The organism is Proteus alimentorum, from assembly GCF_002607735.1.
Lineage (GTDB): Bacteria > Pseudomonadota > Gammaproteobacteria > Enterobacterales > Enterobacteriaceae > Proteus > Proteus alimentorum.
Genome location: NZ_NBVR01000020.1, coordinates 173,014 through 288,356 on the forward strand (window position 1 = coordinate 173,014; position 115,343 = coordinate 288,356).

92 protein-coding genes, 3 tRNA genes and 1 pseudogene (2 of these 96 only partly in view) are annotated in these 115,343 nt (G+C 39.6%); 27 read left to right on the forward strand and 69 right to left on the reverse strand.

Features of this window, described 5'->3' with window-relative positions:
* The 5 genes from B6258_RS06010 to B6258_RS06030 form a co-directional block, all read right to left on the reverse strand.
* Nucleotides 1–142, reverse strand: partial view of a fimbria/pilus outer membrane usher protein gene (locus B6258_RS06010; protein WP_099074508.1) — the beginning only. Its footprint begins 2,354 nt before the window's first position; the window shows 142 of its 2,496 coding nt (coding positions 1–142); it begins with the start codon at nucleotides 140–142; the stop codon falls past the left edge of the window.
* A gap of 90 nt (nucleotides 143–232) precedes the next feature.
* Nucleotides 233–799, reverse strand: coding sequence for a fimbrial protein (locus B6258_RS06015; protein ID WP_099074509.1), 567 nt, complete (start codon nucleotides 797–799; stop codon nucleotides 233–235).
* 1,262 nt (nucleotides 800–2,061) lie between these two features.
* Nucleotides 2,062–3,339, reverse strand: a complete 1,278-nt coding sequence (locus tag B6258_RS06020; RefSeq protein ID WP_099074510.1) for a sigma-54-dependent transcriptional regulator — start codon at nucleotides 3,337–3,339, stop codon at nucleotides 2,062–2,064.
* Nucleotides 3,317–5,692, reverse strand: coding sequence for an ATP-binding protein (locus B6258_RS06025; RefSeq protein WP_099074511.1), 2,376 nt, complete (start codon nucleotides 5,690–5,692; stop codon nucleotides 3,317–3,319). The genes B6258_RS06020 and B6258_RS06025 overlap by 23 nt, the downstream gene beginning before the upstream one ends.
* Nucleotides 5,693–5,749: 57 nt before the next feature.
* Nucleotides 5,750–7,039 carry an ABC transporter substrate-binding protein gene (locus B6258_RS06030; RefSeq protein ID WP_099074512.1) on the reverse strand — a complete coding sequence of 430 codons (1,290 nt, stop codon included), beginning with the start codon at nucleotides 7,037–7,039 and terminating at the stop codon, nucleotides 5,750–5,752.
* Between the two features lie 312 nt (nucleotides 7,040–7,351).
* Here B6258_RS06030 and B6258_RS06035 point away from each other — a divergent pair, with 312 nt between their 5' ends.
* The 3 genes from B6258_RS06035 (at nucleotide 7,352) to B6258_RS06045 (ending at nucleotide 11,148) form a co-directional block, all read left to right on the forward strand.
* Complete coding sequence (locus B6258_RS06035) at nucleotides 7,352–8,689, forward strand: MFS transporter (RefSeq protein ID WP_099074513.1); 1,338 nt, start codon at nucleotides 7,352–7,354, stop codon at nucleotides 8,687–8,689.
* A 65-nt stretch (nucleotides 8,690–8,754) separates the two neighbouring features.
* Entirely contained in the window at nucleotides 8,755–10,206 is a 1,452-nt protein-coding gene (pyk, locus tag B6258_RS06040) for a pyruvate kinase (protein ID WP_099074514.1), read from the forward strand.
* A gap of 354 nt (nucleotides 10,207–10,560) precedes the next feature.
* Nucleotides 10,561–11,148 carry a hypothetical protein gene (locus B6258_RS06045; protein ID WP_164996140.1) on the forward strand — a complete coding sequence of 196 codons (588 nt, stop codon included), beginning with the start codon at nucleotides 10,561–10,563 and terminating at the stop codon, nucleotides 11,146–11,148.
* Between the two features lie 72 nt (nucleotides 11,149–11,220).
* On the opposite strand, the gene B6258_RS06050 is transcribed toward B6258_RS06045, so the two are convergent.
* Entirely contained in the window at nucleotides 11,221–11,622 is a 402-nt protein-coding gene (locus B6258_RS06050) for a Rap1a family protein (protein WP_099074516.1), read from the reverse strand.
* Nucleotides 11,623–11,791: 169 nt separating this feature from the next.
* Complete coding sequence (locus B6258_RS06055; protein WP_099074517.1) at nucleotides 11,792–13,528, reverse strand: pyridoxal phosphate-dependent decarboxylase family protein; 1,737 nt, start codon at nucleotides 13,526–13,528, stop codon at nucleotides 11,792–11,794.
* Nucleotides 13,529–14,219: 691 nt separating this feature from the next.
* Between B6258_RS06055 and B6258_RS06060 the strand changes: the two genes are divergently transcribed.
* Nucleotides 14,220–14,669, forward strand: a complete 450-nt coding sequence (locus B6258_RS06060) for a hypothetical protein (protein ID WP_099074518.1) — start codon at nucleotides 14,220–14,222, stop codon at nucleotides 14,667–14,669.
* An 81-nt stretch (nucleotides 14,670–14,750) separates the two neighbouring features.
* On the opposite strand, the gene deoD is transcribed toward B6258_RS06060, so the two are convergent.
* From deoD to B6258_RS06135, 13 genes are all read right to left on the reverse strand, one after another.
* Complete coding sequence (deoD, locus tag B6258_RS06065; RefSeq protein ID WP_036934279.1) at nucleotides 14,751–15,467, reverse strand: purine-nucleoside phosphorylase; 717 nt, start codon at nucleotides 15,465–15,467, stop codon at nucleotides 14,751–14,753.
* 77 nt (nucleotides 15,468–15,544) lie between these two features.
* On the reverse strand, nucleotides 15,545–16,771 hold the full coding sequence (gene deoB / locus B6258_RS06070; RefSeq protein ID WP_099074519.1) for a phosphopentomutase: 1,227 nt from the start codon (nucleotides 16,769–16,771) through the stop codon (nucleotides 15,545–15,547).
* A gap of 66 nt (nucleotides 16,772–16,837) precedes the next feature.
* Entirely contained in the window at nucleotides 16,838–18,160 is a 1,323-nt protein-coding gene (gene deoA, locus B6258_RS06075) for a thymidine phosphorylase (protein WP_099074520.1), read from the reverse strand.
* A 70-nt stretch (nucleotides 18,161–18,230) separates the two neighbouring features.
* On the reverse strand, nucleotides 18,231–19,010 hold the full coding sequence (gene deoC, locus B6258_RS06080; protein WP_064721106.1) for a deoxyribose-phosphate aldolase: 780 nt from the start codon (nucleotides 19,008–19,010) through the stop codon (nucleotides 18,231–18,233).
* 521 nt (nucleotides 19,011–19,531) lie between these two features.
* Entirely contained in the window at nucleotides 19,532–20,833 is a 1,302-nt protein-coding gene (locus B6258_RS06085) for a NupC/NupG family nucleoside CNT transporter (RefSeq protein ID WP_099074521.1), read from the reverse strand.
* A 287-nt stretch (nucleotides 20,834–21,120) separates the two neighbouring features.
* On the reverse strand, nucleotides 21,121–21,903 hold the full coding sequence (locus B6258_RS06090; RefSeq protein WP_099074522.1) for a TatD family hydrolase: 783 nt from the start codon (nucleotides 21,901–21,903) through the stop codon (nucleotides 21,121–21,123).
* On the reverse strand, nucleotides 21,896–22,960 hold the full coding sequence (locus tag B6258_RS06095) for a patatin-like phospholipase family protein (RefSeq protein WP_099074523.1): 1,065 nt from the start codon (nucleotides 22,958–22,960) through the stop codon (nucleotides 21,896–21,898). Before B6258_RS06095 ends, B6258_RS06090 begins: the two co-directional genes overlap by 8 nt.
* A gap of 129 nt (nucleotides 22,961–23,089) precedes the next feature.
* Nucleotides 23,090–23,434: a BON domain-containing protein gene (locus tag B6258_RS06100; RefSeq protein ID WP_099074524.1), complete on the reverse strand. Its 345-nt coding sequence runs from the start codon at nucleotides 23,432–23,434 to the stop codon at nucleotides 23,090–23,092.
* A gap of 552 nt (nucleotides 23,435–23,986) precedes the next feature.
* On the reverse strand, nucleotides 23,987–25,576 hold the full coding sequence (prfC, locus tag B6258_RS06105) for a peptide chain release factor 3 (RefSeq protein ID WP_099074525.1): 1,590 nt from the start codon (nucleotides 25,574–25,576) through the stop codon (nucleotides 23,987–23,989).
* A 1,192-nt stretch (nucleotides 25,577–26,768) separates the two neighbouring features.
* Complete coding sequence (locus tag B6258_RS06120; protein ID WP_476704254.1) at nucleotides 26,769–27,989, reverse strand: type II toxin-antitoxin system HipA family toxin; 1,221 nt, start codon at nucleotides 27,987–27,989, stop codon at nucleotides 26,769–26,771.
* Nucleotides 27,976–28,287, reverse strand: a complete 312-nt coding sequence (locus tag B6258_RS18445; protein WP_099074527.1) for a helix-turn-helix domain-containing protein — start codon at nucleotides 28,285–28,287, stop codon at nucleotides 27,976–27,978. The genes B6258_RS06120 and B6258_RS18445 overlap by 14 nt, the downstream gene beginning before the upstream one ends.
* 636 nt (nucleotides 28,288–28,923) lie before the next feature.
* A complete protein-coding gene (gene rimI / locus B6258_RS06130; protein ID WP_023582914.1) occupies nucleotides 28,924–29,370 on the reverse strand; it encodes a ribosomal protein S18-alanine N-acetyltransferase in 447 nt (148 codons plus the stop codon).
* Nucleotides 29,339–29,749 carry a DNA polymerase III subunit psi gene (locus B6258_RS06135; protein ID WP_099074528.1) on the reverse strand — a complete coding sequence of 137 codons (411 nt, stop codon included), beginning with the start codon at nucleotides 29,747–29,749 and terminating at the stop codon, nucleotides 29,339–29,341. Before B6258_RS06135 ends, rimI begins: the two co-directional genes overlap by 32 nt.
* A gap of 129 nt (nucleotides 29,750–29,878) precedes the next feature.
* Between B6258_RS06135 and rsmC the strand changes: the two genes are divergently transcribed.
* The 3 genes from rsmC to B6258_RS06150 all read left to right on the forward strand — a co-directional run bounded on the left by rsmC (nucleotide 29,879) and on the right by B6258_RS06150 (nucleotide 31,262).
* A complete protein-coding gene (gene rsmC, locus B6258_RS06140; protein WP_099074529.1) occupies nucleotides 29,879–30,895 on the forward strand; it encodes a 16S rRNA (guanine(1207)-N(2))-methyltransferase RsmC in 1,017 nt (338 codons plus the stop codon).
* 154 nt (nucleotides 30,896–31,049) lie between these two features.
* A tRNA-Leu gene (locus B6258_RS06145) sits at nucleotides 31,050–31,136 on the forward strand.
* A 39-nt stretch (nucleotides 31,137–31,175) separates the two neighbouring features.
* Nucleotides 31,176–31,262 (forward strand) — tRNA-Leu (locus B6258_RS06150).
* 63 nt (nucleotides 31,263–31,325) lie between these two features.
* Here B6258_RS06150 and B6258_RS06155 read toward each other — a convergent pair.
* From B6258_RS06155 to B6258_RS06175, 5 genes are all read right to left on the reverse strand, one after another.
* Nucleotides 31,326–31,589: a DUF1435 family protein gene (locus B6258_RS06155; RefSeq protein WP_099074530.1), complete on the reverse strand. Its 264-nt coding sequence runs from the start codon at nucleotides 31,587–31,589 to the stop codon at nucleotides 31,326–31,328.
* A 205-nt stretch (nucleotides 31,590–31,794) separates the two neighbouring features.
* Nucleotides 31,795–32,343 carry a GNAT family N-acetyltransferase gene (locus tag B6258_RS06160; protein ID WP_099074531.1) on the reverse strand — a complete coding sequence of 183 codons (549 nt, stop codon included), beginning with the start codon at nucleotides 32,341–32,343 and terminating at the stop codon, nucleotides 31,795–31,797.
* A 2-nt stretch (nucleotides 32,344–32,345) separates the two neighbouring features.
* Nucleotides 32,346–33,977 carry a Na/Pi cotransporter family protein gene (locus tag B6258_RS06165; protein ID WP_099074532.1) on the reverse strand — a complete coding sequence of 544 codons (1,632 nt, stop codon included), beginning with the start codon at nucleotides 33,975–33,977 and terminating at the stop codon, nucleotides 32,346–32,348.
* A gap of 422 nt (nucleotides 33,978–34,399) precedes the next feature.
* A complete protein-coding gene (phoA, locus tag B6258_RS06170) occupies nucleotides 34,400–35,839 on the reverse strand; it encodes an alkaline phosphatase (RefSeq protein WP_099074533.1) in 1,440 nt (479 codons plus the stop codon).
* A gap of 204 nt (nucleotides 35,840–36,043) precedes the next feature.
* Nucleotides 36,044–37,621 (reverse strand): alpha/beta hydrolase-fold protein, encoded by a 1,578-nt coding sequence (locus B6258_RS06175; RefSeq protein WP_240531528.1) that lies wholly within the window; start codon nucleotides 37,619–37,621, stop codon nucleotides 36,044–36,046.
* Between the two features lie 196 nt (nucleotides 37,622–37,817).
* Here B6258_RS06175 and B6258_RS06180 point away from each other — a divergent pair.
* Both B6258_RS06180 and B6258_RS17865 read left to right on the forward strand, forming a co-directional pair.
* Nucleotides 37,818–37,979, forward strand: a pseudogene (locus B6258_RS06180) (type II toxin-antitoxin system PrlF family antitoxin); the annotation flags it as partial.
* Nucleotides 37,980–37,984: 5 nt separating this feature from the next.
* Nucleotides 37,985–38,092: a type II toxin-antitoxin system YhaV family toxin gene (locus B6258_RS17865; RefSeq protein ID WP_129586847.1), complete on the forward strand. Its 108-nt coding sequence runs from the start codon at nucleotides 37,985–37,987 to the stop codon at nucleotides 38,090–38,092.
* Nucleotides 38,093–38,247: 155 nt separating this feature from the next.
* Here the strand turns inward: B6258_RS17865 and B6258_RS06185 are convergent, their stop codons facing one another.
* The 4 genes from B6258_RS06185 to serB all read right to left on the reverse strand — a co-directional run bounded on the left by B6258_RS06185 (nucleotide 38,248) and on the right by serB (nucleotide 43,414).
* A complete protein-coding gene (locus B6258_RS06185) occupies nucleotides 38,248–39,387 on the reverse strand; it encodes an ElyC/SanA/YdcF family protein (RefSeq protein WP_099074536.1) in 1,140 nt (379 codons plus the stop codon).
* Nucleotides 39,388–39,750: 363 nt separating this feature from the next.
* Nucleotides 39,751–40,995 (reverse strand): multifunctional transcriptional regulator/nicotinamide-nucleotide adenylyltransferase/ribosylnicotinamide kinase NadR, encoded by a 1,245-nt coding sequence (gene nadR / locus B6258_RS06190; RefSeq protein WP_099074537.1) that lies wholly within the window; start codon nucleotides 40,993–40,995, stop codon nucleotides 39,751–39,753.
* Between the two features lie 11 nt (nucleotides 40,996–41,006).
* Nucleotides 41,007–42,398, reverse strand: coding sequence for a DNA repair protein RadA (gene radA / locus B6258_RS06195; RefSeq protein WP_099074538.1), 1,392 nt, complete (start codon nucleotides 42,396–42,398; stop codon nucleotides 41,007–41,009).
* 38 nt (nucleotides 42,399–42,436) lie between these two features.
* Nucleotides 42,437–43,414: a phosphoserine phosphatase gene (gene serB, locus B6258_RS06200; protein WP_099074539.1), complete on the reverse strand. Its 978-nt coding sequence runs from the start codon at nucleotides 43,412–43,414 to the stop codon at nucleotides 42,437–42,439.
* A gap of 109 nt (nucleotides 43,415–43,523) precedes the next feature.
* Here serB and B6258_RS06205 point away from each other — a divergent pair, with 109 nt between their 5' ends.
* The 4 genes from B6258_RS06205 to B6258_RS18275 all read left to right on the forward strand — a co-directional run bounded on the left by B6258_RS06205 (nucleotide 43,524) and on the right by B6258_RS18275 (nucleotide 50,458).
* The gene (locus B6258_RS06205; RefSeq protein ID WP_099074540.1) at nucleotides 43,524–44,240 is read left to right on the forward strand and encodes a YtjB family periplasmic protein; all 717 of its coding nucleotides are present in this window, start codon (nucleotides 43,524–43,526) and stop codon (nucleotides 44,238–44,240) included.
* A 235-nt stretch (nucleotides 44,241–44,475) separates the two neighbouring features.
* A complete protein-coding gene (locus tag B6258_RS06210; RefSeq protein ID WP_099074541.1) occupies nucleotides 44,476–46,017 on the forward strand; it encodes a YjjI family glycine radical enzyme in 1,542 nt (513 codons plus the stop codon).
* Nucleotides 45,989–46,855, forward strand: coding sequence for a YjjW family glycine radical enzyme activase (locus B6258_RS06215; RefSeq protein ID WP_099074542.1), 867 nt, complete (start codon nucleotides 45,989–45,991; stop codon nucleotides 46,853–46,855). Before B6258_RS06210 ends, B6258_RS06215 begins: the two co-directional genes overlap by 29 nt.
* Nucleotides 46,856–47,287: 432 nt before the next feature.
* Entirely contained in the window at nucleotides 47,288–50,458 is a 3,171-nt protein-coding gene (locus tag B6258_RS18275; protein ID WP_240531529.1) for an autotransporter domain-containing protein, read from the forward strand.
* 86 nt (nucleotides 50,459–50,544) lie between these two features.
* Here the strand turns inward: B6258_RS18275 and B6258_RS06225 are convergent, their stop codons facing one another.
* The 19 genes from B6258_RS06225 to efp form a co-directional block, all read right to left on the reverse strand.
* Nucleotides 50,545–51,189, reverse strand: a complete 645-nt coding sequence (locus tag B6258_RS06225) for an ATP-binding cassette domain-containing protein (protein WP_099074543.1) — start codon at nucleotides 51,187–51,189, stop codon at nucleotides 50,545–50,547.
* Nucleotides 51,190–51,261: 72 nt separating this feature from the next.
* Entirely contained in the window at nucleotides 51,262–52,059 is a 798-nt protein-coding gene (locus B6258_RS06230) for an ATP-binding cassette domain-containing protein (RefSeq protein WP_099074544.1), read from the reverse strand.
* Nucleotides 52,053–52,865 (reverse strand): ABC transporter permease, encoded by an 813-nt coding sequence (locus B6258_RS06235; RefSeq protein WP_099074545.1) that lies wholly within the window; start codon nucleotides 52,863–52,865, stop codon nucleotides 52,053–52,055. Before B6258_RS06235 ends, B6258_RS06230 begins: the two co-directional genes overlap by 7 nt.
* Nucleotides 52,862–53,845, reverse strand: a complete 984-nt coding sequence (locus B6258_RS06240; protein WP_099074546.1) for an ABC transporter permease — start codon at nucleotides 53,843–53,845, stop codon at nucleotides 52,862–52,864. Before B6258_RS06240 ends, B6258_RS06235 begins: the two co-directional genes overlap by 4 nt.
* A complete protein-coding gene (locus tag B6258_RS06245) occupies nucleotides 53,830–55,413 on the reverse strand; it encodes an ABC transporter substrate-binding protein (RefSeq protein ID WP_099074547.1) in 1,584 nt (527 codons plus the stop codon). Before B6258_RS06245 ends, B6258_RS06240 begins: the two co-directional genes overlap by 16 nt.
* 404 nt (nucleotides 55,414–55,817) lie before the next feature.
* Nucleotides 55,818–56,807 carry a glycosyltransferase gene (locus B6258_RS06250; protein ID WP_099074548.1) on the reverse strand — a complete coding sequence of 330 codons (990 nt, stop codon included), beginning with the start codon at nucleotides 56,805–56,807 and terminating at the stop codon, nucleotides 55,818–55,820.
* Nucleotides 56,808–57,243: 436 nt separating this feature from the next.
* Nucleotides 57,244–57,750 carry a hydrogenase maturation peptidase HycI gene (gene hycI, locus B6258_RS06255; protein WP_099074549.1) on the reverse strand — a complete coding sequence of 169 codons (507 nt, stop codon included), beginning with the start codon at nucleotides 57,748–57,750 and terminating at the stop codon, nucleotides 57,244–57,246.
* Nucleotides 57,747–58,157: a formate hydrogenlyase maturation HycH family protein gene (locus B6258_RS06260; protein ID WP_099074550.1), complete on the reverse strand. Its 411-nt coding sequence runs from the start codon at nucleotides 58,155–58,157 to the stop codon at nucleotides 57,747–57,749. The genes hycI and B6258_RS06260 overlap by 4 nt, the downstream gene beginning before the upstream one ends.
* The gene (locus B6258_RS06265; RefSeq protein ID WP_099074551.1) at nucleotides 58,150–58,932 is read right to left on the reverse strand and encodes an NADH-quinone oxidoreductase subunit B family protein; all 783 of its coding nucleotides are present in this window, start codon (nucleotides 58,930–58,932) and stop codon (nucleotides 58,150–58,152) included. Before B6258_RS06265 ends, B6258_RS06260 begins: the two co-directional genes overlap by 8 nt.
* Nucleotides 58,929–59,483 (reverse strand): hydrogenase 4 subunit H, encoded by a 555-nt coding sequence (gene hyfH, locus B6258_RS06270; protein WP_099074552.1) that lies wholly within the window; start codon nucleotides 59,481–59,483, stop codon nucleotides 58,929–58,931. The genes B6258_RS06265 and hyfH overlap by 4 nt, the downstream gene beginning before the upstream one ends.
* An 11-nt stretch (nucleotides 59,484–59,494) precedes the next feature.
* Nucleotides 59,495–61,228 carry a hydrogenase large subunit gene (locus tag B6258_RS06275; RefSeq protein WP_099074553.1) on the reverse strand — a complete coding sequence of 578 codons (1,734 nt, stop codon included), beginning with the start codon at nucleotides 61,226–61,228 and terminating at the stop codon, nucleotides 59,495–59,497.
* A gap of 1 nt (nucleotide 61,229) precedes the next feature.
* Nucleotides 61,230–62,798 (reverse strand): hydrogenase 4 subunit F, encoded by a 1,569-nt coding sequence (locus B6258_RS06280; protein WP_099074554.1) that lies wholly within the window; start codon nucleotides 62,796–62,798, stop codon nucleotides 61,230–61,232.
* A gap of 4 nt (nucleotides 62,799–62,802) precedes the next feature.
* On the reverse strand, nucleotides 62,803–63,453 hold the full coding sequence (hyfE, locus tag B6258_RS06285) for a hydrogenase 4 membrane subunit (RefSeq protein WP_099074555.1): 651 nt from the start codon (nucleotides 63,451–63,453) through the stop codon (nucleotides 62,803–62,805).
* A gap of 12 nt (nucleotides 63,454–63,465) precedes the next feature.
* Complete coding sequence (locus tag B6258_RS06290; protein WP_099074556.1) at nucleotides 63,466–64,917, reverse strand: hydrogenase 4 subunit D; 1,452 nt, start codon at nucleotides 64,915–64,917, stop codon at nucleotides 63,466–63,468.
* Nucleotides 64,918–64,923: 6 nt separating this feature from the next.
* On the reverse strand, nucleotides 64,924–65,874 hold the full coding sequence (locus tag B6258_RS06295; RefSeq protein WP_099074557.1) for a respiratory chain complex I subunit 1 family protein: 951 nt from the start codon (nucleotides 65,872–65,874) through the stop codon (nucleotides 64,924–64,926).
* Nucleotides 65,875–65,886: 12 nt separating this feature from the next.
* On the reverse strand, nucleotides 65,887–67,902 hold the full coding sequence (hyfB, locus tag B6258_RS06300) for a hydrogenase 4 subunit B (protein ID WP_099074558.1): 2,016 nt from the start codon (nucleotides 67,900–67,902) through the stop codon (nucleotides 65,887–65,889).
* Between the two features lies 1 nt (nucleotide 67,903).
* The gene (locus tag B6258_RS06305; protein WP_099074559.1) at nucleotides 67,904–68,524 is read right to left on the reverse strand and encodes a 4Fe-4S dicluster domain-containing protein; all 621 of its coding nucleotides are present in this window, start codon (nucleotides 68,522–68,524) and stop codon (nucleotides 67,904–67,906) included.
* Between the two features lie 271 nt (nucleotides 68,525–68,795).
* Nucleotides 68,796–69,272: an RpiB/LacA/LacB family sugar-phosphate isomerase gene (locus B6258_RS06310; RefSeq protein ID WP_099074560.1), complete on the reverse strand. Its 477-nt coding sequence runs from the start codon at nucleotides 69,270–69,272 to the stop codon at nucleotides 68,796–68,798.
* Between the two features lie 739 nt (nucleotides 69,273–70,011).
* Complete coding sequence (gene efp / locus B6258_RS06315; protein ID WP_099074561.1) at nucleotides 70,012–70,578, reverse strand: elongation factor P; 567 nt, start codon at nucleotides 70,576–70,578, stop codon at nucleotides 70,012–70,014.
* 44 nt (nucleotides 70,579–70,622) lie between these two features.
* On the opposite strand from efp, the gene epmB reads away from it, so the two are divergent.
* On the forward strand, nucleotides 70,623–71,651 hold the full coding sequence (gene epmB / locus B6258_RS06320) for an EF-P beta-lysylation protein EpmB (protein ID WP_099074562.1): 1,029 nt from the start codon (nucleotides 70,623–70,625) through the stop codon (nucleotides 71,649–71,651).
* Between the two features lie 107 nt (nucleotides 71,652–71,758).
* On the opposite strand, the gene B6258_RS06325 is transcribed toward epmB, so the two are convergent.
* The 5 genes from B6258_RS06325 to B6258_RS06345 form a co-directional block, all read right to left on the reverse strand.
* On the reverse strand, nucleotides 71,759–72,103 hold the full coding sequence (locus B6258_RS06325; protein WP_023582946.1) for a DUF4156 domain-containing protein: 345 nt from the start codon (nucleotides 72,101–72,103) through the stop codon (nucleotides 71,759–71,761).
* 326 nt (nucleotides 72,104–72,429) lie between these two features.
* Nucleotides 72,430–74,061: a Na+/H+ antiporter gene (locus B6258_RS06330; protein WP_099074563.1), complete on the reverse strand. Its 1,632-nt coding sequence runs from the start codon at nucleotides 74,059–74,061 to the stop codon at nucleotides 72,430–72,432.
* Between the two features lie 369 nt (nucleotides 74,062–74,430).
* Nucleotides 74,431–76,077, reverse strand: coding sequence for a chaperonin GroEL (gene groL / locus B6258_RS06335; RefSeq protein WP_099074564.1), 1,647 nt, complete (start codon nucleotides 76,075–76,077; stop codon nucleotides 74,431–74,433).
* A gap of 52 nt (nucleotides 76,078–76,129) precedes the next feature.
* Entirely contained in the window at nucleotides 76,130–76,423 is a 294-nt protein-coding gene (locus B6258_RS06340; protein ID WP_036914050.1) for a co-chaperone GroES, read from the reverse strand.
* 169 nt (nucleotides 76,424–76,592) lie between these two features.
* A complete protein-coding gene (locus B6258_RS06345; protein WP_099074566.1) occupies nucleotides 76,593–77,099 on the reverse strand; it encodes an FxsA family protein in 507 nt (168 codons plus the stop codon).
* 373 nt (nucleotides 77,100–77,472) lie between these two features.
* Between B6258_RS06345 and aspA the strand changes: the two genes are divergently transcribed.
* From aspA to B6258_RS06390, 9 genes are all read left to right on the forward strand, one after another.
* Nucleotides 77,473–78,897 (forward strand): aspartate ammonia-lyase, encoded by a 1,425-nt coding sequence (gene aspA / locus B6258_RS06350; protein WP_099074567.1) that lies wholly within the window; start codon nucleotides 77,473–77,475, stop codon nucleotides 78,895–78,897.
* A 158-nt stretch (nucleotides 78,898–79,055) separates the two neighbouring features.
* Nucleotides 79,056–80,381, forward strand: coding sequence for an anaerobic C4-dicarboxylate transporter (locus B6258_RS06355; protein WP_099074568.1), 1,326 nt, complete (start codon nucleotides 79,056–79,058; stop codon nucleotides 80,379–80,381).
* A gap of 183 nt (nucleotides 80,382–80,564) precedes the next feature.
* Nucleotides 80,565–81,137, forward strand: a complete 573-nt coding sequence (gene dicD, locus B6258_RS06360; RefSeq protein WP_099074569.1) for a division control transcriptional repressor DicD — start codon at nucleotides 80,565–80,567, stop codon at nucleotides 81,135–81,137.
* 295 nt (nucleotides 81,138–81,432) lie between these two features.
* Nucleotides 81,433–81,508, forward strand: a tRNA-Phe gene (locus tag B6258_RS06365).
* 437 nt (nucleotides 81,509–81,945) lie between these two features.
* Nucleotides 81,946–82,185: a CPBP family intramembrane glutamic endopeptidase gene (locus B6258_RS06370; RefSeq protein ID WP_129586848.1), complete on the forward strand. Its 240-nt coding sequence runs from the start codon at nucleotides 81,946–81,948 to the stop codon at nucleotides 82,183–82,185.
* A 303-nt stretch (nucleotides 82,186–82,488) separates the two neighbouring features.
* The gene (locus tag B6258_RS06375) at nucleotides 82,489–83,118 is read left to right on the forward strand and encodes an OB-fold-containig protein (RefSeq protein ID WP_099074571.1); all 630 of its coding nucleotides are present in this window, start codon (nucleotides 82,489–82,491) and stop codon (nucleotides 83,116–83,118) included.
* Nucleotides 83,119–83,207: 89 nt separating this feature from the next.
* Nucleotides 83,208–85,403 carry a flotillin family protein gene (locus B6258_RS06380; protein ID WP_099074572.1) on the forward strand — a complete coding sequence of 732 codons (2,196 nt, stop codon included), beginning with the start codon at nucleotides 83,208–83,210 and terminating at the stop codon, nucleotides 85,401–85,403.
* Between the two features lie 90 nt (nucleotides 85,404–85,493).
* Entirely contained in the window at nucleotides 85,494–90,428 is a 4,935-nt protein-coding gene (locus B6258_RS06385) for a DNA repair ATPase (RefSeq protein ID WP_099074573.1), read from the forward strand.
* A gap of 714 nt (nucleotides 90,429–91,142) precedes the next feature.
* Nucleotides 91,143–92,108 carry a helix-turn-helix domain-containing protein gene (locus B6258_RS06390; RefSeq protein WP_099074574.1) on the forward strand — a complete coding sequence of 322 codons (966 nt, stop codon included), beginning with the start codon at nucleotides 91,143–91,145 and terminating at the stop codon, nucleotides 92,106–92,108.
* 70 nt (nucleotides 92,109–92,178) lie between these two features.
* On the opposite strand, the gene B6258_RS06395 is transcribed toward B6258_RS06390, so the two are convergent.
* The 16 genes from B6258_RS06395 to fixA (B6258_RS06470) all read right to left on the reverse strand — a co-directional run bounded on the left by B6258_RS06395 (nucleotide 92,179) and on the right by fixA (B6258_RS06470) (nucleotide 109,639).
* A complete protein-coding gene (locus B6258_RS06395) occupies nucleotides 92,179–92,463 on the reverse strand; it encodes a ferredoxin family protein (protein ID WP_099074575.1) in 285 nt (94 codons plus the stop codon).
* A complete protein-coding gene (locus tag B6258_RS06400) occupies nucleotides 92,460–93,746 on the reverse strand; it encodes an FAD-dependent oxidoreductase (protein ID WP_099074576.1) in 1,287 nt (428 codons plus the stop codon). Before B6258_RS06400 ends, B6258_RS06395 begins: the two co-directional genes overlap by 4 nt.
* 63 nt (nucleotides 93,747–93,809) lie before the next feature.
* The gene (locus B6258_RS06405; protein WP_099074577.1) at nucleotides 93,810–94,751 is read right to left on the reverse strand and encodes an FAD-binding protein; all 942 of its coding nucleotides are present in this window, start codon (nucleotides 94,749–94,751) and stop codon (nucleotides 93,810–93,812) included.
* Nucleotides 94,752–94,762: 11 nt separating this feature from the next.
* Nucleotides 94,763–95,539, reverse strand: a complete 777-nt coding sequence (gene fixA / locus B6258_RS06410; protein WP_099074578.1) for a putative electron transfer flavoprotein FixA — start codon at nucleotides 95,537–95,539, stop codon at nucleotides 94,763–94,765.
* 53 nt (nucleotides 95,540–95,592) lie between these two features.
* Entirely contained in the window at nucleotides 95,593–96,732 is a 1,140-nt protein-coding gene (locus tag B6258_RS06415) for an acyl-CoA dehydrogenase family protein (RefSeq protein WP_099074579.1), read from the reverse strand.
* 95 nt (nucleotides 96,733–96,827) lie between these two features.
* Entirely contained in the window at nucleotides 96,828–98,147 is a 1,320-nt protein-coding gene (locus tag B6258_RS06420) for a GntP family permease (protein ID WP_072069069.1), read from the reverse strand.
* Nucleotides 98,148–98,227: 80 nt separating this feature from the next.
* Nucleotides 98,228–99,361: a 2-hydroxyacyl-CoA dehydratase subunit D gene (locus B6258_RS06425; protein WP_099074580.1), complete on the reverse strand. Its 1,134-nt coding sequence runs from the start codon at nucleotides 99,359–99,361 to the stop codon at nucleotides 98,228–98,230.
* The gene (locus B6258_RS06430; RefSeq protein ID WP_099074581.1) at nucleotides 99,361–100,602 is read right to left on the reverse strand and encodes a 2-hydroxyacyl-CoA dehydratase subunit D; all 1,242 of its coding nucleotides are present in this window, start codon (nucleotides 100,600–100,602) and stop codon (nucleotides 99,361–99,363) included. The genes B6258_RS06425 and B6258_RS06430 overlap by 1 nt, the downstream gene beginning before the upstream one ends.
* On the reverse strand, nucleotides 100,599–101,426 hold the full coding sequence (locus tag B6258_RS06435; RefSeq protein ID WP_099074582.1) for an acyl-CoA dehydratase activase: 828 nt from the start codon (nucleotides 101,424–101,426) through the stop codon (nucleotides 100,599–100,601). The genes B6258_RS06430 and B6258_RS06435 overlap by 4 nt, the downstream gene beginning before the upstream one ends.
* 36 nt (nucleotides 101,427–101,462) lie before the next feature.
* Entirely contained in the window at nucleotides 101,463–102,698 is a 1,236-nt protein-coding gene (locus tag B6258_RS06440) for a CaiB/BaiF CoA transferase family protein (protein WP_099074583.1), read from the reverse strand.
* A 66-nt stretch (nucleotides 102,699–102,764) separates the two neighbouring features.
* Nucleotides 102,765–104,402 (reverse strand): AMP-binding protein, encoded by a 1,638-nt coding sequence (locus tag B6258_RS06445; RefSeq protein WP_099074584.1) that lies wholly within the window; start codon nucleotides 104,400–104,402, stop codon nucleotides 102,765–102,767.
* Nucleotides 104,403–104,872: 470 nt separating this feature from the next.
* On the reverse strand, nucleotides 104,873–106,195 hold the full coding sequence (locus B6258_RS06450) for an MFS transporter (RefSeq protein ID WP_099074585.1): 1,323 nt from the start codon (nucleotides 106,193–106,195) through the stop codon (nucleotides 104,873–104,875).
* 86 nt (nucleotides 106,196–106,281) lie between these two features.
* The gene (fixX, locus tag B6258_RS06455; RefSeq protein ID WP_023582978.1) at nucleotides 106,282–106,569 is read right to left on the reverse strand and encodes a ferredoxin-like protein FixX; all 288 of its coding nucleotides are present in this window, start codon (nucleotides 106,567–106,569) and stop codon (nucleotides 106,282–106,284) included.
* Nucleotides 106,566–107,858 (reverse strand): FAD-dependent oxidoreductase FixC, encoded by a 1,293-nt coding sequence (gene fixC / locus B6258_RS06460; RefSeq protein ID WP_099074586.1) that lies wholly within the window; start codon nucleotides 107,856–107,858, stop codon nucleotides 106,566–106,568. Before fixC ends, fixX begins: the two co-directional genes overlap by 4 nt.
* Nucleotides 107,859–107,915: 57 nt before the next feature.
* The gene (locus tag B6258_RS06465; RefSeq protein WP_099074587.1) at nucleotides 107,916–108,854 is read right to left on the reverse strand and encodes an FAD-binding protein; all 939 of its coding nucleotides are present in this window, start codon (nucleotides 108,852–108,854) and stop codon (nucleotides 107,916–107,918) included.
* An 11-nt stretch (nucleotides 108,855–108,865) separates the two neighbouring features.
* Nucleotides 108,866–109,639 (reverse strand): putative electron transfer flavoprotein FixA, encoded by a 774-nt coding sequence (gene fixA / locus B6258_RS06470; RefSeq protein WP_099074588.1) that lies wholly within the window; start codon nucleotides 109,637–109,639, stop codon nucleotides 108,866–108,868.
* Between the two features lie 600 nt (nucleotides 109,640–110,239).
* On the opposite strand from fixA (B6258_RS06470), the gene caiT reads away from it, so the two are divergent.
* The 4 genes from caiT to caiC all read left to right on the forward strand — a co-directional run.
* The gene (caiT, locus tag B6258_RS06475; protein WP_099074589.1) at nucleotides 110,240–111,754 is read left to right on the forward strand and encodes an L-carnitine/gamma-butyrobetaine antiporter; all 1,515 of its coding nucleotides are present in this window, start codon (nucleotides 110,240–110,242) and stop codon (nucleotides 111,752–111,754) included.
* A 41-nt stretch (nucleotides 111,755–111,795) separates the two neighbouring features.
* Nucleotides 111,796–112,938, forward strand: a complete 1,143-nt coding sequence (caiA, locus tag B6258_RS06480; protein ID WP_099074590.1) for a crotonobetainyl-CoA dehydrogenase — start codon at nucleotides 111,796–111,798, stop codon at nucleotides 112,936–112,938.
* Nucleotides 112,939–113,007: 69 nt separating this feature from the next.
* Nucleotides 113,008–114,228, forward strand: a complete 1,221-nt coding sequence (gene caiB, locus B6258_RS06485; protein WP_023582984.1) for an L-carnitine CoA-transferase — start codon at nucleotides 113,008–113,010, stop codon at nucleotides 114,226–114,228.
* Between the two features lie 74 nt (nucleotides 114,229–114,302).
* Nucleotides 114,303–115,343 carry the 5' portion of a crotonobetaine/carnitine-CoA ligase gene (gene caiC, locus B6258_RS06490; protein ID WP_099074591.1) on the forward strand. 516 nt of this gene lie beyond the right edge of the window, so 1,041 of the gene's 1,557 nt are visible here — the first part of the coding sequence; its start codon is at nucleotides 114,303–114,305; the stop codon falls past the right edge of the window.

The following is a 115,343-nucleotide window of genomic DNA, read 5'->3' on the forward strand; positions in this document are numbered from 1 at the left end:
TAAAATCGGTATTTTCAATACCCTTATCTGTTAAGAAATCGGTATTAAAATCTACTGCTTCTTCTGCAAAAACAGGCAACGAAAAAGGAACAAAGAATAAAAGCATTACTTTTGTGATCTTATTTATTTTCATGCTTTTCATTTTGCTATGCCATCCTCAGCATTATTAACAGAAGACAATATTGATGAGATGCATGGCGCCTAAGCGCCACACATCTTATAAAAACAACAATTATTCGTAGATAACTTTGAAGTTAGCTACTGTGTCGAAAGAACCCGTTGTTGCTTTCTTATCAGCAGCTTCATTACCTTTCACGTAAGCTGAGAACTGCAATGTTGTAACAGAGCCGTCGCCATTATTTAAAGCGTGACCTGCTACTGGGAAACCTTGGCCAAAAGTAATTGGATTATTACCACGGTCAGTGATAACGATACCCGCGTTTTGTACTTTGCCACCTAAGCCCAGTAATTCGCCGGTATAACCGTCAAAACCACTTACAGTTGCTCCCGTGAATGATACTTTTGCAGTTTTGTAAGTTTCAGTTGAGCAGTTTTTCAGGATAATATCGAAGTTTTCGCTATCTGAACGGAATTTATTGCTAGTCAGTTCATGCAATGCAATTTCACCAAACTTAACAGTTTGATCTAAACTTTTGTCATCGATTGAACATGGAACATCATTGATAAAGCCCGTAAAACGGACTTTACCTTCACTGCTTTCCGCGGGATCTGCTGCAAAGCTAGGAGCAGCAACAACTAAAGATAACGCAACACCTAAAGCTAATTTAGTAAATTTCATAAAATTTCCTTTATACACAATAAAGATAGTGATATTTCTTGGTTTCTGACTAAATAAGCGATAGGTAATAAAACCTCACCGCCTTTCTACAACTTAAAATTCACAGATCCATTGATATTGATTGATAAAACCAAGATAGGGGATATCCTACGAATGCGTCCTTTTGCATTCATATTCAAATTAATTTATGGAATAAATTAATCGTATTAACTTTTTTAAACGTCACTTTTAAATATTTTAGAAATTAAGTTCCTTAATTAATAAAAACATCTTAATTAGACATATAAATAAGTAATAAGCTTTAATCAGAAAGTAAGAGTAAAAATCAAAGTAAAAAAACAATTTAAATTATGTTCTTTTACTTGTTTAGCAATTAAATACTCGCAAAAGGCGCAAATTAAGTCAAAAGTCAAAAAATGATGCTCTTAGTGAAATCAAAGGATAGTTATCAAATGAAACAATTCTTTAAATGAGCAGCTTTAGTCTTTTAAACTAAAATAATATATAGATTAGATATTATTACTTAATAAAAAATAAAGATGCCATTATTAACACTTAAATCGAGTAAATAAAATATAAAAACCAGATAAATAAAGTTAACTGGTTTTTTATAACGAAAACACATCAAAACATGGAAAGTTATATTTTGCTGATACGATAAACCCAATATATATACAAAAACACGTAGGATTCATCTTAATTGAAAAATTAAATTATATTCTCTAATTTAATTAAAAATTAGACAATCTAATTATGATGACATGTTTAAATATCGTTAATTTGTTCTTAATAAGAGCTAAAATAAATTATAAATACAAAGTAAATATGAGACTCTTTTAATGAGTACTCTTTTTAACATAATCAATTATGGAGTAAAATTTATTTTATGACGAATAAAAATGATATTCATCAAAAAATGATGACAATAATATCTCGTAACTGTTATGTGAAAAACACCATTATTAACATCAAATAAAGACATCTCATTTTTATATTTATCTATTAATAAGATTTTAAGAAAAGCAAAGTTAAAACAGCTCACTATTTTTACAAACAAAAGGTGTAAATATTGAATAAGAAAATAATAGCGCTTTGAACCACAGCAAGACCCATTAACATATAAAAAATTATAAACTCTATCTTTTTACGATTACAGGTAAAATAAAAGAAAAAATAAACTTAATATTAAATATAATAACAACAAAAGAAAATTGTGAAAGAGCGCCAGTATGGCGCTTCTTTGTTATTGAATAGCGGGTAAATCACACTTTTGGTTTATAGCTATCTTTATCAAGATCATGCTTTTTCATTCGTAAATACAGCTTTTTACGTGGAATACCCAAATAATCCGCCACATCACTGACCCGTCCTGCAAATAAATATAACGCATCTTCAATTAATCGGCGCTCATATTCATCCACAAGATTATCCAAAGGGCCTTCTGGTGGGATAATAGCTCGATGTTGTTCACTATCAACCATTTTCACAATGCCTACCGCATAGAGTTCGGCCACATTTCGTAACTCACGAATATTACCCGGCCAATCGTAACGCTTTAAAATATCGAGGTAATTACGATCAATCTTGGGTACTGCAATACCGAGCCGCTGTGCGCTTTGTCGTAAGAAAGCTCTAAATAATGGAATAATATCTGGGCGTCTTGCACTTAACGGAGGCAGTGAAAAAGTGATTTGTGAAAAATAGTAATAGAATTCTGGGATTAATCGTCCTTCTGTTACCAGTTGCTGAGTATTATTTTCTAAAATCGCAATCGTTCTAAAATGGCGCTTTCCTTGACGTTCCATATCTAACAGATAAGAACTTAACCAGCGTTGTGCTTCTGATGACAAATCATAAGGGGAACGTAAAATCAATGTTCCGACTTCATCCGCTTCAATTTGGGCAATAACGTGTTTGATATCCGCTAAATTTTGGCAATCGACGGTTTGGATCGCTTTATCACTATGCGGACTTAATTCATGTAATAGTTGAGCAAGCAGATGACGCCCTGTTCCCATCTCACCTTCTATCATTAAATCTTTATCGATATCAGCGAGTTGTTGTACTTGTTCTCTGATCGCGGTGATTTGCGCGCTGTCTCCCACTAATCGCTCTTGTGTGGTGCTTATTATGGCATTTCTAAGAGAAAGAATGGATTGACGCTCTTTATGTGCCTTCGCCACTAACGCTAAGAAAACAGGGGGATTAATCGGTTTTTCAATAAAATCATAAGCCCCTTTTTTTACCGCTTCTACGGCTAACGGTATATCGCCATGCCCGGTGATCATGATAACGGGAATACGAGAGTCAATTTGTTTAATACGCTCCAATACTTCCATGCCATTCATTGCTGGCATATAAATATCAAGCACAACAGCCCCTTGCCATTCTGATGTTAACAGGTTTAATGCTTTTTCTGGTGAGTCGGTGACTCTAGCAACCATTCCCGCAAGATTGAGTAAATGACGATAAGATTCAAGAATATCTTCATCGTCATCAATTAATAAAACGTCGATATCAGGCATGTGTGATTGTGTCATCTGTAAACTCCAAAACAACCATGGCACCACCATTTAATGTAGAGGCCAAGTAAATTTCATAACCAAACCGTTGCATAATTGAACGGCAAATGGATAACCCTAACCCAAGCCCCACATCTTTTGTGGTTGTAAATGGGGTAAATAGTTTTGGTAAAACCTCTGAATTGAATCCTTTTCCACTGTCGGCGATCGCCACTAATTTTCGTTTAGGATCAACAGATAAAAGATCAATGGTGATTTGGCTTTCACCAATCCCCGCAATCGCATCCATTGCATTAACAAACAAATTAACCAAGACTTGCTCAATTTGTGTCGGGTCTGCACAAATGGTCAATTCATCAGGAATATTATTCGTAATCATGCACTGCTCTCGTTTAGAACGAGACTCCACCAGCACCATCGCACTATCCACCAGCTCTTTTAATGGTGCTGAAACAAAGCTAATTTCAGATGAAGATTTACGTGAGAAATTACGCAATGCAGTAATGATTCGATTCATTCGTGCACACAGCTTTTCAATACGCTCGATAGAATCAGGTAATTGATCATATTTTCCCATCTGTATAGTCAGTTTTGCACTGTACAGATAAGTATTAATGGCAGAGAGTGGCTGATTAAGTTCATGGGCAAGGCTTGTCATCGCCTGCCCAACAACCGCCATTTTAGCTGCTTGTACTAACTCTTCTTGTGTCTGAATTAAATGTTTTTGTGCCTGTTCACGGCGCAACATCTCTTCATTTAATTGCTGGTTTTTATCCTGCAAATCTTGTGTTTTTAATGCCACCAGTCGTTGAAGTTCTAATCGACTTATCTCTTGGCGCGTAATATCCGTGATAGTCACAATATATTTGTGTTCATCTTTATGCGGATATTCTCGAATATTAAACTGTAAGAAATGAGGTTCACCCGCTTTCACCATTCGAATGGTACATTCACTTTGCCCTAAACGATAAAGCGGACTGGTTGCGCTAAATTGCGCTTTAAGCATGATGCTTGCCTCACCACTAAACAGTAACCAGAGTGGTTTATTGCTTTGTTCTTTCCCAGTGCCTAATAATGTCGCGGCACTTGGATTAACGGTTTCCATTCTGCCATCGTGGTGGCAGGTAATTAAACTTGCATCGGTGTTATTAATAAGATTTAACGCATTGCTGGCTTCAACTTCTTTCATTTGACGCCAAAATCGACGAAGCCGCCGACTTAACAGACCAATTTCATCTTGCCCGTCAATCAATACAGGCTCTGTTAAATGACCTTTGGCAACATGTGCTAAGTCATCGCTGAGTTTGTTCAATCTTGCGATAAGTCTTCTATCAATCAAGATTTTCATCACAATAATACTCAACAATAGTGATGCAATAATGATGACAACAATAACGATTTTTCCCGTTGCCATTAGCTTACGGGTATTATCATTAAGCTTATTTAATGCTTCACTGGTAGCAAAAACATTGCCTCTTACGGCATTATCAAATTGTGATAATTTTTCATTCAATTCAGGGGTTAATGCTTTGAGCTTTTTCTCGTTATCTACATCATCAATCAGTGTTTGGTAGATATCACCATCATAACGGGTGATCGCAATAATCTCTTGTAATACCTGACGATGGGCAATAGTCGATGGATAGCTTTTTAGCTTCTGATTTAAAGCGATAATTTCGTCAATTTTAACGCTGATATAATGAAAAGCGACATCAATATCACGGCTATAACGTTGGTGAGCAATCTCTTCAACTAAACTAATTAACTCATTTTCTGTCGTAAACAACTCTTGTAACAACGTTGATTCCAATAGGAGTTGTAGGCTATTTTCCTGTACATTCTTCTCATTGAGCATTTGGCTGACATGCCACTCAATTTCATTAAGTAACGGTTTAATATCTTCGCCAACAGCGTCATGCATCCACGCCAATTGCCCTAATAATTGGGCAAGGCGGTTTTCTAGTTCACGCCGTTTATCCAATAACACATCTTGTTGATTAATAAGCGCCGATAACTCATCAACAAGTTGAGTATAAAAATCACGCTGTGGCTTTTGCTCAATAGGAAACTCACGCAAATTATCTAATAACTGATGAATTTCCTGCTGTTGTTGCTCGGAAATCGATTTTCTCTGTGTTTGCTCTCGCTCTTTTAATAGCATTTGTAAATTGGTGCTATAACGTTCCATGTTATAGCTGGTGGTTAACATCGGTAAAGACTCTCCCACTGACGCATTAATTTGTGTCGCCAGTTTTCCCCACATAAAAAAGATAACCACACCAATCAATAAGGTGAGTAAAGAACTAAAAATAAACGCCATATACAGGCGTCTACCCAGTTTGCCAAATTGCTTAGGCACTAATAATTTCATCCGTAATACCTTTCATAAAAACAGCGCTTCCTGCTGTATATTTGAACCACAAGGCGGTTAGGGTGATTTTGTCTCTTTCAATAAAACCAGTGCTTGTTCAAGCTTTTCAGCTTCTAATGTGCGCCATTGATAAAGTACCGCTAAGGCTTGATCAGAATATTCACGCTGATCGGCTTCTTTCATAAATAATGCTTGTAATGTTGGTGAATTTGCCTCTTTTTCACTAATAAGCACCGAACTTGCTATTTTTCGCGCTTTGCTGATCGCAGAAACACGTTCTGGCGTTTTATTTTCCTGTCTTTCTGCTTCGTGGATATCATTCCAAACTTGGCGCATTAAAGGAAAATTATGGGTGATCATTTGATCAAATAACGCATTAACGACTTCACTACGGCGATAAGCCTCATTGCTGTTTAAAATAAATTCCGTGTTATTAGCGAGTTCATCGTTATTACGTAAGATCTCTTTGCTTAATGGGATCTTTGCCATATCACTTTTATAGATGATCTCTTGTCCTTCATCCGATAAAAGAAAGGCAATAAATTTGGCTGCTGTGTCTCTTTTACTGCTTTCGGCAACAATGGCGACATATGCCGGTAAAATAATCGACTTATCAAAATAGCTAAATTCGACAAAATCAAATCGCTTTTGATGGTTAAAAGCATAGTTATCAATAATGGGTCCAGCACCTACAATGCCTCTGGCGATAGCATCACTGACACGCGAACTCCGTGCCGAAATGGAGGAAAGGTTACCACTGGTTTCGAGTAAGATCTGCCATCCTCGCTCCCAGCCATACTCTTGCAGCACATTTTCCACCATCAATTGCATCGTGCCGGAGTTTGCCGGAGTGGTCATGGTTAAGTGCCCTTGGTAAATCGGATCACTTAAATCAACCCAACTTTTAGGTGCCGGAATACCGAGTTTTTGTAGGTATTGCGTATTACTCATAATGCCAATACCCGAATAGCCAACCGTGGTTATTTTATCGTTTAAGATATCACTATGGCGTGTTAACCATTTTGGTGTTTCATAATTTACAGGTAATCGCGCCAGTAGCCCTTCTCTATCTAAATGATGAAAAAAGTTAGCCGATGACGACATTACAATATCAACTGGCTGTGTAGGATATTGTTTCATCATCCGTGTCGCAATCGCAACGCGACGATAAACCACTTGCACCTTAGTATCTGGATAACGAGCACTAAAAGCCTCTGTAAGTGGTCGCATTGGTGTATCTGAAAGTGTCGTCAGTATAACAAGTGGCTGCTCATCACTACGCACAGGTGTGATAAACAGCCAACTAAACAATAAACAGACGAGGCTCAGTGTTATTTTTATTCTCATGACATACCCCTGGTTTTGTTTTGAATAAACATAAAAATGTGTCGAACTTCAAACTTCTGATATTTAGCAATATTTATTATTTTGAGCTAATGAGTCCTTAATGACTCATTTACAGCAATGATACGACGATATCTTCACTCATTTTTAAACCAACGCCTAATAGCGATGTTACAAATTTGACTCACCGATTCAGCAGAATGTGTCATCGATGACTCAAATTCCCTCTTTTGCGCCAAGATGACCTAAATGAATAGCATCAGCTCTGAAAACCAAAATCAGCTTCAGACATGAATAATATTCGGAGTCATCTCTATGCTAAGTTTCTTTAAAACCAGAAAGGATCTGCCGCTAATAGAAGCGTCAAGTGAAAAGATCCGCGCAATATATAAAAAGCACCAATGGCAGGTCTTCTTTGGTCTTGTTCTTGGTTATGCCATGTTCTATGTGGTTCGTATGGCACTCGGTGTGGTGAAAAAACCTATGCTGGATGCAGGTATCGTAACCACCGCTGAACTCGGTTTAATGGGTTCTGCGTTCTTCTTTACCTACGCATTTGGTAAGTTCTCTAACGGCTTCTTGTCAGATTATGCCAATATTGGACGCTTTATGTCCATCTCGTTAATTGCCTCTTCCTTTGTTTGTATCTTCATGGGAATGTCAACAGCGAGCCTGTTCTTTATCCTGTTATGGGGTATTAACGGTTGGTTCCAATCTGTCGGTTCGGCACCTTCTTGTGTCTCTATCTTCCAATGGTTCTCACCAAAACAACGCGGTACGGTTTATTCCATCTGGGGTGGCTCGCGTAATATCGGTGAGGCAATTACGTGGGTCTTGACTGCAACCATAGTGAGCTTCTTCGGCTGGCGTGCAGGTTTTATCGGTGCAGGTATCGCCGGTATTGCTGCGGGTATTATCTTACTGATGATTTTAAAAGACCGTCCTCGTACTTATGGCTTACCTGATCCAGCAACCGCGTATGGCGAAGAGTCAGAAGCCGTTAAATCAAGTGATCCGAAAGAAACACGTCGTGCTCAGTTATTTGTATTAAAACAACCAACAGTGTGGATCATCGCAGCAGCATGTGCGGCTATGTATATCTCTCGCTACGCAATCAGTTCATGGGCCGTTCTTTACCTACAAGGTTCAAAAGGTTACTCACTGATTGATGCCGGTTTCGCAATGTCTACTTACCCAATCGCGGGTTTCTTCGGCGCAATCTTAGCGGGTATGGCTTCAGACAAACTGTTTAACGCTAACCGTCATATTCCAACACTCATTTATGGTATCGCCAACATCGCGGGTTTTGCACTGATGTTCTGGGGTCCACAAAGCCGTGTTATGGATGCTGTTGCATTAAGTATGGTTGGTTTTGCAATGGGTGGTCTGGTTGTATTCTTAGCAGGTTTAACCGCTTGTGACCTAATGCCGAAAAACGCAGTAGGTGCAGTAAAAGGCTTTATCGGACTGTTCGCTTACATTGCAGCATCAGCACAAGAATTGATTTCAGCATCACTCATTAAAGTGACTCAAGTCGGCGATATCACTCACTACGACTTCACCACAGTACAGTACTTCTGGATTGGTTCTGCCATCGTTTCCATGATTTTAGCGACGCTAGTCTGGAATGCGAAAAAAGTGACCATGGATTAATGAATTAATTAAGTTGTCATCAAGGGATACCTTTGGGTATCCCTCTTTAAAAAGAGAATGTCATTATGCGTAAGACAAAAATTGTTGCGACTCTTGGCCCTGCTAGCTGCTCAGAACAGATGATTGAAAAGCTCATTTTAGCCGGCGCTAACGTATTTCGTTTAAACTTTTCACATGGCACTCGCGAACAGCATCAAGCCACTGCCGCAACTATCCGTCAGGTCGCAGAAAAACATCGTGTATTTATCGGGATCTTAGCTGACCTGCAAGGCCCTAAAATTCGTATTGCCAACTTTAAAAATGATTCAATTCAATTAAAACAAGGCGATAGCTTTATTCTAAATGCTGATTTAGACAGCACATTAGGCGATGAGCAACAAGTTGGTTTGGATTACCCACAACTTGTTCAAGAAGTCACACCAGGGAATATTCTGTTACTCGATGACGGTAATATTCAATTACAAGTCAGTGCTGTAGATAATAATAGAATTGAAACCAAAGTGACTGTCGGTGGAAAACTCTCCAACCGCAAAGGCATTAATTTACTCGGTGGTGGTTTATCTGCTCCAGCATTAACAGAAAAAGACAAGCAAGACATACACACAGCAGCCGCTATTCAAGCAGATTATATCGCCGTGTCATTCCCACGTAATGGTGCCGATATTGAATATGCCCGTGGTTTAGTCATTGCCGCAGGAAGTCATGCCAAAATCGTGGCTAAAGTAGAACGTGCAGAAGTGGTTTCTTGTGAAGCCAATATGGATGACATTATTAAAGCGTCAGATGTCATTATGGTAGCACGAGGCGACTTAGCAATTGAAATCGGTGATGCCAGCTTACCGGGCGCTCAGAAGCAATTAATCGCACGTTGTCGTGCATTAGGCTGCCCTGTTATCACTGCAACCCAAATGATGGAATCAATGATTGAAAGCCCAATGCCAACCCGTGCCGAAGTCATGGATATCGCAAATGCAGTGGGTGATGGTACTGATGCCGTGATGCTATCCGCTGAAACTGCGGCAGGGAAATATCCCGTGGAAGCCGTCAGTGCAATGGCTCGTGTAGCTGAAGGAGCTGAGCGCTCTTTTGCTGCTAATGTTGAAAACCCATGGCAATCACCGTCTTACTATTCACAAACAGGTCGTTGGATCGCGCTAGCCGCTGCAACAACAGCTTTCCATGACGACAAGCATTTAAGCGTTGCTGCATTAACAGAAAATGGCACATCAGTGACCTTATTGTCACGCTTTATGCCAAACAATAACGTATATGCATTAACAGATAATCCCGCACTTGCAGGTCAATTGACGGTATTACGTGGTGTAACGCCTGTGGCTTATCAACGTCAAAATAATCATGACTGCGATGAAAGCATCATGCAAAGACTGCAAACAGAGGGATTATTAACAGACATGAATTCACTCTTAATCACTCGTTTATCAACCTTTGAAAAAACCGGTGAAAGCGATTGTTGTCATCTTGTTCCTGTAAAACAAGTTGAAGCAGCAACGGCTTGAGTGTCTTCCATCAAGGGGCTTATGAGAGAGGCAACCTGAAGTAAATAACAAGAAAAAGAGCACACCAAATCATTTTAGCCACAAGGATTGTGGCTATTTTTATTTATCAAAAGAAAAATTATTTTTTATTTTGATAAATATTAATCAATGAGATCCCTTTCCTCGTCATCCCTACCATTTTTTAAAATGATCTTTCCAATAACAAGAACACACCGAATAACGCATCAAGTTATATTCAGATAAATATATTGAAAATAGATAATTCATAGTGGATAAATGACAAACAAACCATCGGATTAATATATTATCTTAATTATTTATACTTAATCATTTTATAGTTTGATGGATTTTTCATTGAACGATAGAATCTTACTCCGAATGATAACCAATAAAAAATATATCCCCCCCTTATCCTATAAATATGAAGCAAACCAAGTGATGGCAAAAATGAAACGATTTCTAGTAATATTTTCATCTCTTTTTATTTTGAATGGCTGTGCATATTATTCAAATCAATTTGGCTTAGGTGATTACGACAAATTTTGTTCCAATTTGGAAGACGATACAAAACGGGTCAATGAAAAGTATTTCATCAGTGATACACAGTTTTTCTACCTCACTAAAAAGGGTGACTATTACTCTGAAGTTGAATTCAACCAGTTAACATCCCCTGCATTCATCAATGTCAGTTACGGTGAATTATCAGCCAAAGAATTGAGAGATACCTCTAAAAAAGTTTTCACTGTTAAATATACAAATGTTAATACAAACAAAAACATTTGTTCTCCCACTTTAGTCAGTTCAGATAGATATGAAAGAAATTATATGAACGCTATTTTAGGAAGAAAGGTTCTTATTTCCTCAGATAAAGAATCAGGCTCAAGTGGAACAGAGATTTATAATGATAATAGTAAAAAAGGATTATCTGTTAAATATATATAAAAACATTAAATAAAAAAGCAGCGTAATAAAAAAGAATAAAAATCATACTTTTTATTATACTGCTTTTTATTTTCATGCCTCGCAAGGATAGGCATCTTGTAGTGCTAAAATATAAATTAACTCTATGGGTGCATCTTTTTGTTTCTGCTTCACTGTAGGGTATTTATTTAAATAAGCGTCAATATGTTCAACCATAAAATCACTATTTTGCTCCACTTTTTTAGGTGGACAATAAAGTGGTTTAAAATCAGTATGTTCATTGTTCATTTTGACAGAAACAGCATAAAAATTAAATCCATTTGCAATGCCATTAAAATAGGCTTGTGTTATACCCTCTAATTGTTTGTTATCTGGATTATCTTGGGCTAACAACTGCTTTACTTGAAGATAAGCACTTAATGTTATCGCTTGCGAATAGAAAGGAAATATCAGCAAACCTCCCAATAGCATATTTAATAGCATTCTTTTTTTCATTCATCTTTCCCTTTATTCAATAGACACTTTTCATCACTATCACAGCAATGGCAACAAGAACAACCCATTTAGATAACTTGTCACTCTCAGATAAAACAAAAACTGTACCTTAATATGAGTTTCCTCTATCAAAGTACAGTTTGTTTTATTTAATCAGACAAGGATTTAATTAGATTTTTGCCGCCTTTTTTGAGCTCATATTTTGGCTCATCTGGGTTAAAATCTTCATAAAATTATCAATATGCGCACGCTCTGTATTTGGGTTCATAAATACCGCTTTCTCACCCGGAAGATAAACGTAACGGTTATTTTTTGCATATTTAGAACAGGCAATAGAATCAACCCAGTTAGTAAATAACCCTTCTCTACCTCGCTGTAAGAAAAGTTTTCTATGCCACTGTGTGTTATGAACCATAAAATCATACGCTTCTTTATCAGTAGAACATGTTAGCTCTAAATCAAAAGCAACGTTAGGATCTTTCACTAAGTTTGGATCATACAGTTTAAAACCAACACTTGGGCCTTGGTTTTGTGGCACGATCACTTTCGCATTACCCATCTCTAACAATTGATGGCGCATATAGTTCGCGTTTTGCAAACAGTGAGCAATAATGGTTTGATAACCCTCAATACCCATATAGTGCATTGCAGAATAAGCACCAAAGATACCCACACCACTACGTGTGCATTCAATCGTGGATTGTAAGTGAGTCTGCCCTTCTAACTCATGTTCAAAGTACGTGAAGTTTTCAGGATCGTTTTCCAGTGCGACGAAATCATTGCCGTTTTTCACCAGCACTAAACTTGAGGTATAAGGTACATAACCCCATTTATGGAAGTCGATTGTAATAGAGTCGGCATATTTCAGATGTTTGAATTTCTCAACATTCTGGCGTAACCCTTCCAAAGTGACATCGTTAATTGCCAGTGGGTTACTGCTAAAGTCATATTCTAAAAAGAAAATGATCGGCCAACCAACAGCCGCATCAACATGTACGTGTGGCTTAACAGGTATCTCGAACTCTTCACATAAACGGTCACGTAACTCACAAACACCTTTCACATCATCAACACCAAAGGTATCTGTGGTTCCTGTGGTTAACATGATCGTTGGTACTTTACACTTAACAGTAAAGCAGGCTCTTAATTCTCGCTCTAAGTGTTCTAAATTAATGGTGTTATCTTCAGACACTTTAATACGAATGGTCTTGTTATCAACATCAACGCCTAACAATGCAAGGTTAGTCATGTTTGAGTAGTGACCACCTTGAGAGTTAATGATGCGATAATCTTGATCTGCAGCCATACCTAAATGTTTAGAATTAGGCATAGATTTGCGTAAACCAAATAGATAACCATATAAGTTACACATGGTGCCACCTTGAGTGAACACACCTGACGCAACTTCCGGATCGTAACCAACCAATTTAGCAACTTTTTTAATCGTCACTTTTTCTAATGCATCAGCGACACCTGAATATTCACAATACACCATGTTAGGGTTGCCCATTAACCCTAAGATTGAACCATAAACACCTGGATCACTCGGCATTGCAATAACGTTTTCAACAGCTAATGGGTTTTCCCAGTTTTTACATAACGTTGAAACTAACATCAGTAATTCATTAGGATCGTTTTCAGGGTAATTAATATTTTGCTGAATTTGTGTATCTGCCATTAAACGTTCAAATAATTGTGGCCCATTAAAATAACGTTGTAATTGGTCATTATCATTAGTCGTTGTTTTTCTAAACTGTGTAATCGATTGAATGGTTTTATCCTGAAATATCGGCCAATACTTCGGATCTCGGCTGAAAAAGTGAGCAATAACGTCGTGGTATTTCTTCTCAAATTCCGCATTTAGAATGTTAGCAGAAGATAGACCTAATAAATCTTGATTTTTCACTATATTCTCCAAATAGAAACCGACAATAACTTAAATAAACCGTATAGCAATACTATACATTTTCTTATTAAATTAGTTAGTGTTCCATGCAATAACGAGGATCACATGGAAAGTCATTCAATAAATAAATTTTTATTAAATATCAAATAAATACATCATCACGGAAAGTTAAATTTACAGTATCTATTTTTCACATATCTACTTATGTGACTGACATCACAGTAAAAATAGGACTACAAACAGAAACAATCACCCTCAATATTAGTAACTATTTGAAATATAATCAAAATACAACAACCCACTTCTAACCAACTGATATTGTTGAACTCTTTATTTAATTAATTGAATTAATCTGTTATTTCCGCAATCAACCCCCGCTAAATTACATTTAATTTAATCAACACAGATAAAATAAGAATAAAACACTGGTATATTTTTCATAATTAGCTAATAAATTCTAATTTTAACCATTATTAGGTATAAAATATTGGTTAAGGTTAATTCAGAAGATAGCCATCAATGAAAATATAAATAACAAAACTATCACAGTGAATAATGCTACAAATGATTTAAATATCAGTTAAAATGAAAATAATAACTCTGCTAAATAATCAGAATATTTACTCTACATATTTTGTGTTATTTGCCGATACTTAAAGTAATAGAGTAGGTAATTAACGGAGAACACAATATGAAAGCACATATCACTGTTGCTGCTGTATTCGTATTATTATCCGCAAGTGTCCATGCTGAAGAATTTACCTGCCAACTTGAAAATGGTAAGTATGTCAGTGTATTCGCTGAACATGGAAAGCCCCCAGTTTATCGCTATGGCACACTCGCTAAAACAGAGATCACACTACCAGTACCTCAGCAACCCAATAATAACGTCTTTTATGGACATCAGATGTTTGTTGCTGGCGCATCGACTTATGTTCGTTTTAAGAATGGAAACTATAGCTACGTCGTTTATGACGGTGAAGGGAGAGGTTGGAATTTTAATGGCATTATTGTTTATAAAGACAATAACATTATCAGTAAAAAAGAGTGCAAACAGCCATTAACACCCAGCTTAGATAATTTAAAAAATTACTCAATTAAAATGGATCCTTATTTAGAAACCTATATTTATGCTCCATAGTTTCTAGCTTTATTAATTAGATGTAAAAAAACCCAACTTAAAATTGGGTTTTTATTATTTTTAAGCAACAAAATGTATTGATTAATCTTCTAATAACAGAACAGATTCTAATGCAATTTCAATCATTTCGTTAAAGGTAGTTTGGCGTTCTTCTGCTGTAGTTTGTGTGCCTTTTTTAATGTGGTCAGATACAGTACAGATAGTCAGTGCTTTTGCGCCGTATTCAGCTGCAACACCGTAGATACCTGCCGCTTCCATTTCAACACCTAGGATGCCGTATTTTTCCATTACATCAAACATTTCTGGATCTGGAGAGTAGAACAAATCAGCAGAGAAGATATTACCAACGCGAACTTTAATATCTTTCGCTTTTGCTGCATCAACAGCATTTTGAACTAATTGGTAATCAGCGATAGCGGCGAAATCTTGGTCTTTGAAACGCAGACGGTTAACTTTAGAGTCAGTACATGCGCCCATACCGATAACAACATCACGCAGTTCAACATCGGGTAATACTGCACCACATGAACCTACACGGATAATAACTTTCACGCCGAAATCTGTAATTAGTTCTTTTGCGTAAATTGAGCAGGAAGGAATACCCATACCGTGGCCCATTACAGAAACTTTACGGCCTTTATACGTACCTGTAAAACCTAACATACCACGAACATTGTTTACTTGACGAACGTCTTGTAAAAAAGTTTCAGCGATGTATTTAGCACGAAGCGGGTCGCCCGGCATTAAAACGACATCAGCAAAATCGCCCATTTCTGCGTTAATATGAGGGGTAGCCATAATTCTTCCTTTTAATTGATCTTTTTACTATTCAAATATAATTCGGTAGGCATATTACTATACCTACCGAAGTAAAATTAAAACATTGCTTTACCATAATCGACTGGAGATAAGCCAAAGTATTTAACAACAGTCTGACCGATATCAGCAAAGGTTTCACGATGACCTAATGAACCTGGTTTCACTTTTGGACCATAGACAAGAACAGGAATGTGCTCACGAGTATGATCAGAGCCTGGCCAAGTTGGGTCGCAACCGTGGTCTGCTGTTAAGATAAGAATGTCATCTTCTTTTACCAGTTCCATTAATTCTGGTAAACGACGGTCGAATAACTCAAGAGCTTCACCATAACCCACAGCATCACGACGGTGGCCGTAAGAGGAGTCAAAATCAACAAAGTTGGTGAATACAATGGTGTTGTCGCCTGCGAGTTTCATTTCTTCAAGTGTCGCATCAAACAGCGCATCAATACCCGTTGCTTTCACTTTCTTAGTGATACCTACGTTTGCGTAGATGTCAGCAATTTTACCAATAGAAACAACGTGACCTTGTTTTTCATCAACCAGTTTTTTCAACATAGTTGGTGCTGGTGGCTCAACCGCTAAATCATGACGGTTACCTGTACGAGCGAAGTTACCCGGTTTATCACCAATAAATGGACGCGCAATAACACGACCAATGTTGTAATCGCCTTTGTTTAGTTCATCACGAGCAATTTCACACAGCTCATATAATTCATCTAAACCATAAGTTTCTTCATGACATGCAATTTGGAATACCGAGTCAGCAGAGGTATAGAAAATCGGCTTACCGGTTTTCATGTGCTCTTCACCCAGTTCATCCAAAATCACGGTACCAGATGCGTGGCAGTTGCCTAAGTATCCTGGTAATTTTGCACGTTTAACGATATTTTCTAACAGCTCTTGTGGGAATGAATTCTTCAGTTCTTTGAAGTATCCCCAATCAAACAGAACAGGAACACCTGCGATTTCCCAGTGGCCTGACGGAGTATCTTTACCAGAAGAGATTTCACTCGCGTAGCCATAAGCACCGATAATATCTGCGTTTTTATCTAAACCAATAGGGAATTTACCTGTTGATTCTTCCGCAGCTTTACCTAAACCTAAACGGCAAAGATTAGGTAAATGAAGAGGACCTTTACGACCGTCTCTATCTGCTTTACCGTCAGCAAACGCTTGTGCGATATGCCCTAAAGTGTCTGAACCTTGGTCACCGAATTTCTCCGCATCACCGGCAGCTCCGATACCGAAGGAATCTAATACCATGATATGTACACGTTTCATAATTCTCTCTCCTGTGTCATTCTCCGTAGACCACGGATATGTCACTTATAAATCGTAATTGAGTTCTTATTCGCTGATTTGGCGGTACACCATTGGTGAAGCTTCGCGTTTGCTGTCACCAATTATCATCGCTTTACGGACTTCAGCCGCAGCTTCTTGCCATGATTTTTCACTGTTAGCATGGATCATCGCTAAAGGTGTGTCTGTATTGATTTCAGCACCAAGCGCTACGATGTCGCTTAAGCCAACACTGTAATCAATAGCATCAGTCGCTTTACGGCGACCGCCGCCTAATGTCACAACTGACATACCTAATGCACGCGTATCCATTTCTGTGATGAATCCTGCTTTCTCAGCGAATACAGGTTTACTTAATACCGCAGTTGGCAGGTATTTATTGTAGTTTTCAACAAAATCAGTTGGGCCTTTCTGTGCTGCAACCATACGACCAAAGACTTCTGCTGCTTTACCGTTATCCAACACATCTTGTAGTTTTTGACGAGCTTGTTGACGATCATCCGCTAAACGGCCAGATACTAACATTTCAACACACAGCGCCATAGTGACTTCAAATAGACGTGAGTTACGATATTCGCCTGTTAAGAATTGAACCGCTTCACGAACTTCAACCGCATTACCTGCGCTAGAAGCTAATACTTCGTTCATATCAGTTAACAGTGCCGTGGTTTGGCAACCAGCGCCATTTGCGACTTGGACAATTGACTCAGCCAGCTCTTCAGATTTTTGATAAGTTGGCATAAAGGCACCCGAGCCCACTTTTACGTCCATCACTAATGCATCTAAGCCTTCAGCTAATTTTTTACCTAAAATAGATGCTGTGATAAGCGGGATTGAATCAACTGTAGCAGTAATATCACGGGTAGCATAAAAGCGTTTGTCAGCAGGTGCTAATGAATTAGTTTGTCCGATAATGGCAACACCAACATTACGAATAATGTCACGGAATTTTTCATCATCAGGGAAAATATCAAAGCCAGGAATTGCCTCTAGCTTATCTAATGTTCCCCCTGTATGGCCTAATCCACGACCTGAGATCATAGGCACATAACCACCACAAGCTGCAACCATTGGCCCTAACATCAGTGAAGTGACATCACCTACACCACCGGTTGAGTGTTTATCAACAATTGGGCCGTTTAAATTTAGACTTTTCCAGTTCAGTACTGTACCGGAATCACGCATAGCTAATGTCAACGCAACACGCTCTGGCATTGTCATGTCGTGGAAATAAATAGTCATTGCTAATGCAGCAATTTGACCTTCAGAAACAGTATTATCTCTGACGCCATTAATGAAAAAACGAATTTCTTCCTCAGTTAAAGGATGACCATCACGCTTTTTACGAATAATCTCTTGGGCAAGAAACACTGCAACCTCCTGGTTTTATAGCATTGGTAACGCCCACCGTCATGAAAAGTGAGCGTATTTCACGAATGGATTAGTAACCACTAGACGATTTTTGTTCGCCATGACCTAAAGTGGCTAATAAATTACCTAACAAGCTTGACGCACCAAAGCGGAAGTGACGAGCATCAACCCAGTTGTCACCCATAATGCGGTTTGCTAATGCAAGGTATTGAGCAGCTTCTTCAGCAGTACGTACACCACCCGCTGGTTTGAAACCAACTTCTTTGCCAACACCCATATCGTGGATCACTTGGATCATTAACTCAGCGCTTTCCAGTGTTGCATTTACAGGTACTTTACCTGTGGAAGTTTTAATAAAGTCAGCACCTGCTTTGATTGAAATTTCAGATGCTTTACGGATAAGTGCTGGATCTTTCAGCTCACCCGTTTCAATAATAACTTTCAGTAAAGAACCAGCTTCTGCACACGCTTCTTTACATGCTTTAACGATATCAAAACCGATTTGCTCGTTACCTGCCATAAATGCACGGTAAGGGAAAACTACGTCAACCTCATCTGCGCCATAAGCTAATGCCGCGTTGGTTTCTGCTAATGCGATATCTAAATCATCATTACCATGAGGGAAGTTAGTTACGGTTGCGATACGGACGTCTGGAGTACCCTGTTCGCGTAACACTTTACGTGCTAATGGAATAAAACGTGGGTAGATACAAATAGCGGCTGTATTGCCTTCTGGGCTTTTAGCCTGATGACATAATGCAGTCACTTTTGCATCAGTGTCGTCATCATTTAATGTAGTTAAATCCATCAAAGACAGCGCAAGGCGCGCTGCAGCGGTTAAATCTGTCATAAAACTCTCCAACGATGTTTCTCAAGCCCTTTTGGGCGTACGCTTAAGGTTAGCGATTAAATTTGTTGGCGAGCGGACTTGGTTCCTTGAAGATGTTGTTGTAACTTACGCTACAACGACAGCTGAGCTCCCTCTCACCGCGCTATGCTCACTTCGGCGACCCGTCATTGAGCCTTCGCCATTCCATGAAGTTTCAGCACATCTTATTTGAACACGCTAAGGAACAATTAGATGTGCTTTGTGTCACACTAATCAAATGCAACTTGCAAACAATGACATAAAAATGTGATGAATATCACAGTTAGGTCATTTTCTGGTTTAATGTTACTCGAATAGCGCCTCTAAGTCGTCTTTATAACGCAAAAAAAGCATGATCAATATGAAATGATATCGCTATTGACCCTATTCATTACAGATTGCGAAATATCTCTCACAATAAAAATAGTTAACATTACAGCAGAAAACAAACATAAAAGAGCAGACAGGCAAAATACCTATCTGCTCTTTATAATCAAAATCAATTAAGCAGCAACAACAGCCATTGCAGTCAATGCAAAGAAGAAACCAGCAATTGTTGCACTCATTAAGTTAGAAAGCGTACCGGCCAACACAGCTTTCATACCTAAACGTGCCACGTCTTTACGGCGATTTGGTGCCATTCCGCCTAAACCACCTAGCAGTACAGCAACAGAAGAGAGGTTAGCAAAACCACACAGTGCAAAGGAGATGATTATCTTTGTCTGCTCTGACAAGATGATTAAGCCTGATGCTGCAACTTGGGCTTCATCTTGTAGGTATTTACTAAATTCAGAGTAAGCATAGAACTCATTAATAACCAGTTTTTGACCAATAAATGAGCCAGCAACGGTCGCTTCACTCCAAGGTACACCGATTAGGAAAGCAATAGGTGCAAACACCCAACCTAGCACTAATTCTAATGAGAAATTCTCATAGCCAAACCAGCCACCAATACCCCCGAGGATACCATTGACTAATGCAATTAACGCAACGAAAGCAAGTAACATTGCACCCACGTTAAGTGCCAGTTGTAAACCTGAAGAGGCGCCTGCGGCTGCAGCATCGATAATATTGGCAGGTTTTTCGTCATCCGCCATTTTATCAAGTGCATCTTTTTGATCATCTGGTGTTTCTGTTTCAGGGATCAATAATTTAGCAAAGAGTAAACCACCTGGAGCAGCCATAAAAGATGCCGTGATCAGATACTCCAATGGTACGCCCATGCTAGCGTATCCAGCAAGTACTGAACCTGCAACAGAAGCTAAACCACCACACATAACAGCAAAGAGTTCTGAGGTTGTCATTCTTGCAATGTAAGGGCGAACAACAAGCGGTGCTTCTGTTTGCCCAACAAAAATATTTGCAGTTGCAGACATAGATTCTGTTCGTGATGTGCCAAGTACTTTTTGTAAGCCACCACCGAGAATTTTAATGACTATTTGCATAATGCCAAGGTAGTACAGCACGGCAATGAGTGAAGAGAAGAACACGATAACAGGCAGTACGCGTAGGGCGAATACGAAACCGCCACCACCAAACAACTCGAACATTTTATCTGATACTAGGCCTGCAAATAGGAAGCTCATCCCATTATTGCCGTAATCAATAACATTCTTAACACCATCAGAAACCGCAAGAAGCACCTCGCGACCACCGTCGGAATAAAGAACAAATGCACCTAAGCCAATCTGAATAAGGAATGCGCCACCAACTGTACGTAGTCTAATTGCACGTCGATTGCTGGAAAACAGAATGGCTATCAATATTAATGTTGCCATTCCGACCAAGCTCATAATGAGTTGCATTGAAGGATCCCTGTTCACATAAAAATTTAATGGATTATCAATAATGCTCTTGCCAGAGCTTATTGACTCTTTTTGCCAGATAATTATACCTAGTCTAAGAAAAGAACCCTCAATATCCATCACAAATAGAGTCTGAAAAAAGTAACACAAAAGTCACAAATGAGAAGTAGATCACACAAAAAGAGGAGAAAACGCATTTATTGAATAGGCTGAATAGAGAGAAAACATCATCCGATTAACAAACATATATTCAATTTTGACGAGTAAAGTTAGATTCAATTCAAGAACTAGATATTATCTTTTAACCGAAATAATTGTAGGCTATTAAAATAGAGTTGCTGAGCAATTATCTCTGGCGACTCTTGACGCAGCTCACAAAGTTGGGAAAAAACGTTCTGAATACGTTCAGGGCGATTAGGTTCACCTTGAAAACCACTCACAGGCATATCAGGCGCATCTGTTTCTAATAACAGATATTCTAGTGGTAACGAGGCAATTGCACGGCGGGTTTTTTGTGCTCGCTCATAAGTAATGGTTCCACCAACACCAATAAAATAGCCTTGCTGAATAAACTTTTCTGCCTGTTGCTGACTTCCTGCAAAACCATGAATAACCCCTTTGCGAGGCACATCATAACGACGTAAAAGTGCACTTAACTTATCGTGAGTTTTACGTGAATGTAGGATCACTGGCAAATCAAATTCAATCGCGAGTTTAAGCTGTGCAATTAAAAACGCTTCTTGCTTCTCAGGCTGAGGATTATCCATATAGTCATCAAGCCCTATCTCTCCGATAGCAACACAGCGAGAAGCTGTTTTTAATTTCTGTTTTAATACCAATAGATGTTGCTCAGTGTGCTCTTCAATATATAAAGGGTGTAGCCCCAATGCACAATATAATTGATGATGATTATTGGCTAGCGCTGCGACAACATCAAAATTCCAACGTGCAACGGCGGGAATAATTATTTTTTCAACATGAGCTTGATGCGCTAGTGACAAGCTGTTGGCAATATCATCATCAAAAACCGGAAAATCAAAATGACAGTGGGTATCAATAAATTTATTCATTCTGAATTTGCCTCACGTCAGGGTGTACGCTTCGAGTTCCTTGTTGAATAATAGCAGCATTCTCTGCTTTATCAGCCTTTGCTTCTTGTTCAAACAAGCTAAAGACTTTTTTATCGTACTGTTTGAATTTCTTCTTAGAAAAGTGTTGACCAATTGTCGCCAGAAAATAGCGCCCACAACGTCTACCCACATGATAATCATGATTTAATGCACTTAAACGACTTCCTAATGCACTAGATTGCAATGTAGTTGGTGGATATATTTCAATAATAACAACATCTTCTGGAGGAGATTGGATAAATTTAATTGTCTCAGTATAGGTTGCGATATGGACTTGGGCCATCTCCATAAAGCGCTGTAATCGGCTATTTTCGAACCATTTCCCCATACGCTCAACCCACTCTGTTGTATATTGATATTCTGAAGGAACGGTACGAACAACAACAATAGTACGACAACCACGTCGATAAGCTTCTCTCACAGGAATAGCGTCGCTGATACCACCATCATGATAAACAACATCATGAAATAAGACACCATTACGATAAAAAGCAGGAATGGCACTGGACGCTTTAATTATCTCAAGCCAAGTCGGTTCATCAGGTTGAAAATAATTTGCCTGAAAATTATCAGAACGACTTGCCACCATATAAAATTCGCGACCCGCATCAAAACGGCGTAGTGCTGTTGGCATATCAAGAGGCATTTCTTTGGCTGTCGTGTCTATATACCAATCAAGATCGAGTAAATTGCCACCACGGACAAAGCGAAGAGGATTGAAGAATTGATTATTAGTTGTATAGCGATTAATAATTTTACGTGCATATCCACGCTGACCACAGGCAAAAGCAGATAAATTTTGCGCCCCCGCAGATACCCCAAGTAAAATATCAAAGGGATCAAATTGCGATCGCATAAATTCATCAAGAACACCCGCAGTAAAGATCCCGCGCTGACCTCCCCCCTCACAAACTAAAGCAACTTTGCCTTGTGGTAGTGAGGATTGAAATTCGAGTGCAGTAATATTATTTAATGTGACAGGTATATACTTCCCCATAATCTCTCCTTTATACAGCTTATCAAAGGATACCTGCACATTTTTTTGACGTCATTATTTTTACGCATTCATACAAATAAACTAAACAATATCTTCTTAGAGAATGACGAATATAAGAGAAAACTCTGTTTATGATTTGATATTTACATCTGAGTCTACGCTTTTAACACCCTCAATTTTTTCAATAATTTGTAAAATTTTTTCTTCTTGCGCTTTACTATCAACAAAACCGGAAAGAAAGACATGCCCAAACTCAGTACGAATAGAAATATTACTACTATCAATATCTTGCATTGGCAATAGCGTGTTTTTAATTTTATTAGAAATAGAAGTATCACTTAAATAGTGACCCGTATTATTCCCTTTGCTATTGATTTCGCTATACCACGATGTTTCAGCTGATGCGCCCATACTGACAAAAGCGAAACCCATTGACATTACTAACGCTAATTTTAGCGTTTTACATTGTTTCATTGCTCTCCCCCTAATCACAATAACTGCGATAGGAAATATGTGTGTGTTTTAATATCTGTATTTTTATGAAACGCTACAAAATTTTAACAATCTAAGTTATTACATTAGTAAGCTATTAGAGTTAAATAAAGCAAAAAATAATAAATAAAGACTAATCCTAATGATTTTATTCTAATAATAACCAATAAAACTATAAAAAATTTTACTTATATTTATAAATAAGTATAAAAACAGACATAATGTTAACAGAAAAAAAAGAGAGTAATTCCAAATTAAGAAGGGTTTTTGGGTAGGATATTAGAGATATGCAAAGTGAATTTAACAAAGAAAATCGAGTCTCTCACAACTGTTTATTAAGGATAAAGACTCCACGAAGCGAAGAAACAAAAAAGCCACATTAAAAAATGTAGCTTTTTCAGTAGATTATATACTCTAAATAATTCAAGATGCAGCTAGGCGACAAGTGAATGAGTCGCTAGGAACATACAAAAGTATGTGACTAGTGCGAATGAATGTAGTCAACAACGCTGCAACTTGAAGTATGACGAGTATTTAGTGTTCACGCGTCTGATGGAACTCAACCTCAGGATAACGCTCACGTGTTAAATTCAAGTTGACCATCGTTGGTGCGATATACGTTAAATTATCACCGCCATCAAGTGCCAAGTTTTGTTCATTTTTACGTTTAAACTCTTCGAGTTTTTTCTCGTTACTACATTCAACCCAGCGTGCTGTTGAAACGTTAACGGATTCATAAACCGCCTCAACGTTATATTCACTCTTAAGTCTTGCAACAACCACATCAAACTGAAGAACACCCACTGCACCTACGATTAAATCGTTATTCGCCAGTGGTCTAAAGACCTGTACAGCGCCCTCTTCTGATAACTGTACCAATCCTTTAAGTAATTGTTTTTGTTTTAACGGATCTCGTAAACGAATACGGCGGAACAATTCTGGGGCAAAGTTTGGAATACCTGTAAACTTCAGGATCTCACCTTGAGTAAAAGTATCACCAATTTGAATTGTGCCGTGGTTATGAAGACCGATAATATCTCCTGGATAGGCATGTTCAACGTGAGAACGGTCGCCCGCCATAAAGGTTAATGCATCAGAAATCACGACATCTTTTTTAATTCGAACCTGATGCAGTTTCATACCTTTATCATACATACCAGATACAACGCGTAAGAATGCAACACGGTCGCGGTGTTTAGGATCCATATTGGCTTGGATCTTAAAGACGAAACCGGTGAACGTTTCTTCAGAAGCGGTAACTTCACGCATATCGGTTTGACGAGGCATTGGTGCTGGTGCCCATTTTACAAGGCCATCAAGCATATGGTTAACACCAAAGTTACCTAATGCAGTACCGAAGAACACTGGGGTTAATTCGCCAGCTAAAAATGCCTCATGATCAAATTCATGAGAAGCACCTAATACTAACTCTAATTCATCACGTAATTGGCTTGCTAAATCATCACCTATCGCTTTATCAAGCTCTGGATTATCTAACCCTTTGATGACACGAGAATCCTGAATAGTGTGACCTTGACCCGTTTGATAAAGATAAGTTTCATCTTTCAGAATGTGATAAACCCCTTTGAAGAGTTTTCCGCAACCAATAGGCCAAGTCACAGGACTACACGCGATTTTTAATTCTGTTTCAACTTCGTCCATGACTTCCATTGGATCACGGATATCACGGTCGAGTTTATTCATAAAAGTCAGAATTGGGGTATCACGTAAACGTGTTACTTCCATTAACTTACGAGTACGATCTTCGACCCCTTTAGAGGAGTCTATAACCATTAAACAGCAGTCAACTGCGGTTAAAGTACGATAAGTATCTTCAGAGAAGTCTTCGTGCCCTGGGGTATCTAATAAGTTAACTAAGCAATCTGCATAAGGGAACTGCATGACTGAGGTTGTAATAGAAATACCACGTTGTTTTTCCATTTCCATCCAGTCAGACTTTGCATGCTGATTTGAACCGCGGCCTTTTACGGTTCCTGCACGTTGAATTGCTTGTCCGAATAACAACACTTTTTCAGTGATGGTTGTTTTACCCGCATCGGGGTGGGAAATAATGGCAAAAGTTCTACGACGAGCAACTTCTTGCTGAAAAATAGGATTAGACATCAATGGTGATCTTCTGGTTGATAGACGAGAGAATGTAAGACACTGATATATTGCTATAAGTAATAATTAAAGTGACTATAAAGACATTCAACCCGTAAGTTAATCTTAGTTGGCGCTTATTTTCGCCTATCTTGTCTGTATAAACAATCAATGGTTGCGTAATTGGTTACCATTTATTCTCAGCGTGCGCCAATGCTCAGTTGTAGCTGTTTGCAATCACTGCTTCCTCAGTTGATGAACAACTGTGGCTAAACCACAAATTCCTTCGCTATTTAATGAGAGGAATTCTTCCCTTAATATCAGGCCCGACTTCTATATTACCGCCTCTCAAGCCAATCTCGCCATCACCTGTGACGAGCCAATGAGCATTTGCGTGAAGCGCCTTCGCGATCTGCATGGTGTAACGAGACTTAGCCGATTTACCAGAGTAAATCTAGCTAATTGACTGCTGTTTTATATCAAGGCGACGAGTCAACTCAAACTGAGTCACACCAGTAAGCTACAAGGCATGGTTTAGTCGTTTGGATAAAGTTTCCATAACCCCATATTCTACAAATAAAAACTGGAGCCTTCCAACAATTTTAACTGTAATACTCGGTTTTGGCTAAAGCAAAACGTTTTGTCCTGGATCCGTTGCTGACAAAGTTCCCAATGTGGCTGACAAAACCTGTTTAAGCCTTGGAATGAAGAAATTGTGTGTATTTCTGACCAACTCAATTATGAATTATTTATGAGATCCTAATTTCATCTAATCTGCATCAGAGTTATTTTTGAAGTGGCATAGTTAATTTGAACATCCACTGACCGAACGAATTGCATCTCTCAGTAGTGCTAACGCATCATCTGAATGTATGCTTCGTCCATGTGCCGTTTTATTCCCTAACATCCAGATTACGTGAAACTTTTCCAAAATATTTTCATCAATTACTTCAATGAAAAGATATTACTTAGTTCGCTACTGCTGTCAGATGCATTCTCCTGAAAATCAATGTAAAACAATCATCGCCAGATTAATCTCTGGTTGATGGTCAGAAAGATGCATGATTTATTCAGAAGATCAGACTTCTCAAAACACAGATATCATTATTTAGTTTACCAAATTCTCAGTTTACGGCGCAAAGCACCGTGAAATAGTGTGAAGTTAAACCATTTTTATGAAAACATCGAAATGCACACTATACCGACTAGGAATTCAGCGTAGCGGTATGCTTCGTAAGTGCGTTTCGATGGCTTCAATCATCGACTTGGTAAGTGGTAAATGCGCTTTTTCTTTAGCCCATACTTCATGGAAACCTGCCACAGTTTGCTTGGCGGTCTCTAACACCAATTTTTCTGGCAGCATGGCTTTAGCGGCTAGGTGTGATAACTCATCCAGCGTGAAATCACTGAATTTCTTGCTACGGCTAACCTTTAAAGATGCATTATCGTCGGGGATATAAGGAATGGTTGAGACAAAATCATAAGCAGGTGCTATCGATACAGTACGCTTGTCTTTGTAGATCACAGACCAATTTTTCAAATGCATATCCGCATTACCAATTAGGGTATTGAACACCAATCTACGAGTAAATTCTGCAATATCTTCGTTTTGCCCTTCAATACCAATGACCTGAGCAATATTCCGCATACTGGCTTTTTTGTATTTATCTTGAGGATAGATGCCAAACACTTGCGCAAAGTCCTCAATATGTATCGCTCGACCATCAACACGATCAAAGCGCTTGATCACAAAAGCGCTAGTGCCAAACTTACCAATCCCTTCTGGAATGTTAGTTATCTGGTTAATCGGTAATAACTGAGTCTCTGGCACATCCATTCCTAACATTCGAGCAAGTTCCATCATCGAATATTCATTTTCTGGCACAGCTTCAAATCGAGATGACGGTAATTTCACAATCCAAGAGCCACCTTTACCTGTCGCCGGGATCGTCAAACCACCGTTAGCCTGTTGCACCGCTGAAAACTTCAACTGTACACCCGCCAATGAGAAGCGCATTGGTACTTCAATTTTCGTTTCATCTTTAATGTGTTGATGCACATTAGGTGGCAGTGCTTCACCATCAGCAGCTTCAACAGTGATCGCGCCAGCTAAGTCCTGTCCTAATACCCACAATAGAAAAAACTCACGTGCAGGGTTCACACCGGCACGATCTGCTAGGTAACTACGCATGGTTTCCTCTGGCAAAAGGTTGGAGAAAAACGGAATTAATTTGGTTTGAGTAGGATTGAAATTGGTCAGCAAGCCACCCAACGTATCTTTAAAACCAAGTCCTAGCACAGGCCGTGATTTGTCATTAATGTACGGTTCCATAAAAGCAAAAAGCGTTCTGTCATTGCCCACGTTGGTGATTGTTGCGATGGGTTCACCGTAGAGCAAAACGTTGAGCGTAGAAATATGATTAGTCATCGTCATCTTCCTCTAACTGATATGCGGGCGACATTGGCTCACCTTCATCGCTGATCCCTTGGTTGCTTCGAATTATCGACTTAATAGCAGGTACAAGCTTTTTTGGTGCGGCAAATAACTCAAAGTCGAGTACACGGGCAAGTGCAATCAAACTGGACATTCTTAAATCAACGCTGCCAGACTCGATTTTCGATATATGGCTTTGAGGTACACCCGAGCGTGCGCTCAGTTCTCTTTGGCTAAACCCTTTACGTATCCGAGCTTCTCGAAGGCTTTCTAGTATTTGCTCTGTTACATAGCTCATTTTAATATACCTTAATAAATCACCGTAGAAAAATTATATATAAAAACATATCACACCACTTCAAAAAACACAAAACTGATTAGCTATTACATATCAAAAAATATAAATTGATATATAATTACATATAGTTAAACGAAGGTATTCGCAATTAACAAAAGAGAGATACTCAAGCTGATAATAGCGAACAGATGCGTCAAATCATCGGAAGATAAGTGTAATAAAGAAGAAGTTTGTACATACTTTCCAAGTGTTACGCATGAGCATCATCGAAAAGCAAAGAATTAGCCTATTTATTTTCGGTTAAAATCGGGATTGAATATAAGGATCTAAATAAACACACCTTTATTTAGATTTAATTTTGTCTATATTTAGAGACTAATCACTTTATTTAAAACAAAAATAAATACTCACTTTACTTATTTTAAATACCATTCACCTTTTTAACACCGTTATAATCACCTAATGTTTTAAAATTAAACGATGACAAAAGTGAAATTAACTTGATAAATTTACATTAAGTAAAAATAAAGATAAATTTTAAATACAATTAATAAAAAATAAAATCTTCATACTTCAAAGAAAATAAAAAAACGCCTAATAGAAGACGTTTTAAATTTAACTTAAATAAAGATTTAATTAGAAAGAAATAGGATAAGCCATGATAATCGCATCTTCATTTCCCGTCTTTGTTGGGTAATAGTTTTTGCGTTTTGAAACGAAATTAAATCCTATAGATTCATAGAGATTGAACGCTTTTTCATTAGATTCCCGTACCTCTAACCACAAGGTAGTGATATTTTTTTTCTCAAGTGTTTCAATCAGTTCCAATAAAAGTGCTTTACCGTAACCTTTCCCCTGATAATCAGGATGGATTGCGATATTAAAAAGTGTTGCCTCATCTAATATTAATTGCGTAATTGCGAAACCTACAATAATATTATCAATGCAAATTTTCAGATTAAAATAATGACTTCCTTGGTTACTATAAAATGTTTCTTCACTCCAAGGGAATGAATGACTTAATTTTTCAATTTGCCATGCTAAGGGTAAATCAGCAGGGTTTAAGAGTGAAATGGTCTTCATATTGATAGATTTGTTTCCAAAGATCGCGTTTTGCATCAGCATCAAAATATAACTGATGTAATGAAGGGCTTCTCAGAGAAGTATATTCAGAGGGAAGTATGAGATCAATGCCTAATAACCAGCAGGGAAGATCAAATGATTCTGTGAGCATGCTCACATCATCTGTTGTAATACAATAGATTTCGTCTTTATCTATCCCCATGGCGCTAAAAATATCAGAGAAAAGCCCGTTATTTAGATCAACGGTATCATCAGTAATGATAAGTAAACGTGTTGTATCCGGAAATTGAACAGAATGCTCGCCTTTTAACACAGCAGGCTTACGAAGTACCCACTGACGAATTCCAAGTTGGGATAACATTCTGTCTTTACGGCTCATTATGCTTACCTATCAAGTGTAGAACAACGGTACATAGTATCAGAGGGCATAAACTACGCCAATAAATAGCGTCAGTTTCTTTATATCTGATATCATGCGTCTCATGTTTTTTAAGGAGTAATAATCATAATGTCCTCACTGTCCCCTGCTAGCGAAGTTATTCTTCGTCACCTAGATCATTTCGCAGACAGACATGTACTTATTGCAGGTGATCTTCAAGATACTTTCGCGGCGCAAATTCAGGCGAAAAGTGTCCGAGCATATACCAACCAATATCACCAGTGGCTACCATTACTAAAATCAATGGGTGATAACGCACTCTTCGGTTTAGTTGCAGATCAATCCTTTGTGAAATATTGTAATACCTTGATCTATTTTTGGCCTAAAAATAAAAACGAAGCCACTTTCCAACTGCGTAGCCTTTGCTCTAACTTACAAGTGGGTACTGAAATCTTTATCGTTGGTGAAAACCGTAGCGGTGTTAAAAGTGCCACTGAATTAATGAATGGTATCGCTAAACTTAAAAAAATAGATTCAGCACGCCGTTGTAGCTTATTTTTTGGTACTCAAACATATCAAACACTGTTTGACCGTAATAACTGGTGGCAAACTTATCGCCATAACGACCTTACTGTAATGGCATTACCGGGTGTCTTTAGCCAAAGTGCATTAGATGAGGGTAGCCGTTTATTACTATCAACTTTTGATGACGCTATGGTTGGGGATTTACTGGATATGGCATGTGGTTGTGGTGTTCTTGCCACTGTACTTGGCAAGAAAAACCCAATGTTGAAACTGACACTATGCGATGTGAATGCTGCAGCAATTTCTTCTAGTATCGCCACCTTAAACGTGAATGAATTAGAAGGTCGAGTGATTGCGAGTAATGTCTATTCAGCCGTTGAAGAAACTTATGATTGGATAGTCTCAAATCCACCTTTCCATGATGGCTTAGGTACAAGCTATGAAGCCGCTGAAGATATTATTCGCCTTGCACCAAATTATCTGAAAAGAGGCGGTAAATTACGCATTGTAGCGAATTCATTTATCCCTTATCCAGATATATTGGATCATGTATTTGGCTCTCATGAAGTGCTTGCATCAACAGGTAAATTCAAAGTTTACCAAGCAACTAAGAAAGACTAATCACAAGCCCTGTTATAAATAACAGGGTTTTATTTTTTGGGCTAATTTTAAGTAACCATTCAAGGTGTTTTATTTTTCATCACCAAAATAATTTATTGATAAAAAATAATTGACGCCAAAAATAAAAGGCATAAAATTCGCTTCCTGTCTGAATGCGAGAGTGGCGGAATTGGTAGACGCGCTAGCTTCAGGTGTTAGTGTCCTTACGGACGTGGGGGTTCAAGTCCCCCCTTTCGCACCAAACAGACAATGTATAGAGTAAAATTAATTGAGTAAGACTGCGAGGATGGCGGAATTGGTAGACGCGCTAGCTTCAGGTGTTAGTGTTCTTACGGACGTGGGGGTTCAAGTCCCCCTCTTCGCACCACTCAATAACCCTTCTTTTTCTTGTAATAACCCCCTTTCGATTACACGCTGGATCTTCTATTCTCTATCCATGATACGCGACTAAAAGTGTCATCAAACTGTAGGTTAATACAACGCCTGCGGGGATCATTACCCACATTTGTAATTTTTTATGGAACAGCATCAAGGTTGATAACAACATTGAAACCACTAAAACCAGCGTAAAGGCGGATGTTCCTGCAATAGAATGAGTGATCACAGTTAGTAAAGAAGAAACCGCCAACATTTCCCATAAACTAATGCGAGATGTCCAAGATGTCGTTGCAGAAATACGTGTTGGTTTAGCCATAATAATCACCATTAAATGATAATGATTTTCATTATTATATAACCACTATACTAAATCAACTTATATAAAGAAAAAAACTCACCTTATATCCTTATTTTTTAAAGGGTTATATCTATTTTTTAGTATGATATATAAAAAATGCCTTATCATTTTCACGATAAGGCATTGGATTTTATTATGTTGTTATCGTATTCAATAAACGAAATTAAGTGTTATTTGACTCGGTAAAATGAAAGACTAAATGAATATCTTCAGGCTCTCTTTCATAAAGTTCAGGATCAGGAATATCAATTAAACAACAGCCTAAATGCTGATAAAAATTTACGCTATTTTCAGAAGGTGTTGATGAGATATATAACCCACCAGCCCCTTTTTTCTTCACATATTCCACACAATAATCAAATAATATTCGAGCTAAACCTTGTCCACGTTGCTGATGGCTAACATGTAAAAAAGAGAGTTGAAGTAAAGTGCCATTTTGTCCTCGTTTTTGTGGATCAACACTTGCTGCTGCGACCAACTGACCGTGTTTAAAAACACCCCAAAAAGGCGCGCCTCGGTCAAAACTTTCAAGCAAAACAGGTGTGTAATGTTCTGCTTCACCTTCTGGCCAACCTTTCATATCAAAGCATTGCTCTGATAAAAGCAATGTTCCTTCTTTTAATACATATAGCTTTTCAATAAGCTCAGTTCTATCAATTTCCCATACTTGTGGAATTTCATTTCGTGTTAATTGACGAATAGTGTATTTCATTATTAAAGATTAACCTGTTCTGATGATGATTCACTTCGTTCTAGTGCGTGATAAGCCACTGCACAGAACAAGGAATTCAACCGTTTCATATCACCAAGCAAACTAGTATGCAGTGAACTGGTTTCAATACTTTGCATGTTATGCAAATGAAGACGTTCTACATGAGCAAACGAGTAACGCTGGTTGAGTAAACGGAAACGATGTTTTGCTCGACGTAATTTACGAGCATGTTCCATGTTGCCGGAAACAAATACCGACATCGCCAGATTCAGATTACTTTGCAGACGCTCAAGGAGTGTCTGTAATTCACGACGTCCTTCCTCCGATAAAAATAAGTGGTGATTTAGACCTTTGTTCACCACTTCAGCCGACATACGCGCAATGATAGCGGATGATTGTTGTAAATTCATCGCTGTATCAATAATTTCAGCCCAACGCCGAGAATCTTCAGTTCCTAGATCATGCTGTTGGATTTGTGCCATATACAATTTGATGCTGCTGTGGAGTAATTCCACCTCTTCTTCTAGCTGACTAATTTCCCTTTTTTGCTGACGATCGCCTTCCATTAACGCAGTAAAACGTTGCAGCATTTGTTCTATAACATCACCTAATCGTAGTGATTCTCTAACCGCATTAGCAATTGCCAATGAAGGTGTATCAATGGCGGATTGATCTAAATAACGCGGTGCCATTTCAGACTCAGTCACTGGTAATTCAGGGATCAGCCGCTGACATAATTTTGCCATTATGCCGACGAAAGGGATCATCAAAATACAGCGAGCAAGATTATAAATAACATGAAAATAGATAACGACTTCAGCCGGTGAAAATCCGTATTGCTGGATTTTATTTGCAATTATGGTTATCCAAGGTAAAACCAATAACGCACCAATTAATTTAAAAAATAGGCTTCCTAATACCACTTGGCGTGAAACAACACTCTGCCCTCGGCTACTCATTAACGCGAGCAAGCCACTACCAATATTAGAGCCAATCACAATGCATAAGCTGATATACAAAGGCATTAACCCAGTTGCACTCAATGTCGCGGTTAATAACACGGCGGCAAGACTTGAGTAGCTGACCATCGCAAATAAAGCACCAACGAGAAGAGCTAAAACGGTATCTCCACTTAATGAAGTAAAGATAGCTTGTACTGCACTGGCATGAGTGATTGGCTCAGCTGAGGTGACGATGAGTTGTAAGGCTAAAATAATTAAGCCAAGACCAATTCCTACTCGCCCTAATTGCCCAACACGCTCTTTTTTACGACTTAGAAAAGTGATCACCCCGACAAGAATAAGAAGCGGAGATAACCAAGAGAGATCAAACGTCAGTACACGCGCCATTAACGCTGTACCCACATCGGCGCCTAGCATTATCACAAGAGCAGGCGTGATCGAAATCAGTCCTTGCGTCACAAAAGAGATAACCAAAAGTGCCGTCGCATTACTGCTTTGAACTAATGCCGTTACTCCCACGCCAGCGAGGAAGGCATTGGATTTTTTATTAATACTTTTACCTAAAATTCGGCGTAAATCAGAGCCAAAGACGCGCATAATGCCAGTGCGAACAATATGTGTTCCCCAAACAAGAAGCGCAACAGATGAGAGTAAATGAAGCAGTGTCAGCATAGAAATAACAACCTTATTTTTATCATTGTTTGTTTGACTCTGTTCTCCTTCGATCTCATAAAAAGAGAAAGACCACGAGCAGATAATTTATCTGAGAAAAGATTTTTTTACGGGTAATGCCTTAATAACATAGAGAGTCATTAGACAAAAAGATATTGCAACTTAAGTACAATAATCAATGGAGAAATTGAGAATATTACATAGATTAATTTGTAAGTTCTGTTAATTATAGCAGAGAATATGTAACTTTCAAAATCAGCCTGTAAGTAACTTATTGATTTATTATCATTTTATTTTAAATAGGCTTAATGCTTAATAAAAAAACGCGACCAGAGGGTATCTCTCTAAGTCGCGCGAAAATACAACAATTTAGTAAGGCAATTCGACTACAGGTTCAGACAGACTATAAATTCAACTGAAATTTACTTCAGACCCATCGCATCACGCATTGTGAAGAATAAGTCTGTTTGGTCAGTTAACCCAACCACATTCGCAGCATGTGGACCATAAGCGGCAACCCGTAATTGTGCCCCAGTATGCTCTTGTGACTCTTCTTCTGAGTTACCATAATTCACCACCATCACCGCACCATCTTTGGTGATAAGCGCCTGTGTTAACCCACTGGATTTCACATCAGCTTCAATAATTTGACTTGAATGCGCATGGTCAGCAGTGACAATAATCAGCGTATCACCGTTTTGTTTAGCAAAATCTAAGCCGATTTGTACGGCTTCATCTAGTGCAACGGTTTCACCAATTTGCCCGCAAGGATTAGCATTATGATCTTGCTTATCAATAGAGGCACTTTCAACTTGTAAGAAGAAGCCATTTTCATTGGTCTTCAGTAAGTCGATCGCTTTTTTGGTCATTTGTGCCAGTGTTGGCGCATTTGGATCGAGTTTAGCGTTAGGTTTACACTCTAAAGGTGGATTATTTAAATTACCATGATACGTGGCTTTAGGGCCTTCCCATGCCACCGCCATATTTCCATCATGGAATAAACCTAATACGGGTTTATCTTGGTTTGCCAGTGTAATCGCATCTAACGATTTTGCGTCTTTGACAATTTGATAACCGCGTTCAATCGCTTGTTGTTCTAACGTTTTACCTTTGTATTCACCCGCAGTCGCAGTTTGTGCAAAACTTTTCGCACCGCCCCCTAATGTAACATCAGCACGAGTCACTAAGAGTTGCTCGGAGATAGAGCCTCGCCCCCCATTTTCAAGTGCATTGGTTGAGCACTTCTCTAAGGTTTCAACAGGGCCATAACATTTACGTCCTGTGACATGCGAGAACAGTGCCGCAGGTGTCGCATCTTGGATTTCAGAGGTTGTCACGTTCCCTGTGGCCTTTCCATTGGCTTTTGCTAATTCCAAAATGGTTTGGTGATCCTGACCAAACACATCAATCCCTAATGCACCATTATAGGTTTTCACACCCGAAGCCCATGCTGTCGCAGAAGCGGCGGAGTCTGTTACATAATTAGGTTTTTGTGTTTTTTTATCTAAAGCATAGTGTGTATATTGACCCGTAATAGGTAAGGCATCGATACCTTTAAAGAAACCACCTGCACCTTCAGCATAGTTACGCGCAACAGTGATTTCAGAATCCCCCATACCATCACCAATAAAGAGGATCACATTTTTCGCTTGGTTATTATGTAAAGCGGCTTTTAATGCCTCAGTTTGATCCTGAGTCATACGGCGAGCACCGCCAAATTCCGTAATATTACCTTTTGCTGCGCGATCTTGTGCCAAAATTGCATCAGCAGCAACGGGAGCTGCAAAAGAAGAGAAACTCGCGCCAGCCAATAGTGTTGTTACAATAACGGATAAAATAGAACGTTGGTAACGATGAGACATAGCTTTTTCCTTGCACTCTAAAGTAAAAAACAGGGTTAATGTTTTAAGTCAGGAAAAGCTTACGGCAGTTAAATGACAGAGAAATGAAGAGTAAAAGCGATTTCAATGACAACTTTATGACAAGTTGATGACAAACAAAAAGCTTATACCGCTAATGCATGTATAAGCTTTGGTTGTATTAAAGCATATAGTTAAGACGTGGTATTAAGGCAAGATCTTAAACTCGTCATTCTCTTGAGTTAATGCTTTGACCCCCAAATACAGGGTTTCACACCAAGAAATATAATCATGTCCACTGGCCATTTCGAGTGATTTAACAGGATAACCTTTTTGCTCTAAAACCTGTTTAAGATGACGATTATTATTTAAAATCCCGCCTTTATCACCACGGCTTTCAAATAACCCAGCCTCTAAGAAAAACTGTAATGGCTTTTTATCTGCTTGCTCAAATTGTCGAATAAGCCATTCAGGCTCTTCATTTTCAGGCGCCCACCAATAAGAGCCAGACATACTCAGCACTTTACCAAAGCGATCAGGGCGATTAAATGCCACCCAAGAGGACGCTAATCCGCCATAACTTGAGCCTGATACCATCGTTTCTTCTCCTGATACGTGAATACCCTTCTCTTTTTCTAGCCAAACAAAGAGTTCATCTGCCAAGAAACGGTAAAAATCAGGATTCGGCGGTAATTCAACACTACGACGATCACTATCAATACTATCAACAAATAAGATCATTATTGGCGCCAATTTACCCTCCTCGATCTGCTTATCAAAAAACCGATCAATACCATATTGGCGGCGATACGTTTGACCATCAAATAATACGAGGATCCGCGGTGTTTCCATTTTTTGGGCAGGCAGATAAAGTGCAATTTCACGATCATTATTTAAGATTTCACTGTGAAAACGAACAATCTCCGTCTTGCCTTTCATTGTTCTGTTAAGAATATCGGGTAATTGGCATTCACGTTGTCGATCTAACGATAATAAAGAAAAGTGATTATAGATATCTTCAAATTGACTTGGCGAATTGTGGGGATTAAACGGATCCGCTTGTGCGGTAGTTAAAATTGCGCGACGTTGTTCAAAGGGTTCTACATTCTCAATAATCGGAACATCAGGCGCTAACTTATATTGCATTAACGTATCATTAGGTACGATATAACTACGATACCAAATATCACTATTGGCCAAATGGGTTAACGGATCATGATTACCATCGGGTGATCCCAATAAATAAACATTCTTTTTTGCACCTTGCCATAAGAAAGTCACTAACTTTTTATCCTTATCATAAGGCTCAATAAGGGGTGTACCTTCGTGGCGTACCTGTTGCCAAAATGCCTGAATATTTTGTTGATTGAGTTGTTTTGCGAGTGTTTGTAAACGGGGGCTAGTTAGTGCAATCTCCGCATCTTTGTCTAAAGGCTGATAAGGCTGTGTTGTCAATGTGAGTTGCCATGGTTTTCCCACCTCACCTTGTGCAATCAATTGATAAATCGCAGTTTCAGGCAATAAAAAGCGAACTTTTTGTTTTCCATCTGTAGGAACTTCTTTTAATAAACTGCGCAGATGCTTGCCATCTTGAGTTTCTAAACGTAGGTTTTGTATTCCTTTCACATTCAGTTCGGCATAACGTTCACGCTCTAAATGCGTGGTAAAACATAGCGTGTCGTTATCAAATTGACCAGTTATTTCTTTGCCTTCGGTTACGGTTAAGCAATTGGAAAAACTAGGGAAAGAAGCCATTAATGCACATATCATCAGAGGAATTCTCACTTTATTGTTCTCGTTATAAACTATCGTAAGAAACAATAGTAATGAGAATTGTTATCAATTCAATAAATATACTAATTTGTCCATAAAAAATCGTTCTATTAAACGATACGCACAATGCATTTGCATTACGATATCATGACTTGCAAATTCCCGATCGTTTGAACAACTTATCTGATCATGGGATAAAGTTAAGGAGAAACAATATGATCCCGTTATATCTGAATTTCTCTCTTTCCTTGAAAAAGATATGAAGAAAAATGCACAGCATATCAAATCAGTACCTACAACATTATGGGCTGAGGTGAAAGAGCTTACTGATGGCGTTGAAATTGACTTAGACGCACCACTTACTGACTAGCATAGGTGAATACACGACATGCTTACGACTCTAAAAGTGATGCATATAAAGTATTTTCATCAAAACTAAAAGCAGGAAAACCACCAAATGATTGGCAAACATTGCTAAAATAAGCTTCTGCCACAGCAGGATCAGAAACGCTCTCAATTCAAGATTTTTTCAATCACTAGCGAGCGTTATCAGAGTTACTTTTATTATCTAAAAAAGAGCTCAACGTTATAAAATCACTTCATATTTGAGCTCTTTCACTATTCAATATTTACCTAAATCAACGCTCTTCTAATGGATAACTGCGGAAACTCCATAATCCTAGCGCTTTTAAACCATCACGATAAATGCCCTGTATATCGGATTTACTGGCTTTTTGTAATTCTGCCAATGGTTTATCAGGTGCAACAACCGTTAAGTAAGTGATATCACTTGGACCACTTTGCCAGCTTGCGAGAGTAAAAATTGCATCGGCACGACGGACATGGCTACCAGAGCTAATAATCACAGCTGTTTTAATACGATGTTTAGTTAAAGCATAACGGCTAAATAGCGCATTTTCGACGGTTGTACGCGCATAGTTCTCTTGGAAAATACGTTCTGGCGCAATACCGTTTTTCACCAACCAATCCGCCATTAATTTACCTTCTGTTTGGTGAGCTTTAGGTACGCCCCCTGTCACAACAATCATGGCATCAGGCAATTGTTTAGCCACTTCTAAGGTTTTATTTAGACGTTCAATTAAGATTTTGTTCATTGTACCATCGGGATTTAACGCATAACCCAATGTCACAATCGCATTGTTATCTTTAGTTTTATTCAGTTTTGCTAAATCAGCAGGCGTCAATTTATCGCTTAACGGCATTTTGCTAACACGATCAATTTGAGCAAAGAAGCGACTAATCTCTTCAGCTTTCGCTGGATTTAATGATTTCAACTTATTGAAATACGCTTCGCTCTCTTTGCCTTTACCCTCAAAACGCGTCCATGAAGTAACGTAAATTAGTGCATCAATATCATCAGGAGCCGCTTCTAGGATCTGTTTATAAATCGTAATTGCGCGAGGAACATCATTGTTATAGATATAAGCGCTAGCCGTGCTAAATAATAAATCGAGGCGATAAGGTTCTAATTTATAAGCTTGCTGCAGTTTTTGCGCCACAATTTCCATATTTGATGGCAGTTTTCCCGTAAAGCCCGCATCAGAGACTCGCGCGGGTGACTTAAAGGCATCTAATGCATCTTGGATCAAACTATCAACCGTTTGGCGCTGAGAGACATACTGTTGATAACTATTATCGGGTTGATGAACTTTTTGATAAGCCAATGCATTTGATGAAACGGTAAAACCTAAAGCAGCAATCGCTAACGAAATGACTGTTTTCTTGATATGAAGTGAAACACGGGAAGGTTGCGCCATTATCTTGTCCTTTTACGAAAAATAGTCTGCTTCTTCACCTGAGCGAATGAAGATAAAGCGTGTGATCCCTCTCACACCTAATGGCAAAAGAAATACACACTGATAAATCTATACCTGATATCTATCATAAAGATCCCTGAATTAATTTTCAGTAACCTTTTTCACCTTATTGAAAAAAATAGCATTATTACGTAGATAGCTTATTTGACAGATTTTTTTATATATTTTTATCTTTTGGGCAGGGATTTAATTCTTATAAGTCATCAGAGATGAAGAATAGTAAGTTGAAGTGATTTATTTTTTGGTAAAAGTGAGGTTATCAAATGTAGAAAACGCCATAAAATGGCGTTTCTAATCATAACGTTATTCAATATGCTTTGACTGCATCATTAATAATTCTCTCACTAATTCAACACAACTTAAAAAGCGCTCGTCATAATCAGGTGAGTTTACTTTGATATATTCAATATTATTTTTATCGAGCATTTCCATCAATAAGGTTTGAAAATAACGTCTCTCTTTATCGCTACCTAAACTGCGTAGACCATCAGCAACCCATGGTGTGTTGTTTTCTAGCAAAATCACTAAATCAAAACGATATTCATCAATCAGCGCTTGAACAAAAGGATGTTCTTTGCCCTCATAACGTAAACAAAATGCTTGTGTGGTCACAAAATCCGTATCAACAAAGGCCACTTTATTCGCATATTTAACAGCAAAATCAATATATTGAGCATGACCTAACGCAATTTTATCGTAGTCGGAGTATTGCAACGCCATTTCATCTCCCCCTAAATGAGAGAAGACATAATCACGCCCATATTCCCATGCGCTGGTGGTATTGAAAATATTGGCGAGCTTATTCACTAACGTGGATTTACCGCTGGATTCACCGCCTAAAATCGCCACTGTGCGCACAAAGAAGGGTTTTACTTCCGTTGGAATATATTCCCAATATTTAAACGGTGCTTGGCGAATTTGACGACCGCTAATGTTCATAAATGAGCGTTCAGGATCAATCAACACGGTTTCAATACCTAAGAACACGTTGTATTGATTCGCGTCCTCTCGCTCACTGGTATAGATAAAATCAGGTGTAATTTGCTTTTCGCGCAAAAACGTTTTGATCCCTTCACTCCACATTTCCCAACCATGAGGTTGTGGCTCGATACCATGCTCGTCAAACTCATGAATACGGATATTCTTTTGATATTTAAAGGTTTGTAATAACCAGCGCAATCTGTCACTGACAGTCGGTTGCTGTGACATCGCACTGTTAATAAATAGGTTTTTATCACGAGGCTCGTCATGACATAAAATGACATGCAATTCATCGACTTGACTACAAGCGCGTTGAATTAAATAAATATGTCCGGTGTGAAGAGGATAAAATTTGCCAAAAATCACACCAATCGTTTTCTTTTTCACGGGGTATTCTAACCCTAAAAATTGGTGTAATGCCGACATCTTTTGCGCACTGGGACTCTTGATTTTATTATTAATCAATTGGCTAAGATAGCCTTTCGTCATATCACTTTCATCAGCAACTTGTTGTAAAGTATATCCATTTTTTCTGATAGCCTGTTTGATATAATCAAAAGAGCCCATACTTTTCTCCTTTAGAAGTCTTCCAAATCATCAAGGACAGATAACGCATCTGACAGCTTCTTCACACCATACACTTTCATATCGGCGGGATTTTTTTTCGGCATATTCGCGCTTGGAACAATTGCCCGTTTAAATCCATGTTTTGCAGCTTCTGCAATACGCTCCTGCCCACTAGGTACAGGTCGAATTTCTCCCGCAAGCCCAACTTCACCAAATATCACTAAATCACGCGGTAAAGGACGATTACGGAAACTTGATACTAATGATAATAACAAGGCTAAGTCTGCACTGGTTTCTGTGACTTTTACGCCCCCCACCACATTCACAAAAACGTCTTGATCAGACATTTGTAAACCACCATGGCGATGTAAAACAGCCAGTAGAATAGCAAGACGATTTTGCTCTAATCCCACCGCAACACGACGAGGATTGGACAACATTGAGTGATCGACTAAGGCTTGGATCTCAACCAGTAAAGGTCTTGTTCCTTCCCACACCACCATAACAGAACTACCTGATGTTATTTCATCTCCACGACTTAAAAAGATCGCTGAGGGATTACTCACTTCTCGTAATCCTTGTTCTGTCATTGCAAAAACGCCTAATTCATTAACCGCACCAAAACGGTTTTTATGGCTGCGTAAAGTACGGAAACGAGAGTCTGTTTCACCATCCAACATAACAGAACAGTCAATGCAGTGTTCCAGTACTTTAGGTCCTGCCAATGTGCCATCTTTTGTCACATGGCCAACCATAATAATGGCGACATCATTGGTTTTAGCAAAACGAGTTAGATAAGCGGCCGTTTCACGCACTTGAGCAACACTGCCCGGTGAAGATTGAATATCCGCCATATGCATCACTTGAATAGAGTCAATCACCATTAATTTAGGTTGTTCTTGTGAGGCAATTAAACAAATCTGTTCAATACTGGTTTCTGACAACATATTCAGTTCTGCTGTCGGTAAACCTAATCGATGAGCACGCATAGCGACTTGTTGTAGTGACTCTTCACCCGTGACATACAGTGTTTTCATTTCTGTGGCTAAACGGCACATAGTTTGTAGTAATAGCGTACTTTTACCTGCGCCGGGGCTTCCCCCGATTAAAATGGCACTTCCGGGTACAACGCCACCGCCTAATACACGGTCAAACTCTTTAAATCCCGTTGAGAATCGGGGTAATGCTTCAAGGCTAATTTCCGATAGCTTTTGAACACGGCTAACGCCTTTTGCATCACCCGCAAATCCACTAAAACGATCATTGCGGGAAGAAGAGGCTGCGGCAAGGCGCACTTCTGTAATTGTATTCCACGCATGACAAGCAGAGCATTGCCCTTGCCAACGAGGATAATCAGCACCACATTCATTACATACAAAGGCTCTTTTTGCTGCTTTTGCCACACTTCTCTCCCAACAATAACGATTTCAGAAAAACGCGCTTAGCGCTCTTCGTGTTTTAAACCACCACTTAAAATGCACAATACACCCATTAGATCAGCGTGACGAATAGCCACTTTCGCCTGAGCATACACTTTAGGCTTCGCATGATAAGCAATACCAAGTCCTGCTTTTCTCAACATTTTAAGATCGTTTGCGCCATCACCAATGGCAATTGTTTGCTCTATTGGGATCTCTAAATCCTTAGCTAAACGCGCAAGGACTTGTGCTTTATATTTCGCATCAACAATAGGGCCTTTAACTTTACCAGTGAGTTTGCCATCTTTAATTTCAAGATGATTAGCCACCGCGGACACTAAACGTAATTTTTGTTTTAAATTATCAGCAAAATAAGTAAAACCACCGGAGGCAATAGCAATATGCCAATCCATTGCCTGAAGTTTTCGAACTAAGCTTGTTAATCCCGGCATAAGTGGTAAATCATCCATCACTTTTTGCAAAATAGACGCGTCTGCACCTTTAAGTTCAGCAACTCGGAGTTTTAAGCTTTCACTAAAATCCATTTCGCCTTGCATTGCGCGTTCTGTTATCGCTGCAACTTTATCACCTACACCCGCCAATTTTGCAATTTCATCGATGCACTCAATTTGAATAGCCGTTGAGTCCATATCCATCACTAAAAGCCCCGGAGAACGCAAGCGAGGGATTTCACCTAGAGGAACGACATCTAGGCCACATTCATCAGATAAACGGCGAATTCGGCGAGTTAGGCTACCTGCAATACGCACCACTTGATAATCATCAATACGCCATGAAGAAACCACCACGATTGCCACGCCTAATTTATGTTGGAACTCGCTTATTCTTTTCTTATCAAGTTCACGTCCATAAAGTAACCATCCGCTATCACCAGCACGATAATCTAGTGGCATCACCTCTTCACCACTGAGTGATAAAGGCAGACCTGGCCATTTACGGATTTCATCCGGTAAATAGCAATAGGTCAGACTATTTGACATACTTATTCTCCTGTTTTCCCCTGTCTGAACAAAATAATCGTTATTCAGCCTATTCTATCTCTGGCTCATCTGGCAACATGCACATACTTGCTTACGCAAAAGGATGAACATGCTTAAAGACAAACTAAAATTCAAACTACAAAAAACGGCGATTATACTGATTTGTATCGCACTATTGGCATTTCTTATGCAAGGCGCGTCTTATTTTAGCCGTGCCAATCAGCACGCCCGTATCACTCAGTTTGAAGAGCTTGCAAAAACACTGGCAGAACAAGTTGCGTTCTCTTTATCCACTTATATAGATGACAGTAGCAAAGATAACGTAAATCCCCTCATTATGGCTAATTTAAATCATCTGACCCACGATAGTCGGGTGCTTGATGCCAGCCTTTATTTAGAAGATGGTACACAAATAGCGCATAGTGGTGAAAATGTCACTGTTAAAGAGCGATTAGCTTTAGAAGGGCAAAAGAGTGGAGGTTCTTTTAATCATCAACTTGTTGTGCCTGTGCCGGGCAAAGATAAACCCAAAGGCTTTTTAAGACTCACGCTGGATACTCATCAACTTGTCACTGAATCAAGCCAAGTCGATAACACCACTAATTTATTGCGAGTCATGTTATTGGTTGCACTTGCGATTGGCTTTTTGCTTTCTCATAACCTTCTTCAGCTAACTCCCGTTCATTGGCAACAGTCTCCTTATTTATTAACGGCCAATTTACCGCCTCGTACTGAAAAAGACGATGAAGAGAATGAAAATGATAATCAAGATAGTCACGTCACTAAAGAGCAAGAAGAAACAGACGACACATCAAACAAAAAGTAACACACCGTTTATTTAAAAAAATCAAAAGGTGAGTCATCAATAAATGGGTGACTCACCTTTTGATTTCTAATAGGCACAAATTAATTTAGATATATCTAATTTATGCGTATTTTTGTGCTATTTCCTTAATCTTTAAAGGGGTTTTGTTTAAAGTCACGGTAAATTTTAATCAAGTCATTAACCTAAAAAGATAGGTTTTAAATCTTTTTATGGCTCTTTGAGTACTGAGGTGGTTATGACTGAACAATCTGTTATCCAACGTTGTCAACAAATCGTAGAAAACCCAACCCTTTCCCCTGAACAAAAGCGTCATTTTCTCGCATTAGAAGCAGAAAATATGTTGCCTTATCCAGCACTTTCTGAGGATGCAACTAAAGCACTTGAACAGCGGGTTATCTGTGATATGTATGAAGGTCACGCCCCTTATAAACCACGTTATGTTTTACCGGATTATGCAAAGTTTTTAGCACAAGGCTCTCACTATTTAGAGCTAGAGCCCGCACAAGATTTTGATGATGCACTGAATATGCTAACTATTCTTTATCATCATGTACCTTCTGTAACCTCTATGCCTGTGTATTTGGGTCGTATTGATAAAATCTTATTACCTTATGTGGGTAAACTGACCGAAGAACAGCTTTACCCTAAATTAAAACGTTTCTGGCGCTATCTTGATAGAACCCTGCCTGATGCGTTTATGCACGCGAATATTGGCCCTGAAGACTCCATCATCACACGCTTAATCCTTAAAATAGATGTAGAACTTCAACAAGTCGCTCCTAACCTCACCTTTATTTACGATGCGAACTCGACACCATCTGATTTATTGCATCAGGCAATTACCAATATTTGCCACAGCAGTAAGCCTCATATTGCTAATGGGCCTTTGCAAGATGCTGTATTTGGCAAAGATGAATATGGCATTGTGAGTTGTTATAACTCGCTGCCTCAAAGCGGTGGCGGTAGCACTTTAGTACGGATTAACCTTAAAGAAGTTGCTAAACACAGCCAAGATAGCCAAGATTTTCTGAATAATGTTTTGCCGTTTTATATGCAGAAACAAATCGAGATCATTGATGTGCGTTGCGAGTTTCTTTATGAAAAATCTCACTTCTTTCAACAGAGTTTCTTAGTGGAAGAAGGTTTGATCTCACCCGATCGTTTTGCGCCAATGTTTGGTATTTATGGCATGGCAGAAGCCGTTGCACTTTTACTTGAAAAAGAAGGCAAGCACGTTGCTTATGGTGATAATGGATCCGCCAACAAACTGAGCTATGTGATTAGTGAAAAACTGGCGCAGTTTGTTGCTGATACTCCAGTAAAATATGGCTGGAAACAACGTGCTATGTTACACGCACAATCAGGTATTAGCTCCGATATTGGCACCACGCCGGCAACACGTATTCCTTATGGTAAAGAGCCTGATCCTGTTACCCATTTAATGACGGTTGCCCCTCATCATCAGTTTTATACCTCTGGGATCAGCGATATTTTAACCGTCGATGAAACCATAAAACAGAACCCTGATGCCTTAATGCAACTCTGTTTAGGGGCATTTTCTTCTGGATTAAGAGAATTTACGGCCAATGTGGGTGGTAATGATTTAGTCCGCGTTACAGGTTATATGGTGCGTTTATCGGATCTGAAAAAATACAAAGAAGAAGGTTCTCGTCTGAATACCACTTGGTTAGGTGATGAAGCGACAACAAATTGCCATATTACTGAACGTAAACCGCGTGTGATAAGCCATGAACAGCAGATGCGTTTCGATAAATAAAATACTCCCCTTTTCTTGTGTCGATGGCCCAGGTAATCGCCTGGCCATCTTTTTACAAGGGTGCAATTTGCGCTGCAAAAATTGTCACAATCCCTACACAATGGGGATCTGTGACAATTGTGGTGACTGTATTCCAACCTGTCCTCAGCAAGCCCTTTCACTAAAAAGTGGTATTATTTACTGGAACAGCACAAGCTGTGAGCAATGTGACACTTGTATTCAGCAATGTCCCCGTCAATCAAGTCCGATGACATTAACTTATACCGTCGATGAGTTAATCACTATCACACGTAAATATGCCGCTTTTATTAATGGCATCACTGTCAGTGGTGGCGAATCAACGTTACAGCTTCCTTTCTTAATTGACTATTTTAAAGCGATTAAGCAAGCACCTGACCTTAAACATCTTACCTGTTTAATTGACAGTAATGGCACACTATCCCTTAATGGCTGGCAAAAAATTGCGCCTTATATGGAGGGTGCGATGATTGATTTAAAAAGCTGGAATGAAGATACCCATATTTATTTAACTGGAAGAGGTAATCAACGTATTAAAGAATCAATTAAATGGTTAGCGAATAATAAATTACTTACAGAATTACGCCTTTTATATATTCCGGAAAAAACCGATTATTTAGAGAATATTGAATTACTTTCTCAGTTTATTAATTCACTTGGCGAATCAGTATTAATAAGAATAAATGCCTTTCATCAGCACGGTGTATATGGTGTGGCAAGTAATTGGCGCTCAGCATGTAAAGAAGAAGTTATCACGCTAAAAAATGAATTAGAACGTAGAAATATCAATTTAATTAAGATACCTAATATTTACTCATAACAATAATAAATTAAAAACTATTACACATTATATCCATTTCATTTTATCCAATTGACTTTAATTAATACAGAAGTTAATCTCCTGTGAAAAACTCCCCTATGGATACCTGCAATGAAAACAAAATATAATTCAATATTATTGATATTATTCTCTACATATATACTTCCTATTAATTCTTATGGGAATTATAATATAGAAGATATTGGACATTCAATTTATAAGCCATTTAGCATTTCGAATAATGCCCATGAATATTATCAACTTCGCGATAAAAGATATGAATATAACAAACATAATCACGGTAAAATATTAGGTAAAAGTAATTATAATCAATACTTATTTACTCCATTTGGTAGTGTCTATGTATATACAGCCATAAGTCAGGATACTCTTACGGCATATCACACAGTAGCGGATAATTTTGAACGCGCAATGAGGATAGATTTACCAAATTATAATAGTAGAGAACAAAGTCATTTTAATGAAAGCTTTCTACCGAGTGAATTATTTATTAGTACAGATGGTGGTAGAACTAAAAACAAAATAAATAAAGAGAGTGATAAACGATTAGATACCGTCTATCTAGAGCGAATCTCTGAAAACGGTGCGGTCGTTGTCGGTTATGCTACAGAATCTAAATCTATATTAGATGAAAAGATTAAAACTGATATTCTGCCGGGATATATTCATACCTGCCAAGGTTATTCTGAATGTTATGCTTTCTCGTACAATACAAACAGTAATACATTCACTATTTTAGAAAAAAATATAACTATTAAGCATTTAACAAAAGATGGCCAGTTTATTTTATATAGCCCAACCATTAGTAACGATAAAAAAGAAACATTTATATATGATATAAATAAAAAAACAAGCATCCCTTTAACTATTGATAATGTAAATAAATATCTATCAGATCATCCAGAAAAAAACATTCTACTCTCATCAATAACGGAATACCCCTTCTTTGCTGGAATAAAAAGAAGAAATGTTGATATTCAAAAAATAAGTGATAATGGTCAGGTTTTTATTGGTCAACTCAATCGAGATCTTTCTAAAAAACAACTCAACGACAGTCATTATCCTAGAATTGCATTTATTACGACAAATGACGGCCCCATAAAAGAGATTAGTCGTTCTAAATTTGGTTCGTCAAAACTCATCGATATTTCAGCAGATGGCAACTATAGCGTCGGTTGGGAAGAAGTTTGGCATGATGATTATCAAGTTAGACTACCGAGTGGAATAAAAACATCTTCGGCACTCTTTAGCCAAGCAATACGCTATGATTTATCACAAGATAGACTTATTAATATTGGCAACCTTTCTAATAGACAAAATGAATCTTCATATAGAAACGCAAGAGCCACAGATATCTCGGCTGACGGTAAGTATATTGTAGGTTGGTCTGAAACCGATAATTACAACTACGATACAATTCCCAATAATGCCAATTCAAAAGGCGTTTCAGCCTTTACTATATTTCACCGTCATGGCTTTGTTCATTGGAATAACACAATGCATGATTTAGGAACGCTAAACGGTGGGAAAGATTCCGAAGCACATATTATTACAGATGATGGAAGAATTATTTATGGTTTAGCCACTGATGAACATAATAATTGGCGCCAAGTTGTCTGGAGAAGTGATCAACTCAGTGATGAGGCTTTCAATGCTGAAAAACAACGTCAAGAAGCTGATAACGCGAAGCGCATTGCTGACGAGGCAGAAAAACAGCGCAAAGAAGAAGAGAATAAAAAACGCCTCGCGCTAGAAGCGAAACAACGCCAAGACGCCGCTGAAGCGAAGCGCATTGCTGATGAAGCAGAAAAACAGCGCAAAGAAGAAGAGAATAAAAAACGCCTCGCGCTAGAAGCGAAACAACGCCAAGATGCCGCTGAAGCGAAGCGCATTGCTGATGAAGCAGAAAAACAGCGCAAAGAAGAAGAAAATAAAAAACGTCTCGCGCTAGAAGATAAACAACGTCAAGATGCCGCTGAAGCGAAGCGCATTGCTGATGAAGCAGAAAAACAGCGCAAAGAAGAAGAGAATAAAAAACGCCTCGCGCTAGAAGCGAAACAACGCCAAGATGCCGCTGAAGCGAAGCGCATTGCTGATGAAGCAGAAAAACAGCGCAAAGAAGAAGAGAATAAAAAACGTCTCGCGCTAGAAGCGAAACAACGCCAAGACGCCGCTGAAGCGAAGCGCATTGCTGACGAAGCAGAAAAACAGCGCAAAGAAGAAGAGAATAAAAAACGCCTCGCGCTAGAAGCGAAACAACGCCAAGACGCCGCTGAAGCGAAGCGCATTGCTGATGAAGCAGAAAAACAGCGCAAAGAAGAAGAGAATAAAAAACGCCTCGCGCTAGAAGCGAAACAACGCCAAGATGCCGCTGAAGCGAAGCGCATTGCTGATGAAGCAGAAAAACAGCGCAAAGAAGAAGAGAATAAAAAACGTCTCGCGCTAGAAGCGAAACAACGCCAAGATGCCGCTGAAGCGAAGCGCATTGCTGACGAAGCAGAAAAACAACATCAAGATAAAGCTGATAAAAAAATTGAAGAGATTATTCCAGTAGAAGATGAACTTGAACAACGTGCAAAAGAAAAGGTCAAAGAGAAAGAAAATACCAAACCATCTATCGTTATCAGCAAACCTATTGATATTGAAAATACGCATAGATCCATACAATTAATGGCCGAAAATGGCTATAAATTAATCGACATGCAACAAGGGCAACTGCGTTATTTAGCTGATGCAACCTGTTCTGTTGGGACTGAAAAAGCCTGTATTAGTGGCTTTGCACACTATCAAAACATCAATAAAGCCAATGCAACACAAACTGGATTAAGTGGCGCTTATCGTTTTGATATTAACCAAACTCCATTGGTTGTCGGGCTTGCCATTGATACCGACGTCTATTCTTCATTACCTAAAGGCTATCAATATCAAGGTTACGCATTACCTTTAATTGGTTTTAGTTTAGATTTAATGCCATCACTCAATGCAGAATTAAATAGCAATGCATTACATCTGTCATTAAAAGGAGCGTACTTAAATCGTAAAGTGTCGATTGAAAGACAAACATTAGAAGATACTGAGGCAGGTAAAGGCAATGCAAAAATTTCTGGCTATCATATTGAGTTACAAGGTTATTATCCTTATTCAATAGCAGATAATTTATTACTAACGCCATTTGCTGGGCTTACTTTTAATCAAATCTCACGCTCAGCTTATAGTGAAACTCAAAATGCCCAATTTGCAGCCCACTATGATGCCCTTAAAGCGCATTCATTGTTAGCCAGAATGGGATTTGGTATGGATTACTTATTAGGCTCATCTTTCATACTCAATACTAAAGCGGGCTTACTGTGGAACTTATCACATCATCAAGGGGATTTCCGTAGCCATATTGATTATTTAGGTCAACAGAATATTGATTATTCAGAAAATAAAAAACAGTTAAAACAACGTCCATTTGCTCATATTGGATTAACGTATCAAGTGGATAAACACACATCTATTGGTACTAAAGCAAATTGGGAAATGACCACTTATCGTCATCACGATATGCAGTTTGGCATTAACTACACTTATCGCTTCTAATTCCTTATTGTTACATTTAGGGTTAACTTTAGTTGTATTAGTTGTATTAGTTGGCTTCCTATAAAATATAGGAAGCTCTTTTTTTATTAACGGATTGAAACATTCAAATTTGAAAAAATAGAACTGCTTTTTTCTTGATCAACCCACCACACTTTTGTCGATACCTTTTCAAGTAACGCTTTATTGTGACTAAAAATAATGAAACTTAAAGGCCGTCTTTGGCTTTCATCAATTAACACTTTCCAAATTTCGGCTTGAATTTGTGCATCCAATTGTGCCGTTACTTCATCAGCAATCAATATTTGAGTACGAGGATCAAGCGCCCTTAATAATGCAATGCGCGCTAATTCACCACCTGATAATTCATTAGGTCTACGTGTTAACCACTCAGGTTTTATTCTCAATTTTTCAAGCCAACTGTTATCTGGTGACCAAGCATCACGAACACTGTCGCCTGTTGAACGAAAAGGGTTAAAACACTTATCAGGATGTTGAGGAACTAACTGAATTGGGCAATAACCTTTCATCGTCAAGGGTTGTTGATTAAAAAGAATTTGTCCACTTGACGGCGCTTGCCATTGTGCCAAAACACGACCTAACGTTGTTTTACCTGTACCACTTGGCGCTGAAATGCCTAATCGCTCTCCGGCTTCTAACGAAAAGGAAAGATCTTGCCATAACACCTTACCTGCTTGTGTCACAGATAATTGTTTTAGCTCTAGAAGTGGCATAAAGATAACCCCAGTAATAACAAACTATCGAGATGATGAGTCATAACAAAGATAAAACTTAGTCATCTAACATCAATATAGATCAAACGATGTTTCTTTTTGGTTTAGAAACTGCTGTTCAGGCAATGCATTCCACAGTGTTTTCAGCCATTCACTGCCTTCATGATGATTAAGCGCAGTTGAAGGAATAACTTCGTTAACTTCGCCTTGTTTTAACACCGCAATGGTATCAGCAAAGCGCGCAGCAAGTGATAAATCATGAGTTACCCAAAGCACTGATTTACCTTGATGACATAGCTCTCTTAAGTGCCCTAATAACAAACACGCATGTTCATCATCAAGCCATGAGGTAATTTCATCAGCCAAAATATATTGTGCATTAGAGAGTGTCGCATTACAGGCCAATACTCGCTTTGCCATACCGCCAGATAATTTTGCAGGATACGTTTTTACTAATGATCCAGAAAGATGATAAAGCCCCAGTTGTTGCACAATATCATCAGAACTGACATCGGCCCCACTTAAACGTGCAGAGCGACTGAGTTGTTCACCAATACAAATCAGTGGATTTAACGCGGTTACACCTTGAGGAATATAGCAAAACGTATTGCCACGGTAGGCGATAAGCTCTCGTTCACTTAATATATGACCATTAAGTTTAATGGCACCCCGCACGCGCATATTGGCAGGCAAAAGTCCTAATGCACTTTGCAATAATAAACTTTTACCTTCACCACTCCCCCCCACTAACGCCAGCATTTTTCCAGGTTTAACATCAAGAGAAATAGATTTAAGCAACGGTTGCCAATTTCGTTTTCCTAGCCAACGAAATTGTGCAATATCAATGGAAAGCTGTTCAAAACTTAACATCCTGCGCCTCTTAACCATAATTGTTGCATGGCTTTAGCAAATTGATCAAAGATCAACACTAAGCACATCAAAATAAATCCCGGAAAGACCACCATCCACCAAGAACCCGTACTTAAATAACGTAACGCATCTGCTAATAATAAACCCAGTGATGGCTCATGTGCCGCTTGCCCAAAACCTAAAAAACTTAAGGCAGCGCTATGCAATACGGCATGAGGAAACATCAATAATGTTCCCACGATCCATTGTGGCAATAACATAGGTAAATAGTGTTTTTTTACGCATTGCAAAGGTGAATTGCCAATACGGCGTGATAGCATGACATAATCAGCTTCACGAATGCGCTGAATTTCACCACGCAAAATCAATGCAAGTTTAGGCCAATGCGTTAATGCCACCGCCCAAATCACCCCTTGTTGCCCACCACCTAACGTAAAACAAATTAGAATAAGCAATAATAAGTGAGGTAATGCCAAAAGCGCATCAACGACACCGCTTACGAAAAAATCGCAATAGCGATTAATGGAAGAAATCCCTGCGAAAAGCAATGCAATCGAGCCACTCACAACTGCACTTGTTACACCAATATTTAAGCTACTTAACATGCCTTGAAAACAGCGTAACCACAAAGAGCGACCAAGATTATCTGTACCAAACCAATATTGTTCTGAAGGTGCTTGGTTTCTTGCCAAAAAATCCATTGCAATATCAGTATGAGAAACAGAAAAGCCATACGCCACTAACCCAATTAATGCGAGGGTCACGAAGAGCAGTTTCAATAAAGGCTTGTTCGGATCGTAAATCATGAGTCTCGCAAAATTCCTTTATTAATACGCCTTAATAGCCCGTTAGAGATGCTATTACCAAAGAAAATCAAAATAGTGCTAAAAACCACAATACCCATTAATAATGGAATATCGCCACGTAATCCCGCATCAACAGTAGCTTGCCCTAAACCGGGATAAGCAAATACTTTTTCTGCTAATAGAGAACCACCCAGTAATTCACCAATGGATGCAAACTGTAAGCAAAGTGCAGGTGTAATGGCATGACGTAGAACATGAAACAGCATCATAGCCCAACCTTTGTCGCCTTGTGCTTTTGCAAAATGGATAAATTCACTGCCCATTACCTCAGCGACTTTAGCGCGAGTATGCAGTGCGATATTACCCGTTCCCAATAACCCGAGAGCAATCATAGGCAAAATAAGATGAGAAAAACGCTGGCTTAGTGTCGCGGCTTCTGCGCTACTTCCCATTGGCCAAGCACAACAAATAGGCGCCCAATGTAAAGTGACAGAAAACAGGGATAACAATAATAACCCAACCCAGAATGTGGGTAATGAGGCAAGTAAATAAGAGAATGTGGAAATCATTCTATCAGGCCAACGATTTAAATATCGACCTGCGATCACCCCCATAACAACACCGATAACACCAGAGAATACCCATGATGAAAAAAGCAAAATAAAAGAAGGGCCTGCACGCTCGCGAATAACATCAATAACCGGCATGTTATACAACATGGAATAGCCAAAATCCCCTTGAATAATTTGGCTAAACCAGAGCCAAAATCGCATCCATAAAGGTTGGTCTATTCCCCAGCGAGCGGCAATTAAAGGGTATTGCTCAGGCGGTACATTAAGTAAATCACTGCCAATATAAGCCTTAATAGGATCAATGGGTGAAAAACTTAATAAAATAAAAACACCTGCTGTTGTCACCAACAGCAGGCAAAGTAATCGCAAGAAAAATCCTGCACTTTGACGTATTACTGACAAGTCCACTTCCAAGTATCTACGCTATTTAATAATGACCATGAACCATGAATTTCAGGTGTACCTGTGCCTAAATCGACACAAGGATTAGTCAAATAAGTATGTTGAACGTTCATCAACCAAGCCCAAGCAGCATCGCCTTTTACACCCACACCATTTTTGCCATCCCATTCTACGGCTTTCCAGTGAGGAACCGCTTCTTGCCATGTATGGGCATCTAATGCGGCTTGTAGGTGCTTCTCAACTTCTGGGTTCTTATAATAACCTGGGTTATAGTAACCGACACCTGCGGCATTGGTACTGTAATGATGATATAGCTCCATCGGATCGAGGCTACCCCAACCAAATAATGTTGGATTGGAATGCATATAACGTTCTACGGTATCCCAACTGCCTGATTTCAGATCCATTTGAATACCCAGAGGTTGCACTAATGCACGAATAGATTCGGCTAAGTCTCGGCGCGTTGCATCACCACTGGTATACCATAACGTGAGTTTCGCCTCTAAACCGTCTTTTTCACGAATACCCTTTTTATTAAGCTTCCAACCTGCATCTTCAAGAATTTGTTTCGCTTTCACGATATCACCATCTTTAAATGCCGCATCGGGTTGATCCCATGGTAATCCTTTCACGCCGGTATACGCAGGAATGGCATAACCATCAAGCACTTGTTCTGACAATAATTTACGGTCTAGCGCATAGTTAATCGCTTTACGAATTGCAATATCGGCAGTGATATCATTACCAATATCATAACCTAGTGCATTTTTTTCACCTGATTTTACCATTGGGAAAACAATACCACGGTTTTCTACACTGGGTCTTTCCCACAATTTGACATTCGGTAAATTTTTCGCAATCGCAGCAGTTGCTGGCGGAATACGCACAATACCCAATTGGCCACTTTGCGCTGCCGCAAATGCCGCATCTTCGTCAAGGAAAACAAAAATCAGTTTTTCAAAATCGTTCTTCTGCCCGGCATAATACGGGTTTGCCTCAACAATTAATTGCTGCCCCGGTTGGAAACTAACCATGCGATAAGGACCTGCACCAATTGGCTTTTGTGCGTAGGTTTTTTCATCATACTTATCCGCAGAAACGATACCTAAAGAGCCCAGTACGTTCACAAATGTACTTTGTGGTGCTTTTAACGTAATCGTGACATGTAAGTCATCATCTGCTTTTGCAGAAAGGAAGTTACCCATATCCACTTTACCGCCACTTGCAGCCGCATTGTTATAAGTAAATACGATATCTTTTGCGGTGAGCGGTAAGCCATCAGAGAATTTTAAATCTGGTTTTAACGTTAATTTCCATGTTTTACCATCTTCACTTGGCTGATAGTCACTTAACATATTGCTATACCAAGAGAGATCGGCATTTTGCTTTAACAATGGGCTATGCAGAAGTAGATAGCTACCATGACTCCAACCCAACATTGGGTCGAAGCCTTCTGTTGGCTCTTCACCAATAGCTAATTTCAATGTTTGAGCAGATGTTGCAAAAGGGACGCTTAACGCGGCTAAGCAAGTTAACGTTACTAATGATTGACGCCAACCAAACCGAATAGACATAAAACATTCTCCGATTTTTTAGATACGACTTATCATCAATCTCTATCTAAATAAGATGAAGAGGCTGAAGCAAGATAAATAACAATGGTAGTTATGATGCTCTGCAACTTGATGCAGATAAAGGCAGAATCAGTGGCATCATAATAAGTTTTTTTATTCAACTACTCGAATAATATTCGACAGTTTATTGATTTTACATAAACTTTTATTAAGCAGTAATACTCATTATGGCAAACTTCTAGCAAGTGCACAGTATTTTTCTAATAAATAAGTTATATATTTATCATTGAATTTATTAGTGAGCACAAAACGAAATAAAATGACTTTTTAACGAAATTAGATTATTTCATTTTATTTAATATGCACTAAAAATAAAAAAGGCACATTATTGTGCCCTCTTTTGATCATGAATTTAATATTCTTTTTAATTTAAAATAGCGACGCCCCAAACGCCAACGTAACCTAAAACCTTTCGCGTTTTTCCAAATTAATGACCATATTCCTCTATCAAAAAGCTCTTTAACTATCTGTTTTTTAACCTCAATAGACTGAATAGAACCAATTGAGTGAATAATTCCCAACCCTTCTTTTGCGATTTGCCAATAGCATGCATTAATGTTTTTAGCGACGTTATTATGTTTTTTATTAATGGCATCAAGCCGTTCTAATATTTTCATGTAATTATGAATTGTTCTAACATGAATATTATCATCAGGCGTTGCATGAGAAACGGAGGCGGAATGAATAAAGTAATCGTAGTAACGCTCATCAATATATTTAACACGTTTAGCAGTTAACAGTGCTTCTGTTGTCCATGGAATATCTTGATGATGTAAACCGGGTTCAAAATAATAACCGTGAGCAAGTAGAAACTCACGTCGATAAATATTTAACCAAGTCACATGTAAAAATTTTCTAGAATCCAATGCCATTTTTAGCCATTGTGGTCCTGTTAAAACCTCAGTTGTATGTAATCGGTTAGAGGGAAATATAGGTCGCGAAGGACGTCCATCCGCATAAACATAATTACCATTGCAAGTCGCAATATCTAAATCATCGCTAAGAGCGATTTCAAGCAGACGAGGATACATTTTAGCATCAATCACATCATCAATATCAGGGAAAGCCACGTACTTTCCACGAGCAACATTAAAGCCTGTATTACGAGCAACAGAAACACCTTGGTTTTCCTGTGTTAAAATAGTGACATCAGGGAATTTATCTTTCCATTCATAAAGTAATTTTAAGGAATTATCTTTAGAACCATCATCAACAAGAATAAGCTCCCAATTCTGTAATTTCTGCGCTTGTAAATAACTGAAAAATTCCGATAAAAACTTCTCACCATTATAAACAGCAACCACAATACTTAATTGAGGTACAAAAGAAGACATAATCAACCTTTTATTCTTTACAAGAGATAACTTTCTCACTAAACATATTAGTTAAGGATAACAAAAACACCCACCTGAATACGGCGCTATTCTTGCTATTTTTTCGTTATAGTTGAGAGAAAAAGATACTTTTCTTCTAATTCGAAGTGAAAATTATTATTAATAAAAAATTAGTATAGTTAACTTTTGGCATACCCGATGAAGAAAAGGTTAAGCAAAGTTGTTTTTTAAAAGAAAGGGCTAAAGGAAAACTTAAGGTTAGAGAATAAAATGCATGCTATTAGCAAATAGCCAATTGAATAATGAGTAATATAAGTTACAAAAAACACTTTTTTATAATTAATGACACTTATATTACGCATTAACGAAAAACATCCGCTATCGCGGATGTTTTTATCTATATTAATAATCTATGGATACTTGTTTTGTTATACTTTTATTCTTCGATTTCTTCTTCATCTTCATCGCAGACTTCAAGCTCAGGAAAGTAGTCAACTCGCCAAGACTTGATCCCTTGATACACTTCCTCTACTGCATTTTTTACTGCTTCGGTCATCGGATAATAAAAACCCACTAAATCAGGCTGGATCCCTAAAAAGGTGATATAAGGAATATCATCTTTTAATTGATCAATCAGGAAATTAAGTGGCATATTATGAGTGCTCATAATAAACATTTCCGCAATATAATCAGGATCTATCACCCTAATCTCACCCGGTTTTAAACCTATATCCGCAGCATCAACAATGACAACACATTGCGGTTGTAACTCTCTTACCTGATAAGAGACATTTTCTGGCGCACTTCCCCCATTGATAACAATCCATCCTTCAATGGGATTTGTTTCCATTAACTCAGCGAGTAATGGACCCGCACCATCATCACCCATCATACTATTGCCAACGGTTAATACCACTTTAGGTGCTGTCATTGTCTTACTCATGGTTTTCTCTTCACTATCAAATAAATAGCAGGTTCTACGTGGATCTCACCCAATAATTTAATCAGCGTTTGACTCCACTCACTAAAAATAGGATCGTCATGTTTGGTGATAGGATCAAATGCCAACGCTAATAAGTGCGTATGTTCAGAGTTAATGGTTATCTCACCAAACGTGAGCAATCCCTGCATTTTGCGCTTTGCTTCACCTTCAGATAATAAATCAATCCATGCTTTATATTTTTCTAAAGGGCATACTAGCTCTGTTTTCAAGCAATCAATCATACCAACGTGGTGACCAATCGCGAGCGAGTAGTACATAACCTGTTGCGCTTCTGCGGGAATATCATCATCGCTATCAACAAACTTTTGTCTTAATGACCAAAAGTAAACTTTAGCGTCATCAGGCATATACGCCTCCTTGATTTAATGAATGCACTAAGCGTTTTACAATCTCTGATAAACGAGGATCATTGGCTTGTCGTAACCATTCATCAACACGACCGCTAACTTCTTGAATAGTGGCACCTTCCAACAAAGTAAGGAAATGGTCGCTGATTTGTCTTCCTTGATAATAGCCAGCAAGACGACGAGCTTCACGCTCAATCATCACACGAGCATCTAAAGGAATAGAAGGCAAAATGAGAGACGCTTTTTCATTCTCTACTTCAATGTGTGATTCGCCTTTTAATTTCTGATCAAGCAGACCTAATGCAACAGCAAAACCATAAATGGTTGCCGCAGGTGTTGGAGGGCAACCAGGGATCCACACATCAATAGGAACGATAGATTCACTGCCGCCCCATACACAATAGAGATCGTGGAAAATCCCACCACCACAACCACAAGCGCCGTATGAAATACAGATTTTTGGATCTGGCGCTGATTCATAGGCTCGTAATGCAGGCACACGCATCTGACGCGTTACTGCACCTGTAAATAATAAAATATCAGCATGACGAGGCGAGGCAACGACTTTGATACCAAACCGTTCAGCATCAAAAACCGGTGTAATTGCGGAGAAAATTTCAATCTCACAACCATTACAACCACCACAGTCAACACGATAAACATAAGCTGAACGCTGAATATCTTTCAACAATGTCTGTTTTAGCTTTTTAACCTGATCATCAAGGGTGATAGGTTGGCTAACATGATGATTAATGGGAATTTCTGGTAGACTCATTTTATTGCACTCCCAATTTCGCCCATACTAATATTTTCACGGCCATCAGATAACAAGTTATGTTTACGCTTACATTCAGGGCAAGTTTCAAATTGTGGACGCATCGCTTCTACGGTTTGCTCATCCCAACCTGATTGCACTAATAGTTCCATCGCATATTCAACGGATTTTCTCGGCGTAAATGGCTGATGACACTCACGGCAATTCAATAATTTAAACGTTCCTTTAATATAAAGGTCAGATTTTTTTGTCACCGCCGTTTCAAACATATCAGATAAAACAATCGCTCTTGTTGGGCAAACTTCTTCACAACGACCACAATAAATACAGCGACCAATAAACAGTTGCCAATGACGCTCCCCCGTTTCCAGATTGGTTTCCATGGTTAACGCATTCGCAGGACACGCTGAGGTACACGCACCACAAACAATACATTGTTGTGCATCATATTCAGGCTTTCCTCTAAAACCATCAGGTAAATCCAATGGTTTAAACGGATATTTTGTCGTTGCTTCGCCTGTTTTGATTATGGTTTTAAACAATTTTAACATCGTTCATTCCCTCACTTGAGCGGCGAATTTTTACGTTCGATGCTGTAACGTTCAATTTCTTTATAAGAAACTGTTTTAGATTTACGTTTTTTCACATCGACGAGCGTTACCCTGTCTGTACAGGAATAACAAGGGTCAAGACTACCGATAATTAATGGCGCATCAGAGACTGTATTTCCTTGTAGCATATAGCGTAATACAGGCCAGTTAGCATAAGTTGCAGCACGGCAACGCCAGCGGAATAATTTTTGGTTATCTCCCAACATACTCCAGTGAACATCTTCACCGCGAGGGGCTTCAGTAAAGCCCAGTGCAAATTTATATGGCTGATAAGTAAAGCCTTCGGTTAATAATGGACCTTCTGGCAAATTATCTAAGGCATATTCAATCATTGCCATTGAATCCAAGACTTCTTTAATACGTACCATCACACGGGAGAATACGTCGCCACCTTCATAACTAAAGAGCGTCAGTGGAAGATTGCCATAATCTGCAAATGGGTGGTCAAAACGCACGTCACGTTTAAAGCCACTTGCTCTTATCATTGGGCCGACTGGGCTAAAATCACGAGCCACTTTTTTATCTAAAATACCAACACCAACAGTACGTTGCTCCATATTTGGCGCTGATAACAGTATATCCACTAATTCAGTGACTTCTTTGCGCATTTCTCTAACAAGTTGGATAGTCTTCAGACGCTGATCTTTTAAAATATCGCGACGAATACCCCCAATTAAGTTCAAGCCATAGGTTTTACGCGCACCTGTGAGCATTTCTGCAATCTGCATTGATTTTTCACGAATACGGAAAAATTGCATAAAGCCCGTATCAAAGCCTGTGAAGTGGCTGGCTAAACCAATGTTTAATAAATGGCTATGAAGACGTTCAACTTCTAATAAAATAGAACGAATAGTATGTGCACGACGTGGCACTTCAATACCTAACGCATTTTCAACAGAAGTCACATAGGCTACGCTGTGAGTAAAGCCGCAAATACCACACACACGGTCTGATAAGAATGTGACTTCGTTATAACCCATTCGGGTTTCAGCCAGTTTTTCCATACCACGGTGAACATAGAACATACGGTAATCGGCATCAACAATGTTTTCACCGTCTACAAATAAGCGGAAGTGCCCCGGTTCGTCTGAAGTAATGTGCATCGGACCAATTGGCACAACGCGTGCATCTTGCTTACCTTCGTTCACGAAAGGATAAGTTTCAATTTCAGTTGTTGGTGCTGGGCGTTGGCGATAATCCATCGCATCCTTACGCAGTGGATACATCTCTTCAGGCCAATCATCTGGAAGCACTAAACGGCGTTCATCAGGTAAGCCAACCGGGATAAGACCATACATATCGCGGATTTCACGCTCACCCCAAACCGCCGCAGGAACGCGTGGTGTGACAGATGGGAACTCTAAAGTAATTGGGCTAACATGGGCTTTTACAACAACCCAGCATTTTTCACCCTCTTCCATTGATAATGCGTAATAAACAGCATAGTCCCCATTTAAACTACGTTCGTCATTACCGAATAAAACGGGTAACCAACCGCCTAAGCCGTAATACAGGTATTCCACCACTTCAGGAAGTGATTCCGTTTTTACTGTTATCGTCAATTGATCAGCGGTTTGTCGTTCTTCATCAAGAACAGCTGATGGGAATTTTTCACGAACTTTGGCAACGTAATCTCCGCCTAATTCTTTTCCCTCTTTTCTACTGACATAATTTTGGTAGCTCACGTTACATCTCCTGAACCGATGTGGATGGATTGTTGATTAAAGCCGTTGGCCATGCATAAGTAGGTGACTCACTTTTATCAATATTCATCACGATATTAGCGGCATTTTCTAACAACTCGCTGACAGGCTTAGGAATGTGAGTTCCCATTAACAGCATAAGTGCAATCAGAATGACCATTGGTAATGTGGTTAAAATTCCCAGTTCACCTTTAGCAACAACATCAGGTTTTTGACCAAAGACAGTTTTAGCCACCATACGAACTAGACCACCTAAGACTACAGTCAATAACAGTAATAATAGGATAGTTAAGCCAATATGCTGAGAAGCTAAACCTGCCACAACAATCATAAATTCACTGATAAAGACGTTGAAAGGAGGCATACCGCCTAATGCTAAAGCACCACCAGCAAAAAGAGCTGCACTTAATGGCATCACTTTAAACATGCCTTTCACGACATTTAAATCACGCGTACCGTATTTCAATAACACGTTACCTGAGCCACAGAACAACAGTGCTTTCGCTAAACTGTGGTTTAAGGTGTGGAATAAAGCAGCCAAAATACCAATTGGTCCGCCAATTCCTAATGCGACGGCAATTAATCCCATGTTTTCCACACTGGAATACGCTAAAAGACGTTTCATATCGCGCTGAATAAGGATAAAAAACGCCGCGATAGCAACAGAGAGGAAGCCAAAGATTAACAGTAAGTTACGTGTAAATTCAGTACCAATTGCCGCATCAATAATGATGTAGTAACGAATGATGATTAACAGTGCACAATTCAGTAAAACCGCAGATAACAGTGCACTGACAGGACTTGGTGCTTCACTGTGTGCATCTGGTAACCATGCGTGCATTGGGAATAACCCCGTTTTGGTACCGAAACCGATTAAAATAAAGACAAAAGCTAAATGCATCAGTGTTGGATCTAACTGGTCTGTATATTTCAACACTTCAGTCCAGAAGATAGCCTGATCTGGATCAGGCATAAAGCTTGCAGCATTGGCATAAACCAAAATAGTCCCGAAAAGACCAAATGCCACACCCACACTACAAATGATGATGTACTTCCACGCAGCTTCCAGAGAAGAACGCTGACCATAAATTCCGACTAAGAATGCAGAGCTTAGGGTTGTTGCTTCAATGGCTGCCCACATTAAGATCAAGTTATTACTCGTAATTGCTAATAACATGGTGAATAAAAAGAGGTGGAAGAAACCATAGTAATTACACAAAGTGCGTACTGAAATTTCGCCCTCATCCACTTCGTGATTCATATAGCCAATAGAATAAAGCCCCGTTAAAAAGCCGATAATACCTAAGATAGCGAGGAATAATGCACCTAGGCTATCCACATGAACCCAATTAGCAGCAGCCAATATTTCGCCATGAGACATGATATCTGCCACAGTCCCTAATGCAGCGATTAACAATACGGTGATACCAATAGCATGAATACCCGTCACAACAGGACGCGCACCCGCTTTTAATAACGGACTTAGAAACGCCAGTATTGAAAATACCAACGGTGCAAACATTAAAATTGTTAACATGGTTGTTTGGTTCATCTCCTCACCCCTTCAGCGCGGTCAGTTGATCCACGTTCAGTGTGTTGAGCGTGCGGTAAATCTTACGAGCCAACACGGCCATCACAATCACAGCAAAGATGGCGTCAGTGGCGATACCGATTTCGACCAGTTCTGGTGCTCTCCACGCCAATAATGCCAGTGTTAAGTGAGAGCCGTTCTCCATCAAGCAATAACCGAAAGCTTGTTTTAGGATATTTCGTTGCGTCACGATGCACAGCAGACCCAACATAAAGTGTCCTAAAGAAACCGCGAGTGCGGGTTTTAAATCAACAACCATCGGAATTTGGATGGGTTCAACAACGAACCAGCTTAAAATCACGATAACAGCCGCTAACAACATTAATATCGCAGGGCTGATAATGCTGGCATTGGCACTCGGATCAGATAACTTACGAAATGCAAATCCTAAAATAAGTGGCACAAGCAGAACTTTAGTAAAGAAAGCAGTAATTGCCCAAAGAGTGAGTTGGTGTGCATCTAACGTATTTGCTAAGGTGACAAAAATCATCACCAAAACAAAAGATTGCAATGCATAGAACCAACATGAAGCAATCGGCTTTTTCGCGCCAATTACCAGTAGCGAGGTGATCATCATTAACCCCGCCAAATTGTTTACGATAAGTGCTCCAGTCATGATTTATCTCCCTTATCCTAGCCAAGTGACTGCGATAACACTGGATGCAAAGGACATAACAATCAGTATTCCAATCACAATTTGCATTGCCATAGGAACAGGCTGCCCTTCTGCAACTTCTGTACTTGGTTTGCCAGGAACAACTCGACCAAACCAGTAGATAAACCAAGTGAAGCTAGCAACAGACTCAATCAGTACTAGCACCATAATTGGTGTCATCACCCAGAAAACACTCGACAGTTCAAAACCTGCGGCAAAAATTGGGAACTTACTAAAGAAGCCATTCATTGGTGGAACGCCGGCGATTGCCAGCGCGGCAACACAGAAACCCACACCCAATAATGGATATTTATTAATTAACCCTTTTAAGCGCGGCAACATACGAGTACCACAGCTATAACTCAGCGCACCTGCGACTAAGAAGAACAAGCTTTTCGCAAAGGCATGGTTAAAGATATAAGCGATACCGCCTTCAAACGCTTCGCGCGGTCCAAAGATAGAAATAGATAATGCAAGGAAGATATAAGAGAGCTGAGTGATAGTTGACCATGCTAACAGGCGTTTCATATCTTTTTGTGGCAAATACATCATAAAGCCATAAATCAACGTGATAACTGCCATGGTAATACCCACCCAACCAATAAGGTGAGGAACATTACCCTCTGCCGACATAATCGCGCGAGCAAAGATGTAAACACCGACTTTGACCATTGACGCGGCGTGTAAGTAAGCACTCACCGGAGTTGGTGCTTCCATCGCATCAGGTAACCAAGCTTGCAGTGGTAATTGCGCTGATTTACCCCAAGCCGCAAAGAGAATTCCACCAAAGACAATCAGTTTGGTTGGCTCATCTAAGGTTGCAATTGCGGTTAATTCAAATGTCCCCGTACTCACAAACAAGGTTGCCGCAGCGAGATAAAGACCGATTGAAGCAACGTGAGTGATCAACAACGCTTTCATTGCTGAACGCAATGATTTTTCAGATTGGTAGTAACCGATTAATCCCCAAGAACATCCCCCTGTGATTTCGAAAAACAGGAGTTGACCTAAAATAGTTGATGAAAGGACTAAACCCGCCATTGCACCAATAAAAATCAGCAAGAAGGCATAATAGCGACGAGTACCATCATGTGGATGCTCGCGGTTGCCATTGGTTAGATAACCAGTAGAGTAAAAACTCACCAGCAATCCTAAGAACACCACAGCAAAAGCAATCAATGTACTGACACGATCAATGGTAAAACCAAAGAGCGCAACATCACCATATTGTACTAGCGTAATTGTGGTATCGACTTTACCTTCAGCGAGGAACTGCCAACCTAAAACAACCGTTCCTAATGTGGCTAATAAAGCGAACAGTGTACATAACCACTTCGCCATCCGATTTGGCATTAAGGACGTAATCAACGCCCCCGCAAATGGGATGAGTAAGGTCGCAAGAGCTATATTTTCCATTGTAATCATCGCTCCTTATAGACCAGTTAAATAGAAAACAAGAGACAGTGCCGCAACACCGAATCCTAACCATGTCACATGGTGAGTCAGTAAGAAGCGACCACGCGCTAAACTGTTTTCAACCAATGACGCTAATACAAACACCACTAACAATTTCACTGCCATCAACACTAATGCAATGATTAAGGCGATAAAGGTGAACTCTGTGGCTTTACCGAAAGGAATAAATATGGCTAAGAACAGTTCAGCCACAACCACTTGTTTTAAGCCAAGACCCAATTTCACCATCGCAAAACCAGAGCCTGAATACTCAGTTAATGGCCCTTCTTGTAACTCTTGTTCCGCTTCTGCAACGTCGAACGGCATTTTGCCCATTTCGATAAATGCGGCAAAAGCACAGGCTAACAATGCTAACAGTGTGGCTGTAGGTGATACCCATCCTTGAGCCAGTGTTGCACTAATGGTACCGACGTTGGTTGAACCCACAATTAAGGCAACCACAATCAGTGAGAGCACTAAGATAGGCTCCACTAACACACCCAACGTTAATTCACGGCTAGCACCAATACCGGCAAATGGGCTTCCTGAATCCAGACCAGATAAAGAGAAAAAGAAACGATAAAGTGCAAACAGATAAATCAGTGCGATAAGATCGGCTGCCCCTGCAAACAGTGACGTTGCAGTAAAGACAGGCAGTGCCATCGCAACCACCAACATGCTTCCGAGTAACACATAAGGCATCACTTGGAAGATCACACCCGATTGCTCAGGCGCCACAGATTGACGTTTAAATAACTTAAAGATATCTCGATAATCTTGCAAAATTCCGGGGCCTTGACGCGAATGCATCTTGGCGCGAATTGTGCGCGAAATACCTGTACATAATGGGGTTATCGCCAGCAAAAAGAGTGCTTGTATTAGTGCGAATATTCCCATCATTAACGTAGGTGCTTCTTGGAAAGTCATAAGTCCCTCTCCTTACGCTGCGATAACTAAAAGCAAGATGACCAGCGCTGCGACAACGTATAGACAATAGAGTCTGAAATCCCCGCCTTGTAGGCATTGGATACGTTTTGCAAAACGTTGGATACCACGAACCAGAGGATAAATAATGCGTTCATCCCAGAATGGTTCGACCTTTTCAGCACCGAGCTGTGTTTTATTAAAACCACGAGACAGCAATGGAGATGGATCAAGTTGTTTACGCATACGATAAAGTGGTGCAAACATGCTACGTAATGCTTGAGTAAAGCCACCAGCTGACACGGCCATGTCTTTTTCCCACACATAACCACACGCCCAAGGATTACCTTTGCGACGAAACGCAGGTTGATTGCCTTTTAGGCCGAGGTAAATCAGGAATGGGATAAGCGGTAAAGCAATTAATAAAACAAATGTTAATGCTGGAGAGAACATTGCTTGTGATGCAGCATCAGGAACAAGCATTGAGCCTTGAGCCACAGTTAATGCGCTGGTTTCGCTAAGAGACATTGCAATGTTGGCAATGATTGGTGCAACAAAAGCGGCACCTACACCTAACACAACACAGAAAAGCGCTAATAAACCCATCGCAATCGTCATAGGTAATGGCACTTCTTTTGCTTTTGTTGCTTGCTCACTGCGAGGGCCGCCACAGAAGCTCACGCCATAGACTTTAACGAAACACATTGCCGCTAATGCCCCTGTAATTGCCAGCATAATAATGGCAATAGGACCACTTAGGCGCATCACAAAGTTACCTTCGTAACTCATCGTGAAAAGCGATTGGTAGGTATACCATTCACTAACAAAACCGTTTAATGGTGGTAACGCTGAAATCGCCATACAACCAATTAAGAATGCCGTTGCAGTGTAAGGCATCAGTTTGGCTAACCCCCCCATTTTATCCATATCACGAGTGTGAATTTGGTTAATAATGGCACCCGCACCAAGGAACAATAATCCTTTGAACACTGCATGGTTTAATAAGTGATATAAAGCCCCTAACAGACCAAGTGCGGCAATAACAGGATGGTCTGTTGCCATACCAACCATGCCGACACCCACACCCATTAAGATGATGCCGATATTTTCAACGGTGTGCCATGCAAGTAGGCGTTTTAAATCATGCTCTGCTAATGCGTACATAACACCCAATACAGAAGACACTGCACCGAATGCGAGGACAACAATTCCCCACCACATTTCAGTCGCACCCAATAAATCAATACCGACTTTAATGATCCCAAAGATACCAATTTTGACCATTACACCTGACATTAATGCTGATGCATGTGAAGGTGCTGCGGGGTGCGCTTTTGGTAACCAACTGTGTAACGGCAACATACCGGCTTTGGCACCAAAACCAAAGAAGCCCAGTAAGAACACCACAGAGGCCATCGCAGGAGAAAGAGAGAGTTGACGGAATGAATCGAAATCAAGGCTACCACTTTCACGCCACATCAAGAAGAAGGCAATCATGATTAACACGGAGCCTGCGTGAGCAATAAAGAAGTAAAGCAAACCTGCGTGAATAGATTCATCATCTTGGTCTGCAATCACTAAGAACCAAGAAGCCAGTGACATCATTTCGAACAGGATAATAAAGTAGAACGCATTATCCATCACCACTAAGCCAACCATAGAAGCAATAAACAGATTCATAAAGAATCCCATGCTCCAAGCGCCACGGCCTTTATATTCTTGCACATAAGCAAGAGAATAAAGCGCACACACGCTGACCAGTAATGAAATGACAAACACCATAAAGGCGCCTAACAGATCCATTCGCACCACAAAAGCGGCAAAATCGAAAGGCCCAGCGGCGGTAAAAGTCGCGATTTCACCACCAAAAATAACAGGTAATGCACTTAAAATACCTAAGACACCACCAATGATTGCGCTGATCCCTGAAATCAGGATTGCCAACCCTTCCTGTTTTTTTAAAAACAGTGCAATAACGCCACCAACAACATACAGGATGACTGACCACAGCAGTAACTGAAGAGGTTCCATATTACTTCCGCTCCTGTGTCAAAGTAGATAAATCGTCAAGACTCGTAATCGGTTCCATCACTGAATCTAAGCGACGCGTTTTCATTTGCTCTTCAAGTTTGTCTTCTTCAACTAAATGCAATGCATCTGTCGGACACACCTTGACACAAGCAGGGCCTTCATCAGAGAAAGCACACAAATCACATTTCACTGCGATAGCACGTACACCGGCATTCCATGCGAGGAATGGATTTGTAGCAGGAAGACTGGCTGGCACATCTGCCAACATCTCTTCCGGCACAAAATAATCAAACACAGCCGGTAAATTAACGGGTTTGCTACCTGATGGTGTAATCGCACCAAAGGGACAAACCAAACCACACAACTTACAGCCAATACACAAACTCTCATTAAGAAAGATCATATTATCTTCATGAGTAATGGCATTGACTGGGCACACGCGAGCACAAGGAGCATCCTCACAGTGCCGACAAAGCATCGGTGCTGTCTGATCCTCCACTTTTACCACTGTAAGACGCGGATGCGCCTGTAATCCCACAGCTTGGTGAACTTCTGAACAAGCTGCCATACAGGTATTACACCCTATGCATCGTTGTGGCTCTGCAATTACAAAGCGATTCATTCGCCACATCCTCCGAGAAAAACGTTTAACAGCATTACTGTCGTCAATTTTTCTTTAGATAAAGCATATTTCATGCCAAGAGAGGATTTTATTTATTTATGATGAAAATCATTGAGATAGAAATACAAGAAGGAACTAAGAATGACGTATCGACAATAATGACGTTGACACTCAAAGAGGGATAAAACTCGGAGAGAAGGCTTTAGGCTGCTGACAAACATACTGTGTTTGCCAGCAAATAATAAGAAGTTTTAAATAAAGGAGGTGAGACTTAGTTGTGGTAAATTTTCTTTTCAACATCTTTCATTGAATTTAAGCCACATTTTAAATCTTCTGGTGTTGCTTCAGAAAAGCCTTCTGTAAAGGTTGCTGATAAATAAGCATCAACCATCATTTTAGCTTTAAACGGTGTTATTAATAAGCCACCCATTGCCAACATATTACAGTTATTAATTACCTTACAAAAACGGGCAGTCGTGATACTTTCACACACACCACAATAAACATTTTTATGTTTATTCGCACTAATACTCACACCCATTCCTGTACCACAGAAAACAAAGCCAATATATTCAGGATGTTCAGAAATAATTGAGCCGACTTTATCACCCACATCACAATAGCCAATAGGACCTGATTCTGTGAGATCTTTTATTGTGTAATTTTTTTCTGACAAATAAGATTTAATCGTATTTTTAAGTTCAAATCCTGAAGGATCAGCCCCCATAATAATCGTTCTATTTTCCATATAGCCTCCTAAATTAATTCAAGAACCACTGGCAAATCTAATCTATTGATAATATTAGATTTAAAATAAATCTAAAGACTGTTATTTACATCTAACCTAAATAAAGTATAGATTAAAAATCTATTATTTGTGCTTAAGCGTGGGGAATTTACAAAAAAAAGAAATAAAGAAATGAAAATTAATTCCATAAAGAAAGTAATTAACCTATAGGATAAGCTAATTGCATTATGTCATAAATTGAATTGAATTGAATTGAATTGATAAAAATAAAAGAGATATATCAAAGTAAATGTCTATATTGAAAGGGTTTCCCTAGTACAAATAAAATATAAAATAAAGATCAATAATATTACAGGATTAATGTTTTTATCTATACTCTTCAATATCTCTTAAAGGAAAGTCAAAATAACTTAAATAAATATTGCTGTGGATTATCTTTACCAAAACAACCTACACACTTATTCTAAGAAAATGGTTATTTTTTACCAATTCCAATATTGAATATCACATTCTATTTTGGCATCTGGGATAATGAAGAGGGAAATAAGTTAGAAACAAAATAATAACACAAAAAATTAAATAATGCAGTAATACAAATCAATCAAATTTTTAGAAAGAAAACACCGCCCATTAATCAATATTAATAAATTAAAATAAAAAAATACCGCAGATATTTAACACTCTCTGCGGTAATTATTTATTGTGCTTAACGTTACACTCAGTAAAATAATCTATGCGATTATTTTACGCGCGATACATATTCACCTGAGCGAGTATCAACTTTGATAACTTCACCGATTTGTACAAACAGTGGAACTTTAACAACAGCACCAGTGCTTAATGTTGCTGGTTTACCACCTGTACCTGCGGTATCACCTTTCAGGCCTGGATCAGTATCAACGATTTCTAATTCAACAAAGTTTGGTGGAACAACAGCGATAGGACGACCATCCCACAGTGTTACGATACACTCAGCTTGGTCGATCAGCCATTTAGCGTTTTCGCCAACGGCTTTCTCGTCTGCTGCTAATTGTTCGAAAGTTTCGTTGTTCATGAAATGCCAGAACTCACCGTCGTTGTACAGGTAAGTTAAGTTGATATCCATGACATCAGCACCCTCTGCTGAATCAGTAGATTTAAATGTTTTTTCTAGTAATTTGTTAGAAATCAGTTTACGCAGACGCACACGAGCAAATGCCTGACCTTTACCTGGTTTAACAAATTCACATTCAGTAATGACGGCAGGCTCGCCATCTAACATGATTTTAAGACCTGAACGAAAATCGTTGGTATTATAAGAAGCCATGAATATCCTCTAACTTTTTTAATTTAAAATGGCATAGCCAAAAAATGGCACACATTGTAACTCATAATCACCCCACCAGAGAAGTCTGGTTAACACAACTCGCGCAGGCAATCAGTGATCCTGTTGAATTACTCCAACTTTTAGCGTTGGAACATCACGCTGAACTCCAAAAAGGGGCTCAAGCGCGACGGCTTTTTCCGCTACGGGTTCCCCGTGAATTCGTTGCACGCATGAAAAAAGGCGATCCTAACGATCCACTACTTTTACAAGTATTAACTGCAAATGCTGAATTTACCATAACACCGGGATTTTCTACGGATCCGTTAGATGAGCAACAAAATGCGGTGCCAGGTTTATTACATAAATATCAGAATCGTGCATTGCTTCTGGTCAAAGGTGGTTGCGCTGTCAATTGCCGCTACTGTTTTCGTCGTCATTTTCCTTACGAAGATAACAAAGGAAACAAAGCGAATTGGCAAAAGGCTATTGAGTATATCAAAAATAACTCAAAACTCGATGAAATCATCTTTTCGGGGGGAGATCCCCTTATGGCGAAAGATGATGAGCTTGATTGGTTGATAACACAATTAGAGGCTATTCCTCATCTTAAGCGCTTACGTATCCACTCTCGCTTACCTGTAGTTATTCCTGCACGTATTACTGACGCACTATGCAAACGCCTGCAACAATCACGTTTGCAAAATATCATGGTATTGCACATCAATCACGCCAATGAGATTGATGACGCATTGAGAAAAGCTTGTTCAAAGCTAAAAAATGCCAATGTCACTTTATTAAATCAAGGTGTGTTATTACGAGGTGTGAATGACAGTGCTGAAGTCCTTGCGGATTTAAGTCGCGCACTATTTGATGCGGGTGTTATGCCGTATTACTTACATGTTCTCGATAAAGTACAAGGTGCGGCTCACTTTATGGTGCCAGACCATGAAACAAGAGAAATAATGAAAGCACTAATGAGTTTAGTTTCAGGCTATATGGTACCTAAACTCACGCGTGAAATTGGTGGTGAACCGAGTAAAACATTGTTAGATCTTGGGTTACGCCAGCAATAATTCATATCACAAAAACAAAAAAGCTGTAGCTCAATTCAAATAAATGAAGTGACTACAGCTTTTTTAGCGATAAGTAGACTAATAAATAGTGAATAAATTAAATGCCCTTATTGGCATTTATAAACTTGTCCACTCATTTTGCTATCTAATGGTGCAAAGCTATCAACAAAGCTACCTGCGCCAGTACCAACGTTAAAAATCACGTTACCCCCCATTGCGGCTGCTTTATTACGTAGATCGTTAGCCGCACCTCGCAGTGATTGGCTTTCAGTACGGGAACCTGATAACCAGTTATTTTGAACACCTGTCACTGTTCCTAGTAATTGGCATTCACTGCCTGGTTGCGTATCAGTGATTTGTACCTGTGAGCCGGCAGTGCTTAATGTGTTTGTTGCAGAACAGCCTGCTAGTAACAACGCGGCTGCAGCTCCCAATAACAATTTAATTCGCATGATCCCCTCATTTATTTGAGTGTCCGTTTAGTAATGACAACAATATACCTTGTCATCTCTCTTATGCGCAAAAATAAATCATCATCACTATCTCACATTAGCCAATAGCCTTAAGATATTATTTTCGCTTTAAACTTATTTAAACGTACAAATTCGGCTTTGAGATAGACAAAGCAACAGTGTCTCTATTCTACACCGCTTTTATGCTTTTAAAATGATTAGCCTAGTTTTCAGCCTACACAGTGCGAGAATGAACACACAATTCGTTCATTTTTTCAAAAATCTTCAGACAGCAAACCGCTATCTGAAGATAATATCGGTCTAAATTAACTCAAATGATGATTCAGCGCTTCTTCTTTTAGATCTAATTCATGGCGTAAGCGATGAAAAATATGCTCGCTAATATGACGCGATTTACGTAACTGCTGTAATGTATCGCGTTCTATTTTTAACGCACTGCGTGACAACTGGCGCTCCATGCTAAACAAGCGTTTCAAATCAAGCGCACCTTCTTGCACACTGTCTTCACTATCAAGACGACGGCTATAAATTTCTAATAAATGTGAACCTGCCTCATTGCGCAGTGACATCTCATCAAGATCGTCACAAGGTTGATTTATTAATTCATGAATATGCGCAATCGCCGCTTCGTTTAATGCTAAACGCGTACGAATTTCATCATTTTCATAAGGTAAATCTTCTGATAGCCCTTTAGTTAAAATCGGCAATGCAATTGTGGCTATCAATAATGAACAGAGAATAACGCCCATAGCAATAAAGATGGCGAGATCTCGTGTTGGGAACGGTGAACCGTCTGCCATTAATAAAGGCAAGGTTAAGATACCCGCTAGCGTAATCGCCCCTCTGACGCCAGCCGTTGCCATAATCGCCATTAAGCGCAGATCATGGCGAGATAAACGTTTATCAGGAGAACGGAATACGGTCAGTGACATTGAGATCCACACCCATGAAAAACGCAGTACAGCAAGCCCGATTGTAATAACGATGATATAGCCTAAAACAGCCCAAGAATTCGTTGCACCTGCCGATTGCGTCACTTCAGGTAAAATTTTCCACATTGCTGGAAGTTGTTCACCTAATAAAATAAAAATCATGCCATTAAGTGCAACTTGAACGGTATCCCAGACCGCTTTACTTTGCATACGAGTGGCGGCTTGCATACGACCCACTATTTTTTCGTAGTGCATTGCAATACCAGCAACAACCGCGGCTAAGATCCCCGAGACATGGAAATGTTCTGCTAATAAATAAGCAATAAATGGCATCAACAAGCTGATCAAGATTTGGATAGCCGGATCTTCACCGGTACGTTTAACCAAAAACTGATTTAATCGCCCAATCACGCCTGCCACAATCAAGCCAATCGCTGCACCGCCTAAAGCGACAATTAAAAATTGCCCTGTCGCCGAAGCAATAGAAAAAGAACCTGTTAATGCCGCAGCTACTGCGAAGCTAAAACAGACTAAGCCTGTCGCGTCATTGAGTAACGATTCGCCTTCTAAAATATGCGTCATACGCGAAGGAAGTGGCGAATTGACAGTCATAGCAGATACAGAAACAGGATCGGTTGGTGATAAAATCGCCGCTAATGCAAACGCAATCGCAAGCGAAATAGAAGGAATAAGCCAATGAATAAAAAAGCCCATGCCAATGACAGTGACAACCACTAAACCGATTGCCAATGACATAATAGGTTTAATTTCTTGGAATAACGCCTCTTTAGGAATACGCCAACCATCTAAAAAGAGTAGTGGTGGAATAAAGAGGAACAAGAAAAGATGTGGATCAAAAGCCACCTCAAACCCAAAGATCGACAAACCAGCACCCACAGCGATTTGGATCAAGGGTAATGGAATTTTTTCTGACAGCAATCGTGAGATAAATACACTCGCAATCACAGCAAAAAGAAAGATAAGGACAATTGCGACGACAGACATGGTGAACACCCCAATTTATTTAATTATTTTTTAAGCGGTGCAGTAAAAACGATCTGTTGTCTAGTTGTAAAGAAATAAGTTGTTTCTAATTATATATAAAATGAATTATCTGATAATTCTGAAATAAAACGGCATAAAAAGAGCGTAAGTAATTGGCAGTCCGACTATTGGAGCGGGAACTTCATACAAGAGGTGGTTTTGTGCATTAAAGGCATAGCATGTCATTTATGTTAACAAATAAATCCCAAAAAAGAGGATGTTATGTGTATGAATGAGATGATGCACTTTTCAAATCTCAATTGTATTTAGACATAAAAAAACCCGAGCCTAAGCTCGGGTTTTCTTTGTAAAACAGTTAGCTGATGAATTTTACATCATGCCGCCCATTCCACCCATGCCGCCCATACCGCCAGCAGCACCTAAGTCCATTTTGTCATCTTTCGGTAAATCTGTGATCATCGCTTCTGTCGTGATCATCAGACCTGCGATAGATGCTGCGAATTGCAGTGCAGAACGAGTCACTTTAGTTGGATCTAAGATACCCATATCAATCATATCGCCGTAAGCATCAGTTGCAGCGTTATAACCGTAGTTACCTTCACCCGCTTTCACGTTGTTTACAACAACAGATGGCTCTTCACCTGCGTTAGCAACGATTTGACGCATTGGAGATTCCATTGCACGTAATGCAACGCGGATACCGACTGTTTGTTCTTCGTTATCACCAACCATCTCACGCAGAGCGTTAGCAACACGAACCAGAGCAGTACCACCACCAGCAACAACGCCTTCTTCAACCGCTGCGCGAGTTGCATGCAGAGCATCGTCAACACGAGCACGTTTTTCTTTCATTTCAACTTCAGTTGCTGCACCCACTTTAATTACTGCAACACCGCCAGCTAATTTAGCAACGCGTTCTTGTAATTTTTCACGGTCATAATCTGAAGTTGCATCTTCGATTTGTTGACGGATTTGAGATACACGACCACTAATTGCGTCTTGATCACCTAAACCATCAATAATCGTTGTTGTATCTTTGTTGATAACAACGCGTTTTGCTTGACCTAAGTCTTCTAATGTCGCTTTTTCTAACTCCATGCCGATTTCTTCAGAAATCACAGCACCGTTAGTTAATGTTGCGATATCTTGCAACATTGCTTTACGACGATCACCAAAGCCAGGTGCTTTAACAGCAGCAACTTTAACGATACCACGCATGTTGTTCACAACTAATGTTGCCAGTGCTTCACCTTCAACATCTTCTGCGATAATAAGCAGAGGTTTGTTAGCTTTAGCAACACCTTCTAAGACAGGCAGTAATTCACGGATGTTAGAAACTTTTTTGTCAACTAACAGAATGAATGGGTTTTCTAATTCTGCTGTACCTGTTTCAGGTTTGTTGATGAAGTAAGGAGACAGATAACCGCGGTCAAACTGCATACCTTCAACAACATCTAGCTCATCTTCTAAGCCAGTACCTTCTTCAACGGTGATAACACCTTCTTTACCTACTTTATCCATCGCTTGAGCGATCAGAGTACCGACGGTTTCATCGGAGTTAGCAGAAATTGTACCAACCTGAGCAATCGCCTTAGTATCTGAACATGGAACAGACAGTTTTTTCAGTTCTTCGACTGCTGCAATAACAGCTTTATCGATACCGCGTTTCAGATCCATTGGGTTCATGCCAGCGGCAACTGCTTTTAAGCCTTCGGCAATGATTGATTGTGCTAATACTGTTGCAGTTGTAGTACCATCACCTGCCGCATCATTGGCTTTAGAAGCAACTTCTTTCACCATCTGTGCACCCATGTTCTCGAATTTATCTTCGAGTTCAATTTCGCGAGCAACAGATACACCATCTTTAGTAATAACAGGTGCGCCGAAAGATTTATCTAAAACAACGTTACGACCTTTAGGGCCTAAAGTTACTTTAACTGCATCTGCAAGAACATTAACACCACGTAACATTTTATTACGAGCATCTACACCGAATTTGACGTCTTTAGCTGCCATCGTATATTTCCTTTGAATTCGTTCAGTTTAAGAAGATCTTAAAAGAGAAAAATTATTCTTCTACAATTGCTAAAATGTCGCTTTCAGACATGATAAGCACGTCTTCGTTGTCAATTTTTTCTGTTTTAACGCCATAACCGTCGTTAAAAATGACGATATCACCAACTTTAACATCCAGTGGTTTAACATCACCGTTTTCCATAATACGGCCTTGACCCACTGCTAAAATTTCGCCACGAGTTGATTTACCCGCCGCTGTACCTGTTAGTACGATACCGCCTGCTGATTTAGCTTCGACTTCTTTACGTTTAACAATAACACGGTCATGTAATGGACGAATCTTCATTAATAGTGCTCCTATAAAAAAGTCCATATCAGGATTAAGGGGGATACCAGTGCCTAATGTGAACCAGTACCATGTCGATACAGGTGGGGGCATCCGGTCAAACTTCAAGGGGTAAAATGTGTTTTTTTTTCAAATTTTCCCCATTTCAGTTGATTATGCTTCAAGCGACTTATTTTTTATCAGAAAAATGGTCATTATTCGGATCATCAGCCTTATTATTCAGTTGGTTACTCGGTGAATCCTCTTTACGCTGAAACTCGCCTTCGAATGTTGTTCCATTCTGATTAGAAGAGAATCCACTTTGACCATGACCTGCTGAATAAACTTGAATTCGAGAGATCAGTTTCGTCACTAATAACGCTTGCAATGGTGGTAATAACAACAGTAAGCCCAAGAAATCCGTAAAGAAGCCAGGGATCAACAGTAAGATACCCGCCAATATTAATGAAACACTTTTCACCATTTCTGCCGCAGGCACTTCACCTACTGCAAGTTTTTGTTGCATTGAAGCTATATTTTTTACGCCCTGATTTTTTACCAGTGAGACACCAACACAAGAAGTCAGCACCACAAGGAATAGTGTTGTAAGAACGCCAATAGAAGATGCCACATTGACGAAAATAACGGCTTCTATATAGATAAGAAGGCAGATAATAATTAATGGGAGCCAACGCACTTGGTTCTCCTTTTTATAAAAAAGATTCATATTATTAATAGAAAGGAGTGTGAACTACATCTAAGGTGATGGTTTACAAACTCGCTTTTTCTTAGTTTATCTACATAATAATGGGGAGCCTAACACTCCTTTTCAAGGGGCGTTAAAAAGAGAAGTAGAACTGTAAAATCCATGAGATAGATCACAAAAAGAAAATATTTAGAGGTTATTTACTTATAAAGTGATCCAGCTTAAAGGTATTTGTTCACAACCCGAATATGATCATGTCAGTACCAAGCAAAACGGTAAGTTATATTACATTATTAACCGTTAACGATATATTTTATTAACAAGCGCATAACTAGACAGTTAAAATTTTAATAAGAAGGTTCTCATGTCAAATAAAACTCGTATCGAAGAAGACCTGTTAGGTAAAAGAGAAGTTCCTGCTGATGCTTACTACGGCGTCCACACTTTACGTGCTATTGAAAACTTCTACATCAGTGATCGTACCATCAATGATGTTCCAGAATTCATCCGCGGTATGGTAATGGTGAAAAAAGCTGCTGCATTAGCAAACAAAGAACTTCACACTATTCCTCGTGAAATCGCTGATACGATTATCAAAGCCTGTGACGTAGTATTAGAAACAGGTAAACACATGGATCAATTCCCAGTTGATGTATTCCAAGGCGGTGCAGGTACTTCATTAAATATGAATACCAATGAAGTTATCGCAAACATCGGTCTGGAATTAATGGGTCACCAAAAAGGTGAATACCAATACCTAAACCCAAATGACCACGTCAATAAGAGCCAATCAACAAACGACGCTTATCCTTGTGGTTTCCGTGTAGCGGTCTATAACTCTATTATCAAATTAACTGAATCTATCGAACTGCTGAAAGCTGGTTTTGATAGAAAAGCAGTTGAGTTCAAAGACATCCTGAAAATGGGTCGTACTCAATTACAAGACGCTGTACCAATGACTTTAGGTCAAGAATTCCACGCTTTCTCTGTATTAATGAAAGAAGAAATCAAAAACCTGAAACGCACTGCTGAGTTACTGTTAGAAATGAACTTAGGTGCAACAGCTATCGGTACTGGTCTGAATACAGCGCCGGGTTACCAAAAACTGTCTGTTGAAAAACTGGCAGAAGTCACTGGTTTAGCCTGTGTTCCAGCAGAAGACTTAATTGAAGCAACTTCTGACTGTGGTGCTTATGTCATGGTTCACGGCGCATTAAAACGCTTAGCTGTGAAAATGTCTAAAATCTGTAATGACTTACGTTTACTGTCCTCTGGTCCTCGTGCAGGTCTGAAAGAAATCAATCTTCCAGAACTACAAGCAGGCTCTTCAATTATGCCAGCTAAAGTAAACCCAGTCATTCCAGAAGTTGTAAACCAAGCTTGCTTTAAAGTTATCGGTAATGACACTTGTGTCACTATGGCCGCTGAAGCGGGTCAATTACAATTAAACGTAATGGAACCTGCAATTGGTCAAGCAATGTTCGAATCAATCTCTCTGTTAAGCAACGCTTGCCGTAACTTAGTAGAAAAATGTGTTGATGGTATCACTGCGAACAAAGAAATCTGTGAACACTTCGTATTTAACTCAATCGGTATCGTTACTTATCTGAACCCATTCATTGGTCACCATAACGGCGACATCGTTGGTAAGATTTGTGCAGAAACAGGTAAGAGTGTACGTGAAGTTGTTCTAGAACGTGGTTTATTAACCGAAGAACAACTGGATGATATCTTCTCTGTTGAGAACTTAAAAAACCCGGCTTACAAAGCAAAACGCTTCGATGATTAATAATTATGTTTCATAACATAACCATGTTAAACATAAGAATGAGCTCTTAAAAATACAAGGCACGGACTCTTTAAGGGACGTGCCTTTTTACTTGATTGTAAAAACAAAAATTTAACTTATTTTTCTCATTTTTTTAATTATCTCAAGGAGTAAACGCTATGTTAGCCGTAGAATTGATTATCGTTCTGCTGGCCATTTTCCTCGGTGCGAGACTTGGGGGAATTGGTATCGGGTTTGCCGGTGGTTTAGGGGTTTTAGTTTTAGCTGCTATCGGTGTTAAACCTGGTTCAATCCCTTTTGATGTTATCTCCATCATTATGGCTGTTATTGCCGCAATCTCTGCGATGCAGGTTGCTGGTGGTTTGGATTACTTAGTGGGCCAAACTGAAAAACTGTTAAGACGTAATCCAAAATACATCACAATTCTTGCGCCAATTGTGACTTATTTCTTAACTCTATTTGCAGGTACAGGGAACATCTCTTTAGCAACACTGCCAGTTATCGCTGAAGTTGCAAAAGAACAAGGCATCAAACCTTGCCGTCCTTTATCAACAGGTGTTGTTGCTGCTCAAATCGGTATTACTGCATCTCCAATCTCTGCTGCGGTTGTTTACATGGCATCTGTCATGGAAAACCCAGCAATGGTCGGTGAAGGTAACACAGTAAGCTATATCACTCTGCTTTCTATCTTATTACCAGCCACTTTCCTTGCTATCATTCTGATGTCATTCATCGTGTCTTGGGTGTTTAACTCAAAACTGTCTGATGACGCTGTCTATCGTGAGCGTTTAGAACAAGGTCTGGTTGAGTTACGTGGTAGCCAAGAACGTAGAGAAACATTAGCTGGTGCTAAATCATCTGTAATGCTGTTCTTGCTGGGTGTTGTCTGTGTTGTGACTTATGCAATCATCAACAGCCCAAGCTTAGGTATCGTGAAAGAACCGTTAATGAACACCACTAACGCTATTCTTATCATCATGCTGAGTGTTGCAACACTGATCACTGTCTTCTGTAAAGTGAAAACTGACAACATCCTAAACTCAAGTACCTTTAAAGCGGGTATGAGTGCATGTATCTGTATTCTGGGTGTTGCATGGTTAGGTGATACTTTCGTTTCAAGTAACATCGATTGGATCAAACTGACTGCGGGTGACTTAATCACTGGCCATCCTTGGTTATTAGCGGTTATCTTCTTCTTCTGTTCTGCTCTGTTATATTCTCAAGCAGCAACAGCGAAAGCGTTAATGCCAATGGCTTTAGCATTAGGTGTAACTCCATTAACTGCAATTGCTTCTTTCTCTGCGGTTTCTGGTCTGTTCATTCTGCCAACTTACCCAACACTGGTTGCGGCAGTTCAAATGGATGACACTGGTACAACTCGTATTGGTAAATTAGTCTTCAACCACCCATTCTTTATCCCAGGTACTATTGGTGTGGTACTAGCTGTCGGATTTGGTTTCCTCTTCGGCGGTATGATTTTGTAGTTTGAAATTAAAAATTAAGACATTGCAAAAAAGCGCTTAGCGCTTAAAAGAAATAAAAAACAAGAAAATACCCTGTCGCCAGATGGGGTATTTTCATTTTAGCCTATCGCTCCTTGCTTTCATTTTTAACTAAAGTCTGCTAATTATGATGTTCTCGCGACAACGTGATTTAAGGAGATTTCCGTGCAACGTGAAGCGTTATTAGACCACGTACTTATCCAGTTAGAGCAATACGGCTTAGCTGCAACCTTACCCGAACTTCTTCAAGATTCAGGTATCAACGAATCTGATCTTCACCCTTTCTGGCCTGATAGAGACGCATTGATTTTTGATTGTCTTCGCCACCATGGCCAACAAATTGATATTTGGCAACGCCAAGTCATGCTAGATGAAGAACTGACTATCGAACAAAAATTACTTGCTCGTTATGATCAACTGGCGATGCGTTTAGAAAAAAATCGTTTTCCTGGCTGTCTATTCGTTGCAGCTTGTAGCGCATATCCTGATGAACACTCTCAAATTCACCAATTAAGCCAACGCCAAAAGCAAAGCTCATTTGATTACTCTAGAACGCTACTACGCGAGCTTGATATCGAAGATAGTGAGTTAGTGGCGAAACAAATGGAACTCATCTTAGAAGGCTGTTTAAGCCGTTTAATGGTGAATCATCATGCTGATGATATTATTACAGCAAAATTATTGGCAGAGGATATTCTTAAGATTGCTCAATGCCGTAAAAATGGCGCCTTAAGTTAGTTTTGGTGTTGGAAAACGAGAAAAATGATCTGTTTTCTTGTTTGCACTCAATTTCTACCTGTTGAGTTGCAAAAAACAAATTTAATCATCAAAAGAAGAGAAAGTTTTCTCTTTAATATGCAAAAAAGTGAACATCTTTACTGATTGTTATTTAAGCACTTTTTACTAAAAAATAGCTTATGATGAAAATTTAAACTCGAATAGAATAAAAAGAAAGCAAACAAACTTATTTTTGCATTTTTTATTAAAAAGACGTTGACGCATCACGCTGAATACGGTTTAATGCGCCTCGTTAGCCCGAATAGCTCAGTCGGTAGAGCAGGGGATTGAAAATCCCCGTGTCCTTGGTTCGATTCCGAGTTCGGGCACCATCTTTAGAAAAACCAGCCTTATGGCTGGTTTTTTGCTTTTGCAGACTAAACAAATCGTTGTTAACAAAGCACTTCATCACTTTTTCCTTTCTCTATCTACCTCATTCCTATCTATTAGAAAATAGATCAAAATAAATACAACACTATTAATAATATGCTAGTTCAGATATATTTATCTCATATAAAAATAAGGAAGATAGATTATGGAGAATGGAATCGAAGGCTTAATGTTAAAAATGGGTTAACACTAAAAGATATTCACAGAATAAAAAAATTCTCAAGAAGATCAGGAAATAGTATTCAAGTTGAAATAACAAATCTAGGGAATGGATGATTTCGATTACTTTTAGTTTTTTTACTTCTTATTCTTACTTTATGCTCTGCTATTTATTTTAGTTCAGATAATAATCACACTCGTTTAATAATCTCATTTCTCATTGCAGTGTCTATTATTTGTTTTTTCTGCGCCAATTACTGAAGAAGTCATTTTTAGAGGTTTTCTCCTAAATGCAGGTATGTGGTATGGCAATATAGGAAAATGGGTGGCTACGTTTATCCTTATTTTTATTGTCGGTATTGTATTTTGCCAAGTCAGAATAGGTACTCGTTCACTAATCGCACCGATAGTACTACATGGAATACACAACACAATCAGTGTCGCTTTTTTAATGTTATAGCGTTTTTATTTAATAAATTTCTATTTTTTATAACAAAACACTTATTCACTTAAAAAGAAATGATATTTTATAGATGAAAATATTTTTATTACTTTTTAGAGAATGATCTGATTCTTTACGCAATAATACTGAATATTATTCATCATTATCTAAGTAAGTTATATTCACTTTTCTAAAAAATAAAATGAAAAAATAAATACAGAATGTGATTATAACTACATGCTTTTTCAGCGTATTAAAGTATGATAAAAGATATAAATATAACAAGAATATTATCATCTTCTTAAATTAAGAGAACGTTTTATGAATTTGTTTTTCCAAAATAGCCTCGCTTTTCCTAGCATTATTTTTAGTGCATTACTTGTTATTATCTCTTTTTATTGGCTTTGTGCTGCTTTGGGATTATTAGATATTGATTTATTTAATATTGATAGTGAGTTGGATGTTGATGCAACAGGTTTCGCAGGTTGGTTAACAAAATTAGGATTAGCCGGTATCCCAGTTACGATTATTTTAACCTTCTTTACCGTTATTGGCTGGTTTATCAGTTACTTTACTCACTATTGGATTATTAGTGCGATCGAAACAGGTTTTATTTATTATTTAGTTGGCTTTGTTGCTTTAATCATTATCTCTTTTATTTCTCTTAATCTTACTGCGGTTTGCTTAAAACCCATTCGTAAAAAGCTCATATCACGTAATAAGCCCAAATCAGTACACCAATTGATAGGTAAATTAGCCATAGTACGATCAGCAAATGTGGCGGAAAACAAAGGTGAAGCTGTTTTAGAAGATGGGGGTGCAGGTTTAATTTTACAAATTAGAGCACCAGAACAAGAAAATATTAAACGAGGTGATAGCGTCGTTATTATTAGTTATGACGCGCTCACTCACAGTTATCAAGTCGTAACGGAAGATGAATTTCATCGCTAATATCCACATTTGATGAAATCCAAAATTTAGTTAACAGACAAACACTATTACAAAATGACGGTATCGTCTGAACCTATGGAGAAAAAAGTATGGATTTGGCTTTCGTTATGCCTTTCTTAACTATCGTTGGTTTTGCAATCCTAATTATTTTAGGATTATTTGGATTATTTAAGGCTTTCTATATTAAAGTGCCACAAGGTACAGCCTTAATTGTCAACGACATGACCTCACAACCTAAAGTCCATTTTACCGGTGCATTAGTTTATCCTGTTATCTATAAAAAAGAGTTTATGCGTATTTCTCTTTTAACGTTAGAGGTTGATCGTCGCGGTAAAGATGGTTTGATTTGCCAAGATAACTTACGTGCTGATATTACCGTTGCATTTTATTTACGTGTAAATGAAACCACTGAAGACGTATTAAAAGTCGCAAAAGCCATTGGTGTTGATAGAGCGTCAGATCATCAAGCAGTCAGCACCCTATTTAGTGCTAAATTCTCAGAAGCATTAAAAACCGTAGGTAAACAGTTTGAACTGTCTAAACTCTTTGAAGACCGACAAAATTTCCGTGATCGTATTGTTGATGTTATTGGTAAAGATCTAAATGGTTATGCATTAGAAGACGTTGCTATCGACTATTTAGAACAAACACCAAAATCTGCACTTGATCCTAATAATATTTTTGACTCTGAAGGTATCCGTAAAATAACGGAAATTACCGCCATTCATAATATTGAAACCAACCAAAAAGAGCGCGATCAAGAGCTCGCTATTCAAAAGAAAAATGTTGAAACTCGCGAAGCCAGCCTTGCTTTAGAACGTCAACAAGCTGATGCAGAAGCACGCCAAAAACGAGAAATCGACAATATTCGTGCTCGTGAAACGTCAGAAACTCTACGAGTGCAAGAAGAAGAGCGCCTTAAAGCAGAACAGGCTCGTATTCAGACCCAACAAGAAATTGAGATCCGTGAAGAAAACCGTATGCGCGAAGTGGAAGTGGCACAACAAAATCGCACCCGTGCAGTCACTATTGAACAAGAGCGTGTTAATCGTGCACGCGAGTTAGAAATTGTTGCTCGTGAACGTGAAGTCGAGCTGCAACGTATTGAGAAAGAAAAAGCGTTAGAAGAAGAGCGTAAAAACATCTCAAATGTTATCCGTGAACGTGTTGCCGTAGAAAAAACAGTCGCTCAAGAAGAAGAACGCATTAAAGAAGTACGTGAAGTGTCAGAAGCTGAACGTATGCGCCAAGTCACTGTGATTAATGCTCAAGCTGAAGCGGAAGAATCTTTAGTTCGCCAAGTGAAAAAAGCCGAAGCCGATGAATCAAGCGCGAAACATAAAGCAGAAGAGATCAGTACAATGGCGAAGGCTGAATTAGAAGCCTCAGTAAAACAAGCCGAAGCGAAAAAACGCTTAGCGGAAGGTATTGAAGCCGAGCACGCAGCATTAGGCCTTGCGGAAGCCCGTGTACGTCAAGCGACAGCAGAAGCAGAAGAGAAAGAAGGTTTAGTGCTTGCGAATGTCACCGCGGAAAAACTATTAGCGGAAGCTCGAGGCATGAAAGAGAAAGGCTTAACCGAAGCCCAAGTGATGGAAGCTAAAGCACAAGCACAGCAACAACAAGGTTTTGCAGAAGCAAAAATTTTAGAAGAAAAATTAGCAGCTCAAGCGCGTGGTGAAGAACAACAAGCCAATGCGAAAGAGAAACTAGGTTTAGCTGATGCGAAAATTCTTGAAGAGAAACTCGCGGCTCAAGCCCGAGGCGAAGGCCAATTAGGTTCAGCACAAGCTGAAGTTATTCGCCAACGCTTGAAAGCAGAAGCAGATGGTTTAACCGATAAATTTAAATCTATGGATCACCTTAGCGATACGGCACGTTCACACGAAGAGTTCCGTATGCGTCTTGAAAAACAATTTGAACAAGCAATGGCCTCAATTGAAGCCAACAAAGAGATTGCACGAGAACAAGCTGATGTATTGGCTGCTGCACTGAGCAAAACCAATATTGAAATTGTGGGCGGTGATGGCAACTTCTTTAATACATTCTCTAAAGCATTAAGTCTAGGCAAAGCTGTTGATGGTTTTATGGATAAAAGCAGTTTTGCCAAAGAGAACGTTGAAAAGCTGATTAATCGTACTCAACAAGATCAAAAACTCGATATCGCTTCTTTATTAAATAATCCTGAAGTTCAAGATTTAATTAATGGATTTATGGCGACAAAAGGAGCCAGTCAGCTAATTAAAAATGTGACAACTCAATCAGACGCCTCTAAAGAAGAATAATTTCAGTTAAAGGAGGTGAAAAGACATAGCGTTTATCTCTGTGTCTTTTCTTTTGTTTTTATCGTTTAAGCCAAGGAAATCCGTTATACCATGTCTGAAATTCTGGATACGAATCGCGAACAGGAAATACTCGATAGCGCCGTTGCTCAAGGTGGTGCGTATGAAATTTTACGCAAACGCCTTACTGAGCAAGGTCAACAACTTCATCAAAAAGCCACTGAACTCAATCAGCATCGCTTAGATGAATTTGGTCAAAGCCAAATGGATATTATTGGTCGTATTCGTATTCGTACTGAAAATAACTGCCAAGCTAGAGATATTGTTCGTGTAGGTGAGTGGTTACTATTTGGTTATAACGTTTTCCTTGGGTTAAAACGTGAAATACATCTTGAAGATGTTTTTTCTCTTTATCGTTTAATTGAAAATGAGGGTGAGTTTGATGTTGAAGCCGTCCCTTATGAAAATACTTTTTTAAACGACAATCGCTTTATTCAAGATTTTACTGAGCTTTATACTTACTACAAAAATACGCAGCTATTACAGTTAGTTGAGCGTGATGGAAAACTGCTTGCCAGTTTTCAAATTGGTGCTCGTATTACTGATGTACGTGTTTTTCGTTGGGCAATTTCAAGTGATAAACAGCGTATTGAATATATTGATAATCGTGGCGAGCGCGATATCGCCCTTCCTCCTGCTTATGATTTTGAATGGACAAAAACTCAACGTGAAGACACGATTAATGGTCGTTTTCCCCATATCAATATTCTTGATACCGTTTTTGTCGAAACAACTGGCGGTGATTTAACGGTTAAATGTGAAAATAATACCGAAGATGGTTTAGGGATTTATCGTGAAGCCGTATTAGATAAAAACCAATCTCTCGATGACGCCCAAATTGAATATGCTCAAACTGGCAGTTTAATTCTGTTAAAAATCTTACCGTATCGAGAAGAAAATTGGCGTTATTTGGTCTACAACATTTTGTCGCAAACCGTACAACGTATTGATGCGATTGGACAAGCTTGCGTCCAATTACCTGAAGATCATGGCATTATTTTCCCCGGTGGCTATTACCTGCAAAATGGTGAATACAAAACCTTTGATCAACCAATGGATGGAATGTATTTCCGCCGTCTACGCCGTTCGCCGAATGGTGAAGATGTGTTATATGTTTTTTACTCCCCTTCACAAGGTCGTCTTGCGCTTTTCAATTACAATATGATTGAGCGCAAACTTGCTGTACCTTTGGTCGGTCATGGCTATGCGATGTTAGAAGACGGAAAAATGGTACTGTTTGAAGGTGAAGGCGAAGAAGCAACACGCGTTCATCCAATGCAAGTTTGGCAAACCCCTTTCTATTCTGAAGAATTTGCCGATAAACAACCTCCCCGTAATGGTTTTTATGGCCGAATTGGTAATGCTGATTTAGTACGAGGTATTTCTGAGATTTTACATGTCGCAAAAGAAATTGAAGGAAATCAAATTTCTATTGCTCGTTATGAGCAACTTAGTTCACAACCTAAAAATTTATTAGATCTCTATTATTGGTTTAACGATGAACACTGTTTAGGGATTGGTAAATTATTAAAAGATATCGCTCAAACCAGCGAATTAGTGCTTGATGAATATGAAAAAGTGGAAAGCATTCGTCAGCAATCGGCTAAATCTATGCTGGAAGCCGTTAATCGCCAAAAATCACTACTGGCTTTAACACTGCCTGATAGTTGGGCCGATATACAACAATTTGTTGATAGCTTAAATTCACTGAATGCTCATCGTGGACATCTTATTTCCTTGCGTGAATTCCGTTATATGGATTTAACCAAGCTTAGTGCGATGGAAACGGAAATTACAGAGGCTCAGCAACGCGTTTCTCAAGCTACGGCCCTTTTTCTGGCGAGTGATAAAGCATTACATCCCTTTAAAACTCAGCTTGTTACCTTTGAAAATCTCATTGAAAAAGCACAAAACAGTGCTCAATTAGATATCCCAATGAATGACATGGAAAAAATGTCTGCTAATTTGGATATGCTTTCTAATTTAATGGCATCTTTAACATTCCAAGATGTCACTCAACAAACGCATATTATTGATGCGATTTCACAAATCTATGCTCAACTAAACCAATCCCGCGCTCGACTACAACAAAAACGCAAATCACAAAGTAGTATCGAAAGTGTCGCACAATTTGGCGCGCAATTTCGCTTGTTTAGTCAAGGGATCACCAATGCATTATCCCTTGCAACCGATCCTGAACGTTGTGACGATCAGCTTTCTCGTTTGTTGCTTCAATTAGAAGAGCTCGAAAGCCAATTTAGTCATCATGATGAATTTCTTGATGATATTCTCGCTAAACGTGAAGAGTTAGTTGAAACCTTTGAGTCACACAAACAAGTCCTGCTTGATGATCGCCAACGTCGATCACAAAGCCTGCTTACTGCGGCAAATCGCTTACTGGAAAATCTGCAACGCCGAACATCTCGCTTACAATCACAAGATGAGTTAAATGCCTTTTTTGCATCAGATCCATTGTCATTAAAAACACGAGAGATTATTGAAAAGCTAAGAGAAATCAATGATAACGTCAAAGCTGACGATATTGATGCACGCCTAAAATCTTCTCGTGATCAAGCTATTCGTATTCTGCGGGATAAAACGGATATTTTTGAAGACGGCGGCAATGTCATTAAATTAGGGCCTCACCACCGTTTTAGTGTTAATACGCAAGAGCTTGACCTCACTATTTTACCTAAAGAGGATAAGCTCTGGTTATACCTAACAGGAACAGATTACCAAGAACCGATTGAAAATACAGAGCTTGCTCAATTACAGCCTTATTGGAATGCCTCACTTGAGTCTGAATCGGACACAGTTTATCGTGCAGAATACCTCGCTTATTCTATTATTTATGCAGCAGCAAAACGTCAAGATGGTCTGGATTACGAAACACTAAAAGAAGCACTCACCATTCCAGAAAAGCTTGAAAAACTCGTGCGTGACGTTGCAACACCACGTTATAAAGAAGGTTATGAAAAAGGGATCCACGATCACGACGCGATCGCTATATTGAAAAAGCTGATCCCAATCGGTGAAAGCGCCGATCTTCTACGCTATAACCCGACTGCACGCGCAGTAGCCGCACTATTTTGGGAAACGAAACAGAATGAGCAATATCCTGCATTGTGGCCAGAACGAGCAAGAACCGCGCTTAATATTCAGCAGTTATTCCATACAGACGATGCATTAACCGATCTGCAAGCTGAAATCGAAGCGGATATACGCCTATTCCTTCATGATAATCCGATTGAATGCGAACATTATATTCCGATACAAGCCTCTGAATATTTAAGCTTTGCGTTGGCGAGAACACCCATTGAATTGGTTTATAGCAAATACGCTAAAGCGCTAGTGATTGCACTGCAAAGTCGATTAGAAGAAGCGCATATGTGGATGGACTTTAATCGTTCACAGCAAAATTTAGGTACGCGATATGCACAGCGTTGGGCACTGATCCAAAATTGGCTACAAGGACTGTGCTCTCTGCCTGAGTATGCCGATCTGACACCTTATATTCCGGGTGCTATCGCTATCATTATTTTAGATAAAGTCGCATCAGCGCGTTATAGCGAAGCCGATTTATATTTTACAGTAACGGGATTATTAGGCTCTCACCCAACGATTGAAAACCAAGCGTTATCACTCAGTTTAGATAATTATTTCAGCCGAATGCGTGGGCAAAGAAAGAATTTTATTCCTGCATTTCGCCAGTACCTTACATTGCGCCAAAAAATCGTCAGTGATGAACGTGAACGTTTAAAACTGCATGAATTTAAAGCCAAACCGTTAAGCTCTTTTGTCCGTAACAAGCTGATTAATGATGTTTATTTACCTATTATTGGCGACAATATGGCAAAGCAAATTGGTGCATTAGGAGAAGGAAAACGCACCGACTTAATGGGATTATTACTGATGATCTCCCCTCCTGGCTACGGTAAAACCACATTAATGGAATATGCAGCAGCACGTTTAGGTCTAATTTTTATGAAGATCAATGGCCCTGCTTTAGGGCATAACGTGCTATCACTCGATCCGGAACAAGCACCTAATGCAACAGCGAGACAAGAGCTTGAGAAACTCAACTTAGCGCTAGAAATGGGTAATAACGTTATGCTGTATGTGGATGATATTCAGCATACTCACCCTGAATTCTTACAAAAATTTATTTCGCTCTGTGATGGAACAAGACGTATTGAAGGGGTATGGAAAGGAAAAACCAAAACCTATGATATGCGTGGCAAAAAATTCTGTGTCGTGATGGCGGGGAACCCTTATACCGAATCAGGCGAGGTATTTCGTATTCCTGATATGCTGGCTAATCGTGCTGATATTTATAACTTAGGTGAAGTATTAGGCGGCATGGATGAAGCTTTTGCGCTGAGTTATATCGAAAACAGCCTAACGTCTAATGCAGTATTGGCGCCACTCGCCTTGCGTGATCTTAACGACCTTTATATTTTAGTGGATAAGGCGATGGAGAAATCCGTCTCTACCAACACATTAAGTTACCCTTATTCTGATGCTGAAATTAATGAAATTGTAATGGTACTTAAGCACTTAATTACCTTACGGAACATTATTTTAAAAGTAAACCAGCAATATATTGCCAGTGCTGCCCAATCAGATAAATATCGCACAGAGCCAGCATTTCGTTTGCAAGGCAGTTACCGCAATATGAATAAGTTAAGTGAAAAAGTGTCTGCGGTAATGAATGATGAAGAAATTGAACGCTTGTTAGACGATCACTATCTTGGTGAAGCACAATTACTCACAACGGGTGCCGAAGAGAACTTACTAAAACTCGCTGAACTACGTGGAAAATTAACAGAGAAAGACACGATCCGTTGGGCGCAAATCAAGAAAGATTTTATGCGTAATAAAGCACTAGGGGGTGATAATGCTGATATTGGCGACCGTGTGGTTTCCCAGTTAGCCAACCTAGTTGAAAGTGTGCAAGGCCTACGCTAAAGAGAGAAAATAACCTTATTTAGCTCACTTATTTTAGTGGGCTAAATATGACATAAATAGTGTTTTATAAATCAAGTAACCTATTTCATGTTCATGATACTCATTTGTTCAAGATCTATGAACAGATAAAGCTCGTAAACAACATTGTGGTTAAATATTTTTACAATTAACATTTCATGATATTAAAAAGAACGTTAAATACATAATAATAATATTATTAACACTTAAATTATCTATTTAATTCTATTTAATATATAATTTATAAAATAATGATTAACAATAAAAAAACAACTTTATTTAACAACCCATTCTATTATGTACATAAAATCCATATTAACTCATACTCTGAAAAGAATGAAATAAATGAGATATTAATAAGAATCACTCTTAATTTATTTATGAGATCTCACTCTAAAGATAAGAAATTAACTTAGGATTAATATCATAAAAATGATAGCATAAAAAATACTATAAATTAATTCTATGATTTACATAATGTTAGTTGAAATAAATTAAAACTTTTTAAATACATTATCTTCAATTTATTAACAAGAAAGATAATTAATATCCTTGTTAATAATGATTTAAAAGTACTATTCTAATTTTAAGATTAAAGTAATAAAAATATTATTCTATTTCGGCCTAGTTTAAGTTGTTTTTATACTAGATTGATAGCAACACAACAAAAATATTTTCAATAAAAGTGGGCGTACTATGAAAAGCATGTTTACGACTCGGGAACTCCCTGACGTAGATCGGTTTTCCGTATTCAGGGATACAATAAAAGACCGCTTTTTATCGTCTTATGAATGCAATGAAGTCGAATTGCCTCCTCATTCTCGATTTTATGCCAACATTGTCGAGCAGAAGGTGACAAATATTCGCTTTATTCAGCTAGAGTCTAACGGTCACTGGGCGAGTAGCCGTCCTTTAACGCATAAACTTAGCTTAGAAGAGCACTTTCAAATAGAGATACAGCGTTCAGGAACCAGCCATCTGACTCAAGATGGAAGAACTGCATTTCTACGGCAAGGTGACTTTTGTATTTTTGATATGGCAAGACCCGTATCATGGTCTTTTGATAACGACTATTCGCTATTTAAAATTTTGATCCCAAGAGAAAAACTGGCATCACGTTTAGGTAATACCCAAAATCTTACTGCAAGAGCAATACGAGGCAATAGCATTACAGGCTCCCTCGTTTATAGCTTTGTGATGCGCTATATCCCTTTTTTAGATTCAATGCCCCCACAACATGCACAACAACTTGCCGATATTTTATTGAATTTAATTACGTCTGCTTTTAGCGAATATAGCATTGCAACGCCACCACAAAGCTTAGGACGCTCAACACTGTTTTATTTTGCTCAACACTATTTAGAGCAACACCTTTCCGATCCCGATCTCAGCGTAAATGAATGTGCAAATGCATGTGGTATTTCAGTACGTTATTTACAGATGCTTTTTAAAGAGCAGAACACGTCTGTATTGCGTTGGGTGCATCAAAAACGTCTTGAAAATTATAAAGCCGCATTAGTGAATCCACTTTTAGCTGAAAAAAACATTACACAATTGGCTTATGAATGCGGCTTTAGCGATATTTCTAATTTAAGTCGAAAATTTAAATCTGAATTTTTACTAACGCCATCAGAATATCGAAAAATACATTCGTTGAGGTAGGTATTTTATTTATTCCCCTCTAGTTAAAATTTTGGAGGTTATACTAGAGGGGAAGATTAGAATGATTATATTAGCCGTAACGAAACTCAATGCCTAATGTACCACATGGATATTCCCATTTTTTCAAAATAGTCTCGCCACATAAAACACGGCAAGTGCCACACTCTAAACACCCTGCATAATCAAAAAGATATTGCCCTTTTTCATCTTTTTTATATAACCCAGCAGGGCAAGCTTTCATTAAGATTTCAAATTGTGCAGGATCAATATCATCCTTTAAGACGATATGTGGATTGTCTTCATCTACATTAAATTTATTGACGCCTAATTTAACGTCTACATTTACTTGACTCATAAAGAACGTACCCCCTTAAACCCATCTTTAATTAAGTTCATCACTCCGACTTTCTTAACTTGAGATAGGATTTTCTTACGCACAGGTTTTTCTGGGCCATTAATCACGAATAAGTCGTGCATCACATTAGCCGCCATTTGTGGGTAATCGGTAAAGAATCTTGTGTTATCGAGGAAAGCTGGCAACTCTTTGTATAACTTCATATCTTTCATCACAAAGCCGTCATTTAATAAAGATTGATAACAACTCAGCGCTTTCTGACTATAGTTATTTTGCTCTTTCGCCATTAATACCGCTTTTGCAGCCGCTTCACCTGAAGCAATCGCTAAATCCATTCCTCTTACGGTATAGCCAACGTTAAGACAAAATCCAGCAGCATCTCCCGTCACTAAGACGCCATCTTTGACTAACTCAGACACCATATTCATACCGCCTTCAGGTACCATATGTGCTGAATATTCTAATAATTTGCCGTCTTTGATAAGTGGTGCAACAACAGGATGTTGTTTAAAATCTTCTAATAATTGAGGAACCGTTTTTTCGAATTTATCGACATTATGTAGCCCTAAAACAAGGCCTAAAGAAACGGTATTTTTATTGGTGTATAAAAATCCACCGCCTAAATATCCACCCGAGGGAGCGCCAGCAAAAAGCCAAGCTAAACCTTCATCATGAGTACAACCAAATCTGTCTTCCATTTGTTGTGGTGTAAACTCGAGTAGCTCTTTAACACCTACCGCAACAGTATGAGGATTCACTTTTTGTGTCATGCCTAATTGCTTCGCTAACAGTGAATTCACACCATCCGCTAGGATCACCACATGAGCTTCAATTTCATCATCACCCGCTTTAACACCACAAACTTTTCCGTCTTTCACTAACACTTCATCAACGCGAACACCGGTGATCACTTGTGCGCCTGCGTCTTCTGCTTTCTCCATTAACCATTGATCAAATGAAGAACGTAATACGGTATAAGAGCGAGCAGCGTTCTCTTCTTGCTGGGTATGTTGATAATCTAAAGTGACGCCATCTGTTTCCGTTAGCATGGAAATTTTTTCACGCGTCACAAGACGTTCAACTGGGGCTTCTTGGGCAAAATTGGGAATGATTTTTTCAAGACTGTGCGCGTATAAACGTCCACCCGTCATATTTTTACTGCCAGCGAAATTACCTCGCTCAACCACTAATACATCACACCCTGCTTGCGCTAACACGTAGGCAGCAGTACCACCAGCAAGTCCACCACCCACAATAATGGCGTCAAAAATATCGTCTGACATACTTTCCTATCCTTTTATTATGTGTGGTCGCTTAGCAAATTATCACTAAGCGACCTACGGTGATTAGCCGCCAAGTTTCGCGGTTAATGCAGGTAACACTTTGTAGAGGTCGCCAACAATACCGTAATCCACCATATTGAAAATTGGGGCATTTTTATCTTTGTTAATACCAACAATGATTTTTGCTCTATCCACCCCCACCATATGCTGGATTTGTCCTGAAATACCGACAGCAACATAAACATCCGCACCTAAAGTCACACCTGAAACACCAATGTAACGATCGTGTTCCATCCAACCTTCACCTTCCGCAATTGGACGAGAACAACCCACTTCGCCGTGAAGGGCTTTCGCTAATGCAGACGCTAATGCAATATCATCTGCCTTACCAAAACCACGACCGACGCCGACAACACAATGCGCCTTACCTAAATCAACCGTACTGCCTTGTTTTGGCTTACGTGCTAACACTTTTAATGTGTGTGCTGGCGCAACAAAGGCACTATTCACCACAGATGCATTGGGTGCATCTTTAATGGCTTCCACATCTAAAGCACCGCCAACCGTTACAACCGCATAAGGTGAACGAATTTCTGCTTTAGCATGTGCTAAACCACCATAAACTTGGTGAGTTGCGATAACGGTATTATTTTCAACAGTCAGGCTTAACGCATCACTAACAACGCCTGCTTTTAGCGTAGCGCCAAGACGAGCCGCAATGGCTTTTGCTCGTTTTGATGAAGCAAGTAGAATCAATGCATTCGTACCCGCTTCTTTAATAATTGCGGCAAAAGAGGCTGCATAATCTTCTGCGATCACCCCCTCTTGAGGTGCGAAACAATAAACACAGTCAGCGCCTAAGTTGACACATTCACGAGTGCTTTCATCATCACCAATAAACAGCACATTAACCTTTTCACCAAGACCACGAGCAAACGCAATCAGCTTTGCTAAATCATCCGCTTTTTCGGCATAAACAAAGGTAGTAGGTAGTAAACTCGCCATTTTTAATCTCCTTATTGATTAACCGCTTGGCGTAAATGTTCAGCAAAAGTGGCAATATTTTCATCTGAATCACCTTCTAAAATAATACCAAGGCGATCAGATTGCTCTGGCGCACAAACTTGTGTTTGCACAACCGTCAGAGCAGAAATATCAACACCGATATCGCCTAATCCCAGCTTTTCAACTGGCTTTTTATTCGCCGCTAAAATAGCTTTCATTGAAGGGAGTTTGGGGGTGTTAATGCTTGAAGTGACACACACAATGGCAGGCAATGTCAGTTCAAGTTCTTCAGTGATGTTTTCGAGATCACGTTCAACAATGATTTTGTCACCTTCAACCGTGATTTTGTTTACCGCATTCACGCAAGGTAAGCCTAAATATTCGCCTACCGCTAAACCTGTTTGTTGAGCGTATAAGTCACCAGAACCCTCACCAAAAACTAATAAATCAAAACCCACTTTCTTTGCTGCTTGCGCAATAATATTGGCAGTATCCGTTGAATAAAGTGCACTGCATGCATCATCAGCAACCAGTGTTAATGCATCTGGGCCACGCGATAAAATATCTTTTTTGATTTTCGCGTTTTCAACCATTGCATTTGTCCCCACACTTAATGCCGTTACAGTGCTATCACTAAGGGTAGAGGCAATTTCTACGGCAGTTTCAATTGCATTCAAGTCATACAAACTAATTTTTAAACCCGCATTATCGGTTGCGAGTGTACGATCAGGCCGTGTTGTGATGTCTTGTTCGTCATGAACAACCTTACAGCAGGCAATAAGTTTCATAATTCACATTCTCCGTTTTGCACAATGCAACAAATTAATAAGCTCAAATCTCATTACGCTAAAATATGCTTAGCGATGACCATACGTTGCACTTCACTTGTGCCTTCAAAAATCTCAGTCAGTTTTGCTTCACGCATCAAACGTTCAACAGGATAGGATTTGGTGTAACCCATACCGCCATGTAATTGAACGGCTTTTTGAGTTACATAAGTGGCAGCTTCTGCTGCATAAAGTTTGGCTTGAGCTGATTCACGCGTGTAAGGAAGACCCGCCATTTTGGCGGCAGCGGCGCGATAAACCAGCATACGAGCGCAATCAACACGCGTTGCCATATCCACTAATACCCATTGAATACCTTGATTAGCCGCAATGGGTTTACCAAATTGAATACGTTCTTTGGTGTAAGTAATTGTGGCGTCTAATGCGCTTTGCGCGATCCCTAATGCAAGTGCAGAACAACTTAAACGCCCGCCATCTAAGGTTTCCATCGCGATATTAAAGCCTTTACCTTCTTCGCCTAACATAGCGCTAGCTGGAACTACACAATCACTGAAACTCACAGAGCAGGTTTCCGAACCGTTCATCCCCATCTTGTCTTCAGGTAAACCAATGCTGATACCTGGGTTATCACGCTCAACTAAGAATGCGGTGATCCCTTTTACACCTTTGCTTTTATCTGTCATCGCAAACACGATAAAGAACGCACCTTGAGGCGCTGCGGTGATCCACAATTTAGAGCCATTGATCACATAGTTATCGCCTTGGCGAACAGCGGTTGTTTCTTGAGCTGCAGCATCACAACCCGCGCTAGGCTCTGACAAACAGAAGCACCCTAATTTTTCGCCAGAAACTACTCCCGGTAAAATGCGTGCTTTGGTTTCTTCATCCGCATATTTTTGGATAATAGGGCCCGTTAATGAGCATTGAGACCCCATAATCATGGCGTGAGAGGCACTCACTTTCGCCATCTCTTCTGTGGCTAATACATAGCTAATGGCATCGGCTTCTGTACCACCATAAGCTTCATCAATATTGAAACCAAAGAGTCCTAATTCAGCCATCGGTGCGACGCTTTCACTTGGAAAACGGTGCTCTTTATCAATTTCACCCGCAATTGGTTTAATCTCGTTATCAACAAACTCTCTGACCATATCGCGGATCAGGACTTGTTCTTCTGTTAGCTGAAAATCCATGTTTATTTTCCTCTGAGAATATTGATGGTTATCTCTATGGCGTGCGATTTCACGTTTGTCGTCTTATCGCACGCATTAATGGGTTAACGTTATGCCTACATCGTTGCAATAGATGCAGGTAAGAAGGTGTACAGCAGCAACATAAACATCATGGCTAACAGTGGGATAGCGAGGGTTAATGTCCCCACTGGCCCATAGCCTTCTTTATGGCTGACACCACAGACGCTAAAGACAGTAATAATCAATCCGTTAAATGGCGGTGTTGTACTCATAGATGCCATTGTGGCGACACGGTGTAAGGAGCCTTGGTCAACCACGGTTGCAGGGAACATCGCCGCAATCATTGGCATAGCGATACTTAACGCACCAGAGCCTGAACCACTGATAAACACCAAGGCACCGACTGAAATTGCAGTGACAACAAGGGGATTAAGACCCGATTGCGCAATCGCTTGGAATGATTCTTTGAACGCCGGTAGCGTCATAACTAACGCACCAAATCCAACAATCACCGCCGTGTTAAAGAGGGAGGTCACCCCTTCCATCGTTCCTGCGGCTAAATTAGGGACGAGTTTTTTCCAATCGAGATAGCGTAAGTACACAATCAAGGCCGCAATAATGGCGCAGAACAGTGCAATAGCCGGATCCCATTTCAGGATATTCAGCACGACAAGCAGAATAAGCATTGGCAGTAATGCAACTAGCACATTAGGTAATTGGCGATCTTTTTTACCTTCTTCTGCTTTCGCTGTTTTTTCGTCTTCAACCCAACCCTCACCTTTGGCTTTTACACGCTTAAATAACCAAGTGAGATAAATAATCACTAAGGTGACTTGGAACAACGCCGTCAACATACCCGGCACTAAACCGGCTGTTGCAGACGTACCTAAAAATTTCATTGGGATAAGGTTTTGGATCTGAGGCGATCCCGGCATGATCATCACAAACGTACCCGCACCTGCAAAATAGACAGCTGGAATAAGTCTGCGAGGAAGATTCGCTTTGCGGAATAAACTCACCATCATTGAATAGACGGTAAACAGTGCAACAAACACTGACACACCGCCGTAGGCTAAAATGGCACAAGCTGCTACCAATGAAGGAATAACAGCCCTTTCACCAAATTTACCAATAATAAAAGAGGCAACACTATCAGCAGCGCCACTGATAGCGGTTAATTTGCCAAAAATCGCACCAAGTACGAAAATGAAGAAGAAGCTACCAAAATAGCCACCTAATCCGCCGGTATACACTTGTAATAGTGCATCGACAGGATTAAGCATATCTGGTGATACAAGCCATGCAGTCACAGCAAGAAACAGGCTGGTGGTAAAGACAGAAATAAAAATATGTATGCCTTTCATACACATAATCATTAATATCGCTAGCCCGATGATTAAACAAATAATACCCATGATTGCCCCACTTATAGGTGTTAGGGTTCAATTGACCTGCGTAAAACACGCAGGTCTTTTGTGACTATTAATTAACGTTGTTAAGCAGAAAGCACATCTGCAAAAGTTTGCAGTGCTGTTCTTGCCTGCTCATATGTTTTAGTTTGCTGATCGATTTCGATAATGATGGAAGGAATGCCTTCTCTATCGAGGAATTTCTTCACAATAGGGGCATCAAACTCTTCAGGATCACAGAACTTCGTCAGTAAATAGACGACACCATCAGCGCCTGTGTTTTTCACCATATCGGCAATTAAACGACCGCGTTTTTTCTCTGGATCATACAAAAGCGAACACCCTTCAAGCTGAGCGATTTGCTCAGCCATCGCTTCATAAGGTGCTTTGTTTTCAGGAATATCTTGGCGAAATTGACGAGACTCATGCGCGACTTCATCCGCCACAATCGCCATATTGTTGTCAGCCAAAATTTGTAGAATAGAAGGGCTATCCGCAATAATGCCTGTTACAACAATTTTGTGTCCTTTCCAAGGTTCTGGAGACAAGGTTTTACATTGTGCAACAATGGCTTCAACGGCTTTTGTATGTTCAACGACATCCATAAAATAGCCACTTTTGATCACCGTATTACGGCGTTGTGGCGTGACTAAATTTGGATGCAGTGCCGCGATATCTGAAAACTCACGTAATGCGCGACGGCGCTGATTAAACAGATGGATGGCATTTTTCAGTGCATCGTCTGTCACCGCTTGACCTGAAATTTCCCCTAATTGCAGTGCAATTTTTTTGTATTGTTCGGTTAAGAAAGCAATACCTGCTGGCGTTTTACGGTTCTGTGGATGGACTAATTGAATAAAGGGCACTTGTGGTACACCGGCTTTCCAGTTTTGCCCTAAGCATTTTAAGGTGTCACAAAGTGATGGAATGATGGCGGCTGATAGTTTGTTTAACGCCCCATTTAATCCCATTTCAAGAGAAGAAAGCACTAACGCACAATAGAAAGGAGGAAAATATTTCTTCGCTTCTGAAATCTCACGACCTTCCGCCCCCCAAATACCAAAAGGCACCATACCCGCCGCATAGACAATTTCATTAGGGGTATATTCAGGAAAACAGCCAACAACTTTTTTACCACTACGAATAAAACTATCTAATTGAGCAACAGGGTTATCCACCACGGCTTGTAATTCATCAAACAATTCCGTTAATGTTTTCATTAGATGTCTCCCTTTTTCATTTCTGCTTTGTTAGCAGCCATAATTTCAGTCAATGCTTCAACACGGGTGACATACTGCGCTTCAGAGAAAACACGAGGATCAGCTTGGTCGCCATCAAAAGTCACTGTAGGGATCTTCAGTTCATGACGAATACGGCGCTCAATTTCAGGCATAATGCCACTCCAGAGCTTGCAACTACGGTTAACGTGAATAATTGCACCATCAACTTTATTCTGACGGCTCACGTTAATACGCATATCAGCAGCACGCTCAACAGAGACACAGTTAGGGACGTAAGAGTAAGCACGCATCATCTCGTCACTGTTTTGATAAATCACACCAAATGCGGTGGCATAAACAGTGGCAGTCACGTTGATACCCTGCTCTTTTAACGGCGTAGATGTGGCACGCAAGTAAGGCCAGCACGCAATACCTTCAAAGAGAACACGGTATTTTTCTTCACCGCGGTAAGTCGATTTTTTCTCTTTGATGTTTTGTTCCATCTCTTCACACAGTTGCTCAAAAGCCAGCGCAGCTTCTAATTTACCGCGAGCACAAACTGCAACTGCCATGTGGTTAAACAGATCAAAACCATTCATTGGTGATGGTTCATACTGGCAATATTCTGCCGCTTTTAACCATGCGTGCCCTGTACGTTGTGAGATCTCACAAACTTGTTTGAATTTCTCTTCGGAGAAGACTTTGCCAGTCACTTTTTCGAGTTGTTTAATCGCATCATCAAATTGAGCTTGAACGTATTTCACCGTGACATCATCGGTGTCATAGTCATTTTTATAAGGAATATCGATAAGGATCATCGGGATATTCAGCTCATAAGCGATATTTTCATACCATTTGATCATGCAGTTACAGATGTTGTTACAGCACAGCAAGAAGTCAGGCTGTGGCATATCCATCTCTTCACACTGTTTAATATCCATGTAAGAGAGGCTGATACGCGCATAAGCACAAATATCGTTGGAATATCCCATGCTTTCTGCATGCTCACACATTTTTAAACCCGCGCCTTTCGCGGCAATCGCAGCAGCTTGGTTTTCAGGATAAACCACACATAAACCTAATGTTTCAGCAATTTCTTGAGGGAAGTTAGAGGCACACCACCCTATTTTTTCACCGCTGTTTTTCGCATCCCACGCGCGCTGATAAGCATCAGCGGCGATTTTTTGCAGTCGTTTTTTCGCAGGAATATAATCCGGCGCATTCATATCTACATTGCTCATTTTGATGTTCCTATTGTTAACGCATCGTCTTCCAGTTGATGGCGGTACGCTTCAAAGGCATAAATGGCGGCACCTATCGCCCCGTTGTATTGTGATAATGGTGAGGTGGCGATAGAGGCGTTCAGCTCCTCGCTAACATAACGAACAACTTCAAAATTACTGGCAACACCGCCTGTCATGACAACAGGGGCTTCAACACCGACTCGTTTTGCAAGACCGGCAATACGGCTAGCCACAGAGCGGTGAATACCATTAATGACGTCGGGTATTGTTTCGTTATTCGCGAGATGAGAAATCACTTCCGATTCAGAGAACACGGTACAGGTTGAGCTAATCGTGACTTTTTTCGTGGACTTAGCGCCCTCTTGAGCGAGATCAGAAATCTTGGTTTCTAATACTCGCGACATCACATCTAAAAAGCGTCCTGTACCCGCAGCGCACTTGTCATTCATCACAAAGTTTAATAAACGGCCTGCACCATCCATATGAAGTGCTTTAACGTCTTGACCGCCGATATCAATCACCGTTTTCACACCCGGAAAAAGAAAGTGCGCGCCTTTCGCATGGCAGCTAAGTTCACTCACTTCTTTGTTGGCTTCTTTCAGAGAATTTCGGCCATATCCTGTTGCGCAGATCCAACTGATCTGACTGAGATCGCCGTCAAATTGACGCAATACTTCATTGATCGCTTTTTCAGGCCCAGATGTCCCAGCACCGACTGATGCCAACGACTTCGCGACAATAGCGTCACCATTTTTCATGATGATGCATTTTGATGCTGACGATCCGATATCAACGCCCATTGTGAAAATGTCTTGTTGCATGCCTTTGCTCTCCTGAAAATTAAAAAAGTAAGTGGATTATTCTTTCCACGTCATCACGTCTTTATTGGCTTCAAGGTTTGCTATCTCTTCAGCGCTATACCCTAATTCTGCTAATACAGACGGTGTGTCTTCACCTAACAAAGGACCACGGCGGTATTCAGGTAAACCACTTTCTAAGAAATCAATCGGCGGACGAACTAAGGCTTTTTCACTGCCATTTTTGTATTTCATGTTGTAGAAGGTGTTGATTGCCCAAGCTTGTTTGTCTTCCAGCACTTCTTCCCACGTTTGTGCAATGCTGAATGGGATATCGTTTTTGGTGAAAATATCTGCCCATTCTGACGCTGTTTTTTGCTCAACTTGCTGCCAAATCAGGTCATATAATTCAGGGGAGCGATTATTTTTCGCCACTTCTTGTAGGCGGGTATAACGCGTGTCTTCCGCTAAATCTGGGCGACCAATACAAGAAATAAAGGTTGGGTAGTAAGCGTCATAAACTGGCATACAAACTTGAATAAAACGGTCATCTTTCGTTTTATAAGCCAAAATAAATGGGCTGGTGGTATTACGGCGATCGATTGGATAAGGCTGTCCATAATCTGGATATTGCGCCGCTTGGATCATAATCGCTTGGGTGTAAATAGAGGTATGCAACAAGTTAGTTGAAACATACTCGCCTTGACCGATATTTTTAGCGCGAATATAAGCAGCTAATACACCCGACACTAAACCTAATGCACACTGATGATCGCCAAGACCGGGGATCACGTTCATGGGTACAGTACCTTTTTGGTACAGTGAACCTAAAATACCGCCACGGGCAAAGAATGCGGTGTAGTCAAATCCCGGTAAATCTTTATCTGGTCCTTCATCGCCATAACCCGTCACGCTGGCATAAACTAATTTTGGAAAGCGTTGTTTTAACGTTTCATAATCTAAACCCGCACGCTCTCTTGCACCCGGACGCCAGTTAGTTAAGAAAATGTCTGCTTTTTCTAACAGTTCAAACAGGATTTTTTTCCCTGCTTCTGTTTTCGTATTTAACACAATCCCACGTTTATTGGCGTTTTCTAAATCAAAACTGGTGTTTTCATGTTGATCTAATGGGCGCCCTTCTGTTGGTGCGGTATAGCGTAAATTATCGCCACTTGGCGATTCGATTTTGATTACGTTCGCACCCATATCAGCTAAAATTCGACCCGCTGCAGGTACTGCGATAAAGGTCGCCAACTCAACTACGGTGACGCCTTCCAGTGCTTTATGACTTGTCATTTCTTCTCCTAATTATTTTTAGACTTCATACTGCTGTTGTCAGAATGTGGATAAATCCATTGTCACTTAACCCGCTACTTTGGTTTTTTCATCCTTGATTGAAACGCTATAACCCAGTTGCAATTTCAATGCTTGCACATCAATTTTTCCGCAAGGGGTATGAGGAAACGCTGTAAAGAAATGGAGTTCTTTAGGGATTTTGTAGCGAGCCAGTCGCTCTTGTAGAAATTCACGTAATTCACTTTCACCAATGCTGTGGCCTTTTTGCACACAAATGGTGGCAATCACTTCTTCACCTAAATCCGTTGACGGAATACCAAATGCTTTTGTCTCATCAACACCAGCATATTCAGCAATGGCTTCTTCTATTTCACAAAGGCTGATATTTTCACCACCACGTACCACAATCTCTTTCATGCGATAGGCATAGTGATAATTTCCTTGTTCGTCGATACAGCCGATATCCCCCGTGTGTAACCACCCTTCTTCGTCTAACGCTTCTTTGGTTTTGTCTGGTGCATTGTCATAGCCCATCATCACATGGAAGCCACGCGTACAAATTTCACCTAAAATGCCGACTGGCACAGGTTTACCTGTTTTCGGATTGATAATTTTCATTTCCACAAAAGGTAAAGGTTTACCAATCGAACTACGCTTTATCGCTAAGGGATCGTGAGGTAATGTTTGAGTACAGCAAGGTGAAGCTTCTGTTTGGCCATAAGAGACAGTGATCCCTTTCATGCCGAGGATATTTTCGATGTCATCAATTAAGGCTGGAGGGAAACTGGCGCCTGCAATAATGCCTTTATCAAGGCTGGATAAATCATAGTGAGAAAATTGCTCATGCTTCATTAAACGACTAAAAATTGTCGGTACACCGTGCATAATGGTGCAATGATGATTTTGAACGGCTTTTAACACATCTTCTGCACAATAGTTATCAAGAAGAACGAGTTGGCACCCTGTTGTTAACGCAAAAAAGAGGCAAGAAGAGAGTCCAAAACAGTGGAACAGAGGAACCGCAAGACAAATCACATCGTCATGTGTCACACCTAAGCGCTGTGCTGACAGCATGGCATTATTAATGACATTATATTGGCTTAACATGACACCTTTAGGCATTGCAGTACTGCCAGAAGTCATTTGAATAGTCAGTAAATCTTTTACGCTAACTTGGGCGACAGCATGTTGATAAACGGTATCGGATACGTGTATTGCTTTTTCTTTTAATTGAGATAAAGAGACACTTTTTTCTGCATGTTCATCACCCATGCTAATAAATAATTGAGGTAATACATCTTTATTTTCTGATGCTTTTTTAGAAAGACAATTAATAACCTCAATAAAATGATTGCTTTTAAAACCCTCCGAAAAACAGAGCGCTTTAATTCCGGTTAATCGACATAAATCTAATAACTCTCTTTTTTTAAAATGAAAGTTAATACAAACAACGGGAACACCAATTTGAGCAGCAGCAAGAAAACAAATTATCCACTCTTTACTATTAGCAGACCAAATACCTAAACGATCACCTTTTTTTAAACCAATGGCTAAAAATCCACGAGCAACGCTTTCTACTTCTTGTTGTAATTGTTGCCAAGTCAGTGTTTTTTTACTTTGATTTTCAATCAAGGCTATTTGTAATGCATGTTGCTTTACTACATTGTTTAGACATTCTTTAACTGTCGTTTCTAATAAGGTCATAAATACCTACTCAACCGCTTCTTTGCTGGTGTTTCTGTCTGTAATGACCTTATTCTGGGTAGGGGGATTTATTCATTCTTGGTAAATAACGAACTGTTTTTCGTCATTTGAATAGTCTGAGAAAGATTTGTGATTGAGGTCTAGATTTGGCGGGTTAAATATAATTTGTAATTGAAGAGTAATTAATAACAATGAGATAAATTTGAAACTAATGCGTTATAAAGGTGTTATTATTAATAAAGAAAAAGGAGAGTTATTTTATTTTTATAAAAAAACAAAACCACTCTCTTTTTAATATAAATATACTCAGCTCATTTTAAGATATAAAAAAATCTTATCAATAAATATTGATGTGATAATTTAAATAAAAACAATATAAAAAAAATACAATAACGATTTAATTTTATAACATCTAAATAAAAAACAATTTAAATCACTTAACTTATTTTATTAATCATCGGTTAAAGAATTTATTTACCACGCCGCATCGGCATGGTTGACGTTTGATTAAGCGTTAATCCTTTGGTTTCTGGTGCAAACAACACTGACACTATCATACCGAATAAAGAGATTGCCGCTCCCACCAGCATCGTGGTGTTAATACCATAAGTGGCAATAAAGGCAGGAAGCGCACAGGTTGAGATAACGGTACCAATACGGCTTATCGACATAATCACCCCTACCGCAGAAGCGCGAATATCCGTTGGGAATAACTCATTGGGGTAGAGCCATTGTAAAATACCGGGGCCACCAGAGAAAAAGGCGTAAGTTGCAAACGCTAAGATCACAAATAAAATCGGCAGATTAGGGAAAACGCCCAGCACGAATAATGCCAATGTCATCATGGCAAAACTACCTATCAATAACGGGCGTCGTCCTGTCTGGTTTAACCAAAACATCGCGGGAATACACCCAAACATAAAGAACAGGCTGATGATGACATTACCCAGTGCGGCACTTCGTCCAGTATCCCATCCTAATAAACCGACAATTTGTGGTCCAAAAGTATAAATGGCAAACATCGGGATCACTTGGCAAGTCCAAATCACCGCAACAAACAACACAAAAGAAAAGTGACGTTTATTGAATAACTCGATAAAACGGGTTGTTTTGGCATCTTCCGCTTCAAATATCACGGGTTCACCAAAGAGTTTGATCATCATTTCATTACACTCTTTAATACGCCCTTTGCGTATTAACCAAAGCGGAGATTCAGGTAAATCAAAACGACCAATTAAAATAATAACGCAAGGAATAAAAGCACTGCCTAACATCCAACGCCAACCATCTTGAACATCATATAAAAGATAACCGACTAAATTGGCGCAAGTCGCCCCGATATACCACATAGCAGCAATAAATCCGACGGCAAAGGCGCGTTGTTTTTTATTGGAAAATTCAGTGATCATCGAAGTTGCAATAGGATAATCGGCACCAATCACAATGCCAATCAGGAATCGCATTACCAGCAGACCCACTGGTGTTGAAACAAACATCGTCGCAATCGAAATAAGCGCAATAGCGACAATATCAACGAGAAACATTTTGCGACGACCCACTTTGTCACAAATATAACCAAAGAGCGATGTACCAATAAAAAGTCCGGCTAATGTTGCCGCACCAAGCAGACCAATCCACTGTGTATCAAGCTGTAATAACGGTGTAAGTTGCTCTAATGCGACACCAATAATCACTAATACATAGCCGTCAAGAAAAGGGCCGCCACTCCCCCATAACATCACTCGACGATGTACAGAGGTAAAACGAATATCATCAAAGTTTCTGGGTTGCATGACTGCGTCCTGGTATTTTTTCTAAATAAAACAAAAAAGAAAAGCTCCCAGGCCGGAGACAGCACTGGGAGAAAAGTAGCGATACATCATCCGTAACGATATTCCACGCCAAACGTGCCGCGTGGGTATTCCCATTTTTCAAGCGCACTATCTAAACCAAGAATTCGACAAGTTCCACACTCTAAGCACCCCGCATAATCAAAACTGATGGTGCCATCTTCTTGTTTTTTATAAAGACCGGCAGGACAGGCTTTGACTAAGGTTTCCAATACCTGCATATCAGGCTGCTCTTTAACGACGATATGTGGATTTTCCTCATCGACATTAAATTTATTGATGCCTAATTTGACATCGACATTTACGGGAGAACTCATATTGCTTTTACTCCTTTGATCCCATCTTTAATCAGATTCATCCAACCGACTTTTTTGGTATGACGCATCATAGTTTTACGCATGGGTACTGGCGCTTCACCGGTGACGGTAAAGAGATCTTTTGCTATACCCACCACCATTTCAGGGTAAGCGGTGAACATACGAGGGTTATCAAGTAAATCCGGCATACGTTGATAGGCTTTCATATCACGTAACGGACCATCTTCTAAATGTTTGAGATATTCATTTAGCGTTTGTTTACTAAAATCATTTTTCGCCATGGCAGAAAGCACAGTTTTTGCAGCAGCTTCACCAGATGCCATCGCTAAATCCATGCCACGGATAGTAAAGCCAAGGTTCATACACATCCCTGCAGCATCACCCGCAATCAGTACACCATCGCGTACTAATTCGTTTTGCATTCTTAAACCCGCTTCAGGAACGACGTGCGCACCGTATTCCACCATTTTTCCGCCTTCAATTAGCGGAGCAACAACCGGATGCTGTTTAAAATCCTCCAGCATTTGTGGTACTGATTTTTTAGCGTCTTTAATATGGTGAAGTCCACAGACAAGCCCCAAAGAAAGCGTGGTTTTATTGGTATATAAAAAACCACCGCCCATTAATCCATCAGTAGGCGAACCTGCGAATAACCACGCCGCACCTTCATTATCTTTTAGGTTAAAGCGATCTTTAATGACGTTTTCAGGCAGTTCGATGATCTCCTTAACGCCCACTGCGACATTTTCAGCGGCAACACGTTTTGTCATGCCTAACTGTTCAGCAAGAATAGAGTTCACACCATCGGCTAAAATGACTGCTTTCGCTTCTAATACATCGCCATCGGCTTCAACACCCACAATTTTGCCATCACGTTCAACTAACTTATCAACACGAATGCCCGTGATACATTGCGCACCCGCGTTTTCGGCTTGCTCCATTAGCCATTGGTCAAACTCGCCCCGTAATACAGACCAAGAGGCCGTTTTAGGGTTGTTTCCTTCCGTATTTTGGTAATCAATCGTCATTGCGCCTGTTTCAGTCATAAATGACAATTTTTCATGAGTGATCACGCGCTCAACGGGCGCTTCTTGCGCAAACTCAGGAATGATGCGTTCAAGAGTATGTGCATACATACGACCACCGGTTACATTTTTCCCGCCAGCGTAGTTACCTCTTTCTATTAGCAATACTTGTGCGCCTTCTCTTGCCAAAACAAGGGCAGCCACAGATCCTGCTAATCCTGCGCCAACAATAATGGCATCGAAAATATCTTCGGAATCGGACATAACATCTCCAGAATTTGCGATAAACAGCAGAGAAGTCACCTTCCCTGCTTAAATAAATCAGTTAGATAATTGACGAGTTAATGCAGGTAAGATCTTCATTAAATCACCGACAATGCCGTAGTCCGCGAATTGGAAGATAGGTGCATTTTTGTCTTTATTGATAGCAACAATGGTTTGTGCGCCATTAGCGCCGACCATATGTTGAATTTGTCCTGAAATACCGGCGGCTAAATAAAGTTCAGGTTTCAGCATCAGGTTAGAAATACCGACATAACGCTCATGTTCCATCCACTTCTCATTTTCCGCAACAGGACGAGAACAGGCGATTTCAGCACCGATAACTTTCGCTAACGCTTCTGCAATAGCAATATTTTCTTTACTACCAATACCTCGACCCACGCTAACAACAAAACGCGCTTTATCTAAATCAACAGCATTAATTGCGCGTGGTTGAACTGAATTGCGAACGATGGTTTGAGCTGGAGCAATCCATGCAACTTTTTGTGCATTGCCCGTAGCACTCGTTTCTGGTGCAACATCAAAAGCTCCCACACTTGCAGTTACAACACAATAAGGCGTTTTCAAGGTTTCATCACCAAAGGCTAACCCACCATAAACCATGTGTTTTGTTACTAATGCATCACCCTCTGCATTTAAAGATTGTGCGTCATTAGAAACAACGGCCTCTAAACGATGACCTAAACGTGCTGCGACTAATTTTCCGCGACGTGTATTAGGCAGTAGCACTAAACCTGCATCACCTTTTTCTTTGATGGTTTCAACCATGCTTTGTGCATAGTCTTCAATAATGCGATCGTCTGGTTTACCTTCTAATTGGAAAACCGCTGTTGCACCTAATTTAAAAGCAGCAACGCTTTGCTCATCATTCAATGTAAATACATTGATAGATTGTCCTAATGAAGAAGCGCCACCCATTAATTCTGGTAAACGGGAAAGTGCATCACTAAATACCCAAACAGTTGAAAACTGGCTCATAACTCCCCCTATTACTTAAGAATTTTACGTAAGTGTTCTGCCAACTCAGCAATCTGATCATCACCATCACCTTCAATAATGATGCGTTGACGAACTTTCTGTTTCGGCGCCGCCACTTTTTGCTCTGAACGCGCATCAATCGCATCCAGACCAAGATCGGTGACACTCCATTGCTGGACAGTTTTTTTGGCAGCACCAAGAATGGCTTTCATTGAAGGAATTTGAGGCGTGTTAATGTCAGTAGACACCGCAATTACAGCGGGTAATGGAATTGTCAGTGTTTCAATTTCATTTTCTAATTCACGTTCAACTGTTATTGAGTCATTAGAAAGAGAAACAATTTTATTAATACCATTGATTGCTGGAATATTTAAGATTTCACCCACCAGCAAACTCACTTGTTGTGAACTCAGATCCGCAGAGCCGTCACCACAAAGAATTAAGTCATAACCATTTTTAGTTGCAGCTGCAGCCAGTGCAACCGCCGTTTGGTAAGGCAGAGAGGCTTCAAATTGATCATCAACCACAACCACTAAGTCGTCAGCACCGCGAGATAAAACATCTTTACGTGCTTTCGCATTGGTCAGAGCTTTACCACCGACACTCATTGCCGTGATTTGGATACCATCAAGTTGCGCTCTTAATTGATTAGCGGCTTCAATCGCATTTAAATCATATTGGCTGATTTTGGTATTAGCACGAGAAAAATCCAGCGAACCATCTGCGCTATTTACCGTAATATCCTGCTCATCGGGAACACTCTTGTAACATGTAATAATATTCATTACATCTCCTGAAATTAATCAATAATGTCATTTACTCTGGCAATGTAATATAGAATTAACACAATTAAGCATTTAAAAAATTAAACCTAGGTCACCAATATTGAACATGGATAAATAAAGAATGGATAGGTTTCAATATTGCTAAATACATCACCAATATTGAAATTAATTTTAATTGAAGTGAACAACTTTCAATATTGCTACATTGATCAACAATATTGAACATAATAAATATAGCAGTGTTTAACGTTCAATATTGCCACCAAGATCAACAATATTGAAAGACGGAATATAACAACCCCATTACATATCAATTGATAGATATAATTATCAATCAGTTACAATGAAAACGAAACGTTATAAAACGTAACATAAAATCGACAAAAAGAATAGTGTGAAGTGAATAACAGAATAGATTTCTTATAATATCCATCATTCTTCATCATTAATAGATTTATGGATTAGCCAATCACTTTATTTTTCTATTATGATGAAAATTCAATAGACGAAATAGATAAAATTAAACTCAAATGCTTTATTAGATATTAGGAATTAACACTACTTAAACTTCTGCGCTAAATATATTTGGAAAATTTACCTATGAGCAAAGATAATAAAAAGGCTGGAATAGAACCGAAGGTTTTTTTTCCGCCATTAATCATTGTTGGTATTTTATGTTGGTTAACGGTACGTGATCTTGACGCTTCAAATGAAGTGATTAACGCCGTATTCAGCTATGTTACCAATGTTTGGGGTTGGGCCTTCGAATGGTATATGGTCATTATGTTCGGGGGTTGGTTTTGGTTAGTCTTCGGTCGTTATGCCAATAAACGTCTAGGAGATGATAAACCAGAATTTAGTACCGCAAGCTGGATCTTTATGATGTTTGCGTCTTGTACGTCAGCCGCGGTCCTTTTCTGGGGCTCGATTGAAATATACTACTACATTTCAAGCCCACCATTTGGTATGGAAGGTTACTCCACTCAAGCAAAAGAAATTGGTCTAGCCTATAGCCTGTTCCACTGGGGGCCGCTGCCTTGGGCAACGTATAGCTTCTTATCCGTGGCATTCGCTTACTTCTTCTTTGTTCGCAAAATGGAAGTGATTCGACCAAGTAGTACCTTAACCCCATTAGTCGGTGAAAAACACGTTAATGGTTTATTCGGCACCATTGTTGATAACTTCTATTTAGTTGCCCTGATTTTAGCCATGGGGACAAGTCTGGGTTTAGCCACACCGCTTGTCACTGAATGTATTCAATACTTATTTGGTATTCCTCATACCCTGTTATTAGATGCCATTATTATCTCTTGTTGGATTGTCCTGAATGCAATCTGCGTGGCATTTGGTCTGCAAAAAGGGGTAAAAATTGCCAGTGACGTGCGTACTTACCTGAGTTTCTTAATGCTGGGTTGGGTATTTATCGTGGGCGGTGCAAGTTTTATCGTCAATTACTTCACAGACTCTGTGGGTACATTGATGATGTATATGCCACGTATGCTGTTTTATACAGACCCTATCGGTAAAGGCGGATTCCCTCAAGGCTGGACAGTCTTCTATTGGGCTTGGTGGGTTATTTACGCCATCCAAATGAGTATCTTCTTAGCACGTATCTCTAAAGGCCGTACTGTTCGTGAGTTATGTTTAGGGATGGTGTCAGGTTTAACCGCAGGAACTTGGTTAATTTGGACAATCCTTGGCGGTAATACCTTACAACTGATTGACCAAAACATTCTCAATATTCCACAACTGATTGAGCAATACGGTGTACCTCGCGCAATCATCGAAACATGGGCGGCATTACCATTAAGTACAGCAACAATGTGGGGCTTCTTTATCCTCTGCTTTATTGCCACTGTCACCTTAATTAACGCCTGTTCTTACACACTGGCAATGTCTACCTGCCGCTCTATGAAAGAAGGCTCTGAGCCACCTTTATTAGTGCGCATCGGCTGGTCTGTATTAGTCGGTATTATCGGCATCATTCTGCTAGCACTTGGGGGTTTAAAACCGATTCAAACCGCCATTATCGCTGGAGGATGCCCACTATTTTTCGTCAATATCATGGTCACCTTGTCCTTTATTAAAGATGCCAAAGTACATTGGAAAGACTGATCCGCTATACGCAAAGAATGACATATTAAGAGGTTATTAACATGGATTTTAGATTGAATGATGAGCAGGAACTGTTTGTTGACGGTGTCCGCGAATTAATGGCCAGTGAAAACTGGGAAGCTTATTTCGCAGAGTGTGATCGCGAAAGTAAATACCCAGAGCGTTTTGTCAAAGCCTTAGCGGATATGGAAATCGACAATCTGCTGATCCCAGAAGAGCACGGTGGCTTAAATGCCGGTTTTGTTACTGTTGCGGCAATTTGGATGGAATTAGGTCGCTTAGGTGCACCAACTTACGTGCTGTATCAATTACCGGGTGGCTTTAACACCGTATTGCGTGAAGGCACACAAGAACAAATTGATAAAATTATGGCGTTCCGCGGTACTGGTAAACAGATGTGGAACTCTGCCATTACCGAACCGGGTGCAGGTTCTGATGTGGGTAGCTTACAAACCACCTATACCCGTAAAGATGGCAAAGTTTACCTCAATGGTAGCAAATGCTTTATCACCAGTAGCGCCTATACCCCTTATGTTGTTGTGATGAGCCGCGATGCAGCATCACCTGATAAACCTATCTTTACAGAATGGTTTGTCGATATGAGTAAACCGGGCATCAAAGTCAACAAGTTAGAAAAACTGGGTTTACGCATGGATAGCTGCTGTGAAATCACTTTCGACAATGTTGAGCTTGAAGAAAAAGACATGTTTGGTCGTGAAGGTAACGGCTTTAACCGTGTGAAAGAAGAGTTCGACCACGAGCGTTTCTTAGTAGCACTCACTAACTACGGTACTGCAATGTGTGCTTTTGAAGATGCAGCACGCTATGCCAACCAACGTGTGCAATTTGGTGAAGCAATCGGTCGTTTCCAACTAATTCAAGAAAAATTCGCCCATATGGCGATCAAACTCAATTCAATGCGCAACATGTTATATGAAACTGCATGGAAGAGTGACAACAACTTAATCACTTCCGGTGATGCGGCAATGTGTAAATACTTCTGTGCTAACGCAGCATTTGAAGTGGTCGATAGTGCAATGCAGGTGCTTGGCGGTGTGGGTATTGCGGGTGAACACCGTATTTCTCGTTTCTGGCGTGACCTTCGTGTTGACCGAGTGTCTGGTGGCTCTGATGAAATGCAGATCCTGACATTAGGACGTTCAGTGCTTAAACAGTACCGCTAATTAATCACAAATTACTCTCTCATCTACAGATGAGGGAGTTTTTTAAAAGTCCACTGACGAGGTGACGCTATGACAGAACATTTACCAATGCCACAATTCGGCCCACTTTCTGGGGTTCGCGTTGTATTTTCAGGAATTGAAATTGCAGGGCCATTCGCAGGACAAATGTTTGCAGAATGGGGAGCAGAAGTAATTTGGATTGAAAACGTTGCATGGGCTGACACCATTCGCGTTCAACCTCATTATCCACAACTTTCTCGCCGTAATTTACATGCTCTTTCACTCAATATCTTTAAAGATGAAGGCCGTGATGCGTTCCTGAAATTAATGGAAACCACTGATATCTTTATCGAAGCCAGTAAAGGCCCTGCCTTTGCACGTCGTGGTATTACTGATGAAGTTTTATGGGAACATAACCCTAAATTGGTTATCGCGCATTTATCGGGCTTCGGTCAATATGGTGATCCGCAATACACCAACCTACCGGCTTATAACACCATTGCTCAAGCATTTAGTGGCTATTTGATCCAAAACGGTGACAAAGATCAGCCAATGCCTGCTTTCCCTTATACCGCAGACTATTTCTCAGGAATGACCGCAACTACTTCCGCTTTAGCTGCACTGTATAAGGTTCAACAAACAGGCAAAGGCGAAAGTATTGATATCGCCATGTATGAAGTGATGTTGCGCATGGGGCAATACTTCATGATGGATTATTTCAATGGCGGTGAAATTTGCCCTCGTATGACTAAAGGGAAAGATCCGTACTACGCAGGCTGTGGGCTTTACCGTTGCCAAGATGGCTTTATCGTGATGGAAGTTGTCGGCATTACTCAAATTGAAGAAATTTTCAAAGATATTGGTCTTGCGCATCTTTTAGGTACACCAGAAGTGCCTGAAGGTACTCAACTTATTCACCGTATCAATTGCCCTCATGGTCAATTATTTGAAGATAAGTTAGATGAGTGGTTAGCAAAACAACCGATCACTGACGTGCTGAAGCGCCTGTCTGAACTCAATATTGCCAGCGCCAAAGTGTTGACTATTCCTGAGCTTGAAGACAATCCGCAATATGTCGCACGAGAATCAATTACCCAATGGCAGACCATGAATGGCGAAACCTGCAAAGGGCCAAATGTGATGCCGAAATTCAAAAATAATCCGGGGAAAATCTGGCGTGGTATGCCATCTCACGGTATGGACACTGACGCTATCTTAAAAAACATCGGTTATAGCGACGAACAAATCAGGGGGCTGGTCGATAAAGGACTGGCTAAAATCGTAAAATAACACCGTAAAATTCAGACACCATAAAAAAAATAACGGCGTCTGAATTTAGGGCAAAAGTAGGGGATAACAGTTTAATGGATGTAATTGGCAAACAAAACTTACGTCAAATGTGGGATGATTTGGCAGAGGTTTATGGCACAAAAACAGCGCTAATTTTTGAATCCGCACAAGGACAGGTGAGACAATTTAGCTACTGTGAATTAAATGAAGAGATAAACAGAACCGCAAATCTTTTTCATGCTAGTGGCATAAAAAAAGGCGACCATGTTGCCTTACATCTTGATAACTGCCCTGAATTTTTCTTTTGCTGGTTTGGGCTGGCAAAAATTGGCGCTGTCATGGTGCCCATTAATGCGCGCTTTATGTATGAAGAGAGCGCTTGGATAATCAATCACTGCCAAGCCCATTATGTCGTTACACGCGATAATTTCTATCCGATTTACCAACCTATGTTACAGGATGAACAAAGCCCTTTAACGCAGCTGTTTTTAATTTCTGAAAACGCAATGCCTGCTGAAAAAGGGATTGTGGACTTTTTAAAAGAAAAAGCCAAACACCCTGTCACGCTTAATCATCACACTCCATTAAGTGTGGATGATACTGCTGAAATTCTTTTCACATCGGGTACCACATCGCAACCTAAAGGTGTGGTTATCACGCACTATAACTTACGCTTTGCGGGTTATTACTCATCATGGCAAAACGCATTACGGGAAGACGATATTTATCTTACCGTGATGCCAGCTTTTCATATTGATTGCCAATGCACGGCATCACTCCCAGCTTTTTCTGTCGGTGCCACCTTTGTTTTACTCGAAAAATACAGTGCAAGAGCCTTTTGGAAACAGATCCTAAAGTATCAAGCAACGGTAACAGAGTGCATTCCCATGATGATGAGAACCTTAATGGCACAACCTGTTTCATCAGAAGAAAAGCAACACAAATTACGCGAAGTGATGTTCTATCTCAATCTTGCAGATGAAGAAAAAGATGCCTTTATCGAACGCTTTAACGTGCGATTACTCACCTCTTACGGCATGACAGAAACCATCGTGGGTTTAATCGGTGATAGACCCGGCGATAAACGCCGCTGGCCGTCAATCGGTAGACCCGGT

Excerpts from the sequence above, each read along its gene's own strand:
- B6258_RS06015 (WP_099074509.1), bottom strand. The coding sequence starts at position 799 with ATGAAATTTACTAAATTAGCTTTAGGTGTTGCGTTATCTTTAGTTGTT.
- B6258_RS06020 (WP_099074510.1), bottom strand. The coding sequence starts at position 3,339 with ATGACACAATCACACATGCCTGATATCGACGTTTTATTAATTGATGAC.
- B6258_RS06025 (WP_099074511.1), bottom strand. The coding sequence starts at position 5,692 with ATGAAATTATTAGTGCCTAAGCAATTTGGCAAACTGGGTAGACGCCTG.
- B6258_RS06030 (WP_099074512.1), bottom strand. The coding sequence starts at position 7,039 with ATGAGAATAAAAATAACACTGAGCCTCGTCTGTTTATTGTTTAGTTGG.
- B6258_RS06035 (WP_099074513.1), top strand. The coding sequence starts at position 7,352 with ATGCTAAGTTTCTTTAAAACCAGAAAGGATCTGCCGCTAATAGAAGCG.
- pyk (WP_099074514.1), top strand. The coding sequence starts at position 8,755 with ATGCGTAAGACAAAAATTGTTGCGACTCTTGGCCCTGCTAGCTGCTCA.
- B6258_RS06050 (WP_099074516.1), bottom strand. The coding sequence starts at position 11,622 with ATGAAAAAAAGAATGCTATTAAATATGCTATTGGGAGGTTTGCTGATA.
- B6258_RS06060 (WP_099074518.1), top strand. The coding sequence starts at position 14,220 with ATGAAAGCACATATCACTGTTGCTGCTGTATTCGTATTATTATCCGCA.
- deoD (WP_036934279.1), bottom strand. The coding sequence starts at position 15,467 with ATGGCTACCCCTCATATTAACGCAGAAATGGGCGATTTTGCTGATGTC.
- deoB (WP_099074519.1), bottom strand. The coding sequence starts at position 16,771 with ATGAAACGTGTACATATCATGGTATTAGATTCCTTCGGTATCGGAGCT.
- deoC (WP_064721106.1), bottom strand. The coding sequence starts at position 19,010 with ATGACAGATTTAACCGCTGCAGCGCGCCTTGCGCTGTCTTTGATGGAT.
- B6258_RS06085 (WP_099074521.1), bottom strand. The coding sequence starts at position 20,833 with ATGCAACTCATTATGAGCTTGGTCGGAATGGCAACATTAATATTGATA.
- B6258_RS06090 (WP_099074522.1), bottom strand. The coding sequence starts at position 21,903 with ATGAATAAATTTATTGATACCCACTGTCATTTTGATTTTCCGGTTTTT.
- B6258_RS06095 (WP_099074523.1), bottom strand. The coding sequence starts at position 22,960 with ATGGGGAAGTATATACCTGTCACATTAAATAATATTACTGCACTCGAA.
- B6258_RS06100 (WP_099074524.1), bottom strand. The coding sequence starts at position 23,434 with ATGAAACAATGTAAAACGCTAAAATTAGCGTTAGTAATGTCAATGGGT.
- prfC (WP_099074525.1), bottom strand. The coding sequence starts at position 25,576 with ATGTCTAATCCTATTTTTCAGCAAGAAGTTGCTCGTCGTAGAACTTTT.
- B6258_RS06120 (WP_476704254.1), bottom strand. The coding sequence starts at position 27,989 with ATGACGATGACTAATCATATTTCTACGCTCAACGTTTTGCTCTACGGT.
- B6258_RS18445 (WP_099074527.1), bottom strand. The coding sequence starts at position 28,287 with ATGAGCTATGTAACAGAGCAAATACTAGAAAGCCTTCGAGAAGCTCGG.
- rimI (WP_023582914.1), bottom strand. The coding sequence starts at position 29,370 with ATGAAGACCATTTCACTCTTAAACCCTGCTGATTTACCCTTAGCATGG.
- B6258_RS06135 (WP_099074528.1), bottom strand. The coding sequence starts at position 29,749 with ATGAGCCGTAAAGACAGAATGTTATCCCAACTTGGAATTCGTCAGTGG.
- rsmC (WP_099074529.1), top strand. The coding sequence starts at position 29,879 with ATGTCCTCACTGTCCCCTGCTAGCGAAGTTATTCTTCGTCACCTAGAT.
- B6258_RS06155 (WP_099074530.1), bottom strand. The coding sequence starts at position 31,589 with ATGGCTAAACCAACACGTATTTCTGCAACGACATCTTGGACATCTCGC.
- B6258_RS06160 (WP_099074531.1), bottom strand. The coding sequence starts at position 32,343 with ATGAAATACACTATTCGTCAATTAACACGAAATGAAATTCCACAAGTA.
- B6258_RS06165 (WP_099074532.1), bottom strand. The coding sequence starts at position 33,977 with ATGCTGACACTGCTTCATTTACTCTCATCTGTTGCGCTTCTTGTTTGG.
- phoA (WP_099074533.1), bottom strand. The coding sequence starts at position 35,839 with ATGTCTCATCGTTACCAACGTTCTATTTTATCCGTTATTGTAACAACA.
- B6258_RS06185 (WP_099074536.1), bottom strand. The coding sequence starts at position 39,387 with ATGGCGCAACCTTCCCGTGTTTCACTTCATATCAAGAAAACAGTCATT.
- nadR (WP_099074537.1), bottom strand. The coding sequence starts at position 40,995 with ATGGGCTCTTTTGATTATATCAAACAGGCTATCAGAAAAAATGGATAT.
- serB (WP_099074539.1), bottom strand. The coding sequence starts at position 43,414 with ATGTCAAATAGTCTGACCTATTGCTATTTACCGGATGAAATCCGTAAA.
- B6258_RS06205 (WP_099074540.1), top strand. The coding sequence starts at position 43,524 with ATGCTTAAAGACAAACTAAAATTCAAACTACAAAAAACGGCGATTATA.
- B6258_RS06210 (WP_099074541.1), top strand. The coding sequence starts at position 44,476 with ATGACTGAACAATCTGTTATCCAACGTTGTCAACAAATCGTAGAAAAC.
- B6258_RS06215 (WP_099074542.1), top strand. The coding sequence starts at position 45,989 with ATGAACAGCAGATGCGTTTCGATAAATAAAATACTCCCCTTTTCTTGT.
- B6258_RS18275 (WP_240531529.1), top strand. The coding sequence starts at position 47,288 with ATGAGGATAGATTTACCAAATTATAATAGTAGAGAACAAAGTCATTTT.
- B6258_RS06225 (WP_099074543.1), bottom strand. The coding sequence starts at position 51,189 with ATGCCACTTCTAGAGCTAAAACAATTATCTGTGACACAAGCAGGTAAG.
- B6258_RS06230 (WP_099074544.1), bottom strand. The coding sequence starts at position 52,059 with ATGTTAAGTTTTGAACAGCTTTCCATTGATATTGCACAATTTCGTTGG.
- B6258_RS06235 (WP_099074545.1), bottom strand. The coding sequence starts at position 52,865 with ATGATTTACGATCCGAACAAGCCTTTATTGAAACTGCTCTTCGTGACC.
- B6258_RS06245 (WP_099074547.1), bottom strand. The coding sequence starts at position 55,413 with ATGTCTATTCGGTTTGGTTGGCGTCAATCATTAGTAACGTTAACTTGC.
- B6258_RS06250 (WP_099074548.1), bottom strand. The coding sequence starts at position 56,807 with ATGTCTTCTTTTGTACCTCAATTAAGTATTGTGGTTGCTGTTTATAAT.
- hycI (WP_099074549.1), bottom strand. The coding sequence starts at position 57,750 with ATGAGTAAGACAATGACAGCACCTAAAGTGGTATTAACCGTTGGCAAT.
- B6258_RS06260 (WP_099074550.1), bottom strand. The coding sequence starts at position 58,157 with ATGCCTGATGACGCTAAAGTTTACTTTTGGTCATTAAGACAAAAGTTT.
- B6258_RS06265 (WP_099074551.1), bottom strand. The coding sequence starts at position 58,932 with ATGAGTCTACCAGAAATTCCCATTAATCATCATGTTAGCCAACCTATC.
- hyfH (WP_099074552.1), bottom strand. The coding sequence starts at position 59,483 with ATGTTAAAATTGTTTAAAACCATAATCAAAACAGGCGAAGCAACGACA.
- B6258_RS06280 (WP_099074554.1), bottom strand. The coding sequence starts at position 62,798 with ATGAACCAAACAACCATGTTAACAATTTTAATGTTTGCACCGTTGGTA.
- hyfE (WP_099074555.1), bottom strand. The coding sequence starts at position 63,453 with ATGACTGGAGCACTTATCGTAAACAATTTGGCGGGGTTAATGATGATC.
- B6258_RS06290 (WP_099074556.1), bottom strand. The coding sequence starts at position 64,917 with ATGATTACAATGGAAAATATAGCTCTTGCGACCTTACTCATCCCATTT.
- B6258_RS06295 (WP_099074557.1), bottom strand. The coding sequence starts at position 65,874 with ATGACTTTCCAAGAAGCACCTACGTTAATGATGGGAATATTCGCACTA.
- hyfB (WP_099074558.1), bottom strand. The coding sequence starts at position 67,902 with ATGGAACCTCTTCAGTTACTGCTGTGGTCAGTCATCCTGTATGTTGTT.
- B6258_RS06305 (WP_099074559.1), bottom strand. The coding sequence starts at position 68,524 with ATGAATCGCTTTGTAATTGCAGAGCCACAACGATGCATAGGGTGTAAT.
- B6258_RS06310 (WP_099074560.1), bottom strand. The coding sequence starts at position 69,272 with ATGGAAAATAGAACGATTATTATGGGGGCTGATCCTTCAGGATTTGAA.
- efp (WP_099074561.1), bottom strand. The coding sequence starts at position 70,578 with ATGGCTTCTTATAATACCAACGATTTTCGTTCAGGTCTTAAAATCATG.
- epmB (WP_099074562.1), top strand. The coding sequence starts at position 70,623 with ATGGCACACATTGTAACTCATAATCACCCCACCAGAGAAGTCTGGTTA.
- B6258_RS06325 (WP_023582946.1), bottom strand. The coding sequence starts at position 72,103 with ATGCGAATTAAATTGTTATTGGGAGCTGCAGCCGCGTTGTTACTAGCA.
- B6258_RS06330 (WP_099074563.1), bottom strand. The coding sequence starts at position 74,061 with ATGTCTGTCGTCGCAATTGTCCTTATCTTTCTTTTTGCTGTGATTGCG.
- groL (WP_099074564.1), bottom strand. The coding sequence starts at position 76,077 with ATGGCAGCTAAAGACGTCAAATTCGGTGTAGATGCTCGTAATAAAATG.
- B6258_RS06340 (WP_036914050.1), bottom strand. The coding sequence starts at position 76,423 with ATGAAGATTCGTCCATTACATGACCGTGTTATTGTTAAACGTAAAGAA.
- aspA (WP_099074567.1), top strand. The coding sequence starts at position 77,473 with ATGTCAAATAAAACTCGTATCGAAGAAGACCTGTTAGGTAAAAGAGAA.
- B6258_RS06355 (WP_099074568.1), top strand. The coding sequence starts at position 79,056 with ATGTTAGCCGTAGAATTGATTATCGTTCTGCTGGCCATTTTCCTCGGT.
- B6258_RS06375 (WP_099074571.1), top strand. The coding sequence starts at position 82,489 with ATGAATTTGTTTTTCCAAAATAGCCTCGCTTTTCCTAGCATTATTTTT.
- B6258_RS06380 (WP_099074572.1), top strand. The coding sequence starts at position 83,208 with ATGGATTTGGCTTTCGTTATGCCTTTCTTAACTATCGTTGGTTTTGCA.
- B6258_RS06385 (WP_099074573.1), top strand. The coding sequence starts at position 85,494 with ATGTCTGAAATTCTGGATACGAATCGCGAACAGGAAATACTCGATAGC.
- B6258_RS06390 (WP_099074574.1), top strand. The coding sequence starts at position 91,143 with ATGAAAAGCATGTTTACGACTCGGGAACTCCCTGACGTAGATCGGTTT.
- B6258_RS06395 (WP_099074575.1), bottom strand. The coding sequence starts at position 92,463 with ATGAGTCAAGTAAATGTAGACGTTAAATTAGGCGTCAATAAATTTAAT.
- B6258_RS06400 (WP_099074576.1), bottom strand. The coding sequence starts at position 93,746 with ATGTCAGACGATATTTTTGACGCCATTATTGTGGGTGGTGGACTTGCT.
- B6258_RS06405 (WP_099074577.1), bottom strand. The coding sequence starts at position 94,751 with ATGGCGAGTTTACTACCTACTACCTTTGTTTATGCCGAAAAAGCGGAT.
- fixA (WP_099074578.1), bottom strand. The coding sequence starts at position 95,539 with ATGAAACTTATTGCCTGCTGTAAGGTTGTTCATGACGAACAAGACATC.
- B6258_RS06415 (WP_099074579.1), bottom strand. The coding sequence starts at position 96,732 with ATGGATTTTCAGCTAACAGAAGAACAAGTCCTGATCCGCGATATGGTC.
- B6258_RS06420 (WP_072069069.1), bottom strand. The coding sequence starts at position 98,147 with ATGGGTATTATTTGTTTAATCATCGGGCTAGCGATATTAATGATTATG.
- B6258_RS06425 (WP_099074580.1), bottom strand. The coding sequence starts at position 99,361 with ATGAAAACATTAACGGAATTGTTTGATGAATTACAAGCCGTGGTGGAT.
- B6258_RS06430 (WP_099074581.1), bottom strand. The coding sequence starts at position 100,602 with ATGAGCAATGTAGATATGAATGCGCCGGATTATATTCCTGCGAAAAAA.
- B6258_RS06435 (WP_099074582.1), bottom strand. The coding sequence starts at position 101,426 with ATGCAACAAGACATTTTCACAATGGGCGTTGATATCGGATCGTCAGCA.
- B6258_RS06440 (WP_099074583.1), bottom strand. The coding sequence starts at position 102,698 with ATGACAAGTCATAAAGCACTGGAAGGCGTCACCGTAGTTGAGTTGGCG.
- B6258_RS06445 (WP_099074584.1), bottom strand. The coding sequence starts at position 104,402 with ATGACCTTATTAGAAACGACAGTTAAAGAATGTCTAAACAATGTAGTA.
- B6258_RS06450 (WP_099074585.1), bottom strand. The coding sequence starts at position 106,195 with ATGCAACCCAGAAACTTTGATGATATTCGTTTTACCTCTGTACATCGT.
- fixX (WP_023582978.1), bottom strand. The coding sequence starts at position 106,569 with ATGAGTTCTCCCGTAAATGTCGATGTCAAATTAGGCATCAATAAATTT.
- fixC (WP_099074586.1), bottom strand. The coding sequence starts at position 107,858 with ATGTCCGATTCCGAAGATATTTTCGATGCCATTATTGTTGGCGCAGGA.
- B6258_RS06465 (WP_099074587.1), bottom strand. The coding sequence starts at position 108,854 with ATGAGCCAGTTTTCAACTGTTTGGGTATTTAGTGATGCACTTTCCCGT.
- fixA (WP_099074588.1), bottom strand. The coding sequence starts at position 109,639 with ATGAATATTATTACATGTTACAAGAGTGTTCCCGATGAGCAGGATATT.
- caiT (WP_099074589.1), top strand. The coding sequence starts at position 110,240 with ATGAGCAAAGATAATAAAAAGGCTGGAATAGAACCGAAGGTTTTTTTT.
- caiA (WP_099074590.1), top strand. The coding sequence starts at position 111,796 with ATGGATTTTAGATTGAATGATGAGCAGGAACTGTTTGTTGACGGTGTC.
- caiB (WP_023582984.1), top strand. The coding sequence starts at position 113,008 with ATGACAGAACATTTACCAATGCCACAATTCGGCCCACTTTCTGGGGTT.